88 protein-coding genes, 1 tRNA gene and 1 pseudogene are annotated in these 109,207 nt (G+C 40.3%); 56 read left to right on the top strand and 34 right to left on the bottom strand.

The window, feature by feature from the left end; translation table 11 throughout:
* Positions 1–865: 865 nt before the first annotated feature.
* The 3 genes from FQ608_RS23875 to FQ608_RS23865 form a co-directional block, all read right to left on the bottom strand.
* The gene (locus FQ608_RS23875; RefSeq protein WP_158861010.1) at positions 866–1,513 is read right to left on the bottom strand and encodes a hypothetical protein; all 648 of its coding nucleotides are present in this window, start codon (positions 1,511–1,513) and stop codon (positions 866–868) included.
* Between the two features lie 872 nt (positions 1,514–2,385).
* Positions 2,386–3,672, bottom strand: a complete 1,287-nt coding sequence (locus tag FQ608_RS23870) for a hypothetical protein (protein ID WP_158861009.1) — start codon at positions 3,670–3,672, stop codon at positions 2,386–2,388.
* A gap of 547 nt (positions 3,673–4,219) precedes the next feature.
* The gene (locus FQ608_RS23865) at positions 4,220–4,648 is read right to left on the bottom strand and encodes a LuxR C-terminal-related transcriptional regulator (protein ID WP_158861008.1); all 429 of its coding nucleotides are present in this window, start codon (positions 4,646–4,648) and stop codon (positions 4,220–4,222) included.
* A gap of 1,269 nt (positions 4,649–5,917) precedes the next feature.
* Here FQ608_RS23865 and FQ608_RS23860 point away from each other — a divergent pair.
* Positions 5,918–6,694: a helix-turn-helix transcriptional regulator gene (locus FQ608_RS23860; RefSeq protein ID WP_158861007.1), complete on the top strand. Its 777-nt coding sequence runs from the start codon at positions 5,918–5,920 to the stop codon at positions 6,692–6,694.
* Positions 6,695–6,730: 36 nt separating this feature from the next.
* On the opposite strand, the gene FQ608_RS27930 is transcribed toward FQ608_RS23860, so the two are convergent.
* From FQ608_RS27930 to FQ608_RS23825, 7 genes are all read right to left on the bottom strand, one after another.
* The gene (locus FQ608_RS27930) at positions 6,731–7,513 is read right to left on the bottom strand and encodes a response regulator transcription factor (RefSeq protein WP_317168954.1); all 783 of its coding nucleotides are present in this window, start codon (positions 7,511–7,513) and stop codon (positions 6,731–6,733) included.
* Between the two features lie 243 nt (positions 7,514–7,756).
* Positions 7,757–8,464 carry a DUF4288 domain-containing protein gene (locus FQ608_RS23850; RefSeq protein WP_158861006.1) on the bottom strand — a complete coding sequence of 236 codons (708 nt, stop codon included), beginning with the start codon at positions 8,462–8,464 and terminating at the stop codon, positions 7,757–7,759.
* 150 nt (positions 8,465–8,614) lie between these two features.
* The gene (locus FQ608_RS23845; protein ID WP_158861005.1) at positions 8,615–11,473 is read right to left on the bottom strand and encodes an IPT/TIG domain-containing protein; all 2,859 of its coding nucleotides are present in this window, start codon (positions 11,471–11,473) and stop codon (positions 8,615–8,617) included.
* Positions 11,474–11,952: 479 nt separating this feature from the next.
* Positions 11,953–12,174 (bottom strand): hypothetical protein, encoded by a 222-nt coding sequence (locus FQ608_RS23840; protein ID WP_158861004.1) that lies wholly within the window; start codon positions 12,172–12,174, stop codon positions 11,953–11,955.
* On the bottom strand, positions 12,171–16,286 hold the full coding sequence (locus FQ608_RS23835) for an RHS repeat-associated core domain-containing protein (protein WP_158861003.1): 4,116 nt from the start codon (positions 16,284–16,286) through the stop codon (positions 12,171–12,173). Before FQ608_RS23835 ends, FQ608_RS23840 begins: the two co-directional genes overlap by 4 nt.
* Positions 16,287–16,295: 9 nt before the next feature.
* Entirely contained in the window at positions 16,296–22,862 is a 6,567-nt protein-coding gene (locus tag FQ608_RS23830) for a CARDB domain-containing protein (RefSeq protein WP_158861002.1), read from the bottom strand.
* Between the two features lie 28 nt (positions 22,863–22,890).
* Positions 22,891–23,856 (bottom strand): right-handed parallel beta-helix repeat-containing protein, encoded by a 966-nt coding sequence (locus tag FQ608_RS23825; RefSeq protein ID WP_158861001.1) that lies wholly within the window; start codon positions 23,854–23,856, stop codon positions 22,891–22,893.
* 480 nt (positions 23,857–24,336) lie between these two features.
* Between FQ608_RS23825 and FQ608_RS23820 the strand changes: the two genes are divergently transcribed.
* The 7 genes and pseudogenes from FQ608_RS23820 (at position 24,337) to FQ608_RS23790 (ending at position 30,079) form a co-directional block, all read left to right on the top strand.
* A complete protein-coding gene (locus tag FQ608_RS23820; protein WP_158861000.1) occupies positions 24,337–24,504 on the top strand; it encodes a hypothetical protein in 168 nt (55 codons plus the stop codon).
* Between the two features lie 92 nt (positions 24,505–24,596).
* Positions 24,597–25,069: pseudogene (locus FQ608_RS23815) on the top strand (JAB domain-containing protein).
* Between the two features lie 529 nt (positions 25,070–25,598).
* Positions 25,599–27,134 carry a hypothetical protein gene (locus FQ608_RS27330; protein ID WP_199856460.1) on the top strand — a complete coding sequence of 512 codons (1,536 nt, stop codon included), beginning with the start codon at positions 25,599–25,601 and terminating at the stop codon, positions 27,132–27,134.
* Between the two features lie 314 nt (positions 27,135–27,448).
* Complete coding sequence (locus FQ608_RS23805; RefSeq protein ID WP_158860999.1) at positions 27,449–27,667, top strand: hypothetical protein; 219 nt, start codon at positions 27,449–27,451, stop codon at positions 27,665–27,667.
* Positions 27,668–27,850: 183 nt separating this feature from the next.
* Positions 27,851–28,075, top strand: a complete 225-nt coding sequence (locus tag FQ608_RS28170; protein WP_158861015.1) for a JAB domain-containing protein — start codon at positions 27,851–27,853, stop codon at positions 28,073–28,075.
* A 518-nt stretch (positions 28,076–28,593) separates the two neighbouring features.
* A complete protein-coding gene (locus FQ608_RS23795) occupies positions 28,594–29,376 on the top strand; it encodes a hypothetical protein (protein WP_158860998.1) in 783 nt (260 codons plus the stop codon).
* A 415-nt stretch (positions 29,377–29,791) separates the two neighbouring features.
* A complete protein-coding gene (locus tag FQ608_RS23790; RefSeq protein WP_158860997.1) occupies positions 29,792–30,079 on the top strand; it encodes a JAB domain-containing protein in 288 nt (95 codons plus the stop codon).
* Positions 30,080–31,079: 1,000 nt separating this feature from the next.
* Here the strand turns inward: FQ608_RS23790 and FQ608_RS23785 are convergent.
* The 6 genes from FQ608_RS23785 to FQ608_RS23760 all read right to left on the bottom strand — a co-directional run bounded on the left by FQ608_RS23785 (position 31,080) and on the right by FQ608_RS23760 (position 34,604).
* Positions 31,080–32,150 carry a hypothetical protein gene (locus tag FQ608_RS23785; protein ID WP_158860996.1) on the bottom strand — a complete coding sequence of 357 codons (1,071 nt, stop codon included), beginning with the start codon at positions 32,148–32,150 and terminating at the stop codon, positions 31,080–31,082.
* Positions 32,143–32,550 carry a hypothetical protein gene (locus FQ608_RS23780; protein WP_158860995.1) on the bottom strand — a complete coding sequence of 136 codons (408 nt, stop codon included), beginning with the start codon at positions 32,548–32,550 and terminating at the stop codon, positions 32,143–32,145. The genes FQ608_RS23785 and FQ608_RS23780 overlap by 8 nt, the downstream gene beginning before the upstream one ends.
* A gap of 448 nt (positions 32,551–32,998) precedes the next feature.
* Positions 32,999–33,538, bottom strand: coding sequence for a hypothetical protein (locus FQ608_RS23775; RefSeq protein ID WP_158860994.1), 540 nt, complete (start codon positions 33,536–33,538; stop codon positions 32,999–33,001).
* Entirely contained in the window at positions 33,535–34,053 is a 519-nt protein-coding gene (locus FQ608_RS23770) for a stage II sporulation protein M (RefSeq protein WP_158860993.1), read from the bottom strand. The genes FQ608_RS23775 and FQ608_RS23770 overlap by 4 nt, the downstream gene beginning before the upstream one ends.
* The gene (locus FQ608_RS23765; RefSeq protein WP_158860992.1) at positions 34,053–34,316 is read right to left on the bottom strand and encodes a hypothetical protein; all 264 of its coding nucleotides are present in this window, start codon (positions 34,314–34,316) and stop codon (positions 34,053–34,055) included. The genes FQ608_RS23770 and FQ608_RS23765 overlap by 1 nt, the downstream gene beginning before the upstream one ends.
* 24 nt (positions 34,317–34,340) lie before the next feature.
* Positions 34,341–34,604 carry a hypothetical protein gene (locus FQ608_RS23760; RefSeq protein ID WP_234364361.1) on the bottom strand — a complete coding sequence of 88 codons (264 nt, stop codon included), beginning with the start codon at positions 34,602–34,604 and terminating at the stop codon, positions 34,341–34,343.
* A gap of 244 nt (positions 34,605–34,848) precedes the next feature.
* On the opposite strand from FQ608_RS23760, the gene FQ608_RS23755 reads away from it, so the two are divergent.
* The 11 genes from FQ608_RS23755 to FQ608_RS23715 all read left to right on the top strand — a co-directional run bounded on the left by FQ608_RS23755 (position 34,849) and on the right by FQ608_RS23715 (position 46,973).
* Positions 34,849–35,082 (top strand): helix-turn-helix domain-containing protein, encoded by a 234-nt coding sequence (locus tag FQ608_RS23755; protein ID WP_158860990.1) that lies wholly within the window; start codon positions 34,849–34,851, stop codon positions 35,080–35,082.
* Between the two features lie 33 nt (positions 35,083–35,115).
* On the top strand, positions 35,116–35,241 hold the full coding sequence (locus FQ608_RS27845) for a hypothetical protein (protein WP_262885537.1): 126 nt from the start codon (positions 35,116–35,118) through the stop codon (positions 35,239–35,241).
* A 55-nt stretch (positions 35,242–35,296) separates the two neighbouring features.
* Positions 35,297–35,650, top strand: coding sequence for a helix-turn-helix transcriptional regulator (locus FQ608_RS23750; protein WP_158860989.1), 354 nt, complete (start codon positions 35,297–35,299; stop codon positions 35,648–35,650).
* A 299-nt stretch (positions 35,651–35,949) separates the two neighbouring features.
* Positions 35,950–36,564 carry a hypothetical protein gene (locus FQ608_RS23745; RefSeq protein ID WP_158860988.1) on the top strand — a complete coding sequence of 205 codons (615 nt, stop codon included), beginning with the start codon at positions 35,950–35,952 and terminating at the stop codon, positions 36,562–36,564.
* A gap of 387 nt (positions 36,565–36,951) precedes the next feature.
* The gene (locus tag FQ608_RS27325; RefSeq protein ID WP_199856459.1) at positions 36,952–37,095 is read left to right on the top strand and encodes a hypothetical protein; all 144 of its coding nucleotides are present in this window, start codon (positions 36,952–36,954) and stop codon (positions 37,093–37,095) included.
* Between the two features lie 423 nt (positions 37,096–37,518).
* Positions 37,519–40,752, top strand: coding sequence for a type I restriction-modification system endonuclease (gene hsdR, locus FQ608_RS23740; protein ID WP_158860987.1), 3,234 nt, complete (start codon positions 37,519–37,521; stop codon positions 40,750–40,752).
* A 9-nt stretch (positions 40,753–40,761) separates the two neighbouring features.
* A complete protein-coding gene (locus tag FQ608_RS23735) occupies positions 40,762–42,225 on the top strand; it encodes a class I SAM-dependent DNA methyltransferase (RefSeq protein ID WP_158860986.1) in 1,464 nt (487 codons plus the stop codon).
* Positions 42,222–43,553 carry a restriction endonuclease subunit S gene (locus tag FQ608_RS23730; RefSeq protein WP_158860985.1) on the top strand — a complete coding sequence of 444 codons (1,332 nt, stop codon included), beginning with the start codon at positions 42,222–42,224 and terminating at the stop codon, positions 43,551–43,553. Before FQ608_RS23735 ends, FQ608_RS23730 begins: the two co-directional genes overlap by 4 nt.
* Before the next feature lie 21 nt (positions 43,554–43,574).
* Complete coding sequence (locus FQ608_RS23725) at positions 43,575–44,669, top strand: putative phage abortive infection protein (RefSeq protein WP_158860984.1); 1,095 nt, start codon at positions 43,575–43,577, stop codon at positions 44,667–44,669.
* 29 nt (positions 44,670–44,698) lie between these two features.
* Positions 44,699–45,718, top strand: a complete 1,020-nt coding sequence (locus FQ608_RS23720; protein WP_158860983.1) for a nucleoid-associated protein — start codon at positions 44,699–44,701, stop codon at positions 45,716–45,718.
* A complete protein-coding gene (locus tag FQ608_RS23715) occupies positions 45,711–46,973 on the top strand; it encodes a hypothetical protein (protein WP_158860982.1) in 1,263 nt (420 codons plus the stop codon). The genes FQ608_RS23720 and FQ608_RS23715 overlap by 8 nt, the downstream gene beginning before the upstream one ends.
* A gap of 159 nt (positions 46,974–47,132) precedes the next feature.
* Here FQ608_RS23715 and FQ608_RS23710 read toward each other — a convergent pair whose 3' ends face one another.
* From FQ608_RS23710 to FQ608_RS23700, 3 genes are read right to left on the bottom strand one after another with little or no spacing between them, the layout of a single operon-like run.
* Positions 47,133–47,669 (bottom strand): hypothetical protein, encoded by a 537-nt coding sequence (locus tag FQ608_RS23710; protein ID WP_158860981.1) that lies wholly within the window; start codon positions 47,667–47,669, stop codon positions 47,133–47,135.
* Positions 47,647–48,384, bottom strand: coding sequence for an ImmA/IrrE family metallo-endopeptidase (locus FQ608_RS23705; RefSeq protein WP_158860980.1), 738 nt, complete (start codon positions 48,382–48,384; stop codon positions 47,647–47,649). Before FQ608_RS23705 ends, FQ608_RS23710 begins: the two co-directional genes overlap by 23 nt.
* Positions 48,365–48,721, bottom strand: coding sequence for a helix-turn-helix domain-containing protein (locus FQ608_RS23700; RefSeq protein ID WP_158860979.1), 357 nt, complete (start codon positions 48,719–48,721; stop codon positions 48,365–48,367). The genes FQ608_RS23705 and FQ608_RS23700 overlap by 20 nt, the downstream gene beginning before the upstream one ends.
* 402 nt (positions 48,722–49,123) lie before the next feature.
* Between FQ608_RS23700 and FQ608_RS23695 the strand changes: the two genes are divergently transcribed.
* The 7 genes from FQ608_RS23695 to FQ608_RS23665 all read left to right on the top strand — a co-directional run bounded on the left by FQ608_RS23695 (position 49,124) and on the right by FQ608_RS23665 (position 55,706).
* Positions 49,124–50,029, top strand: coding sequence for a hypothetical protein (locus FQ608_RS23695; RefSeq protein ID WP_158860978.1), 906 nt, complete (start codon positions 49,124–49,126; stop codon positions 50,027–50,029).
* 2 nt (positions 50,030–50,031) lie between these two features.
* Positions 50,032–50,202 (top strand): hypothetical protein, encoded by a 171-nt coding sequence (locus tag FQ608_RS23690; protein WP_158860977.1) that lies wholly within the window; start codon positions 50,032–50,034, stop codon positions 50,200–50,202.
* Complete coding sequence (locus FQ608_RS23685; protein ID WP_158860976.1) at positions 50,189–50,920, top strand: hypothetical protein; 732 nt, start codon at positions 50,189–50,191, stop codon at positions 50,918–50,920. The genes FQ608_RS23690 and FQ608_RS23685 overlap by 14 nt, the downstream gene beginning before the upstream one ends.
* Entirely contained in the window at positions 50,917–51,624 is a 708-nt protein-coding gene (locus FQ608_RS23680; RefSeq protein ID WP_158860975.1) for a CBS domain-containing protein, read from the top strand. The genes FQ608_RS23685 and FQ608_RS23680 overlap by 4 nt, the downstream gene beginning before the upstream one ends.
* Positions 51,625–51,832: 208 nt before the next feature.
* Positions 51,833–53,725, top strand: coding sequence for an AAA family ATPase (locus FQ608_RS23675; RefSeq protein ID WP_158860974.1), 1,893 nt, complete (start codon positions 51,833–51,835; stop codon positions 53,723–53,725).
* A 59-nt stretch (positions 53,726–53,784) separates the two neighbouring features.
* Positions 53,785–55,047 carry a 5-methylcytosine restriction system specificity protein McrC gene (locus FQ608_RS23670; RefSeq protein ID WP_158860973.1) on the top strand — a complete coding sequence of 421 codons (1,263 nt, stop codon included), beginning with the start codon at positions 53,785–53,787 and terminating at the stop codon, positions 55,045–55,047.
* Positions 55,048–55,070: 23 nt separating this feature from the next.
* Complete coding sequence (locus FQ608_RS23665; RefSeq protein WP_158860972.1) at positions 55,071–55,706, top strand: DNA-3-methyladenine glycosylase; 636 nt, start codon at positions 55,071–55,073, stop codon at positions 55,704–55,706.
* A 165-nt stretch (positions 55,707–55,871) separates the two neighbouring features.
* Here the strand turns inward: FQ608_RS23665 and FQ608_RS23660 are convergent, their stop codons facing one another.
* On the bottom strand, positions 55,872–56,363 hold the full coding sequence (locus FQ608_RS23660) for a hypothetical protein (protein ID WP_158860971.1): 492 nt from the start codon (positions 56,361–56,363) through the stop codon (positions 55,872–55,874).
* Between the two features lie 918 nt (positions 56,364–57,281).
* On the opposite strand from FQ608_RS23660, the gene FQ608_RS23655 reads away from it, so the two are divergent.
* Complete coding sequence (locus FQ608_RS23655) at positions 57,282–58,337, top strand: helix-turn-helix domain-containing protein (RefSeq protein ID WP_158860970.1); 1,056 nt, start codon at positions 57,282–57,284, stop codon at positions 58,335–58,337.
* 40 nt (positions 58,338–58,377) lie between these two features.
* On the opposite strand, the gene FQ608_RS23650 is transcribed toward FQ608_RS23655, so the two are convergent.
* From FQ608_RS23650 to FQ608_RS23640, 3 genes are all read right to left on the bottom strand, one after another.
* Complete coding sequence (locus FQ608_RS23650) at positions 58,378–58,965, bottom strand: DUF4411 family protein (protein WP_158860969.1); 588 nt, start codon at positions 58,963–58,965, stop codon at positions 58,378–58,380.
* Entirely contained in the window at positions 58,962–60,122 is a 1,161-nt protein-coding gene (locus FQ608_RS23645) for an ImmA/IrrE family metallo-endopeptidase (RefSeq protein WP_158860968.1), read from the bottom strand. The genes FQ608_RS23650 and FQ608_RS23645 overlap by 4 nt, the downstream gene beginning before the upstream one ends.
* Before the next feature lie 439 nt (positions 60,123–60,561).
* Entirely contained in the window at positions 60,562–60,993 is a 432-nt protein-coding gene (locus tag FQ608_RS23640; RefSeq protein WP_158860967.1) for a DUF3859 domain-containing protein, read from the bottom strand.
* A 230-nt stretch (positions 60,994–61,223) separates the two neighbouring features.
* On the opposite strand from FQ608_RS23640, the gene FQ608_RS23635 reads away from it, so the two are divergent.
* The 6 genes from FQ608_RS23635 (at position 61,224) to FQ608_RS27635 (ending at position 69,181) form a co-directional block, all read left to right on the top strand.
* The gene (locus tag FQ608_RS23635) at positions 61,224–61,898 is read left to right on the top strand and encodes an SOS response-associated peptidase (RefSeq protein WP_158860966.1); all 675 of its coding nucleotides are present in this window, start codon (positions 61,224–61,226) and stop codon (positions 61,896–61,898) included.
* 661 nt (positions 61,899–62,559) lie between these two features.
* Positions 62,560–63,303, top strand: a complete 744-nt coding sequence (locus tag FQ608_RS23630; protein WP_158860965.1) for a hypothetical protein — start codon at positions 62,560–62,562, stop codon at positions 63,301–63,303.
* Between the two features lie 546 nt (positions 63,304–63,849).
* Positions 63,850–64,107, top strand: a complete 258-nt coding sequence (locus tag FQ608_RS23625) for a hypothetical protein (RefSeq protein WP_158860964.1) — start codon at positions 63,850–63,852, stop codon at positions 64,105–64,107.
* Between the two features lie 617 nt (positions 64,108–64,724).
* Positions 64,725–67,541 carry an outer membrane beta-barrel family protein gene (locus FQ608_RS23620; protein ID WP_158860963.1) on the top strand — a complete coding sequence of 939 codons (2,817 nt, stop codon included), beginning with the start codon at positions 64,725–64,727 and terminating at the stop codon, positions 67,539–67,541.
* A 26-nt stretch (positions 67,542–67,567) separates the two neighbouring features.
* Positions 67,568–68,311 carry a GLPGLI family protein gene (locus FQ608_RS23615; protein ID WP_158860962.1) on the top strand — a complete coding sequence of 248 codons (744 nt, stop codon included), beginning with the start codon at positions 67,568–67,570 and terminating at the stop codon, positions 68,309–68,311.
* A 723-nt stretch (positions 68,312–69,034) separates the two neighbouring features.
* A complete protein-coding gene (locus FQ608_RS27635) occupies positions 69,035–69,181 on the top strand; it encodes a hypothetical protein (RefSeq protein ID WP_234364360.1) in 147 nt (48 codons plus the stop codon).
* Positions 69,182–69,686: 505 nt separating this feature from the next.
* Here the strand turns inward: FQ608_RS27635 and FQ608_RS23605 are convergent.
* Together FQ608_RS23605 and FQ608_RS23600 are read right to left on the bottom strand one after the other, a co-directional pair.
* Complete coding sequence (locus tag FQ608_RS23605; protein WP_158860961.1) at positions 69,687–69,917, bottom strand: hypothetical protein; 231 nt, start codon at positions 69,915–69,917, stop codon at positions 69,687–69,689.
* Positions 69,918–70,337: 420 nt separating this feature from the next.
* Positions 70,338–70,411 (bottom strand) — tRNA-Asp (locus FQ608_RS23600).
* A gap of 283 nt (positions 70,412–70,694) precedes the next feature.
* On the opposite strand from FQ608_RS23600, the gene FQ608_RS23595 reads away from it, so the two are divergent.
* From FQ608_RS23595 to FQ608_RS23580, 4 genes are all read left to right on the top strand, one after another.
* The gene (locus tag FQ608_RS23595; RefSeq protein ID WP_158860960.1) at positions 70,695–71,642 is read left to right on the top strand and encodes an acetyl-CoA carboxylase carboxyltransferase subunit alpha; all 948 of its coding nucleotides are present in this window, start codon (positions 70,695–70,697) and stop codon (positions 71,640–71,642) included.
* A 137-nt stretch (positions 71,643–71,779) separates the two neighbouring features.
* Positions 71,780–72,571 carry a patatin-like phospholipase family protein gene (locus FQ608_RS23590; RefSeq protein WP_158861014.1) on the top strand — a complete coding sequence of 264 codons (792 nt, stop codon included), beginning with the start codon at positions 71,780–71,782 and terminating at the stop codon, positions 72,569–72,571.
* A gap of 8 nt (positions 72,572–72,579) precedes the next feature.
* Positions 72,580–73,137: a 1-acyl-sn-glycerol-3-phosphate acyltransferase gene (locus FQ608_RS23585; RefSeq protein WP_158860959.1), complete on the top strand. Its 558-nt coding sequence runs from the start codon at positions 72,580–72,582 to the stop codon at positions 73,135–73,137.
* 65 nt (positions 73,138–73,202) lie between these two features.
* Entirely contained in the window at positions 73,203–74,174 is a 972-nt protein-coding gene (locus FQ608_RS23580; protein WP_158860958.1) for a YihY/virulence factor BrkB family protein, read from the top strand.
* Between the two features lie 56 nt (positions 74,175–74,230).
* Here FQ608_RS23580 and FQ608_RS23575 read toward each other — a convergent pair whose 3' ends face one another.
* The 3 genes from FQ608_RS23575 to tyrS all read right to left on the bottom strand — a co-directional run bounded on the left by FQ608_RS23575 (position 74,231) and on the right by tyrS (position 76,624).
* Positions 74,231–74,419, bottom strand: coding sequence for a hypothetical protein (locus tag FQ608_RS23575; protein ID WP_158860957.1), 189 nt, complete (start codon positions 74,417–74,419; stop codon positions 74,231–74,233).
* A gap of 144 nt (positions 74,420–74,563) precedes the next feature.
* Entirely contained in the window at positions 74,564–75,280 is a 717-nt protein-coding gene (locus FQ608_RS23570) for a TetR/AcrR family transcriptional regulator (RefSeq protein ID WP_234364359.1), read from the bottom strand.
* Between the two features lie 51 nt (positions 75,281–75,331).
* Positions 75,332–76,624 carry a tyrosine--tRNA ligase gene (tyrS, locus tag FQ608_RS23565; protein WP_158860956.1) on the bottom strand — a complete coding sequence of 431 codons (1,293 nt, stop codon included), beginning with the start codon at positions 76,622–76,624 and terminating at the stop codon, positions 75,332–75,334.
* A 170-nt stretch (positions 76,625–76,794) separates the two neighbouring features.
* Here tyrS and FQ608_RS23560 point away from each other — a divergent pair, with 170 nt between their 5' ends.
* The 4 genes from FQ608_RS23560 to FQ608_RS23545 all read left to right on the top strand — a co-directional run bounded on the left by FQ608_RS23560 (position 76,795) and on the right by FQ608_RS23545 (position 82,691).
* Positions 76,795–78,045 carry an alpha/beta hydrolase family protein gene (locus FQ608_RS23560; protein WP_158860955.1) on the top strand — a complete coding sequence of 417 codons (1,251 nt, stop codon included), beginning with the start codon at positions 76,795–76,797 and terminating at the stop codon, positions 78,043–78,045.
* A gap of 99 nt (positions 78,046–78,144) precedes the next feature.
* Complete coding sequence (locus tag FQ608_RS23555) at positions 78,145–79,122, top strand: endonuclease/exonuclease/phosphatase family protein (protein WP_158860954.1); 978 nt, start codon at positions 78,145–78,147, stop codon at positions 79,120–79,122.
* A gap of 51 nt (positions 79,123–79,173) precedes the next feature.
* The gene (locus FQ608_RS23550; protein ID WP_158860953.1) at positions 79,174–80,637 is read left to right on the top strand and encodes a Ca2+-dependent phosphoinositide-specific phospholipase C; all 1,464 of its coding nucleotides are present in this window, start codon (positions 79,174–79,176) and stop codon (positions 80,635–80,637) included.
* A gap of 41 nt (positions 80,638–80,678) precedes the next feature.
* Entirely contained in the window at positions 80,679–82,691 is a 2,013-nt protein-coding gene (locus FQ608_RS23545) for an alpha-amylase family glycosyl hydrolase (protein WP_158860952.1), read from the top strand.
* Positions 82,692–83,054: 363 nt separating this feature from the next.
* Here FQ608_RS23545 and FQ608_RS23540 read toward each other — a convergent pair whose 3' ends face one another.
* The 3 genes from FQ608_RS23540 to FQ608_RS23530 all read right to left on the bottom strand — a co-directional run bounded on the left by FQ608_RS23540 (position 83,055) and on the right by FQ608_RS23530 (position 85,478).
* On the bottom strand, positions 83,055–83,792 hold the full coding sequence (locus tag FQ608_RS23540) for a hypothetical protein (protein WP_158860951.1): 738 nt from the start codon (positions 83,790–83,792) through the stop codon (positions 83,055–83,057).
* 17 nt (positions 83,793–83,809) lie between these two features.
* On the bottom strand, positions 83,810–84,184 hold the full coding sequence (locus FQ608_RS23535) for a hypothetical protein (protein WP_158860950.1): 375 nt from the start codon (positions 84,182–84,184) through the stop codon (positions 83,810–83,812).
* A gap of 292 nt (positions 84,185–84,476) precedes the next feature.
* A complete protein-coding gene (locus FQ608_RS23530; protein ID WP_158860949.1) occupies positions 84,477–85,478 on the bottom strand; it encodes a Gfo/Idh/MocA family protein in 1,002 nt (333 codons plus the stop codon).
* Between the two features lie 436 nt (positions 85,479–85,914).
* Here FQ608_RS23530 and FQ608_RS23525 point away from each other — a divergent pair, with 436 nt between their 5' ends.
* Positions 85,915–87,312, top strand: coding sequence for a Gfo/Idh/MocA family protein (locus FQ608_RS23525; RefSeq protein ID WP_394351686.1), 1,398 nt, complete (start codon positions 85,915–85,917; stop codon positions 87,310–87,312).
* 82 nt (positions 87,313–87,394) lie between these two features.
* Positions 87,395–87,787 (top strand): VOC family protein, encoded by a 393-nt coding sequence (locus FQ608_RS23520; RefSeq protein ID WP_158860948.1) that lies wholly within the window; start codon positions 87,395–87,397, stop codon positions 87,785–87,787.
* A gap of 52 nt (positions 87,788–87,839) precedes the next feature.
* On the opposite strand, the gene FQ608_RS23515 is transcribed toward FQ608_RS23520, so the two are convergent.
* On the bottom strand, positions 87,840–88,808 hold the full coding sequence (locus tag FQ608_RS23515; RefSeq protein WP_158860947.1) for a nucleoside hydrolase: 969 nt from the start codon (positions 88,806–88,808) through the stop codon (positions 87,840–87,842).
* Between the two features lie 359 nt (positions 88,809–89,167).
* Entirely contained in the window at positions 89,168–89,962 is a 795-nt protein-coding gene (locus tag FQ608_RS23510; RefSeq protein WP_158860946.1) for a TolB-like translocation protein, read from the bottom strand.
* Between the two features lie 226 nt (positions 89,963–90,188).
* Here FQ608_RS23510 and FQ608_RS23505 point away from each other — a divergent pair, with 226 nt between their 5' ends.
* The 5 genes from FQ608_RS23505 to FQ608_RS23485 all read left to right on the top strand — a co-directional run bounded on the left by FQ608_RS23505 (position 90,189) and on the right by FQ608_RS23485 (position 94,337).
* Complete coding sequence (locus tag FQ608_RS23505; RefSeq protein ID WP_158860945.1) at positions 90,189–91,280, top strand: oxygenase MpaB family protein; 1,092 nt, start codon at positions 90,189–90,191, stop codon at positions 91,278–91,280.
* Between the two features lie 129 nt (positions 91,281–91,409).
* Complete coding sequence (locus FQ608_RS23500) at positions 91,410–91,691, top strand: DUF2752 domain-containing protein (protein WP_158860944.1); 282 nt, start codon at positions 91,410–91,412, stop codon at positions 91,689–91,691.
* The gene (locus FQ608_RS23495) at positions 91,684–92,076 is read left to right on the top strand and encodes a TM2 domain-containing protein (protein WP_158860943.1); all 393 of its coding nucleotides are present in this window, start codon (positions 91,684–91,686) and stop codon (positions 92,074–92,076) included. The genes FQ608_RS23500 and FQ608_RS23495 overlap by 8 nt, the downstream gene beginning before the upstream one ends.
* Complete coding sequence (locus FQ608_RS23490) at positions 92,069–93,004, top strand: DUF4097 family beta strand repeat-containing protein (protein WP_158860942.1); 936 nt, start codon at positions 92,069–92,071, stop codon at positions 93,002–93,004. Before FQ608_RS23495 ends, FQ608_RS23490 begins: the two co-directional genes overlap by 8 nt.
* Positions 93,005–93,077: 73 nt before the next feature.
* Positions 93,078–94,337: a fasciclin domain-containing protein gene (locus FQ608_RS23485; protein ID WP_158860941.1), complete on the top strand. Its 1,260-nt coding sequence runs from the start codon at positions 93,078–93,080 to the stop codon at positions 94,335–94,337.
* Positions 94,338–94,665: 328 nt separating this feature from the next.
* Here the strand turns inward: FQ608_RS23485 and FQ608_RS23480 are convergent, their stop codons facing one another.
* Positions 94,666–94,839 (bottom strand): hypothetical protein, encoded by a 174-nt coding sequence (locus tag FQ608_RS23480; RefSeq protein WP_158860940.1) that lies wholly within the window; start codon positions 94,837–94,839, stop codon positions 94,666–94,668.
* A 117-nt stretch (positions 94,840–94,956) separates the two neighbouring features.
* Between FQ608_RS23480 and FQ608_RS23475 the strand changes: the two genes are divergently transcribed.
* The 8 genes from FQ608_RS23475 to FQ608_RS23440 all read left to right on the top strand — a co-directional run bounded on the left by FQ608_RS23475 (position 94,957) and on the right by FQ608_RS23440 (position 108,945).
* Positions 94,957–96,369 carry a Gfo/Idh/MocA family protein gene (locus FQ608_RS23475; RefSeq protein WP_158860939.1) on the top strand — a complete coding sequence of 471 codons (1,413 nt, stop codon included), beginning with the start codon at positions 94,957–94,959 and terminating at the stop codon, positions 96,367–96,369.
* 108 nt (positions 96,370–96,477) lie between these two features.
* Positions 96,478–98,055, top strand: a complete 1,578-nt coding sequence (locus FQ608_RS23470; RefSeq protein WP_158860938.1) for a sulfatase family protein — start codon at positions 96,478–96,480, stop codon at positions 98,053–98,055.
* A gap of 280 nt (positions 98,056–98,335) precedes the next feature.
* The gene (locus tag FQ608_RS23465) at positions 98,336–98,929 is read left to right on the top strand and encodes an RNA polymerase sigma factor (protein ID WP_158860937.1); all 594 of its coding nucleotides are present in this window, start codon (positions 98,336–98,338) and stop codon (positions 98,927–98,929) included.
* Between the two features lie 139 nt (positions 98,930–99,068).
* Positions 99,069–100,106, top strand: a complete 1,038-nt coding sequence (locus FQ608_RS23460; RefSeq protein ID WP_158860936.1) for a FecR family protein — start codon at positions 99,069–99,071, stop codon at positions 100,104–100,106.
* 118 nt (positions 100,107–100,224) lie between these two features.
* Positions 100,225–103,548, top strand: a complete 3,324-nt coding sequence (locus FQ608_RS23455) for a SusC/RagA family TonB-linked outer membrane protein (protein ID WP_158860935.1) — start codon at positions 100,225–100,227, stop codon at positions 103,546–103,548.
* 31 nt (positions 103,549–103,579) lie between these two features.
* On the top strand, positions 103,580–105,382 hold the full coding sequence (locus tag FQ608_RS23450) for a RagB/SusD family nutrient uptake outer membrane protein (RefSeq protein WP_158860934.1): 1,803 nt from the start codon (positions 103,580–103,582) through the stop codon (positions 105,380–105,382).
* Between the two features lie 247 nt (positions 105,383–105,629).
* Positions 105,630–107,516: a sulfatase-like hydrolase/transferase gene (locus FQ608_RS23445; protein ID WP_158860933.1), complete on the top strand. Its 1,887-nt coding sequence runs from the start codon at positions 105,630–105,632 to the stop codon at positions 107,514–107,516.
* A 28-nt stretch (positions 107,517–107,544) separates the two neighbouring features.
* Positions 107,545–108,945, top strand: coding sequence for an FAD-binding oxidoreductase (locus FQ608_RS23440; protein ID WP_234364358.1), 1,401 nt, complete (start codon positions 107,545–107,547; stop codon positions 108,943–108,945).
* The last annotated feature ends 262 nt before the right edge of the window (positions 108,946–109,207 follow it).

Below are 109,207 nucleotides of genomic sequence, written 5' to 3'. Positions count from 1 at the left end.
ATCTAAACTAACAATGATTTTATGAATTTTCTATTAATTTCAAAGATATGAGTAGGTCGAAATGAGCCATTTGACTCAGGTTGAGCCTCTCACACCAACCCGGATACCGGTCTCTTACCGGGCGGTTTAGTGAATTGTAGGTAGTTATTTGACGCAATAGGAAAGCATAGATAAGGAATTGGTGTTTCTCAAAATCGGACTTTGGGTTACTGCCCATCCTCCTTTTCTGTTCTTACTTGTTCATTTGCATGGACTTGGTCAAGACTAGATTGGATCAGGTTTTTACGTTTCCGCTCAGGCTTCAGGGAGTTTCTTTCAGATGAAATCCCTTTTCAACTTTGGTCCGGTGAAAAAAAGGAAAAGGAAGAAATATCCTCCTATGATACCACCTCAATCCAAAAAGGATTCCTCCACAATGTCCAATTTCCAAGAACAGCAAAAAGGGACCCTTCAATTAATTACAAAGGACCCGGCATTTTCCGTAAAGAGAATTTCTGAAACTATGGATATAATTTCTGTAATAAAAGGAAGTAAGAAGTTGGTTCAATAATTGGTTGAGTAATTCTTATTCCATTTGCTCCTTGATTTCTCGTCCATTGCGCTTCTACTACAAAAGGTACCATCATGTCAGAATCTAATACTGAAGTTGGAATAAATTCAAAGATATAATCTCAAATTCCATTTTCAGGTTCGTTTGTGTAAATAGGGTCATTCAATTTAACTTCCAAATTGGTTCTTAAATGTTGATCTGTAACAACCACCCTTACATCAGTAGTAATCTCATTTCGCAGAATTTATGCTCCCATTTAAATTTTTCTCTAATTATTGTAATTTCTATAATTAAATTTTACTCTCGATTGATTATTCATTTGACCAACTTCAAATCTCCAACAATTGGCATATTATTTGTGCACGAACCTAATGCTCGTATTAAAATGGTTCTACCCTTTCCATATATTGTACTTCCCTCCAAAAAATTCAACGTAATATTATTCTTATCTTTTACTGGAATACCATCAATAAATACAGTAAAACTAGTATTTGAACAATTAGTAGTTCCGTAGTTTAGGCTCATCAAAAACTCTTGTTCTACTTTTAATGCTGCAACTAACAAATCATTGGATAAACTAGGATAATAATTCCATGGAATTGATACTGCGAGTCTTTCAGGTTCCTGAATAATTGCCCAAGAACCCTTAACCATTGTTCCTTGTGATAATTGTTCAATAGCAATCTCCTTACCTTCAACTACAACATTACTACCTTCTTGAAATGTTGCTTGAATCGGTTTGCCGTCAACAATTATCCTAAATTGTAAAATCGAGGCATCTACGAGAGATATACATTCTATTCGATAAATTTTCGACTCAAGGCTATTACTTACTGATAATCTAGTAAAAGGATTGTCATTTGTGGTCCGCCACCCTCCTTGCGACAATGTAGCTGTTTGTCCGTAAGCAACAAAATTTATTACTAAAAGAACAAAAACAATAAAACAATTTCTGTTTGACATAGCTGAAATGTTCAATTTTCTAATACCGATAATATATTTAAATACCCAACTGTTGTTATTTTATTGCTACAATATACTCGTTTCAACCGGGGTTAGTATTTTAATGATACTAAGTTAAAAATATTACCAACTCGCTCAAGACGGGAAAGCATATCTATTTTGAATCCGGAAGATATCGATCAAATTCTCAAATTTTTTAATCCATATATAAATATCTGATATGATTTAATATGGTTAACTAGAATTATATAAGTTGCACTTGGTTCATCTTTCAATAATATTAGGAAAATATTACTTTTTGTCAATAGCTAGATTGTGGAACCAAACTAATAACATACTAAATAAATTTATAATTATAAAATTTTATATTTCAATTAGAAAATTTTGCTAATACTGTACATGCTAATATATTATTCCAGATAGTTTGATTTTATTATCTATACGAAATGAAAATAAATATATTTATCTAATTTATTTAGCAATAAACTAAATATTACTTTGGAGTTCAAAATAGTTGAAATAGCATAATTGGACTAAGACTCTTTAATCTTACATGAGGTTTATGCTAGCTTTGAAGCGAAATTATATTTTTATGGATATAAGACCATAGTTCTTAATAAGATCACTAAATAATTGCAATTATACATTAATTATTTCAGTTTTTAGTTAAGAATAAACTAATGGTTTTCGTACGCATTTAAGTCTAATATCTTAGCCACTATAATATTTTTTTTGCTGATTAGTAATTTTCGCAGAACTATGCGGCTATTTTCAACAAAGTTCCGATAAGAAAGCTGCTCTTCAACCATTAACTAAACGAAGTCGGATTTTATTTAAATTACAAATATAAAACCATTGGAAAATTAGTGATTTTACTTTCTGGTTGTTGCTATATTGTAACTGAATCCTATAAACCAAGAGTTAACTATTTTTTCAAAAGTTGGAACTGAAGCAGTACCTTTTGGGAAATATTGTCCTTGATCATCAACTCTTACGGATGAAGAAATTTGCTTTTGTTTCGCCCATGCTTTCCCAATTGTTAGACTCATCATTTTTTCTCTTCCAGCTAAAATAGACCAGCCAAGTAGATACCTGCTTTTTCCATCAAAAGGTGATATCGCTAACCCTAAAGCAGGTCCAGTTTTTATGAAAGATGAAAGGTTAGTATAAATGTGTCCTAAAGCGCCGATAGATACATCTGCGGAAACTGCACGTTCACTTAAAACCGATAAATTTTCATCTTGTCTAGCAACCAAATAATAAGAATTGTCAGAAAGACCCTCAGTATAAAAAAAACCTGAAGAAAAGCTTAGACCATAACCCCAAATTTTATTCGTAAATAAAGTTCTAGTTAGCGTAGAAATAGTGTCATTTTTGTAGATATCTACAAAAGTAAATTTTAATTCAACCAAATCTTTCTCAGCATAGAAGGGCTTAGACGTCACAAAGTTTTTAGCTATAGTAGATCTCTTAATGAAATTAATATAACGAATATAATTTCCTTGTATAATAAGTTCATTGGTTGCACTTATATCTGAAATTATTAATGGATATCTCGTCCTAGATAGTGAAACCTCTTGCTTTAGTAGTTCATCTCCAATTACTTTAACTGTTGAAGCATAAATTATATCACGATTAACATAGGCCCCAATATTTTCTTCATTTACATTATTATCAACATTTTTGTATAAATCAATTATTTTGTTCAATGCAATTCTTGCTTTTGCTGTATCAGTTTTAAAGATAGTTGTGTTATACAGTTCGTCTGATGTCTCTTTTAATTCGTTTAGACGCTCTAAGCCTTTGTTAATATTATCCCTTAATTCTTCTAAAGAATCGTCTAAATTTTCCAATAAGCCTAGTGGACCGCCAGTAAGACTTGTTGATATACCGGGGAGGACCGTTTTCAATATTTCTGGCGCAGTTGAGGAAATGTCAAAAGCTTTTGCTACCACTTTCATACTCGTCACTGCGGAATTCAGTCCAGAGATTTTAACTTTGTAATTTTCACCTTCCTTTAAGGTTGTTTTTACTTTTTTGTCAAGGAGTATTGATTTCTCTTTAATATCTGTTTTCGCATTAAGGTTTAGCTCTGTTTGACCATAAAGAATATTTAAGGTCAATTGCGATAGAATTATTACAAAACTTAGTCTCTTCATGATTTTTTTAATAAAATTTATTTTCAGTATTTATTTTAATTCTGACACTATGCATAAAGTTATTGTTTAGTAAATACTTCTAAAATTGTGAATTGATATTAATTTTGATAAACAACACTATATTTTTAAATATATCGTTAATATAGATTGGAGAATAAGACATTTCTCTTTAATTTGTTAGAAAATACAAATCAATGGCCAAATACTTTTAAAATTCATCAAACTTTGCCTATTATCTTCTGTTTTTAGGAGATCATCCTTTAATTAATACTTTTATTAGTATCAGTAATATAAGACCATATGTCAATGAATTAAATTTATAAAATTCATTAGATTATTTTATAATTTATTTTAAAGTGTTATACATTTTTATTTTTGGGGTACGAATTTTATAAATTAATAAAATCGACTAAAGTTAATTAATATATAAATTTTTCAAGAGACTAATTCCTTTTTATTTGAGCTTTTAATATATTTATTTTTACTATAATAACTAATTAATGAAATTTACATATTAACATTTTAGATTTGCTAATTGAAATAAAAATCAGCTATTCAATCCCTTCACAATCGCCTCCCTCCCCGAATGCACCTGCAACTTCTCATATATATGTTCCAAATGTTTCCTTACTGTTTTATCCGAAATAAACAACTGCTCACCAATCTGTCGAACACTAAGCCCTTTCTTTAACCACTGAAGCACCTCTTTCTCCCTCTTACTCAACTTTTCGGTTCCTAGAGCGGGGAGACTCCCAGAATTTGGCTCGTGTTTCAAATATTTTAAGACTTTGCTTGCCAATGAAGGAGAAAGCGGAAGGCCACCTTCAAGCACCTCGTAAATAGCATTAATCAATAAATGTGGCTTTACTTCCTTCAGAAGATAGCCCGATGCTCCGGCCCTGAGCGTTCCAAATAGCTTCTTTTCATCATCCATCGCCGTCAGCATCAGAATCTTCAAATTAGGATAATTTTGCATAGCTAGGTAATTCCATCTTTCTGAGTATTATGTAAGAAATTATTGAGATCAAAGCCTTGTACTTTTTAGGATCTTACACTGATGCAGCACCTAAAAAGGATTTAAAATCAATTTTCAATATTTTGCAATCTAATTTTTAGGTTCTGATTTCCTGTCTTTGGCGTTTTGTTGTTTAATTGGCCCCCATTTTTAGCTAAACTATATACAATAGGGAGATATCAAAACTAGGCAGAGCACAGGTTTGAAACAATCCCCCTAAAGGAGTATTTTATATTTCTAAGGTAAGTGAAAGTGTTAAAGGAAAAGATTAATTTAGACTAAAATATCAATTTTTAAACTCATACTTCTATACAGAAATTTCATCGTTTAATTATGTTTTATTTATTAAAATGGCGATATTTTTATAAATAATTTTAGCTTTTATTCGAATTAGACGCATAATAATAGCTAAAATCCCCCTTAAATTCAGAGGAACTAGACAGACATTGTACTGAATGCAGGCATCTAGTATCCCCTACCTCTTGGTCGCTCTTACACCATTGCAAGTTTCCTTTATTAAGAGGCATATCTTATGGCTTACTTTGTTTCCACCAACAAAAAAGACATCAGCTCGACGGAATTATGCCGAAAACTAGAACTCAATCAGAAGATCCGCTAGTTTTTCAAGCATTAGGTGATGAAATCAAAAGAAAGTAGCGGTAATCTTACATTGTTAGACGAAGTTAAGGTAGATGAAAGCCTTATATAGAAGGTCAGGATGACAAGGCTCTGAAACGAGTGTAAAAAGAAAATCATAGTAAAAGATATAGAAGAAAAAAAAGCAGTGAGTCCGGCGGTATGGAAGAGTTATTGAAAATGCTTTTAAAGTTAATCTGGTAGGGTTTATGTTGGATGACGGGGAAAAAGATGCCTATGTAAAATCAGAATTTTCGAATGGCTACATTTTTGGGGTTAAAAGGCATTTTCTAAATCTTTTTATGCAGAAATCATACAAAAGGGAGTTAATTTCTAACTTATGCAACAGGTGATCATAATATTAAATTTATGGTTAAAAGGCATTCACCACTTAGTTAGGTATCGACAGCTACACATAAACGAGTACACTTTCAGATTTAACCGTCACCAAAAGAAGGAGAGAATTTTCGTAAATCTGATACAAAGGATGGTGGGAAGGCCTTCGCACCCCTATAAAGAATTATATTCTAAGTGCCTAATTCAAAATTTTATATTACTTTTAGAAGTAATTTGTCGACCTTAATGGTGCCAATTATGAAGAACTCTTCAGATTTAATCTATGCAGTGTGGGATGCCCAAAAAAATTTGATATCTGGAAAATCGAACCCTTTAAAAGAATTTAATTTTGATGACTTTGTCCCGTCCTTTTTCTGTCCGGCAGCTTATTATTATTATGTTGTAGACTTCCCCAATAGGAAATTGGATTTGGTCAGTCCCCATGTAAATACATTGTATGGTATTGAACCATCCAATTTTTCAATAGAGACTTTGATTGGTAAAATTCATCCAGATGATATAGCATTTATGGTAAAATCCGAGGAAAGAGCAGTAGATTTCCTTGTAAATCGTATAAGCCCGGAGCAGGTTGTTAAATATAAGATGTGTTATTGTTTTAGACTTAAGACAATTTACGGTTATAGGCTCTTTTTCCATCAAGCATTAGCCATAAGTACAAATGCAAATGGTGAATTGGATAAAGTTCTGGGAATCCATAGTGATATTAGCCATTTAAGCGAAATCAATAATTATAAAATATCCTTTGTAGGACTCCAAGGAGAACCCTCATTTTTTGAGTTGGATGTATTTTCAGATACCATGTTCCAGACTCCGTCGTCCGTTAATCCTTTTACAGAACGGGAGCTGGAAATTCTAAGCTTTTTCGCAAAAGGATATACAGCCAAGGAAATAGCCACACTTCTTTTAATTTCAGATGAAACGGTTAAGACTCACCGAAAGAATATGCTAATGAAAGCAGGGGTGGAAAAAATAACCGAGCTAGTATCATTCTGTATCAGAAAAGGTTACATCTGACACAATCAGTACTATTTTCCGTTTTTTTTTTGCTTATTAAATCCAACCTTCACCAATTCCTTTGGCCACAAGCTCTACCAAATTATGGCATCCAGACTTACTCAAAATATTTTGCCTGTGAGATTTTACCGTTAAAGTTGAAATAAATAGTTTTTCCGCAATTTCTTTGCTGTCCCTGCCTTCTGAAATTAATTTAATTATTTCCAATTCCCGTTTAGAAAAACATATTACAGGAAATGCTTGTTGTGGATTGTCAATCTCAAATTCGGAAATATTCATGTTTATGTAAGAAGGATCTCCGATTAAACTAATTATTGAAAATTTTCTATTATTAAAACTTGTTATGTGATTAATATTCGAGTGTATAATAAGACCTTTATCGTGATTGCCGTTATCATCGGTAGATAGGACTAAGGATTGGAGACTAAAAAGCTGATATTTACCTGAAGCTGTCTTTAACCTGGCATTATATGAAAACTTGAATTCTTTAATTTTATCTATCCCCACAGTGTTTTTCATTTGGAAAAATGCCATTTCCTCCACTTTAACTACGGTATTTAAATCTTCTGGATGGACAAAACAAAGTATATCTTTTACCGTTTTGATTTGATAAGGTTCAATCCCATGTGCTTCTTTGAATCCACTACTAACATAGGTAATAGTTGAATCTAAATAATCGAGCAAATAATAATAAAACTGGCCCACCGCAAAAATTTCACTTATAATATCTCCAAAACCAAATGACGGTAGGCTTTGGTCTCTATTCTCCTTTAGGCAATTTTCCCGAATTTTCTCAATTAACAAAATTTCATTTTCCATAATGAATGAGCCTTACAATCGGCAAATTTTAAAGTATGTACCTAAAAAACAGTCAGTTGGCTTTAATAAAATTTAGGTTAAAATTAAAGCCTAGTTTCATTTACAAATTAAGTGTTTTATTCGACATTATTTTGACTGTAAAAGAACTTAGGAAAAAAAAATTTGTGTCTAAACAGGGAAGGTTGTACCATACTCAACTTTATTGATAACTTCGGGGAATTTAATGTACTTTATACGGGAAAGTTAATCATGCTCTTTAGTGTATTCCCAAACCCACGTATTTTCGGGTGGCAGTTTTCGTTTTTTCCATTCATAATAAACTTCTGTGCCCTCCAAATCAGGCTCAATGCGGGGGATGTCCATGTAACCCGTAACGTTCAAAACCTCTTCAAATCTGAACCAAACGAATCGCTTTTCACTGCCAAGGTATGGTTTTTCACTTTCGGGAAGTAGCACATTTGCCCTTTCTTCCGCTTCATTTTCATTAGCTGCTTTAATTAAGATAATCGATTCTTCATACGTCTGAAGTCCATTGGTCTGACCTTCGATTAATATTCCAAACCTAGCTTTTACGGAGAAATATCTGTCTGTTGGTGCTGCCTGGGAGACTTCTTTAGCTTCCACCCCTTCAATTGAATTAATCACCAAATGTTTAACATAAGTTTTATCTTTTAATGAAAAAACGGATTTGAGGATAATTTTGTCATTAATTACACGCGGTTCAACCCGTGTCCCTAAAATAATTTTAGAGTTTTTCAGCTTAAAGTCCTTCTTAAGTGAGGCATAGCTCTTTTGCAATGTGGTTTTAATTATGACTTTCCTTGTTTCAGGCGATATATCCATAAAACCATCCCTGTTGGCATCGAACAGAATAATATTAACGTCGGCTAATTTTTCACTTTGCATGGCGTCATTTAGCTCAATGTCAAACCCTTGTATTATTTCTTCCATTATTTGAAGTAGTAATTAGCTTTTTTAAAAAGGTGTTTTTGTTTGATTTCAGAATTTATAGCCCTTTTAAGATAGTGACTTATTAAACCTGCGTTAAAATTCCTAAAAAGCAAACTCTTTTATATCCATCATCTATTCGGTTATTTTCACTTATTTCTTCACCAACCTTTGTACCCATTTTTCCCTGCCATTTTCCAAATAGACAAAATACACTCCCGCGGCGACATAGCTGATATCAACAGTCAATTCGCTGCTGTGCACCTTGCCTAAATCGATGGTTTTAATGGTTTTGCTTTGGGTGTCTACTATGGTTATCATTCCATTTGGAAGTGAACCCGTTGTTGTTGTCATGGAAAATAACCCCGTTGTCGGATTGGGAAAGAGACTGATTATTTTTTCCATGGGCTTTACAATGATCCCCGTGATTTCGTCATAAACAAAATCAGTGGCACTTGTGACCGTTCCATCCAAGTTCGTGATAAGAATAGGGCCAGTTCCCAGATCTTTTGGAATTGTAACTTTAATTGTCTCATCATCCACTACTTCAAACTCCACTGGCTTGCCATTAATGGTCACACTGGTAACTCCGGTATAATATTTTCCAATCAGTGTGACTATCGCACCTTCTCCACCCTTATCAGGGGTAAATGATGATAAAATAGGTGGTGTCTTTTCAGGTTCTGGTATTTCGAAGACAAAATCCGTGGCACTGATAACTGTTCCGTCCACATTGGTGATCCTAATCGGACCTGTTCCGGCGTCATCCGGTACCGTTACGGTAATCGTTTTGTCATTGACAATCGTATAGACTGCTGGTTTTCCATTGATTGTCACTTCAGTTACTCCTGTGAAATACTTCCCGTTTAGCGTCACAAATGTGCCCGCAATGCCTTGGTTCGGAGCAAAACTGTTTAGGACAGGTGGTGTTTTTTCGGGAATTGGATCTATAAAAACAAAGTCCGTTGTACTGGATACTGTGCCGTCCGGATTGGTGATGCGTATTGGTCCGGTACCGGCTTCAGCAGGAACAGTTGCTCTGATGATATTATTATCAACGATGGTAAATGTTGCAGGCTTTCCGTTAAAGGAGACAGTAGTAACTCCGGCGAAATGATTACCACTAAGGGTTACCTCCGCACCGGGACCGCCCTGACCTGGAGTAAATCCAATCAATACGGGTGGTGCTTTTTCCGGAACTGGTACCTCCACCTTAAAATCAGTCGTACTACTAACTTCTCCATCTCCATTCACAATCTTAATTGGGCCATCTTCCGCATCTTCTGGAACGATGACTGTAATTGTCTCATCATCGACAATGGTAAATGTCGCAGCTGTGCCCCCAAAAGTAACACTAGTTACTCCGGTGAAATACCTTCCTGTTAGCGTAACCTCTGTGCCCGGTATACCTTTATTTGGAGCAAATTCAGTGAGCGCTGGGGGATTTTTCTCAGGTGATGGGATTTCAAAAACAAATTCCACCTCTGAACTTCCGGTGCCGTCCGCATTGGTCACCTCGATAAGGCCGGAACCTGCATCAACTGGAATTATCAGCGTAATGGTTTCGTCATTGACTATAACAAATTCAGCTGGCTTGCCATTGACCGATACTGCTGTGGACCCTGTAAAATGCTTTCCGGTAACGGTCACTTCGGTTCCTGCTTTACCGTTTTCGGGAATAAAACTTGCCAGAACTGGTAGATTCAGAACAGGAACTGAAACCTCATAGACAAAATCCACCCCGCTTATCGCTGTTCCGTTTTCTTTGACAACTTTTATCGGGCCATCCCCGGCTTCTGCTGGTACGGTAGCATGTATGGTTTCCGCATTGACTAAGGTAAACTCCGCCTCTTTATCGTTAAATAGTACCGAAGTGGTTCCGGTAAAGTATTTTCCAGAAAGTGTCACCTCAGTACCCGTAGGTCCTTTTGGTGGGGAGAAAGAGATAATTTCAGGCAAAGGCGAATCAGAGAGGTTGATACAATGTTCCCCCAAAGGTTTAAATGATTCCAGATTACCCGCAAAATCCCTGGCCAAGGTCACAAAGCAATAGGTACTGTCTTTGATTCCCGTATCAAAGACATACAGGGACTGATCCCGAAGGTCTGTGGCTAACGGTAGCAAAGGACCGCCGTTTACACTGTAATAAAGGTCATAGGTTTCCAGACCTGATCCCTCATCTTCGGATTCGGTATGGATATGGTAGATTTGATTCCCCGTATCTTCTAGGGAAGTAATTTTAGATACCGGAGGTAGGGGATCCAGGTGGTTTATCCAAATATTCGTGGCGAGTGGGGCATTGATATCGAAGATGATAAAGGCCTGAGCGGAAATGCTATCCAGTCGGTCCAATCCCTTGTTGGCCTGAACGGTAAAATTAACAAACCCCTCTCCTTTACCGATTTTCCCGGATGCAATATCCACGGCTGTGGTGTCATTGACAGGTAAAAACCCTACCAAAGCATCCTCCGGAGGAAGCCCCGTTGCCGAATCCAGGGATTCAAAAATCCAAAAAGCTTCCCGTCGGTTTACATCTATGCCTGCCGTGACATTCACCAGCACACCCAGGGAGTCTGTCACATCCAGCGTACCCTGGTAAAAGGAGGAATTCGATGGAACCTTAAAAGTAAAGTCCCCAAAACCAAAATCAGCAAGGCGCAGGGAATTTATATTAATATTGCTGTCAAGGGGATGGTTGATTTTCACCACTTGGGCTGGTGCCGTAGCAAAGTCAGGGTCGTTTTCAAAGCGAATGGTATAGTCCAAAAGCTGACCTGGCGAGATCCATTGGAGTTCACCATAGCCTTTGGGGCCAATGATATCGTTGGGATCGATGGCGACAAGAATGGGGATTCTATATTCCGGGCCCTTTGGCGGTTCTGGCGGGGCTTCGTCTCCACCGCCACCATGTTCTTCCCCCTGAGGTCCGGCACCATCAGGACAGTCTTGGGCCCGAGATAGGGAATTCAAAGATGCTAAAAAACAAATCAATATAAATAGTTTAACCTTCATAGTCAGGCTCTTAATTTTTCATTTCAAAAGGGTATATTTAACTAATTGAATTAGGCTCGAAATAATTACAAACCTAATTTAACCAGCTAGCAAACTGCTTTTACCGTTTCAAATAAGATAGCAAATTCAGATCTTAACCCTCGATATTAGTCAGCTAATGGCTATCAATTCTATTTTTTAAGTTCATTTTTTTTCCACTTTCAACCTCCGATGCTTCTTCTAGCAGTAAGTATCAAAAACTATAGTAGAGCAGCACAGTCATAATGCAGCTAAGTTTTCGAAAGCATTGGAATTTAACCGCCAATAACTCAAGTTTCCAAACAAAATGAATTTTCAATTTCCTAAGTAGATTTATCTCTTCAATATCAATAAGGTTTGAGAACCAGATACACTTGGATATGATTAATAGTAAATAAATAAAGCGTTCAATGTTATAATGTTTATATGCTTTTTTTGAAGTTAACATAAACTAAAACTATTTAGAGCTTGTCCAAGAGACTTTCAGGATTAAATTCACGAACTTTTAATGAAAGCATTTTACTTATATCAAATGCCTCAGCCTGGTTTAATAACTTTGAAATAATTTCATAGTACCCGTATAGCCTTCCCTTATCAAATTCATTATCACCATTTTCTCTTAATTCAAGAGCTTGATCAATCAATTGATTTAAACTGTCTTCTATATAGTTCAATGCTGTCATTGTCCCAAAATTCCTTTAAGTATTTGAATTTGTTCGTTCGCATTCGTAATCTCCTTTTGCCACCCTCGTATTAAGCTTTGCTGATGAGAAGCACGAAGATTATTCCAATTCGGAACATATTTAGAAGGGTTTGCGATCTTATCAAGGTGAACATTTATGCCTCTTTTTCCATTTTGTAAAGTGTTTATTGCTTTCTTTATTTCGGAGGCACTCCTATTAACATAGTTATTGTAAAAGCCTGCGTGTTTTCCCCCTGCTTTGGCAATATTAACAGCTCTTTTCGCTTCTCTAGCCGCCTTTAACCGCCTCAAGAGAAACTTGCCACCGTCACCTATAAAAGGGAATACTCCCAAGCAAGCCAATCCGAAATTTCCCCAATCTTCCTGTGAATAATAGATCCCTGCTAGAGCCATATCCGCAGCAAGACCGGGTAAGTGAGGAATGTATGATATTGCCTCTAAATTGTCTAAATCCTCTTGATTATATTGATTTCCCGAATATTCTGATTTTCGTCCAAACGGATCCAAATACTTCAACGGATTCCCCATTACATACTCATACAACCCCATCCCGTCCACATAGCCCAATGGATCCCGCTGCAAAAAGCGGCCATTTACAGGATCGTAGTGTCTGTTTCTGTAATAATAAAGACCAATCTCCTTATCCCACCTTCTTCCGGTAAACAAGTAGGGATTATCCACCGTTGATTCCGCAATTTCCCCAAAGGCTGCGTCCAAGAAAGTTACCTCCCCAAAGGGATCGTATTCGTAGTATTCGACTACTTGCCCAACCCGGTTGGAAAGTGCCGTGACGGAACCCAGGGCATTTTTGTGGTAGTAATACACCTCCCCAGACTTATCCATCCGAACCACATCATCTATCCAGGTGCCATAAACATAACTGCTGATATTGCCAGCTTTATGCTCCTCGATAACCCTTTGGCCATCGTAATAATATTCGGTGACTTCCTGTCCTACCTGCTTTCTAATTCTCCGACCTAGGGGATCATATTGATAACTTGCCAGATCTCCGCCGTTGACGGATTCAAGTTTGTTTCGATCATCATACGCAAAGGAAAAAGTACCATTATTCGTTAGGTTACCGTCGCCATCGTATTGCCAAGGGGTACTTCCGGCTAGGGTATAGGCATTTACGTTATTGGTTTGGTAACTTGTAGAAGTGCCGTTTAGCTCCCAGGTTCTTCGGTTACCCACCGCATCCAGGTCAAAGCTTTCGCTCCGGGTAGGGCTGGCAATGCTTTGGTTGGCCAATTGTCCTGTCTTGGATTGAACCAAACGATAAATGGCATCGTAGTTATAGACTTGGGACAACAACGGGTTTTGCCGCTTCTCCTCGGTCACCCGGTTGCCTACTTTGTCATAGGTGTACCTGTAGTCCAAGAATCCGTTGGGTTGCTGGGTGATGGCGGTTACCTGATTGTTGTTATCGTATTGAAAGGCCGCCAAGGTGCCGTTGCCATAACGCTGTGCGGTTTTTCGGTTGCCCAGATCATACTCCATCTGGGCGATGGAGCTGTTGCCCTCACTGATGCCTTGAATACGCTCCCGCATATCCCGCTGCTCAGTAATTTGCCTGCCGGAAGGATAAATAATTTGCCGAATGCGGTTTTGGGTATCGTATCGGTAAGCAGTCGTTTTTCCGTTCAGCTCCTCACTAATTAGTCGGTTGGCAGGGTCGTAGGAAAATGCCAGTTGGGCATGCGCATTGCTGGCCTTGACCATCCGGCCACCGGGATCGTAGGCAAATTCATCATCGGCAGAGTTGGGGTAATCTCGTTTGGTCAGGCGGTTGAGTTTATCATAGGCGTATGTAGTGACCTGCCCCCTTCCATCTTTTTTGGAAATCCTATTTCCGACAGCATCATACTCCATTTCAACCGTGCTGTTGTCGGCAAATTTCTCGCTGATCAGTCTTCCAAGAGCGTCATATCGGTACTCCGTTGTATTGTTCTTGGCATCTGTAAGTTTGGTCAGGTTCCCATTTTTGTCGTATTCGGAAGCCGTGACATTGCCCAGCGCATCCGTAGTTTTGGTCAGTCGATCCAGCCTGTCGTATTCAAAAGCGGTGGTATTGTCCATCGCATCCCTGATACTGACTTGGTTATCGTTTTCGTCATACTCATAGGCAGTTACATTGCCCATGGGATCGGTTACCGATTTTAGGCGGTAGATAGCGTCGTAGGTGTATTTGGTTGTATTTCCGTTGGCATCTGTTTCACTGAGTATATTGCCCACCCTGTCATATTCGAAAAAAGCGATACTGCCTAGGCCATCGTCAGTGGACAGCAATCGATTAATTGCGTCATAGGTATGTAGAAGAACATTTCCGCCCGGCAACCCCGTGCTTAAAAGGTTCCCGTTACCGTCATACTCAAAAGTGGTTACCTCTCCCGCAGCATTGGTTACAGAACTTACCCGGTTTAGGTTATCGTAAAGCATCGAGGTGGAGTTGCCATTGGGATCGGTCTCCGCTACCCGGTTATTCTGTCCGTCATAGCCGTAGGTGATTTTCCCTCCCTGGGCATCTGTAATACTGACCAACCGGTTGATCACATCATAGGAAAAAGCAGTCCGGTTGCCGTTTCCATCTACCGTCCATTCCAAATTGCCATTGCCATCATATCCAAACTGCTGCTCATGGCCTTTGGGGTCTTTGCGGGAAAGAATCCTTCCCATCTTGTCATAGGTAAACGTAGTGGTATGCCCCTCCGGGTCGGTGGACGAAACCAATTGGCTTCTGGCATTGTAGATCCACGTAGTGACGCCCGCTTCCTGATCGGTGGTTTCCGTCAAATTGCCGTGGGCATCGTAGGCAAAGCGGGCCAAATTGCTTCTTCCGTCCGTATACGAACTTGGGTAACCAAATTCCGTGTACGTAAAAGACTCTGCGACCTGCACGGCATTGGTGATGCTGGTTACATTTCCTTTATCATCGTACTCGTAACTAGTCCAGTTCCCGTTTTTATCGGTAATGGATGTGACTTGATTATAGATTTCCTCATACGTAACCCGGCTCGTATTCCCAAGGGGATCGGTTTCGCTCAGTTGGTTTCCCCGGTTGTCATAGGTATAGGTATATTCGTTGCCATTGGCATCGGTCATCCGGGCGATATTGTTGTCTTCATCGTAGCTGTATGTCAGGTTATAACCGCAGCAATTCCCAGTCTTTTTCACCACCCTGCCCTTGTCGTCAAACTGATACGCCGTGGTTTGCTTTCCGGAAATACCCTCCTCCACCAGGTAGGTCGTTAACCTGTCCGTGTTATAGACTAAAGTTTGGGTGGCAACCGGGGAGCAAACTTTTTCCACCGCCCTGTTTTTGTTATAGATGACGTTATAAATATTACCCTTTGGATCTATGACATCTATTAAATTGCCCGGGGCATCATACCTGTACCGGGTGGCATTTCCCTCAAAATCCGTAACCTGCACGAGGTTTCGTTCATTGTCGTAGGAATAGGATACGCTTCGGGAAGGCGATTCATTGGCATCGGTCAATTCCGTCAGATGCCCGTTGGTCCATTTTAAGGAGATGGTTCTTCCAGAGGCATCTGTAATGCTGCTGGGAAAAGAATCGGTGTAGCTAATCTGTATGGCATTGCCGTAACGGTCTTTGATTGCGGTCAGCTTTTTATGGGATGGCTCCGCAAACTCGTAGGTAGTACCATCTTTGGTAATCAGTCGGAGTTTGTCGGACTCGTATTTCTCCAACCGATCAAAGTATCCGGTCGGCGGGGTATAGGTTTGACCGTCGGCGGAGAGGTATTTATCCTTACGCCCATCAGCCCGTACAACTACGGTAAAAATGCTGTCCTGATAATAATGCAAGTTATAGGGCATGGTAAAACCCAAACCAAATCCAAAATCCGATCTTCGATAATTGTTGCTGTAAGAAAAAGTAAAATCCAGCGATAACCCCCGACCCGGCATAAACAGATCGGTCCGTGTGTAGAAAAGGCTTCCGCTATAGCTGTTTACCTCCAGCCCCATGGGCCCAATGATATTGGGTTTGGTGATATTCTGCCCCATGGATGGAAGACCCAAGATTATCAGGCAAAGAAAAAATATCAATATATGTTTCAGTTTCGGCATAGCATGCTTTTATTCAATCATTTTGAACCTTAGGGGTAATACAGCCCGGCTGTATACCGTAATTTCGCTTCTGGCCCCTGGCCTTAGGATATGCTCTGGTCCATCAGTTTCCCTGAATTCAAGGAACAGCTCCTGCTTGTTTTCCTCCAATTCCGCAACGATGTACGCTAAGGGGGCACCATCCATACTTACCAAGTACCTTTGAAGTACCGGGATATCTACATTGCTGTTATTTTCAATATAAAAGGTCATGGATACCACACGGTTGGGACGGGTATTGGCCGGCAAATAATCGCCAATAGCCGTCACTCCATCAAAATCCAGCTCCCGGTCGCAGCAGACAAAGGCTTTGGTGACTGATTGACCTCCGGAACCATTATCCAGTCCGGCCCTTACAGTCAAACCTTTGATGATGCCCGGTACCACTTCGAAACCGTTTTCCCTTATGGCCGTGTTTCCGTCCGCCTTGGTAAGCTTGACATCATAAATCCCTACCGGCACCCCATTCAAGTCAAAGGTCGCATAGGCAATGATTGAATTTTTCCATTCCAAACGGGCTGCTTTGACAGATTTTCCACCGCTTCTTTCGAGGCTAACAACCATATCCCTGGTAAATTTCGCTCCCTCCAGCTTTACAGTGACCATACCCGAATTACCTCCGATTGATGAATCCACTGCTCTCAGCTCAAAGGGAACAATACTTGCCTTGATACCTATCGTTTGGCTTGGTGCCACTTTATTTTGTCCGGTTATCAGTATAAAATAGTCACCGGGTACCATTTCTTCCACTATAATTTCCTGATCTCCAGATAAGGGGTTTCCAAACTTCAGATCATAGTCTACTGGGCTGGGCACCTCCCCAAACTTCAAATACATGTTATTAATTGCTTCATCTGATCCCATTAATTCCACTAAAAGGGTTTCCTTTTCCAATGAATCAGGTACGTGTACCCTGTAATACTTTCTCAGTCCATTGACAAGGGAATCGATCCTTTCTTCTCCCAAAACTAATTGGGGAACAACTACTTCTACCATACCTAGCCGTTGGCCTACGTTGTTTTCTTTGTCCGTTTCGTTTATATTGTTTCTAATATCCGCCTGTACCAACAAATAATAGGATCCTGGGGTGAGGTTGTTGGCAAATCCGGTGAGGCTTCTAGTCGCCTCGGCCATAGGTCCAAGCTGGATATTACCCTCAACTATCCCAAGCCGGATATCGGTAACATCCAAAAGGCTGTCGATTGAAAAATAAACCGCCTCGCTGGTAAAGCCAGCCGCTATATTTTCTCCAATATTCTGAATTTGATAGGAAACGGATACGGGGTCTCCAGCCACAAGGGTATCCGGACAAGTTATGGCACTAATAATCAAATCGGATGGGTCAGCCTTACTGACTAAGATCTGACGGAATAACACATTGTTGCTTTTACCATTATGCTCATACATGGTATTGCTATCATCCGTTCTTAAAAGTATGACGTAGTTACCTTCCGCATCCGATGGTATTGCTAACTGAAGACTATCCTGATAAATCTCTCCTATGCCCAAAACTCTTTGCTGTACTTTAGAACCAATAACCCGGTCACCTCCGTCAATAATAAAGTTGGTGGAAAGGTAAAACCGATCGGACCAGGAATTAGCGGTCGTAACAGTGTCCCCCTCGTTGGACACCTCCCAATGGACCGTGATAGGTTGCCCCGAAACAGCCAATATCGGTGTTTCGAACTTCTCGACCACCAAGTCCGGAGAGGCGGATAGATCAATGGAAATTGGAAGCTGCCTGACCGGCTCGCCCTGTTGGTTCAGTACCGGTAGATAGCGGAAATTGTCAGCAAGGTTTGCGTCATTGTTAAGGTTACGGAAATCCGCAACGACCAATAAATAAAATTCCCCAAATACCCCATTTGGCAATCGGAAACTAAGGCTACTTTCGTAGCTGCCTCCATCCGAGATTGGCCCGTTTATCATTTGCTGGGCAACATAAATATCCTGTGAATCCCATATGGAATCTGTGGAAAGAAAAATACCATCATACCAAGGACCAGAATTCCATATATTGGTAGCATTGCCCGTATTGCTTACCGACCAACTTACCCTTAAGGATTCCCCGGATTTCAGACTGCGTTTGTTTGAGCTTACCTGGTCCATCCTTAGATTCACTGGTGGAGGGTTGGTAAGGTAAATGGCGTTACTTTTGCCTACGTTATTATCTTTATCTGTAAATTCATATACCGCATTCTGGGCATCCGTAAACACATAGACATATCCGTTTGCATCGTGAATATTGGACCCAAATCTGGAAAGAAGGGGAAGTGTTACTTGAGTTTGGACGCTGTACTCTCCATCCACTGCCAAGCCTTGAGACCTGTTTATTTCTCCGAGAAAATGAGCGGTACTCTGATTCCAAACCGAATCCAGGGAAATGTAAATACGGTCGGTCCACACTGTTCCCTCAGCATCTTTGCTGCCCTGGTTTTGGACTGTGTAATTTAATGAAATGGGCAACCCAGCAAGTGAAAATCCAGGAACTTCCACTACTGTCACAGCCAAATCAACCCATGGGGAAAGTTCAATCTCAACTGGCTGAATGCTAGCCACCGTATTGTTGCTCTCCCTGCCATCCTCAAAAATCTGGTTAGATAGATCAGTAACAACAATTACATAATACATTCCTTCTATTCCATCCGGCAATCTGGATTCTAAGTTTCGGATTACGGTAGATCCTGGAAGCATGGAATTTTGAACATCCAAGGTTCCCAGCGGTATCGCACCAAAGGTCAATTCCCGGGTGGTAGAAAGATAGACCGCCTCCCTCCATCTTCTATTGACTACGGATCCTTCACCGATATTTGCGACAGTCCAGTTTACGGACAACAACTGCCCAGACATGGCTTTCTCCGGTGGATTGATTTCCGTAATTGTAAGGTCTGGCACTAACACTTGAATAGGGGTTGTACTTAATCGGGTATTATTGTCTTCATAGGTATACTCGTAAATAGTATTATATATGTCTGTATAAACCATCAGGTAAAAGGGTCCTTTGATCGAAGCCGGAATAACTACACTTGCCTGCTGCTGGTAGTTGGCACCCGGTTCCAAAGTTCCCCTATACGTGAAATCCCCCAATGAAATCAATGCGGAAGTTCCATCTGGAGAGGCTGACAAATACAACCTATCTGCCCATGTACTTTTTCCTATGGCCCCAGGGCCTTGGTTTTCCACTTCCCAAAACACGGAAATTGATTCATTGTTGGATGCGGTTTCACGAACTTCTATTTTACTTACAATCAAATCAGGTGGGGGTAGTAACCTCACATCCAGACTATCGCTTCTGGAAATATTGTTGAACTGAGGTTCAAAAACATTTTCACGGCTGTTTGTGTGAACATATAGGAAATACCTGCCGTCAATTCCCCTGGGCAGGGTTATGGAATCGGCTTTGGTGTAGCTTTGACCCGGTTCCAATGTTTCCCGGACAGTAACCCTTTTCAGCATTTGTGCCTGGTTCGGAGTGAATTCTTCTTCTTTTGATAAATAGATTTCATCAAACCAAGATATTGATTCAGTTTTTGCCGTACCTATATTTTCCACTCGCCATTGCAGGGCAATTTTCTGCTCAGAGAAGGTAGTACGAGGGGATACTACGAGTGGGCCAATTGCCAAATCCGGGGTTGGCCGCATGGTTGCCTGAAGAGGCGACACGTTAAAACCCCTGTTATTGTTCACGTTCACTTCCAATAAGCGGTTTCCCCTGTCAGCGGCGATAAACACATAGAATTCGCCGGCAATTCCCCTAGGCAGTTGAATGGTGGTAGATTGACTATAAGCCTCACCGGAATCCAGCGCCTTTACCCGTACCACTCCCTTTACAAAGTCTGCCGTCAATATATCAAAAACAGGTTCTTGAGATAGGTAAACGCCATCAAACCAGGTAGTATTCCCGGTATTTCCTTCGCCGATGTTCTCAATTTCCCATTTGACTTCAATGAAATCCTCTGAAAGGGCGGTGGTTGGCAACGTGACGCTTTTAACACGCAGATCGGGTAATTTTCTGAAAGTGATTTGTTGAATTTCACTTGGGAGACTTGTACAAGCATCTTTGCTGATTACCTGCCAGGAATAAGCTTTGCCATAATGTATATTTCGGTTGTTGAAAATATATACCATTTCCCTCAAATTGGCAGCCGTTGGGTTGGCAGGTTTTGAGGCATCGCTTGGCCATAGGTAAAAATCATAACTGACTGCCTCAGGAGAACCCATCCAAGTAAACCGGATGGGAATATCTAAGTCTACCATCCCGTTTACTGGGGTCAAATTAGTTGCAGGAGCTGCTAACAGGGGCTCATCCAGCTTAATGATGCTGCTAACTGGCGTGGTACTACTGACCTGATAATCATCTTTTGCCTCAATATAATATTCCGTTCCCGCTTCTGTGATGAAAAGGGCAGGAATCACAGCTCTATAGGTATTCCCAGTTGTTCGTTGGAAGTTAGTCTGCGTCCAATCTCCAGAACCTATCTCACGATAAAAAAGGATAGCCTGTTGCACCCTATTAGTCTGGTCAAAAATTTCCGCTGTGACTACCACATCCACTCCCAAACAGGAAATAACCACTGGCGATGCGGTGATTTGAGGCGGCCTGTTGGATGCAGGGGCAGCCACTGTATAGCTTACCGATTGCTCGGCAGCAATATTGGATACGGTTACATTTAGCTCCAAAAGGCCCCCAATTCCATCAGGAACCTTAAATTGCAGGCTTTGTCCACTTGTTCCCACAATTTCCGCCTGTTTACCGCCAAGCGTGACCCTTATCGCCGCAGGGTCGAGTCCAAAATGGTCCCCATTGATGGTGACAATATCTCCGGCCACCGCCGTTGCCGGTTCTATGGAGGTAATAATGGGTTTCTGACGAACAATCTGAAATTTTTCAGATGCGGTTACCGAGATATCATTTACCGTTACGGAAATATCCACCGTACCAAAGAAGCCTGTCGGGACTTCTACTTCCAATTTGGTCGTCGTTGCGGAGGAAACTTGAACAGGTACGTTGTTGAATTTGACGAGATTTTCCTCCGGAAGCGGACTGAAATTAAATCCGTTAATAGTGACTGTGTCGCCGGGAACGCCAGAAGTCGGATTAAATCCCGAGATTTCTGGGAGACTTCCGATGTCAAAGGTAGATAGATAAACAACGCTCCAGGCACCACTGAAATCCTTGGCCCGGATATAAATTGTATGTGAACCGGAATCCAAGGCACTAAGATCCGCGGTGAAATCAATATCCAAACTGGTTCCCGGAGTAAAAGGAACAGGGATACCATTCCCGTAACCCGGATCCTGATTTAAAAAGTATTCAAGGAAAATGATGTCTGGAGCGAGACCTTGTAGGGCACTTAAGTAAAAGGATTTGTGAAACGTAGTACTCCATCTACCTTCTGTGTCTTTTGACCGAACAAATAACTGATGGAAGCCTTCGTTCAATTCGCTTAAGTCAGCGGTAAAGTTTAGTTCTATTTCACTTGATGAAGTAATTGGCACACTAACCCCATTTCCAAAACCCGGATCGTCATTGAAAAAATACTCAAGGCGATCAACATCGGCCACGGCCAAAGGAATTTCTTCCACTAAAAATCTACGAGTGAACGTAGTACTCCAATTTCCTCCCCCATCAAGGCTGCGGATATACAAGTTCTTGAATCCGGGATTTTGATCATTCAATGGAATCGTGAAAGATAATCCATCCTCCAAATTGTCGTTTAACGGAATGGAAGTTGCCATTCCATAGCCGGGATCATCGTTGATAAAGTACTCCACTCTCACCAATTTTTTGACTTGGTCAACGCCAATCCGGTCTATAAGGAAGCTTTTGGAATAGGTCGTGCTCCAGCTACCATTGCTGTTTATTGCGCGAATATATAGGGTATGAAAACCAGCGGATAAACTCTCCGTGGTGACAACAAAACTATTTTCTGTAGATCCTTCGGTAAGATTTAACGGGTTGCCATTTCCAAAACCCGGGTCATCATCAATAAAATACTCAATTCTTTGGATTTCAATTTGCGAATCCACTTCCATTCTGTCTATCAAAAAGCTCTTGACATAGGTGGTGCTCCATATGCCATTACTATTTTGGCTGCGAATGAATAGGTTATGAAATCCGGGGGAAAGATCCGATAGACCAGCCACAAAGGAAATTTGGGGGGCGGTACCTGTTACGTTGGGTATGGCAAAACCGAGGCCATATCCCGGATCTTCATCAAAAAAATACTCTGCTTTTTGAATGGGGACGGTATCGCTGAAACTAAACTCCTCAACCAACACTTTACGGTGTATCGTGTTACTCCACCTTCCGGAGTCCCCAAGGGCACGAAGGTATAAGGTATGAAAGCCAACTTCTAGATTTTCAACGTTGGCAGTAAATTCAAGATTCCCATTTTCCAAATTACTTACGGGGATTGACACCGCATTTCCGTAACCTGGGTCAGTATCAAAAAAATACTCGGCCCTTTGCAACGCTTGTGCAAGGGAAAGAAAAGGTAAAAAATACCAACATAAAAAGACCCAAGTAAACCGCATAAGTTAAAAGTTCTGTCCGGTTCTCCCCCTATAAATGGGAATGGATCTTGATATTTACAGGAAGACCTTCTGTCTTAGACGCGGTAGCAGGCGCACTTACCTCATAAATACTTGGGCCCGGAGGGATTCCGGAAAGTACATAAGGTAATGGACCACCAAAAGGACCGCAATCTATCCCGTTTAGGCCGGCACCTTTTGCGGGAGAATTTTCAGCCAATTTGTATGTTCCATCAGTAGTTCCCCCTTCCACAAAAATGGCAGTAAATGCTAAATTGAATTTATTGCCATTGGCTTCCGTACCGTTCTGTCGAAAAATGTTATTGGTAATAGTATTGTTCCTAGATGTGAGGAAAAGGGCATTGTCTGTGTAACTGTTGATAATGTTATTCCTAATTTCAGAATTATAAATATCGAGGGAAGAAATCGAGTTGTTAAGTAAATAAAATACATTATTAAAGACCGAAACAAAACTATTCGCATCAAATCTGGCATACCGGATAATATTATTTGAAATTAAACCTTTACAATTACGGCCATCAATATCGTAAATGGTATTTTGTGCAACGATAAAATTTTCTGAATTTAAAATTAAACCATTAGTCACGTTATTCCTTCTCACGGTGATATCTAAAACATTCAAATCCACCCGATATATTACAAGTCCCATCATAATACTGCCTTCAGCCCCGGCTATGAAATTAATCCGGTTGAAATTTGCCGTCATTTTGTTGGCTTGTGTAAATGGATTTTCGCCAAGAAAATACCCCGGACCGATAATTACTAGCTGCTTACTTATATTTACCGCATTATTGTTATCATAAACCGTTAAGGATCCCTCTACATAAATGGTATCTCCTTCCCCTGCTGCGTCGTGTGCTTCTTGAAGTCCGAGAAAATCGGCATCGATACCAGGAGAGTTATTTACCCTCCACTTGGCTGCCTCTGAAAAACTAAAAATAAAGAGAAACAAAATCGGTAGTAGAATTTTTTTCATAATAATGACTAAATTAAAGGTTACCAGTTAAACAATATTCGTTTGTAAAGTAATTATTTATAATAAAATATGCAATACAGATAGAAAAAAATGGTTTTAATTTTAAAAATCCTTTCAGAAACAAATTCTTATTATAATTATACATTTACCAATAGGCAAAAAAAATCCTCAAACCTTCTAAAATTAAGTCAAATAACGGAATGTGCTTCCTCATAAATCACAATGTATATTCTATTTTTTTTAAAAAGGTAAACAACGGACAATCAGTCCCATACGGTTTGGTAAATTTGATTTTAGAGGGAGGCAAACCACCACTCAGCAAAGAATGTCCACATGGATTCGATTTGATCGCCTGATGTTTTTCAAGGAAACCAATGGGATGTGACCAACTGACGTAATTTATTCGGTGCTTAGTGAAAAACTCCCCATGGGGTAGCCTTATCATTCATTTAGCCCTCCAGCGCCCTCGGTAAGCACATTATGAAAGGTTTTAATCAATTATCCGAACCCAAAGAGATGCTCTACAACCAGGGAAAGTCCGCCATGACGGATTATCAGATTATCGCAGCCATCGCAAAAATACCCGTTGACAAAGCCAGGGAAATACTGGCACTCGCAGACTATCGGCTCTCAGAGCTGGCTAGATGAAATCGAGCATGACGTACCCGTCACACAGTGGGATGATTATCATTGCGAGATTCCATCTGACCATTCAGAAACAAAAAATAAACAGATGAAATATGGAAAGATGGCTCAAGATAGCAGGGATAGGATATGCAAAGGCCACGGCACTAGTCACCTCATTCGAACTGGGTAGAAGACGGATGTTTGAGCAACCCGACCGGAAAATCAAAATCCACTGTTCCCAGGATGCATACAACCGCATGAAACCTTTCCTGTATGATGAACTGGTAGAACACTTCTACATTCTGCTGCTGGATAGAAACAACCAAGTTCTGAAATTCCAGAGGATCAGTTCAGGGGGAACCCACGCAACCCTCGCAGATCCAAAGCTAATCTTCAAAAAAGCACTGGATCACCTAGCCTGCGGAATTATCCAAGTACACAACCACCCCTCGGGAAAATCGAAGAGGATAGAACACTGACAAGAATATTGGCAGAAGCCGGAAAGTACCTTGAAGTTTCGGTTTTGGACCACGTAATATTTGCGAACGTGGGATATTTTAGCTTTGCGGATGAGGGCCTTTTATAGGCCTTCATTTTTTGCCAAATCAATTAGGAATTCATTAAAAAATTGAAGGCCAAGTAATTTTTAAACCGCTGCGGCTAACCTAAAAGTACTTGTGCCAATATTATTTTGTATTAAAGCTATAATCGCTATAGAAAAATACCCCAATCAGGGTATTTTTTGCTTTGGAGGAAAACCATACCTTTAAAAGCGAGAGATTCTACTTTGTGATTCAAGTATTGTAAGGAAATAAATGGGGCTTGCGGTGGCTATGGCGTAGGGAAATTAAGATACCAATTGGTATATTGAATCAGTTTTCCAACATTTGCACCAGACTAAAAGGCAAAATCTGTTTAAAGAACAACAACAAACAGTCTTAATTTTCAGCCTAGTCGCTCCTATGTCCTATAAAAAATAAACACATCTCTAGCTAAAATAAACAAATTTGTTAATTTGGCATAGAGATTTACCAAAGCTCTTTGTACAAAGATGATATAAAAGCATTAAAGTAAAGGGATTTGGGTATATGCATGTGTTATACACCATACTTTAAATGAAGCAATATTCAGAACCATCAAAAATCGCAGTTCGCAATGAGGCTTTAAAATATGCGGTCAAAACCCTAACATTAGATCGCTTTGAAAGTACCATTTCTAAAAAAGCTTCAGTTCGTTCTATAAAGAAACACTTGATGAAAAACGGATCTGAATACGACAAAAAGATCACATCTCTATTAAAAGATAGTGAAATAGAAAAATGGGAACACTTTTATAATTCTATAATTCGCGAGAAAATACCAAGCGACCTTAGGGTAGCATATCTTAGTGGTCCAAACCCAGAAAATGACATTGAAGTTTTAGTTGAAAATGGTATTCTACCGGAAAATATTTGGGCATTTGAATCAGACAATAAGACATATGACAATGCAATTATCTCAGCTTTAGATTCGAAATTTCCTTTTGTAAAAATCTATAAAGGGCGAATCGAGAAGTATTTAAAAATACTACCTTTTAAGTTTGATATAATCTATCTTGATTTTTGCTCAACGATTTCGAGTAGTCAAACTTTATCTGTTGTTAGGGATATTTTTCATTTTCAAAAACTGGACAGTCTCGGCATTTTGATTACTAACTTCTCACTACCTAGTAAAAAAATACTAGAAAATAAAGATTATAGAAATAGATTAATTCAACTATCCGCCAACTACATTTACCCAAAACCTTTCACAGAAAAGCCGAATGCTCTAGGTGGTGGTTGGATGGAATCAGCTGAATGTCACAAAATCGAACCAGAGGATTTTTTCGAAATAGCTAAGCGAAATGAAACTAATTTTTACAGTCAGTTTATAACTAGATTGCTTTATGATTTGCCTAGTGTCTTGATCCCATTCCAGCGGTTGGCTAATAACGATTCATTATCGAGCCTTTTCTTCAAAAACTTTAAAAAGACCTCTTTTAATAAAGACTATTTAGAAGACCTCTTTTGCTTTCCAAATGAATACTCCATTATCTGGGGACTTAATAATTTTCATGGTCTTGATGACGAATTTTATAAGTTATTAAAAAAATTAAAAACTCAAATATCAATTGATTCAAATGCCGGGAGCCTTGTTGATAAGGTAGAATTAGTAAGGTATTTTTTAACAGAACCTAGTGAAAAAAGAATTTATAGTAAAAAATTAGATTCAATTCGAAAAAACTGGAGACCTACAGAAAAGCATATCTTCTGTGATATGTTTCTTTTTCATCAACTAAAGGAAATATTAATTGGGCAATTAACAAGTCCATATTATTACAACGTTGAAAGAACTAAAAGATGGGTTTACCAGGCCAAAGAAACAGAGATGTTCATGGACTTAATCACCTATGACGAATGTAGGTATGTATTTGACTGGATGCCAACACTAGACATGTTTGAAGAAGGTGTTGGCGATTGGGACAGACAATTATCTCTTCGTTTTGCTATGGATGGAATTGCAAAAAACAGCATGTGGTATAACAATGAATTCTTTTATGGTACCGCTGTTATAGGTCGGAATAAAAAAGGATTTGAAGCAAAAGAATTGAAAAAAAGAAAAAGAATAAAATAGCACTGTACAATGACATAGAACAACTGAAGCTTACTGGCTCAAGTTGCACTCCTCCCTAAGAGAAGACGAGCTCATTTTTATCGCATTTATCGAGTCCACCCGAGTACGACAAGAAGTCGCTTTGATAACTATTTGACGTTCCATGAACGATTAAACCTTATGTTTCATCACAAGTAACTTATGGATACTCGCACGTCTGGTAACCGGATTGAGCGAAGCTATCCGGACAATATAGTGCGTAAACGAGGATCCTATGTCTGGAATGGGCTTGTTCATTTATTAGACTCTCCACCAGCACCTTCGGTAAGCACATCATGAAAAAAGTAGAACTCACAGAAATCCTTTTCAACCAGGGAAAGTCAGGAATAACCGATTCCCATATCATCGCCGCAATAGCAAATATTCCGGTTAATAAAACCCTGGAATTCCTTATCCAGACAGACCACAAACTTTCCGAACTGGCCCGGTGGGTCATGAAAAGATGGCGGAAAATAGAGAGAATAGGAAATACCTGCACTGGTTACTTCCTTTGAACTGGGAAGACGAAGGATGTTTGAGCAGCCCGAAAAGAAAATCAAAATCAACTGCTCCCAGGATGTGTACAGATGCATGATCTCTATGATGAACCCGTTGAGCACTTTTAAATCCTACAGCTGGACAGAAAACACTAAGTACTGATGATCCACAAAATCAGTTCCTGAGGAACCAACGCCACCCTGGCAGACCGAAAGCTAATCTTCAAAAAGGCACTTGACCACCTCGCCTCCAGAATCATTCTGGTACACAGCCACCCCTCGGGGAACCTCAACCCCTCCGAACAGGATCGGGGACTGACAAGAAAACTGGCTGAGGCAGGAAAGCACCTGGAGGATCCGGTTTTGGACCACGTGATATTTGCTAAGGTAGGCTATTTCAGCTTTGCGGATGAGGGCCTTTTATAGGCCTATTTTTTCTTCAAAACCTCGAAGGAACCAAAATCCTAATAATTTTTAATCTGTTCTCGAAACCATATAAATGCTTATACCAATATAATTTTGAATAAAAGCAATAATTTATGGTATAAAAATACCCCGATTAGGGTATTTTTTACATTAGGAGAAAACCATATCTTTAAAATCGAGACATTCTACTGCATGATCCAAGTTTCAAGAAAACTAAATGGGACTTGCGGTGGCGATGGCGTAGGGGAAAGAGGAGCCAATAAGTATATTTATTTGGATCTACTAGACTAGCAGAACTATACCGTATACAAATGACAAAAGACAGTTAAATAATTACAGCCTCATTGCTATCATTACCCACAAAAACTCAAGATTCCTCTAGTTTTGGAAAACTATGTCGCTAAATCGCTATTCGAAACCACTGGGACTTCTTTGGAGAATGAAAATATAGACGCAATAGAGGAGTGGTAGTTGCGTCTAATGAAGCGTTGGCCTTAATCACTTATCATCGCATAGTTATGAACTTTGAAACTTGCCCAATTACCGGAATTAAGATTAAAAGTCAAGATTTTCAGACTAACATCCCAATCGAAAACTCTTACACTTATCGTGTACCTACAATTGGCGAGGTTACATTAAGTCATCAGGCTTGGCTAATTCTGGAGCAAAACTCCTTTCAGCAAAAACCTATACTTGCTGGCTACTGTCGAAATATATTTGATAGAAAGGGTAAAGGGCCTAAAATACAAACTGAATTTATAAATGAAGGTTATAAATCAGTAGAAGTCCCATTTTCTTTTGAGGAGAAATGCCGGCACTTACTTGAATACCTTTATGAAGCAGGAGGCAAAGAGTCAAAAACTTTTAATCTAAATTCTTTAGTAGATTACACAATAACATATTCGCCAAATCCAGATGAGTTTAACCGCATTATTGAGCATCTAAAACTTCTAAAATACATAACATATAAATCCAAGGATGATGCGTATCTACCAAAAGTGATTTTTTTCCAAATAGCACTTACAATTGACGGATTTGAACAGGCGAAGAAATCATTACCAACAGACCCGATGATTAGATTGATAAGAGAAGATTTTGGCTTTGGTGACGAGGATACCAACGAAAAGGTAAATCATGCAATCAAGCTATTTCATACAGATTCAAGCATGGATAATAAACGATCTGCTTGTGAAACTCTAAGTTTCATATTGGAACCATTGAGGAATGAACTGAAGGTAACGTTTAGCGGTGATACAGAAGATTTTTTACATTGTAAACAATTTCAATATTCGCCACAATAAAGATCGAACGAAACGAATAGAACATGCTGCTCAATTAGAATGGATATTTTATGGCATTCTCAATACCATCCGAACTTATTATCTTCTCAAAAAATAGACGGAATTTGATCGTGGATGGCCGCATGCCGACCATAAGCCTGCTGAGAGCCTCTCATGCCAACTTCGTTCGTCAAGAAGTCGCTTGAACAATTGTTAACCGTACCATGAACGTTGGGTGGTCCATCAGTTGGATGCGTGCATTTCTGGCAACGGAAGTGTGCGAAGCTATCCTTACAATAAAAAGGGATTCTGTGAAGTATCTCTATTCCCTACTAACGCCAGGTGCAGGGGAGTAATGTGTATATTCAACATATGTAAACTGCCAATAAGTATATGTTTCGCGCTCTTAACCTCCTTCGAGCTGGTAAAACGAAGGATGTTCGAGCATCCCGAAAAGAAAGTCAAAATCAGCTGTTCCCAGGATGTACATAGCTGCATGGCACCCTACCTGTATGACGAACTTGTAGAGCACTTTTATATCCTTCTGCTGGACCGAAACCACCAAGTCCTGAAAATCCACAAAATCAGTTCAGGAGGAACCAACGCCACCCTGGCAGATCCAAATCTAATCCTCAAAAAAGCACTTGACCACCTTGCCTCAGGAATAGTATTGGTTCACAACCATAAATTGCTTTTAAACTCGTGCATGTCGCAACGAGTTTAGGTAACTATCGAAAAATGTTTATTCCCCAATCCTTTTTGTCCCATAATTTTCAAGACATACCTGCGAATAAAGATTCTTTTTTTTAAGAATAACAGGAGATATGTTCTTCCCTACAATTTGATAAAGACATATCAATCACCACTAAAATCTACCCCGATTAGGTTATTCTTTAAAATAGAAGAAAATCCTAACTTACAAAAGCGTATCATTCACCTCCCGTCCCCTACGGAACCTGCGGTGGCGAGGCCTTGGGGAATATACATAACGGAAACACTTAAAATTGACACTTCGATTAAAGGAATAGAATATCGATTAAGTTTCGTCTAGCCGAGAAGGTTGGGTACAAATGTTTATGAATGCTCAAAGGAAACAGTCTATACGCCGCCAATATCCACCACCAAATAGCGAAGCCCATTAGATTCAAAAGTCGAAATCCCTTACTTGGAACCGGAACCCCAAAGGAGGCCTTTGGACAATGTTGGTATAGATGCAATTGGATTGAGCCTGGTTATATAAAGTTGTTACCTCCATATAAAATGTCCAACGAAAAAATTTGCAATTAGGCCAACAAAGTAATAGGTCTAGAGGGAATAACTGGAAATGGACGTCTTTGGAAAAGTGGTTAATGGATGAATTTGATAGAGCAAAGAAATTAGGACATTTTCACACCGAGAACTCTTCTGGAAGCTTTGAAATTTGACGAATTATCAATTAATTGAATGGTAAGTAATTTCATGGAGACCCTTAAAACATCCGAATTCTTCGGACTTCTCAGCCATATCAGAAAATGATTACAGTAAAACTAGGGCAAAAACATGCAAGGCTTTAGGGTTGACTAACAGGTTGTATCAACTTGCATTTCTGGGATGCAGAAATACTTCGGCACAACTTATCCAAGTATCGGAAGGTATTGCACCGGGCCGAATAATATTTATACCAGATACCAATGCCGGATTCACACAGGCGGTATAAAAATTGAGGGGTCAGCAGCGTATTGCTACTACCCAAAATATTTCGCAGGATTTAGACCTTTTAAGTTATTGTCTCGAATAGCATAAATCTCCTCAGGCACAGGCGTCCCCCCATTTACTAGGTAATAAACTGCCATTGCATAAATCGCCAGATGCCATTGAATATGGTGGTCTTGATACGTTTCTTGTTGGCGATTTCGCTTATGCTGTTCGGCAGAGTACCTATCAAGCTGATATTTCGGCCAATTTCGTTTTTCGGTAGAAGCTAAACGCTGAATATTCGACAAACGAGAAAATGCCGCAGGGTATCCGCTTGAAATTTGCCCATACCAAGATTGATATGATGCCAAGCACTGCATAAATTTCTCCGCAAAATAAATACACTTATCGCCAAACATTGAAGATATGATTTTATTATCAATGACTTTCATGACAGCGAAGGAGTCTGCCTCGATTTCCATGTCTGCCTGATCTTTGGCAGGATTAAGGCATTGATAATCTGATTCATGCCTTATTGCTACGTGCCCCAATTCGTGGTGGCCTATTTCATGGAGCAGCACATAGGTTTCTAAAGACTTAGCATACAAAATCCTTTTAGAGGTCAAGGCAGAATCCTCAATTGGGACCCAATACATTGTAAACGGTTCTCGCATTCCAGCATTAAACGCAAACATTGTATGGTAATTAAGTTCTCCTACGACAGAAGTTCTATCACCTTCGCTTAAATCGAATGAAGTTATTGCCTCATGAGCTATTTGTTCTTGAGCTAATAAGTCAAAAATCCACGAGAGAGCAGATGAGATAATGATCACACGATAAACGCCAATATACATACTAGAGCATTTTATTTTGTCACTTAGTATACGAAAAAGTAGAACTTTTTCAGTAGTTCCGGAAAAAAAAGATTCGCTATAGTCACTTAAAACCTTGTGCTGAGTAGAAAGATAGTTAAATACTCCTTCTTGAAAATTACCCGTCTTTGAGTGCTGAAACAGAGTTCGTACGAACGTGGGACGACAATTATCGCCACAAGTTTCGAGAGCATTGATTTGCTCCTTTATAATTGCCCTAACCAGATCTGAAGTATCATTTTTACTCATTATTAAGTATCTTAGTAATCATCGCTGCGAAATGCTCATCGTTTTTGATATTAGTCCTATTAATCTTAATCTTCTGCCCTCGGTAAGAAATCTCTAGGTACTCTGAGTCTTTATTTTGCCTAATCAGCCGGATCAACCACGCATGCAGTTCATTTGCTAAAACTGAATTAGCAATACCTAATATAAAAGTAACTAAATAATTTGTCTCAATAAACCCCCGTTCAATTCTTTTATTAACGTTTACTATTTCACATCCTTCTATTGCTGTAACAGTCTTACCGTTAATATCTATTAAACTGTCGGTCAATTCAAAATAATCGCCCTGAACATCCGGAATCAGGAATTCATCATTAGTTTTGGAAATGGTTATTTCTATTTCAAAAATATTACTGTTCATCATTTATCTTGGTTGTATTGTTGGCTTACTAAGCTATATTAAAGACCGTGGATCTTTTCATCCTACTTGCTAATTTTAACTCAATCGTGCAGTCTCGCATCAAATTAAATTTATGATTAATTTATAAGAAATTAGAATAAATTGGTAGCAAAAATATTTCTACTGCAAGATAAGATTTTTTGTAATTCCAAACAAATGTAAAAAATTAAACCAATATCGGTAAAACAAAAAATGTAACCAAGCCAAAATTGTCGGATTGGGTTTGGGAAAGAAGAAAAAGGGCATAAATGTGTAGCCTGACCGACTAGCTCACGATCAAACGACTAAGATCATACAATAATAAGAACTCGCTTAATAACTGTTTAACGTTCCGTGTACGATTGGTGTTCGATCAATTGGATATACATAATGAGATGATTCTTGGTTATCCCTTTGTTCTTATTTTCAAATATTATTGAAGAGAGATCAGCAACCTCGCCGACACAACAAGTAAAGTAGGAACCCAAGCCACTGCCACCGCCTTTCCATACCCCATCCCAAACTCATGCTGGGTTATCAGTACAAAAAGCAAGTAAAATCCAAACCAGAAAATATAACTCACCTCCTCCATATCCGATAAACCCAGTCCGATAAAGGATTGCTGATTAAGCATTTGAGCGGAAGACTGGCCCGGATGGATATCATATAAAACAATCAGATAAACCAGGCAATTGAACAGGACGGGGATAAAGGATAGGGCTATCGTCCAAATCATTTTTTTGGAATCAAATTTTTCGTCCAGCAGGGTAAACATCAGTTCGGACGTCAACATATAAAAAACAAAAAGCACCACCGGAACAAAAAAGGCAATCAAGTTACTGATGCCTCGGAATAGTTTGAACAATTGCATAGTTTCCAGGTCGCTGCCTTGAAGGGCATAGGAACGATTGGAAATCCAGTAAAACAGGATACAGGAAATCAAAAGAACGATAAAAGGAAGTTTTTTCTTCATCCGGACAAACTCACATATGCTTCCAAATAAGCCGCCACCAACAAAATGATTAGGGTGATTCCAGCCTGTATCATAAATCCTTTAAAGTTAAATCCAGCCTTTATATCCAGAAAAGCAGCTCTGATCAGATAAATACCCAGGTATAACCCCAGCGAACAGGAAAGAATTATCCCAACAATTTCAATAGCATGGGGAAGCAGATGCCGGAGGATTACAGTAACCGGAAGATCATTGCCAGCCACGGAAAATGCATAACCTAAAACCGAACCGTTATAAAAGGTATTCAAAAGGGACACAATCCCCAGCGAAAATCCACCCGCAAGATTAATCAGTGCCACCGATAGATTGTTTCCGGCAATGGACCAAAACAGCAAAGGTTTGGGTTGGTCAAATGTTTGAATTAGTGCGGTGTTGTCCAGGCTGTTCATTTCGAAAACAGGATCAATATAAAACCCTACCAGCATCCCCGTCAAATAGACCGCGGTAGCTGATAGGGTAAGGGAATTAAGCGACATCACATGCCGGATGCGGCACCCGCAATCATACCCCCGGCAGGCCCGGCAACCATGCCTACCCCAAATCCCCATGCGGCGGCATCAATAACTCCGATGGCACCGATAGCCAGGCTTGCCTCAGCGGAAGCCCCTCTTCGTGCAGCGATATAACTTATTCCTGCCCAAACCTCCCCGTCCTTGGGAGCTGCTTGTTCTACGCCACCTACAGCAAAACTGCCACAGATTAGCATCAACATGACCAAACTTTTCATTTTTCGTTTCATAGTTGTTTTTGTTTTGGTGAATAATTAGATAAAGAAAGTGCGTGCTTTGATAAATTCTGTATTCAAATAGAGGTACAGGGAAACCAGCCCAAAGGCGACAACGAAATGCAGAAAGCCGATTAGAAATGCCAGCACAATATCCTCGTGCAGGTAGAATACAATCTGCTGGGGGATGACAAAGGACAAAAAGCCGAGCACATATCCCCAGGCGAAAGATTTGGTTTTTTTGGGCACCACTCCTCCCTCACAGTAAGGACATTCAAACACATGATCCTTTTTTACTTTCATAATAAGTCTGAACGGCATTTTTCTCTCACAGTGGGGACAGCAAAAGGGTTCGTTGGTTTCCATGGCTTTAATAAGATCCCGTCTCTCAAATCTACTGAAAAGAAGGAATTTCTATTTTCATAACAATAGTTTAGATTATCTAAACAAAGGTATAGAATAAAAACCTATTTTCAAAACAGTAGTCCATATTTTAGCAACAAAAGTATTGGCTGTCTAAATTGGTATACCAAAAAACGATACATACATGACAGCATTGGGCTTGTATTTAGCCAAAAGGACGGTAAACAAGGCAGAGGTTTCCAGACGCACGGGCATCAGCAAATCCCGCCTCACCCAGCTCACCGCCAACGATTCCGCCAAACTACGGGCCGACGAACTTTACCTCATTGCCCTGGCCATCAATGTGGATCCGGGGGAGATGTTTAAGGGGTTATTTGGGGGGTTGGGGTTGAGGGGGAAAAAGGACGGGAACGTCTAGTTCCAAACTTAAATAAACCTATAAGTTGATTTCATGAAAATAGTTGATATCTTTGTAGTTGTAAATGACGCACTTGCTTCGGTCCAATATGATTCTTATGAAATCCATGAATTTGATCGAGTGTTTGATTTTCTCAATGATACTGAGCGGTTTTCTTGAAGAAGCCGAAATAGAAATAGATGATTTCTTTACCAACAAATGACACTCAAATTCAATGAAAACTAAAGAAAAAGTTCAGAACCTTTTCAGCAAGGCAAAAAAAGATGAGAGCTGGCTGAACAAAGCCCATTGGAGAAAAGAAAACAGATATTGGCTGGATAGGTCCTTTGATATAGCTGTAGAGGTATTGATAGCTATCAAAGCCCAAAAGATGACACAAGTAGAATTGGCGGAAAAGCTGGGTGTAAGTTCCCAATATGTCAACAAACTGCTTAAAGGACAGGAAAACCTAACCTTGGATACCATCGGTAAACTTGAGAAAGTTCTTGGGATAAGTTTAATCGAAGTACAGACCTCCTCCAAAGAGGTGGAATCAGTTTCTCATTCGGAACTGGAAGAGAAGACTTAGCCAAACAGACGGTAAACAGATCAGGGGTTTCCCGGAGTAGGGGCATCAGCAAATTGCCCAGCTCACATCCAACGACTCCGCCAAACTCCGGGCGGACGAATTCTACAGAGCCATCAATGCAGTTCCGGGGGAGATGTTCAAGGAGTTGTTTGTGGGGGTGGGGTTGAGGGAAAAGAAAGGATAAGGGGTAATAATTCACTGTTATTTTCGAAAGTGTTGAATGGGGCTTGCGACGCAGATAGCATGAGATTTGGATTGGTTATACCTCAAGTACTACGTGTTTACCATTTATACTAACTATGATTAGAAGATTCAACATATATACCTTTCCCCTCTTAGCAAGTATTATTGATCACATTGAGGCCACATTAGAATGTCCAAAGTTTGCAGATTATAGCGACAAGATAGAAATTGACATATGGCAAAATGTTAAGCACAAAATGCCCCACAATAAAGAGGTTGCAGAGAAGGGATTTGGCTTTTGCATAACTAACTATTTTGAATCTGAAGAGTTCAAAAGAATAATTATTATCAATTTGGACAACTGCAATCTGGCCAAATTTACCGACCGTGAAATAGGTGCGGTTATTTTTCACGAACTTGGCCATTTATTAAATAATCCTGAACTAGCCAAATTTCCTACTATAATGGATCACGTTTTATATGGTATTGATTATAGTCCCGATATTGCTGATAAATTTCGCCAGCAAAACGATATTAAAATGGAAACATTTGCTGACTCGTATGCTAATCAGAATGGATTTGGATGTGAATTAATCTCGACTTTTCATAAGCAAAATAGTCAATTTGAGCAGAAATTAGGTTATTTAGAAGAAAGGATAAAATCTATCGAAAAAAACGAAGTATTTATAGGATCTGTTTTCCCTATTGAAATTTACTCGGGTAGGAATTAGGTTTCAAACTCCAGGCCGAAGAACTCTACATGATTGCCCTGACCATAATGCTGATCGGGGAGAACTGTTTAAAGAGTTGCTTTGGGATCGGGTTGAAGGGGAAAAATGAATGGGAGGTAATAATCGGCTTAATAATACTTTCGGTCCTTGGCAAATTAATTGACGGTTCAAATCGATATTTATACTACTATATGAGAATGACTAACCTTAAGTTTTTCGAGATTAAAGGTGGTAAAATAGACTTATTTTTTATTAGGAAAATAAATATTATTATCTGTTTTCCAAACTGTTAAATTCGTGTTTAATATACTTCCTATGCACATTTTGATTCAAATACTTTTAACTTTGATCTAGCAAAAAAGTAAGTCTGACATAACCCAAAAATTTATGGAAACAATTAAAGCAATCAAACCAGGGCCAAAAAGAACGGCAGATTCAACAGGCAAGCCAGACAGGCGTCAGCGGGATAATAAAGATACTCCAGGAAATACACCATCACTTAAACCTTCTAAGAAAAAAACTGGAAAGTGAGTCCATGAGTTTTAGCTGAAAATACCAAGTTGGCTATTTTCAGCTAAAACTTACTTTTTACCCATGCACTTTAAAACTTTAAAAATATTATCTCCGGTTGGCAGTTGCCTGTTCTTCAGAAAGAAGACACAGCCCACGCAATAGGATTTATTCCCTCTGATTTTCCGGAAATTTATATGTCACCTTACGGCGATGGAAATGATGATGGCTGGCCAGGCTTTTTTGATTTAAAGGATTAAGGTAGATAGACTCATCCTGTATCTCCAGAAAGGAAAGAGGAATGAAAAATTATCCATTCAGCCATCCTCACTTTTAATTCAAAATTTCATGGAATATAGGTCAGATTCACCGAAAAGATTATATTTTTACCTGAAACCAATTTATAAGGTGTCTATTCTATATTTTAAGCTGTAAGTTTACTCAATGGCCAAATCCAATTTTTCATATTTAGAGGATGAGTTTCCCATACTTTTTAATATTGGGCAAGCAGCCGAGTTTAATCTGTACCTAGATCCGGTTACCTGCCTGTTTAAGTTGCGGCAGTTTGGGGAGAAGTTGTCTGAAGTGTTGTTTGAGGAACATCACCTGGAGTTTCCCTATGACAACTCATTTCACAACAGGCTCAAAACCTTGGAGTTTGAGGGGATAATTCCTCCGCAGGTAAAAGACCTGCTTCATGGCATCAAGCACAAGGGAAATTTGGCGGTGCACCAAAATAAGGGATCAGTAGAAGAAGCCAAGGAATTGCTTTTTTCTTCTTTCAAAATCGCCAAATGGTTTTACCAAGCTTACTCCGAAGAAAACGATGACCTGACCCAGGTTAGGTTTATGGTTCCGGAAAAACTGGATACCCGGCATGCACTCCATGTTTTGGAATTTGAATATGCCGAGCTGCAAAGAAAATTTGAGGCACTCTTGGCACAACGGGATACAACCGAATTACCGGAGGAAAAACAAAAGGAAATTCAAGAAAGGTCTCAACAGGCGGCGAAAAAAATTGAAATGTCAGAGGCAGAAACACGCCTTTTGATTGACGAACAATTACGCCGAGCCGGATGGGAAGTGGATACCCATACACTGAATTTTAAAAGCCACAAAACCAAACCTCAACGGGGAAAGAATTTGGCGATAGCCGAATGGCCCTGTGGCACCAAATGGGCGGATTATGCGCTCTTCGTAGGAAATGATCTCTATGGTCTCGTCGAGGCAAAAAAATATGCGGCAGATATTTCTACCGACTTGCAACAATCCAAAGCATATGCCGAATCGGTGGTACTCGGATATGAGGCAGTTCTATTAGGCAAATGGGGTGATTACAAAGTTCCCTTTCTTTTCTCTACCAACGGAAGACCGTATCTGGAGCAGATAAAGACGAAAAGCGGGGTCTGGTTTTTGGATATTCGAAATCCCCATGAACGATCCAGGGCTCTTCAGGGATGGTATAGCCCTGAAGGATTGGTGAAGCTATTTGAAAAAAACCTTACCGAATCCGAAGAAAAATTAAAAGATGAGGCGCTGGATTTTCTGGAAAGCGCAACTGGACTGGGATTGCGAAAATATCAGCTAGAAGCCATAAAAGCCGTTGAGCAGAAATTGATTGACACTCCCAATGACAGAAAAAGCCTCATAACTATGGCCACCGGCACCGGAAAAACCCGGACCATAATTGGCCTGTGCTATCGGTTAATACAGTCAAACCGATTTAGAAGGATTCTATTTCTGGTGGACAGAACTCTTTTGGCAACGCAGGCGATTAATGCCTTCAAGGATAATAAGATCGTAGGGTTGAATACTTTTTCCGAGATCTATGATGTCAAAGAAATAACCGACAAAATCCCCGATTTGGATACCCGTTTGCATTTTGCCACGGTTCAGGGAATGGTCAAACGCCTATTTTTCAATGAGGGAAATGACATCCCTTCTGTAGACCAATATGACTGCATCATCATTGACGAAGCCCACCGGGGATACTTAATGGACCGGGAGATCTATGAAGATGATTTGGATTTTAAGGATCAACGGGACTATGTGAGCAAATACCGTATGGTGCTGGATTATTTTGATGCCTATGCTATAGGCCTAACGGCGACTCCGGCGTTACATACCACCGAAATATTTGGTTCGGCTGTCTATACCTACTCCTACAGGGAGGCGGTGATAGATGGCTACCTGATAGACCATGACCCTCCCATAAAGATTAAAACAAAGCTGGGTGAGGAGGGCATTGTATGGGAAAAAGGAGAAAAACCTAAGGCCTTTGATAAAGAGTCCAATTCCATAATTGAGCTTGAAAAGCTTGACGACGAATTAAAAATCGACATTTCCGGATTTAACAAGATGGTGATTACGGAAAACTTCAACCGGATCGTAATCCAACAGTTGGTGAAAGACCTTGACCCGGATGGGGAAGAAAAAACCCTGATTTTTGCCGCAACGGACGAGCATGCCGATCGGGTTGTCCAATATTTGAAGGAGGAATTCGAGCTGTTGGGAATAGATGTGGGCGATGATGCCATTCAGAAGATTACCGGAAAATCCTATGATCCTCAGGAGCAACTTACCCGGTACAAAAATGAGAAATACCCAAACATTGCCGTTACGGTAGATTTGCTGACCACGGGCGTCGATGTTCCCGCAATTTGCAATTTAGTGTTTCTTAGACGGATAAAATCCAGGATTCTTTACGAGCAAATGTTGGGAAGAGCTACACGAAGGTGCGATGAAATCGGCAAGGAAGCCTTCCGGATCTACGATGCTGTCAAAATCTATGAAACCCTGGAAGGCTTCACGCAGATGAAACCTGTTGTCGCCAATCCCTCCGCCAGTTTTAGAGAACTGGTCGGCGAGCTTCCCCTGATTGACAAGGAAGACCGGGTCAAAAAACAAATTGAACAGGTAATTGCCAAAATCCAGCGAAAGAAGAAATTCCTTACGAACGAAAACCAAGAACGATTCAACTACTTTACCGCAGGGGAAGACCCGGACGCATTGATTGACAGTTTGAAAAAAGGCGAGGTGCCTTATTCTGCTAATAAGATTCTAAAGCTTACCGGACTTTGGAAGTTTTTGGATGAATTGAAAGCAGCACCCAGTAGGATGCTCGTCTCCGAACATGCAGATATATTTCTGGGAATTGAAAGAGGGTATGGAAATGCCAAAAAGCCTGAGGATTACCTGGACAACTTTGCGCAGTTTATACGGGAAAATGAAAATAAAATTGAGGGCCTCAATATCGTCTGCAGCCGGCCTACTGAGCTAGACCGCAAATCCTTACGGGATCTGATGCTGATATTGGATCAAGAGGGCTATAATGCGAAAACCCTGAACACCGCATGGAGAGCCGCCAAAAATGAGGATATTGCAGCAGATATCATTTCCTATATCCGTACGCTGACGCTGGGAAGCTCGCTGATTAGCCATGAAGATCGTGTCAAAAAAGCCGTGGATAGCATCCGTCAAATGAAGGCATGGAACAAAACCCAACTCAAGTGGATAGAGCGTTTTGAAAAACAGTTGCTCAAAGAGACTATACTAAGACGGGAAGATTTGGACCGGGATCCGTTCGATACGGCAGGTGGTTTTGACCGGCTCAATAAGATTTTTGAGGCCCAGTTGGACGAGGTGATTGCCGAAATAAACAAGAATTTATACGCCTAATAAAAAAGCATGAGTGCAGAACAAATTGCAAAGAAACTGTGGGACCTGTGTAATGTCCTCCGTGATGATGGAGTGACCTATCACCAGTATTTGAATGAACTGACGTATATTCTTTTTTTGAGATTGTCCGAGGTAAAGAAGTTTGACCAGGATATACCTGAGAAATACCGCTGGAGCAACCTGAAAGGCATCAAGGACAACAAAGAGCTTTTTGACACCTACCGGGACCTTCTGGCCAATCTAGGCACAATGTCTTCCAATCAAACCATTACCGAGATCTATACCAATGCCTCCTCGACGCTAAGGAAACCCGTAAACCTGCGCACTCTTATTACAAATATCGATCTGATCGATTGGTTTGAGGATGAGGAGCAGGACAAGATTGCCAGCATCTATGAAGAACTGCTGGAAAAGAATGCGGGGGAAAAGAAAAGCGGAGCCGGACAATACTTTACACCCCGACCCCTGATTAATGTGATGGTGGAACTGCTGTCCCCAAAGATCGGGGAGCGCTGGAATGACCCGGCAGCGGGAACCTTTGGGTTTATGATTGCTGCGGATGAATACCTGAAGCGAAAATACGACGATTACTATGCCCTAAGTCAACAGGAACGAAACTTCCAAATTCATGAAGCTTTTTCCGGCTGCGAACTGGTACAGGATGCCCACAGACTGGCCCTGATGAATGCTAAGCTGCATGGACTGGAAAGTCCCATAGTTATGGGAGATACGTTGACAGAGCTGGGAAAAACGTTTAAAAACTATGACGGCGTTCTAGCCAATCCACCTTTCGGCACCAAACAGGGTGGCGAACGTCCTACTAGGGATGACTTTACGATAAAGACCTCCAACAAGCAGTTAAATTTCCTGATGCATATCTACCGATCTCTGAGGCGGGATACGGGGACGGCAAGGGCGGCAGTAGTGCTACCCGATAATGTGCTTTTTGAAGACAATGACGGACAAAAAATCCGCCGTGACCTAATGGACAAATGTGACCTGCATACCGTATTGCGTCTGCCAACAGGGATTTTCTATGCGGCGGGAGTCAAGACCAATGTGCTGTTCTTTACCCGGGGCAAAAAAGAAACAGGCAATACGCAGCGGGTATGGTTTTACGACATGCGGACCAATGCCCCAAGTTACGGGAAGCGTACCCCATTTACCCGGGAGGCCTTTGCGGATTTTGTTACTGCCTATACCGGTGGTATAGGCATGGATTCGGTCAAAGACAACTATGTAGGGGCAATCGACGATGAAAAGCGAAAAGCAGTCCAAGATCCAAGATGGCAGGTATTTACCAGAGAGCAGATCGCTGCCAAAAACGATTCCTTGGATATAGGGCTAATCGTAGATGAAAGCATCAGCCGAAATGCCGATTTGGGTGACCCCTTGGATATTGCCAGGCAGGCAGCAAGTGAGTTGGATGCCATTAAAAAAGAGTTGGATCAGATAATTGGTTTGTTGGGATGATGGAGGAAAAATTACCAAAGGGTTGGGAAATTGTAATTATTTCTGATGTGGCAGAAATAATATCTGGTATAGGATTTCCGAAAGATTTACAAGGAAAAACTAAAGGCAAATTCCCCTTCTATAAAGTTGGAGATATATCTAGGTCAGTCAAAAGCGGAAGAAAATTTTTAGAAAATGCTGAAAGCTATATTGATGAAGATGAAAAGAAATTTTTGAAAGCTAAGGAGTTTCCTAAAAACACAATAGTCTTTGCGAAAATTGGAGAGGCTTTAAAATTGAACAGAAGGGGAATACTTTCTTCACCCTCATTTATTGACAACAATGTTATGGGATTAATTCCCAATAGAAATATTGAAAACCTATTTCTATACTACTTTTTATTAACAGAGGATTTAGGAAAATACAGTTCAGGAAACACTATCCCCTCCATCCGAAAAAGTTCAGTTGCAGAAATTCAAATCCCTCTTCCTCCCATTCCCGAGCAGAAGCGGATTGTAGCCAAATTGGATGCTTTGTTTGGGCATTTGGATAGGTTACGGGAGAAGTTGGAAAGGATTCCGGCCTTACTGAAAAACTTCCGTCAGCAGGTCCTGACCCAGGCCGTGACGGGGGAGTTGATTCGAGAAAATATGAAAATTGTTTCTTTGGGAGAATACCTTCAGGATATTAAATACGGAACTTCTCAAAAATCCGAATATAACATTGAGGGAATTCCAATCTTACGAATACCAAATATAGAGGTGGAAAGAGGCGTAATTTCATCATCTGACCTGAAATACTCAATTCTTGAAGATAAAGAATATGATAAGCTAAAACTCAAAAAAGGAGATTTGCTGATTATTCGGTCGAACGGCAGCGTCACTCTTGTAGGTCAATCCGCAATAATAGGAGAAGAGGAAGTCGATTTTGGATATGCTGGTTATTTAGTACGTTTGAGGACTGCAAATACCCTAGACCCAATTTACCTTAACTTTATTCTGAAAAGTAATTATTTACGTGGACAGATAATTGAGATGGCTAGATCAACCAGTGGGGTAAATAATATCAACACCACAGAAATTAAATCATTAAAAATCCCAATAACAAGTATCCAAAACCAAAAACGGATTATTGATCGAATCAGGATAATTTTTGCTGTGGCCGACAAAATCGAATCACAGTATGTTTCCTTAAAAGCCAAAATTGACCAATTACCTCAGGCGATATTGGCGAAGGCTTTTAGGGGGGAGTTGGTGGATCAGGAGGTGAAGGAGTATGTGGTGGAGGAAAGAGAGGGGTTGTTGGTAGCGGAGGATAAGGAAAGGTATGAAAAGTTGAATAAAGTATGAGGAAGTTAAAATACATTTGAAATGAACTCCAGTCATAAAAGTCTTGAATTCCGAATTCTAATTTGGTCAATAACAACTTTTGCAGTATTGCTTTGTGGGGTGGTCATAGCCTTGATTTTCGGTTTTATAAAATCAGATTCTGTTGGACATTTAGGAAGTCTGGGGGATGCGCTAGGTGGTACTACAGCACCAATATTAGGTTCATTGGCAATTGTCGTTACGTTTTTAGCATTTTGGATTCAATATGAGGCTAATCAGGAAATAAGGAGGGACATAAGGTTAGACAGATTTGAGAATAAGTTTTACGAACTACTAAGGCTTCATCAGTACAATGTAGATTCACTTGAAGTGTCCGGAAAATTTAAGGGTAGGAAAGCCTTTGAAAAAATGCACGAAGAGTTAAGGTATCTATTTTATTTTGTTGAAAGAGAGTTAAATTCTTGGAACGAAATTAATGAACGAAAATTAAATTATGATAAATCAAATCTTATGGATTTGGCTTACACGATCTTTTTTTTCGGGCTTCAAGAGACAAGAAATAATAAATTCTATATAAAAAATAATCTGCATACTCCATTTGCTGCGAAAGTAATCATGGAGCTTAACAAGCTGAAAAACCGTTCGAAAAACGAAAAAAAAGACGGATTTACAAAATTCAAATTAGAAGAAATCAATGATGTCACTTGGAAACCTTCTTATATCCCATTTCAGGGACATGTGTCGAAACTAGGGCATTATTACAGACATTTATACCAACTTTTTAAATTTATCTGTAGTAACCCTACTTTGGAAAACAACAAAGAATTGACATATAGTTATGTGAAAATTGTAAGGGCTCAATTATCTAATCATGAGCAAGCTCTTATATATTTTAATTCATTTTTCAATGCAGGTAAAATTTGGTGGCAAGAAAGCGATCCTAATTTAAAGAATGAAAAAGGAGAACGATTAAGCTATTTTCTAGATTATGGAATTATTAAAAACCTTCCATTTCATCTTACAAAGTTTGGCCCTGAACCTGAAATGGAATTTAGATTAGCATTATCCAAAAGAGGCCGAAAAGAAGAAGAAATAGATCATGCTATGGAAAAGCTGTTTGAGTGGATCGGTGGCTAATATTTACTTATTGAGAAAAATATAAAAATATGAATATACATAGAATTATAGTTCACGAAGTTCAAAAGGAGCCGAATAGGAAGGACACTAAATTAGTTCTTTCGGACCAATTAATCCTCTTGTCAGCTGAATCAAAAAGACTAGTGACAGAACTTTCTAAAAGCTATACCTCAGATAAAATCACATATGGGATTTTTAATCTTGAACCAAGTAGTTACTTTCCTGATAGATTTAATCAATACAATTCTATACTATCTTATGAGGATGAGACTTTTATTGATTTAACTAGAGATCAGATTTCTGGGATTAAAACTTTTATTAGTCAAAAGAATTTTGCTAAAGGAGGGTATTTTTTATTTACTGAATACGAAAGCAATGGTACTGAATTTTACGCTATATTTTTATTAAGAGACACCGCTGGAAATACATTAAGGAGAGTGGGTAGTACTTTCGAAGTTAACTCTGTAGAGTATTTAGATACTAACCACTTGGCAATGGCTTTCAGGTTAAATGTTCCAAATTTTAATAAAAAGGAAGGGAATTACATATCATTTACAAATCGTAAACAACCTGATGTTTCAGAATACTTTACAGATTGGGTTTGTGCAACTAAATTAGAAAGTAGCACAGATTTTACAAAAAAACTCTATGATATAATTAATGAAATTCCTTTGCCAAAGAATCCTAAGACTGGTAAAGAGTACTCTATTGATGAAGTTAGAAATATGGTCTATGACCATGCAAAGTCAAATGGGCAAAAGAACATCAACCTTAAAAGCCTTAGTGAGCATATTTATGGTGACGAAGGTATAATTCAAGATTTTGCGACAAATAATGATATTGAGATTGATACTGAATTTAGGTTTGATAGGAATGTTCTAAAAAAATTTATACAGTTGTCAATCAGTGTTGATGGAATTAGATTAAATTTTTCAAGAAATGATTTGGGAACTAAGGTTCGTAGATCAGAAGATAATCCTAATGCCATCATTATTGAATCAGAACTCTTTGTAAATAAGTTCAAAGTGGAATCAGAAAGTAATGTTTAATATTGAAGAACATAAAAAATTTGTAAATCTAATTTCTCCTATTTCCGAAGCTAACATTGGAAATGGGTATATTGATATTCATTATTCAGAATCAAAGAAGGATTTAGCAGATTCTTTGGGTTTAAAAAATGAGAAGTATAGTGATATCCTTAGAATTGAACCAATTAAGGATCAAATATTTTTTTTCAAAGACTTAGGTGAACTCTGCCTCTTTATGGAATATGATAAATTCAAGAGTCTTCTTGTCTTTGATGGAACTGAATATTATTCTTTTGTTGATGGAGCGACTTATAAAAATTTTAGGCCAGAAAACGATTTTTTCCTATTTACAAATTCCAAATGTTATTGTGAATTTATTAGTTATTTAAGATCTTTGGTTTCTAAAGAAAATAAAGAATTTCACTTTATTGATTCTTATAGTATTGATTCGAGAAGAATTACAATGATTAGTTTTTCTGAAAAGGGTAGATTAACTATGAACTATTCTATAGCATCTCCTAATTTCGCTACCTCTATAGATTATCGAAAAGGGCTCACTTCATTTATACAATGTTTCAAAACTGAAAATAAATCTCTTCCAAAGTTTCTTAAGTCGGAAATAATAAAATTTGGACAAAATTTTGAAGAAGAAATTAGATTTAAAAGGATTTTCGAATCCCTTGAGAATATTACTGAAAAGGCGAACATCAACTTTGAAGTTTACCTCAATGAGGTTTCAGTTGAAAAGCTAAAAAAAGACTATGATGAGCTGAAAACGAAATACTTCAAAGAGTTGTCAGAAACTCTAGGGAAAATAACTCAAAAACTAATTGGTTTACCAATAGGTGTATCAGCAAGTTTAATAGCAATCGATAGAGTAAGCGGAAGTCCCCAGTTTCTTTATCTACTGCTAGTAGTAATAATTTCGACTTCTGTTATCTTGAGTGTACTAATAAATTCAAACTTAAAGGATCTAAATTATCTGAAAAAAATATTCTCACTTGATTATGAATTTTTATCTGAAAATAAATTTTTCAAAAAACATTCTACTGAGCTAGAATTGTTTTCGGAAATAAAAGATTCATTTATGGATAAGCAATCATTTTATTTTGTCATTTCCCAGATACTATTTTTTGTTATGAATATTGCTAATATATTTGTTATTTTATTCATTTTTCGAGCTTTACAAGCTGATGAAACGGCTATATATGTGATTTTAGGAGGTTTTGTTATATTAATGTTTTGGTATTGGTTTGAAAAAATGAAGAAACGTTAAAAATCACTTCATATTAATATATAATAGCTTCATCCCCCACCTTTACCTCATTCAAAATTGGAATTATCAAATGTCCTGATTCTATTTCTATGCCGATGATTAGACTGTACCGGACAGATTGATCGGGATGATGGCATAACCAAACCTTCCCTCCTTCTGTCAAATATCAATTTCTCTACACTTGAACGCTTTCCACTTTTTCACAGGCAATATACTCCCTGCCAGAAGTACTTTTTTAATAAATTCATCGCAGTCCAGCTCGGAGAGGAGTTTATTTTCTACCGCTCTACAAAGAAAATCCATGGTACTGAGATATGTGATCTGATGCATTTTGCAGTAGTTGGCAATATCCTTTAGATTACTGCTGGCAAGAATATTTCTAGAAAACCGAACCACCGCCATGCAGGCAGCCTCACCGTCTCCCTTGAACATCACCTTCTTGATATGAAGATATTCCTTTTTGATCATTAAATCATCCTCAGGAAAGGGAATTTGCTTTATCAGTTTGAAACGAAGTAGGTTATCGACCTCGGTCTTCCTTCCTGGCATCCGGGATACTTCCGCATAGACCTTGTCCAGGATTCTGATGGGGTACGGAAAAATTGATGGAAGTAAGGTAATCTGCCCACCGCTTATGAAGTGGGAAATGACATCAGCATCGATAAGGATTATTTTACCCTCCTTCTTCATCTCCATTTTTTAAAAGCACCGAAAAATCAACTCCCAAATCTTCCAACAGGGAATAATAGTGGGACTCTGAAATGGCTCCCTTTTCAAAAAGTTTCCTGGCAATATCCCCATAGTTTCCAATTACCTCCTCTTGGTTATCCTTTTCATATAATTTCAAGGAATAACCGTGATCCATCGCACTCCTTCTTACGCTATGTTTGAATGCTTCAAGTTGCTGACTTTTAATCAAACCGAGATCTTGCATCCTGTAAAGCAATGCTGACCTAGAACAGGAAAAGTATTGCTCTATCTTCAAAATAGTTGCCAAGCTAATCGTTGATTCTTCTATTTCCCGGTCAGAAATCAAAGCCATAATCCCCTCTTTGGGCATCAGGAACCTAGAGGCGAATAGATCCGCATTATATTCTTCTTTATCCTTTTTGTCGAAGATCCCAACTTGACAAAAGTGGTAAACAAAATCCGCTTGGATAAAAAGATGATACAATTCGTGGCAAATTGTAAAATGTTGATGGCCTAGGGTCCTTGCGGTATTTATAAGCATAAATCGGTTGTCAGGCCCCATTTTCATAGCCATTCCCGAAATCTCCATCTCCAAGGGACGAAAAACAGCTAGCACCCCTAGTTTATGAAGCAAACTTTTAAGGTGTATACTTTCCTTGTTACTGTAGCCATTTTGCGCCCTAAAGAGGGAGGCATGTTTATCAAGTACCAGCGGGTTCATTTTCCAATAGATTTTTCATATTGAGATAGTTCCTGACAATTTTCTTAAACTTGGCAATCTGTACCAGGTCCTTAGAATTAATACTATCAGCCCTAAAAGCCAGTGCAACGTTTACATTTGCGATGTCCATATCCTCTTCAAAAAAATCATATTCATCCACACCATACAAATTAGCCAACTGGCTTAATACGTTAGAAGGAGCCGACCGTTTTCCATTTTCGTAATAGCTAACCTCCTCACGATTGATCTGTAAATAATCAGCCACCTGATCCTGGGTAAATCCCAATTTCTTACGAAGGGAGCTAAGGTTCTTTCCGATAATTTGATCCTGATTCATATTGAATTTGGTTAAAAAAATGTGTTACAAATATAGAATTTAATTTTACATATCTAGAATTATGTAACACAATTTAAATTCAAATTGTTTCGAAGTGATTCCCCTTCAACTGAAGGATTACATTGCTTTTGGGTCCAAATATTTGGGAAGAATTTGAGGAAAGGTTGTTTAAGTTGATTATAGACTGATCCTGAGGTCAAATCTATGGTTTCAATTCAAGTATTGGTAGTCATTGCTTTTTCTCGACCACCCGCTATAAAGAAGGGGATCAATGAAATGTAATGTGTTCAGCTATTGTAAATTAAGAAATTAATTGGTTTCTTGTAAATTGATAAATATACTATGGGAAATTCAATTTTTTAAGCGCAATGGTGCCCGTTAACTGGTTTAAAGCCTCCTGATTTGAAAGTTGTTGACCAAGGGGTGGACTACGATTTTGGGACTGATGGGTATCAATGGTTTTATCCTTACAAGGATAACTTCCTAATAATTGTAAATGACGATCTTTATACAAAACAGACTTTTTGGGATAATAACCGTACAGCCATCTTTTATTTAATCGAAAATGATATCTGGCCCAACGGTAAATTGGTGGATAAACCTCTTTTGGAAGTATTAATTTCTTCTTCTGGTATTCCTGTTTCACCAATAGAAAAAGTTGATGAAATACTTTATTACCTAAAAAAGAGTTCAGATTTTTTGGGTCACTTTATTTCCATAAGGGAGGATTGGGACTATAATCGTGGATTTTTGAGACGCATCGGATTGAAATATGATGATGAATTAATTAGCCTAATTAATGAATCTAAAGTCAAAGGTTGGATTAATGAGAAAGAAACCCAGCCAGCATATATTGCTATTTCCCTAACTTTAGATGGTTGGGAAAGGGCATCAAAAATTTCGAAGAGCTCAGATTCGAAAATAGCATTTGTAGCAATGTCATTTGATCCTGAAATGGTTCAGATTTATAGCGAATGGATTGAACCAGCGATTTCAGAATCAGGATTCAAACCTCATATCGTACTTGATCAGCATCCAGCTAGTGATGTCACCATCAATGATGCCATTATTTCTGGAATAAAAAAGGCAAATTTTACAATAGCAGATTTCACCCACCATAAAGCAGGTGTATATTTCGAAGCAGGATATGCACTAGGCAAAGGTCAAAAGGTGATTTACACCTGTAGGGAGGATCAAATTGGAACGGCCCACTTTGATACTCGGAATTATCAGCATTTGGTATGGAAGGATGGGGAAGATCTGAAAAAGAAGTTGGTGGATAAGATTGAGGTTTTTATAAAATCGTAGTTATGGGAGATCAATACTTAATAAAATTCGGACAGCATGATATTTTGATTCATGACATTAATAACACCGAATTATTGGACGAATTATTTAAAAAAGAAATAATCGGACAAAGTGGTGTTTCTCGCCTCACAGATTTGGTAAAGGAATTGGAATTGAACAATGATGAGAGATAAAAAAACATGTATAAGGCAAATTATTTTTGGTTTGGCTATATTGACAGTTATAGTTCCGGTTTCTTTTTACTTAGTAAGGTTCGGTAGTGTATCTCTTTCGCCTGAATTTCAGGATTGGGTTGATTTCTCTGTTTTTCTGTCCCCTTTCATGACCGCATCTTTGACAATAATACTTGCCTATATCTCTTGGCAGAGCTTGGAAATAATGAAAGTCAAGGAAAAGCCTATTATAGTCGTTGAAAAGAGACCTAAGAAGGAGGGAGGGGAGGAATTCCTTACAATTAGAAATATTGGAAGTGGTCCTGCACTTGACGTTAAGTTATTTATAAAAGTTATCCATAATGAACAAATCCATTTTAATAGCTTTTTGATTGACCATGGCATCACCTCTGATCTGGGGACAATAGAAGAACGGTGTGATTATCATTATATGGTTTCAACTTTCAGTCTGGCACAGTCCGAAAGAATATTTATAGATTGGCAAAATGGTATAGATAAGATTGGTATGGTTTACACGGATACCTACGGTAGGAATAAATCAATGATTTGGAATGAAGCCGTTACTCTAAATTCTGATAGGGATGAATTTGGCGTTGATTCAAATGGATTTAAAGGAAAAGAAATGATTTACAAAAGGGATAAATCTGTAGCTCGAACTTATGACCAGGTTTTTTCCCTCGCTGAAGTTGGAAAGAAAGATCCGTGGGTTCTAACATGACCAACGCCCAAAAATTTCTAGACTGTTATAACGAACTAGACAAGGCCTTTGCCAAGACTTTGGGCCAATCTGAGTATGCTTCTTTCTCGCAAAGAATAAAAGAGCTTATAGGAAAGAATTCAGTTGTCAGAAGATATAAGGACGACCTATATCAGTTGGGTAATCTAAGAAATGCCATAGCCCATCAGTCAAAAGGAGGAATTCCTATTGCAGAGCCATATCAGGAAACCGTCGAATTGATTGAATCAATATTAAAGGAGTTTAAGAATCCTAAGCGAGTCATTCCTGATTTTCAGTTTGATGTGTTTTGTGTTAATTCTGATACACCTTTAATAAACCTCCTCCAAGAAATGAACGCAAAGGATTTTTCTCAGGCTCCAATCTTAGATGCTGGTGGAAAAGTTATTGAAGTGATTTCAACAAATACTATTTCCCGTTGGCTTTTTTCTGAATACAAGAATCAGCTGATCGACCTGACTGCTGCGAAGGTTTCGGACTTGATGCCGCATATTGAGAACACCGGAAACTATACATTAATCCCCCGAAATACCACCGTTTATGAAGCCGCCGAGATCTATTTAAAGAAATCCAAGGAGAAAAAAAGCCAGCTGGATTGCATGATAATTACCCAGAATGGAAAACCCTCAGAGAAATTGATGGGAATTGTAAGTATTGAGGATATAGCAGAGTATTTAATGGAATGATATGGTACATAAAGCGAGAAGTTCGATTGTTGAGAAGCTTTATCAGCTTTTGTTCAGGAAGGATTCGATTTGAGAATGACCCTGCCTAGAGGTTTGGTGGGAATGGCATTGAACCTTTTATTGAACTTTTTGATAAAGTTTTGGCGACTTTAAAGGTAAAGGTAGAAATTAAAAACTGGGAGGGATTTAAATCTAAAAAATAGTCGATATGAATATTTATGCAGTTGGATCATCTTTTGGAGGGACAAAAGATGTTTCTAAAGAATTTTTTGAGGAAGGAATATGGTATGATGGGCATGCCGAAAGAGGTGATATGAAATATATTAATGTCCTTAAAGTTATTAATGTTGGGGATTTACTTGTAATGAAATCAAGTGCCACCAAGGGTAAAAATCATAAAATCTCTTTTACTAAAGTAAAAGCTATTGGTCAAATAAAATCAAAGATAGACACGCATAAATTTAGTATAAACTGGTGGAATTTAGAGGGTCTACCCATTGAATTTGATGGTATTTGGTATAGCCAGACCGTTGAAAAGGTAAGAGATGATGACCTTAGAAAATTCGTACTTAAACAAGTTGAAAAAATGAAAGTCCACGAAGTAATTTCACTTTTGAAGTTTAAATCACAGATCATCCTTCAAGGTCCTCCGGGAACTGGAAAGACATGGCTTGCAAAAAAACTCGCTAACAGTTTATGCCAATCTCAGGAATTAACTGCGGACTACATCAAAAATATTTTTCAACCAGGAATGAAGATAGAGAGTTCTTCAAGTAAGAAAGAGTACATTATAGTTGCTGTTAAAGAAAATGCAATCAACCTTAAATTAGAAACCGGGACAAATTACGATATCCCTTACCATGGAATTATCCAAGCTTTCGAAAGTATGCTATGGAAGGGTGGATTAAAAAATAATCAAGATTCCTATAGAGCTGCTTTGGCGAAATATATTTTTGAGCATATGGAGTCCGGAGAGTACAAATTACTACAATTTCACCCAGCGTATTCGTATGATGATTTCGTTCGGGGAATAATGGCAGACACCTCTAACGGAATACTTAACTACAAATCAATAGATAAGGTATTTGCTGAATTTGCCCATAAAGCATGGGAAAATTATCACGATTCCAGAAAATCACCGGAGCAAATTTCTAGGGAGCAGGAGGTTGAAAAGTATCTCGAATTGTTTCGTGATTATTTGGAAGACGAAATAGAAAGTAAAAATGGGAAACTAGTTTTGGAAGGAACTATAATCTATCTATTTCAAGTAGAAGAAGATGCGGTAAGATATACAGGAGATAATTGGAAATTGGTCTCTGGACAAAGGTTGTTATTTTCAGATATAAAAACTTTATTTCTTGAAGAAGCTACCTCCAGACAGGACATCAAAGCCAACTCTAATGTATCAGGACTTGCAAAACAGCATGCCAGCTATTTTCTAAGGGTTTTGAATCTTTTCAAGGATTTTGTAAAAAAGAAGGAAATTTCATTTATAGGTACCAAACCTGTCACGGAAAAAAACTATGTTTTGATTATAGATGAAATTAACCGTGCCAATTTACCTTCAGTTTTGGGAGAATTGATTTACGGTTTGGAATACCGCGGTGAACCGGTGGAATCGATGTATGCTGCAGATGGATCTAGGTCAATAGTCGTTCCACCAAACCTATTCGTAATAGGAACCATGAACACGGCAGACCGAAGCGTTGGTCATATAGATTATGCCATTCGCAGAAGGTTTGCTTTTGTGGAAGTACTTCCGTCCGTCGAACCGATTAAGAATGAAGAGGCTAAAGTATATTTCGAGAAAGTTTCGAAATTATTCGTTTCCAATTATTACGAAGTAATTTTATCGAATGCTGCCCCGAAGAATGCTGAATGTCTAATGTCGGATTTTAAACCAGAGGAAGTTTGGATAGGACATAGTTATTTCCTTACCGAGAATGAGGGAGAGATTGGTGATTTGGAAATTAGAACTAAAATGAAATTTGAAGTACTTCCCCTTCTTAAGGAGTATGTAAAGGATGGAATTCTGAAAACCCAGGAGGAGAGAGCAGATGATCCGGTTCAACTAGTTATCAACGAATTGAGTGGTTTGTGATGCCGTTTTTGATAAGAGAAAGTCATTCTGAAATTTTTTCTTTTAGTGAAACGCCATTTATGGTGGATATAAGGTTTAAGAAAGGGCGGGGGGATGGATTCTGCGCTATTTTCAAATCCGATGAAGAAAAGCTATCAATAAGTAGTACCTATTACATTGGAGCAGATTGGATTCCTGGATTTGAGGGGAACCACTGGGTATATGTAGAATCAAAGCTAAATACGAAGTATGTTGATAATACCGGCGAGGAAGCCTCAACTGACCCAAAAGACTTGGTTCAGATTAATGTACTTTCCATGCTTTTTCAAGCTCTGAAGGAACCTGAGGTAAGGGACCATACCCAGGAACTTTTTGAGATCAAGTTTGCCAGCCCTTGGATTCCCTTGGAAAAATCCAAGGATTTGATTTCTCCTTTAATTATGATTCAGTTCCTCAATTTGGTAAAAAGAATCGTTCGAAAAGGACTTAAAAAAAGTTACTACAAGGTTCAAGAAAACATGTACTCCAGAGTCAAGGGAAAAGTACTCGTCAGTCAGACAATCAAGCAGAATCTGGATAAAAACAAGAACCTGCATACCGTCTGTCAGTTTGAGATGTTTGGTGTGGATGGCATAGAAAACCGGATTTTAAAAAAAACATTGGTCTTTATAAAGCGGTACATGGCTACATATAAAGGACTGGGTACAGATTCTTTTTTCCAAGAAACCTTCAATTACATTCAGCCTGCATTTCAAGAAGTTTCCGAAGAAGTCAATTTGAATGATATCAAGCATATCAAATTCAATTCTTTTTACAAGGATTACGAAAAGGCCCTAGAGTTAGCCAAAATGATCCTCCAAAGGTATGGCTACAACCTCAACAACGTACAAAACCAAGATACGATTCTCACACCTCCTTTTTGGATTGATATGAGTAAGTTGTTTGAGCTATTTGTGCTAGGCAAACTAAAGGAGGAATATGGAAACAAAATAGCATACCATGAGCGGACATATGGAAACGAAGTGGATTTTTTGTATGTGGATAGTACTGATGTCAAAATCATAGATGCCAAATATAAACCTCAGTATATAGGCAAAACACACACTGGTTTGCATAATGATATTAGGCAAGTGAGTGGATATGCAAGAAGTAAGTCTATTCGGAAAAAGGCAGGTGTAACAGATTCCGCTAGATTACTAGATTGCGTGATCGTTTTTCCTGACCTGAATTCAGAAAACAAGGATGTAAAAAACCTTAGTCAATTGGAAGTGGAGCAGTATGAGAAAGTATGGAAAGTTGGGATTTGTTTGCCTCAAATAGATCAAAATAGTAATAGCGTGTAACATCAATTTAAACAGAAAACTAATTGAACTCAATCAATCTCTCTATTGACCCTAAAAGCCTTGAATCATCCTTTCGCAGGATAGCTGATGAATTATTAAATAAGTCTGTGTTAGTTAGTGGATTTAAGATTTTCAGAATCTGTGAAATCGAGTTTTATTATAAGGACACACTTCATAATGACAGCTATACACATGGCCATAAGCAACAAAAAACTTCCGGCCTTTGGTATCAACATGGATCAGGATTGGACATTACTTGCGGAAATGAAAATGCGTTTGGAGGAATATTAATCAGAGCGATTCAAGAAATTGAAAACCAAGGTAAAGTTATTGATGATGCATATATTTATGGCCCATTAAACTGCCTTCAGGCTTTATTCTCTTCATTTAGTAATATAGAAAAACATCAGGTTACTTTTGGATTTGAAAAGGCAATCCCCAACATGCTGTCTCAGGAAGAGATTTTGAGCGTACCAAGGACTGGGCTGAATAAAAATCTTAATCTTGAAATGCATAGTAAAATGTACAGATTCTTTATTTTCCCAAAAAAGCAGCATGATCCCAAAGGCGAGATCATTGCCAGTCTTAGGGGAATCATCGATGACGAAAGATTGAAGGAAATGTTTGGATGGAAAACACTGCCAGAAAGTGGGAAGTAAATTCCCCTATTTATAGATCCTCTTTCAAAGGTTTGCAAAAAGTAAATTCTCTTTGGGATAAAGATAAAAGTTATAGAAATCTGATAGTCAAAATTCTAAAGATTTTAACAAAAACATTGAATACAAATCCGAAAATCAAATCCCAGAATATCGTCTTTTTTAATGTTATTCTCCAATAATTTCCTTAACCTTATTTAGCTTCTCTTTGTATGCTTTATCTTCATCTTCCCAATCTTTTATTTGCCTTACCAGCGCATCATACTTTAAAGACTTCAGCCAGTTTTCAACCATGTCATTTTCCAAAAAATCTCTTTTTCCTGATGCTATAGTTAAATTACGAATTTTTTTACCATCTGACTCCAGTCTATCAAGGTTAACTTCGTCCCAAGTTTGGCCGTTTCTAAGATAAGTAGTATCTGTTAATCCTTCAATAAAATATTTTGATATCTTTTCATTTGTAGAATTCAATCCCAAAATTTTTTCTATAAACCTAATATAAAGTTCTACATGAACTTTTGAATAATCTGAAGAAAAGTTATGCATATCTCTTGCTTTTTTTAGCTTAATAATTGCAAGAGCCAGTTTGTCATCACCACCACCCAATACCAAATTGAGTGCCTCCTCAATTAGTTCTTTACCGCTTCTATTTTCTGACATAAAAATTCAATCTAAATTTTAAATTTATCTTATTATCATATCCTTTCTTAAACCGAATCTCTTTATACATCACATTTTTTTGACTTCAGTGAGTTTTCTTAATAAATGGAACTTGTTATCTATAAATTTTTGAAATATGTTTAGCCGACCTTTATTGAATTTATTTATAAGATGACCCTCAGTATTTTTTTTAAATAGCTTATCAATCTCTCATTCACCTAGATATCCTTCTGCAGTTTTTCGAACTTTACCTTTTCTTCACCTTTCAAACTAAATCAAAGGCATCATTTAAAACATTAATGTTTTGGCAAACCAGCTGAGTTCAACGATATCAGGATTGGCTACCAATGCCGTTGAGTTAAAAAAAAAACAGCTCTTCTGTTTTAAATAAGCCTGTTTTCCATATAAAACAAGCTTACTTTAAGCTTTTAAAACATATAACTATAAAGGTACAAAATACCACCCAAAACACAACAAATATATCTTGCGAATGTCCGGAAGAAAATCATTATCAAAATACGATCGATTATAATGTAGTTCGTTTTTTGTTAGGACACTTGCGATTTTCCAGAACCTCTCCTCGTCAAAAGGCCAGATTTTGGTTTTTAAACTAATAATCAGTTCTTTACCTTGACCCTTCTTAATTATGCGCTAGTTGGTTGTATTATTTCCTTCTTTACCAATCCAGTTTCATTTAACAAATATCAAATAAATTTTCAGCTTGTCAATTTAAATTCAATTTCTAGAAATTTCTCTTAATTTATTGAAAATGAGTTATAATAGTTGTATTCTAGTTTCTAAATGTCTATTATTTTTTACCATAAAAGGTTGACATTTATATAATTAATTTATATAAATGTCAACTAATAGCGTACATTTGAGTTAAATCTATCACATGAACTTAACATTTCAAGCACGATGAAATACATAGCCGAACGTCTCAAATCTGCCCGTTTGATGAATGGCTTATCCTTACAAGGTTTGGCAGACCGCATTAATAATTTTGTTACCAAACAGGCTTTAAGCAAATATGAGCAGGGACAAGTAGTGCCGGATGCTGAAATGATTGGCATATTGGCAGATGCCCTGCATGTCAGGCCGGATTATTTCCATACCGATACTGTGATTGAGTTTGGTGAAATAGAATTTAGAAAATTGGATTCATACCCTGCCAAAGAGAAAAATAGGATTGTAGAAATAGCTAAAAATAAATTAAGCCGCTATATCGAGTTGGAGGAAATATTGGGGATAGAAACCAAATTGCATAATCCGCTTGACGGCATGGCAATAAATTCTTTAAGGGATATTGAAAAAGCTGCCGAAGCATTAAGAGAGGCATGGGGACTGGGCAGCGATGCCGTTTCCAATGTAATCGAACTTTTGGAAGATCACCATGTAAAGGTGATTGAGATTGATTCGGAGGAGTCTTTTGATGGTTTTGCTACCTGGGTGAATGGGAAAGACATTCCTTTAATTGTACTTAACAAAGCCATATTTGAGCACAAGATTGATCGAAAGCGATTCACTGCTTTACATGAATTAGGGCACCTTCTCCTTGATGTCAATGGATATGAAGACAAGCAAAAGGAAAAATTCTGCCATGCTTTTGCATCTGCTATTTTAATCCCCGAGAAAACTTTAAGAAAAGAATTAGGCGGTAAAAGAAACAAACTGTCGATGAATGAATTAGGTGCCATCAAACAACAGTATGGTATTTCCATGCAAGCCTTGGTGTATCGGGCCAAAAATCTGGGGTTGATTTCCGAAAATTACCTCAAACAATTTTATATTGTTTTCAATCAATTGGGATTCCGGGTCAATGAGCCTGTAGCTTATGAAGGCGTTGAGCACTCGAATCGGTTTTCCCAACTCTTATTTAGGGCACTGGCAGAAGAATTTATTAGTATCAGCAAAGCAGCAGCGTTGAAGAATCAGAAGTTAGCAGAGTTTAGGAAGGAAAACCTGGTTATTTAAGGAAGATAACCTTCTAGTACAAGCATGTATAAACTACGAATTAATTTTTGCTGTTAAATCCCAAATCAACCTCTGGATATTTTTCCAGAAGATTTGGAAGAGTAATCACCGGAATCCCGAGGATATCACATATGGCAGGGATCTTTTTAAAGAGTTTTAAATCATTGGCCGCAGTCGTCTCTTCTGTAACCAAGTAAATTTCTTCTTCTACATTGTGGCCCATTAAGTGTTGACAGTACATAATCAGCTTTGCGTCGGCAGATTCCATAAAGCGGTTTTTCTGAACTTCAAATTCCGCTTCACTTAATTTCCGAAACTGTGATGGAACAGCAACGAATTGGTTTTTGACCATATTTAAAAATTTCACCGGAGAAACAGGGATCAATTCGTCTGTCTTTACAATGACCTTATATTCTTTCAAGAATTCTTTGTCAAATAAAAAGTGTAGATGTTTTGAGATGATTTTCTGAGAAACGAATTTACTTTCCTCATAAACTGCATCTATAATAATAAGGTCTCTATGCTGAATTTTTCGTTTGATCACTTCAAGTAGAATACCCTTCTTATCAAACGGCAGATAGTACCGTACCAAACTCAATAAAGAACTGGTATCGATTACTGCTTTCATCTCAGGTATTTTTCGAGTTGTTCAGGCTTTAGATGAAGCGCTTTGCAGAGTTCATATTCATTGATAACACCATCATAAAAAGCAGTTTGGATAGCTGACACGAATAATGGGGATTGAATCGGTTTGGCTTGGACTCCCATCGTTTTTTTACCCATTTCCTTTTCCAATTCTCTTTTTTTCCTTTCCAGATCTTTCTTTGCCTGAATGCTTTCTTCCTGCTCCTTTCTCATGAATCCATAAACCGCTCCAGTCATCTTTTTCGTTTTCACCATGTACGTAAGAATAGCCGTAAAACTTAGATGAGTTCTGTCTGATATAGATTTTATCTCCTCAAAGGAATAATCAGTTGAGGTGCTGATCTCCGGAAAATTGTCAAGATCATTCATTAGATCACCTGCCAAAAAAGCAAAAGCGAACTTATTGCACCAAGACTCTATTTTAGTGCTTGTACCAGTCGCAAGTTTGTCGTAATCCATGGATTCCACTTCCTCCTTATTGAGCAGGAAATGCCCCAGTTCATGGGCCAGTGTAAAGATTTCCCTTTTGAAGTAATCTTGGTTTCTTCTTAAGACAATTACATTCGGCTGGAGGAAGAATCCATCGATATTACTTTTTTCCTTTAAAGAAGGGTGTTCTACAAATTCAAATACCAGAATATTCGAGTCTGCCAACTTACCGATCAATGCTTCTAAAAATTTCTTGGGATCTTTTCTAAAGGTTGGATAAAGCATTCCACGAACTTCCTTGGCGATTGCATTTGCGTCCTGACTGACCAAGTAAATAGGCAATGCCCTTTCCATTTTAACGTCAGAAAGTTTGGCCAAACCTGATAGGGAAAGTTTCAATTCTTCAAATTGACTGACTATTTTTTTGGAGGCAAGGTTGAGATCTGTCCCAAACTTTTCTTTCCTATAAAAAATGCTTGATTCTTTCGACTGAATAGGTGGATTTGGATCCAGGTAATAAGAAAGACCTTTGCTAAAAATTCTATCGATCCGCTTCAAATGACTGAGTTGGATTTCCTCTTTAAAGACATCCTCCCAAGTAAGCTTGTTTTTTAACCCCTCACTCATTAAATCCAAAAACTCCTCCTTATCCAATCGAAACTGACGGATAAGTTGTTCTATTCGGGCCTTATTGTATGGAGTAGTGTTCAATGCTTGAAAGTAAATATACCGTGAAACGCAAAAATAGAAAAATAAATCCGTTTCGGGTTTATTTATTAAAAACCTATCTTGGGTGGATATTCCTGAAATTCTGACCACTGAAGAATAAAAAACATGGTTGGATCTCGATCAAAATCCCAAAGATCTGCTTAAATTGTTAAACGCATATCAGGCTGACGCATTGAAAGCATACGAAATCTCTACCGAGGTTAACAAACCCGCAAACAACTAGCCGGAAATCTTGGATCCGGTTTCGGGGTAGATTGTTTCGATTGCATAAATATTAAAGTTATGCTTGTTATTAAAAAGAACGAAATTGGGGCTTCCCCTGTGGGTCGGGCTACCACTTCGTTTCCATTCCAATCTTTTTCCTCCCGCTACCCTCCTGAAAAAAGGATTTACATTTCTATCCCTAAGCCAGTAATAGGACTTAAACGACCTCAAAAGATTTTTTAAACAATAGATTTGAGCCCTCCATAAGTTCAAAAACCCATTGTCCCTGAACGATTTCCCAGTCATACTCAAATGCGTAGTAATCGTTGCTGACTAGATTGGTATAATTGAGTTTGGTTTCTTCAATATGGCTCTGTTGTTTGTTCGTTTTGGGTTTCGTCATCGGAGGGTGCGTTATTTTGCAGGTAAATTCCACACTTTCTTCCTGATCACTTTTTCCTATGATAAAATACTCGATTCCAAACCTGACCCCTTTATTTCCAACAATTCTGTTTGTGGTTTCAAGAAAGTTGATTTTCCCCGGACGTAAAAAGTAACCAGTAGGACTGGCTGTTGATGATTCTTCTTCTTCATCGACGACCTTTAATAGACCAAAATTTCTCAGTTCAATAGATCGAATTTTTCCCATGGCTAAATATATGTAATATTTGAAATTGATTTTTATCTAATTAATGGCATAATAACCCTGTAGTATTTAAATATTCTCCATCGATTTTTTCTAGCACAATTCTGACATGCTTGTATTCGTACCTAATTATCTTATCAATTAAAGGAATTAGCTGATTTAAATGGAGGTGATCCGGGAAAAAACCAAGGCCCATTTAAAGAATTCTAACCTGTACCAAAACTAGAGAAACCATGTGCGGCAGATATTCCCAAAAACTGGATCTCAAGAAAGTTGAAGACCAACTGAAGTTGACATTGTCAGACCGAGCTATAAATTGGAAGCCATCCTTTAATATTGCTCCTTCCCAATTGGCTCCTGTTGTTACCTCGGATAAGCCCGATCTGATAGATGTCTTTCATTTTGGTTTGGTGCCACATTGGGCAAAAGATAAAAAAGTCGGGTACAAAATGATCAATGCACGTTCCGAGACCATAATCGAAAAACCCTCATTTAAACCTTTGTTGATAAACAACAAAAGATGCCTGGTACTTGCTGACAGTTTTTTTGAGTGGAAGAAGGATGGTAAGGAAAAGCAGCCGTTTAGGATTTACCTTCCTGAAAGGGAAGTCTTCTTTTTCGCTGGGCTTTGGTCAAGCTGGAAAGATCCCGAGGGAGAAATTTACAATTCCTTTGCCATTATCACTACCGCCCCAAATGCGCTTATGGAGAAAATCCATGATAGGATGCCGGTAATTCTGACCTCCGAAGAGGAAAAACTATGGTTAGATCCCGATCAAAATCCCAAAGATCTGCTTAAATTGTTAAACGCATATCCGGCTGATGCAATGAAAGCATACGAAATCTCTTCCGAGGTAAACAAGCCAGCAAACAACTACCCGGAAATCTTGGATCCGGTTGCGGAGTAGGTTGTTCCGGTTGCATAAATAATAAAACTAAGCTCGTTATAAAAAGAACCAAAGTGGGGCTTCCCCTATGGATCGGGCTACCACTTCGTTTCCATTCCAATCTTTTTCCTCCCGCTTCCTTCCCGAAAAAAGGATTTCCATTTCTATCCCTAAGCTCAAAAATAGAATATGGCTGATTCTATCCAATAGGGTCAGGAAGAATATTCCTCAGGAACAGGCTGCGTCGTTCCAATTGCACGATAATGAAGGGGTTGTGGCTGCCCCCAGCGCCAGTCATTAATCTCCATGTCTCCCCCCTATTTATGAAAGGGGGGAGAACAAAATTTACTTCCAATTGATAAGAGCCAGAATCATAGAATATTTACGTTAAAGCCGTCGTTTGGGAATCCCCCAATTATAAGAAATATAGAATAGGTGGCAACCAGATATCTAAATCGGCAACAGTTGCATACCAATAAATTTTACAAGATAAGTACATTCCTTTAGCAGAGAAACGGAGTACTAATAAGCCTATAAAATCATCTTTTGAATGCAGCAATAGGTTTGCTATTTTTAATTTGCTATCATTGTAAACAAAAAAATAGTTCAAGCTTTTTCCAATAAGGCATTTTAACGTTTAAAATAGAATAGATTTTTTTTCAATTTCTCATACCACTAAAATATGGAAAAATATTCCAAAGAATTCGAGGATCTTGTACAATTGGCGGCTGAAAAATCCGAGGAATTTTACAAATCCAACAGTAAAGAAACTTCGCCCAACCCTTACTACATTGGGAAGGGAAATCCCAATGCCAAAATTCTGGTGATCGGAAAGGAACTGGCCATAGATCCATTTGACACAGAAACAAAACACATATTTAAGCAGGAATCTGTAGAAAACCCATTACAGTGGAAAAATATTATTGAATCCGGGCAATTATTGGATTTTAATCCGCTTTTCCCCTATGATAACAAGTATAAAAAATCGGGTGGATCAACTTGGAATCAATACCAACGGCTCTGCAATTTAATTTCTGCAGAAATGCATGTTAATGAGAATAATCATTTTTTTCATAATTTCTTTATTACGGAACTAAATACTATTCCTTCCAAAAATTCTCCTGGCATAAGTAACATAGAAATTGGCCCTAGACTTGACTTCTTAAAAAACAATAAGTTTTATCAAAATTTTGATGTAATAATTGTTGCCGCCGGAGGATACCTACATGTTCATCAAATCGAGGATATTTTTGATGTTCAGGAGGTAGACAGAAGCCAATCTATGCGAGGCAATAAGTTTATCACTTTTAAAGGTTCAAATACAAATAAGTTGGTCATTAGTACAAGACAGTTGAGTACATCGGTATCTGCAGAATTGATGAATAAGATAGCCAATCAAATTAACTCATGGGTTCAACCTGAATAATGGCTATAAAAACTAGACATCAATCAAATAACATTTCCGAAAAATTGAAATTAGGGTAAAAACAGCTACTAAAATTAGGGAAAAAGTTGTAAAGGTGATGCTTTCACTTTTTCTCTTGGTTACGAGCTACCACAATTTCTTTCACCATAGTTTTTGCACACGCATGCGTTAGACTGGGCATAGGCTTCCATTTTTATCTTCACTCGTACTTCTGCCAAATCGGATTTACCACGGAGTCCGTTGGGTTACTTTCTCCTTTATGTCAATATGTTGGATACTTTCCGGTATTGTCAATCTAACCTAGTTCTTTTCCGATTCCAGCTTTCCAGTTTCATGGACTTATCCTATTCCCGGTTGTGAATTATGATACATGCAAAGATGGGGTCTTCGGTACACCCGCAAAGGGTAGGCTTCGCCCGTTCAAAAAAATTGGGCTTTCCAGAGGAAGCCTTCCGCAATTTTTTAGCCCGGCCCTTGGCTTGGGTGTCCCTGGCAGCCCCCTAATTCTTGGGCATAATCAAATTTAAAACCTTAAACAGTAAAGTCATGTCACAATTTGAAAAAACTTACATCGGCAAAGGAACCCAGGTTAAAGATCTCGATATCATCCGGGTGTCCATCTCCAAGGAAACACTGGAAGAAATCCTCAAAGACCATATGGTCGACTACGACGGCAACGAATACCTGGTATTTGAAGTCGCCTCGCTAAAAGAACCGGACCAATACGGCAAAACCCATACGGCGTATATCAGCAAAAAGGTCGACGCTCCGAAAGGTGGGAAGGCGAAGAAAGCCAAAGGTTAGGAAAGAGCCCTTAGGGGCTTTTTTATTTATGCTCTCTGGGTAATCACCGTATTTTTACCGAATGAAAATCCTTGAAACAAGAATAAGCGGTATTTCTTTTTTCCACTTGAATGAAATCAATCTTTAGAAAATTCACATATTAATAGGGGGTGTTTGTCACTTTTCAAATCGGAATATCCATAGCTCTTCACTCGTATAACATTATTTAACAATTTAGTATTATGCTTTTAGTTTAATTATTACTATACTTGTAATGGTATATAAGTCACTAAAATAATATTTCAGTATCTGCCGATTTTTTATTGAATGGCACTACTTGAAAGAAGGAATTTTTGATTTGTTTAAAAAGATAATTATACGAAGAAGAGACGTGAAGGGGCATATATTATTAGAATTTGAAGCTCAAGAGTAATATTTAAAAAAGTCGATTAAGAGTTGCAAAAAGTAAAATTCGCTCTACTTCAACTTTTTTAGCTGGATCAATAAACAGTGTATTCAATCCTGAGCAAGTATTCTGAAGCTACCAAATCAACTTGTAAAGGTGAACTGATAGTGATAAATGGAGTGATAGTTTTTAGTCAAAGCAATTATTGTTAATAACATAAAACTGAAAAAAAATGAAATTACTCATTTCATACCTTCTTCTGGCCTTCATCACTTTTGCCTCCCATGGCCAATCCCAACTTACTATTCGGGGAACGGTAAAAGACACCACGAATCTCCCGCTCAACTACACGTCTGTACTTCTTCTTAGTCCAAAAGACTCCGCTTTGGTGGCATACACCCTGACTAATAAAGAGGGAGAATACCAATTCAAAAATGTAGATAGACAACCGCTGCTCATCAAAGCCACTTACATGGGTTACCTTCCAATTCAAAAGGAATTGGAATTGCCTGAAACAGATGAATTGGAAGTGGAAGTGATTCGCTTAATGCCCATCATGCAGGAACTTTACGAGGTGGTGGTGAAAGCGGCCAAAGCACCTTTAATGATGCGCGGAGACACACTAGAGTATGATGCCAGCAAATTCAAAGTACCACCTGGAGCTACCTTGGAAGAGTTGCTTCGCAAGCTACCCGGGATACAGATCGACAAGGATGGAAATATTGTAGCCCAAGGGCAACAAGTTCAGAAAGTAACGGTGGATGGAAGGCGATTTTTTGGTGGGAATACAAAAATGGCTACCCAGAATCTGAATGCAGAGTCAGTAAGCAAGCTTCAGCTATTCGATGACAAATCAGAACAGTCCAAACTTACCGGAGTAGATGATGGAGTGAAGGAGAAGACCTTGAACGTGGAGCTGAAGGAAGAGGCCAAAAAAGGAGGTTTTGGAAAGATTTCTGCGGCGGGAGAAACAGACAGCAGATGGTCCTCTAATGCCTCTTACAATAAGTTTGACAAAGTAAACCAATTTTCAATCATCGGCTATGGCAATAATGTCAACCAAACCGGTTTGAGCTGGGATGACCTGCAGGAGTTTAGAGGGAGTGGTGCATTCCAATTTGGAGATACGGGAGATTTTGGCTTCAATGGCAGTGGAGGAGTAAATTACATTTCATTTTCAGGAGGGGACCGTGAAGAATCTTTCGAAATCCCTTTCAACAACCTCAGTTCAGGCTTCTCCAATAACGAAGCTATAGGAGTTAATTTTAATCACCTGAAGGACAAAAAGGATTTCAGCAGCAACTATTTCTACAGCCGCAGTGACCAAATCATAGAGAGCTTCAATAGCAGAACCAACTTCCTTCAGAACAATTCCTCCTTCACTTCCACCGACCAAAGTTTACAAAACAATGGGGCAGGTCACCATCGGGCTAATCTTCGTTTTCAAAACGAACTAGACAGCACTAACACCATCACTATCGAGGCAAAGGGAAGGCTCAGCACACTCAATACATCTTTGGGCAGCCTTCAGGAACTGATACGAAATAGCACGGAGCAAAGCCAAATGGAACGCGACAACCGATCGAATAAATGGTCTGGCGCCTTTCAGGGTACTGCAATCTATAGGCATAAATTCGAAAAAAGCGGAAGGATCTTTGCTGCTAGCATCAGTAATACTTATAGCAAGGCAGACCAAGATGGCATCCAAAAATCTGTCGTAGACCTCGTTAACTCCACAGACCCAAATACCTACTTTAGAAATTTGGACCAAGTAAACGAGGCATTGAATAGTAATAACACAATCAAGTCGAGCTTGCTTTATGTCGAGCCTATCAAAAAAATCTTTTTTTGGGAAACGTTCTACAATTTCAGCCAATCCAAGAGCGAGACAGACCGAAAAGTATTCGATATGGAGGCAAGCGATACCCCCGAGCTGAATCCTGATCTAAGTCGTTTTTTTGACAATACCATTACCTACAACAGGGTGGGTTCCAGTATCCGATATGCCAACAAAGGCTCAAACATAAGTGTAGGTTTAGCAGCTTCCAACTACCGTTTGAACGGACAGTTTTCAGTGGAAAAGGCGAGTGAGATTCTCGGAAGAGTGGATAAAAACTACCTCAATCTCACCCCTAATTTGTCCTATTGGAAAACAATGAAGGGCAACAAGCGTATCAACGCAGGGTATTCCATGGGCGTCACTCCACCGAATATTGCCGATCTGCAGCCATTCAAAGACATTTCCAATCCACTGTATATCCGGGAAGGAAATCCCGATCTACAGCCCGAAGTAACCCATTCTTTCAATACCGGATACAATATGTATGATCCTGCTACATTTATAAATTTCCAGTTTTCATTGAATTCCACATTCTATCAAAGCCAGGTGGTTCAAAACCAATCCATAGATCCTGAAACCTTTGTCACTACTTTTACGGCGGGAAATGTTTCCGGTGGACAGCGATATTTTTCATATATAGGTTTTGGGTTTCCCATCGTGAAAACCAAGTTTAATGCATACTTAACTGCAAATCCATCCTTTACTAAAAGCCTCGCCCTAATCAACTCCATCCAGACAGAAACAAATACCTTGAGCCATAACCTTGGGGTAAATTTAGACTTGACCCCTGTAGAATGGCTGAGTCTTTATGCCGGTACATCGTACCGTCTGAGCAAAACCACATACGAACAGAATCCCTCTCAAAACCAAGACATTATTAATTTGAGTGCTTACACGAATATGAATGTAAAACTTCCCAAAGATTTTTACTTTGACATGAAATTCAACTACAACAGATTTGAAAACGAAAGTTTTGGATTTAACCAGGAAGTGCCCATTCTAAATGCATTTATCTATAAACTTATCGGCGAGGCTAAAAAATGGGAAGTCAGGCTCTCTGCCTATGATGTCTTCAAGCAAAATCAAACCATCAGTCAGTTTGCGGGGCAAAACTTCGTTACCACTGGTCGAATTGAAACTTTGTCAAGATACTTCCTTCTCGGAGTGACCTATAATATGCGGGGAGTAGAAGTGAAAAATAGAAGATAGATTAAACCATTAGCCAATTAACAACCATGAAATTAAAATATCTAATAACCATTGCGATGATTCTGATTACCACAGGACTTAGAGCCCAAAATGTAGTGGGCGAGGTAGAATACAGATACCGAATTTTCTATGATAAAATCTATTCCAGCTTGCCCCACCTTACCCAACAGGAAAGGGACAGAATTCTACTCACTTGGAATAATCCTGAAGGCTATAGTACCCGGATGAAACTGCAGTTTTGGCCAGAAAAAAGTCTCTACACGTACGGTGAACCTTATGAAGTACGCAGCTACTCTTGGCAAGTAGAGGACTATTTCATTGAGAACAACCTAAAAGATCAGACCTACCTGAAGTACATGGATCAAATGGGAAAAACTTACATAGTCCGCGACAGCCTAAATGCTCCAAAATGGAGGGTAATGAATGAAATACGTGATATTCTCGGGCACATGTGTATGAAAGCCGTGAGTGAAGACAGCCTCAAAGGCCAAAAGATCACAGCGTGGTTCGCCTCAGACATTCCCGTTCCAATCGGCCCTGAGGAACAATTCGGACTCCCAGGCCTGATTTTAGCCTATGACATCAACGACGGCATGCTCATTGTGGAAGCTGAGAAAATCACTTTTGGGGAACCGGAAGAAATCATCACCCTGCCAAAAAAAATGAAAGGGAGAGAAGTATCGGGTACTAATTATCAGGACATAGTCCGAGAGTTTATCCAATCTTCCATCGAAAGCAGGCGAGCTTGGATGTGGGAAATAAGATATTGAGAAGGCTATTGAAAGTACAAAGGCGGAAAGTAAGAAGGTTTCTCCAACCTAGGACAGGATCAACAAGCTGAAAAATTCATTATTGGCAATGAAAAACAATTGACTTCGTTTAAGAACTTTCTTGAACGATGCAGACGACCCGTAGAACCCAGCGAGGAAATAAAAGAACGTTTAAAAAAAATTCAGTTACTTGCGACGAAAATAGGTTTAAAGTAATGGGATTAGGATCAGTACGAGGGATTGAATTTTAACCCCTTAAATCGTTCATTCAGATAATTTGACCATAAAATTTCTGTATCCAATTCCACCAGTCCTTCCAATCCCCTGATCGATGCTGTTCCCGGTTGTGAATTATGATAAATGCAAAGATGGGGTCTGCGGTACACCCGCAAAGGGTACGCTTCGCCCGTTCGGAAAAATTGGGTTTTCCAAAGGAAGCCTTCCGCAATTTTTTAGCCCGGCCCTTGGCTTGGGTGTCCCTGCCAGCCCCCTATATCTCAATCAAATTTAAAACCTTAAACAGTAAAAGTCATGTCACAATTTGAAATCGAGCATGGCGAGCATGTCACACAGTGGGATGATTATAGTAGCGAGATTCCATGTGACCTTTAAAAAACAATTAAATACACATGAAATAACCTACATCGGCAAAGGTTCCCCGATCTAGACATCATCCGGGTATCCATCTCCAAGGAAACACTGGAGAAAATCCTTAAAGATCACATGGTCGACTACGACGGCAACGATTACCTGGTATTTGAAGTCGCCTCGCTAAAAGAGCCGGACCAATACGGCAAAACCCACACGGCCTATATCAGCAAAAAGGTCGCTGCTCCGAAAGGTGGTAAGGCGAAGAAAGCCAAAGGTTAGGAAAGAGCCCTTCGGGGCTTTTTTTGTCTATTTATCTAAGTATATGCATATCAATATTTGTATGTAAAGCATATATCGATATAGATTTTCGAGCCAAAGTGGAAACGTTGCTGTTGAAGAAAAAATACGGGAATTTTAATTCATACTGTTTGAATGCTAATGGAATTGTTTTAATCATTAACTAAATAAAAGGTAATTAATTGACAATGGCAGATATATCGTTAAAAGTGACGCAACTAAAGGATCAACAAACCCAGCTAGACCGAAAAATAAATCAGCAATTAGTTTTAAACGTGGACTCCTTAACATTGACCGGTTAAAAGCACAAGCCATCGCAGCCAACAATTTAAAACAAACTGGGTGCATATAAAAGAACTTGAAATAGAGGGGCTGAAACTGGAGCTTTGATTATGTACCTAAGGTATGCATTCACTCACTTTCTGGCTCAACAATCCTCATTGAGCTGAAAGCCGGAAAGTCTTAAAAATTAATTTCGCCATTTTGGTCACCGTCCTCTCTGATCCAGTCTCCGGATAAGTTCTTCGATCTTGCGTTCCTGCTCCCTGATCGTTCTATTAGCCGAGGTTTCCTTCGGCGTGGAAATGGAATAGATAAACCAAACCCAAACGACAAAAGCAACAATAAGCCCCGGCCATTGGTTTTCACTGGCAAATGCACCAAACATGGCGATGACGCAAATAAAGGAAACGAGGAAAAGTTTGATAAGGAATCGCATAGCAGTAAAGTTTAAATGATACCTTAAGTTACTCATTTCTAGGGTGAAATGAAAGGAATTTAGTGAAAAATAATAAGGTAATTATCTCATTATTAAATATTTATATCAAAAATTCTGAGGTTTTTATTTCTGCTTTGATAAGAAATCGTAGGAGAAGGTAAAGGAAATCCTGGCTGCTTTATTAGTTGAGGTAGGGGCGCAATAGGTTTTTAATAGAAACAAAAAGCGTGCACGCTATGAATTCTCGCCGGAATTTATTGGTTTGCCAAAACAGGGAATTTAACTTGTAGATTGAAAGGAATATTCAAATTAGGGATATGTCAGTATCAAAAAGTCAACCAAATAGCCCCACAAATGGCCCCACATAAAAAAAGAAGAACCCTAACCGCTTAAAGATTAAGCAATTAGGGTTTCTTCCTGCGGAATGGACGGGACTCGAACCCGCGACCTCCTGCGTGACAGGCAGGCATTCTAACCAGCTGAACTACCACTCCGTTAAATAAATCGATGCGTTTATCGATTATTGTGATGCAAATGTAGGGGCTTTATTTTATCTGACAAAATATGGCCTCAAAAAATATTAACTAAATTTTTACTCCGCTCTTTTTCAGGATGTTTATTTTTAAATCAACACGATAGCTTTTGCCCTTTGAACCAAAAGCAAACTTGGACGTACCCCTCTAAACCTGTTTTTTTATCGCCCCGCCCAACCAATGCGGATTGTTGACCGAATATCGCAAATAATTTTTATCTTTGTTCCGTTTAAAAACTGGAAACATGGTATTAGAATTTGAAAAGCCTATAGCGGATCTTGAGCTTAAGCTCAGCGAAATGAAAGATCTTGCCAAAGGCAAAAACATTGATTTGTCCACAGATATCAAATCGCTGGAGGAAAAAATTCAAACCTTGAAAAAAGAGACATTTCAAAACCTTACACGTTGGCAACGGGTACAGCTATCCCGCCATGCCGACAGGCCTTATGCGCTAGACTACATCTATGAGATGACAAATGATTTTATCGAACTTCACGGCGATCGAAGTGTAAAGGACGACAAGGCGATGATCGGGGGACTGGGAAATATTGATGGACGTTCGGTGATGTTTATTGGCCAGCAAAAAGGTAGAAATACGAAGCAGCGCCAGGAAAGGAATTTCGGAATGGCGAATCCGGAAGGATATAGGAAAGCATTGCGGCTCATGAAAATGGCTGAGAAGTTCAACAAACCCATTGTAACGCTGATCGATACCCCTGGAGCTTTTCCCGGCATTGAAGCCGAAGAGCGGGGTCAGGGGGAAGCGATCGCCAAAAACCTAAGGGAGATGTTCAAACTGAAAGTTCCCGTCATATGTATTATCATTGGAGAAGGAGCCTCGGGTGGAGCACTGGGTATTGCCATAGGTGATAGAGTTTTTATGTTGGAAAACACCTGGTATTCGGTGATTTCTCCTGAATCCTGTTCATCCATCCTTTGGAGAAGTTGGGATTATAAGGAGCAGGCAGCAGAAGCGCTTAAACTAACAGCTCCTGACATGTTGCAAAATAAGCTAATCGACGGCATTATCGCTGAGCCACTCGGCGGGGCCCACCGAAATATGAAAGTGATGGCAGCAACAATTAAAAGCACCATCAAGGAATCTCTCGCCGAATTGGATAAAATCGAATCCAACGAACGCATGAATAATAGAATTGATAAATTCTGTGCCATGGGGGTAGTGGTGGAATAATTCGGAGATGGCCAACTATTTGGCTAGGGACCTTCAATTTTTTGGGGGTTTCATTCTTTAGAATGGAGGAGGAGAGACTTTCTTTCATGGTGTTCCAGCAGATAGGAACAGCATTCAATAATACAAGTAGTTTACCATTGGAAAATCAGACACGTATAGGAATAGCTCTTTCTGGAGGTGGCGTGCGCGGCATTTCACATCTTGGAGTGCTTAAGGCAATGGATGAAGTTGGCTTGATCCCCTCGGCTATATCCGGCACAAGTGCCGGTGCGATCGCCGGGGTCATGTATGCCAAGGGTTTCGCTCCGGATGAGATCTTGGAGATTATTATCCAAACAAATTATTTTAAGTTTATTTGGCCCTCTGTCAGCTGGAAAGGGATACTCAAGATGGATCAGGTTATCCCTCTTTACGAAAAATACCTTGGTGTTGATGATTTTTCGTCACTTCGAATTCCCATGACTATGGCCGCGACTGATTTGCATTTGGGCCAGACAGTGTACTTCTCTTCAGGAGAGCTTATCAGACCTTTAATGGCCTCCTCCTGTATTCCGGGAATGTTTGAGCCAATACTTCTAGATGGGCGGTATTTTATCGACGGCGGGGTGTTGAACAATATGCCTGTAGAGCCACTGCAGGACAGCTGCGATGTGATCATCGGTGTCAACTGCAACCACCTTCCCATAGAACAAAATATCCGCCATATCAAAAGCTTGATAGAGCGGACAGTAATCATGTCCATGAATTACAATGTATATAGCCGAAGGGGAATGTGCGACCATTTTGTTGAACCCCCAGGTTTGGCCCGGTTTGGCGTTTTGGAAATTAAAAAAGCAAAAGAAATATTTGAAATTGGCTATCAGACCATGATGGAGTATATAAGTCTTCATCTACAACAGGACGGGATTGCCACGAAATCAATAATATAAGCTCAGGGATGAAACTATTAGCACGGATTATTTTTTGGATTACAGGCTGGAAAGCTCAAGGGGGAATGCCTGATGGTGTGAAAAAGGCCGTTTTAATAGCCATTCCCCATACCAGTAACTGGGATTTGCTGTATGCCCGGGCCGCTTTTTACCTAATGGATATTCCTGTAAAATTTACAATCAAGAAGGAGGTTATGGTGGGTCCTCTAGGGTGGTTGATAAAAGCGTTAGGAGGAATTTCAATTGACCGCAAGCGTTTACCGGGAAAGCGTAAGTTGACTTATACCGAATCGATGATTCAGATGTTGAAAGAGTCGGATGAACTGGTGATTATGGTTACTCCTGAGGGTACCCGCAAACATGCACCGAAATGGAAAAGCGGGTTTTACCATATCGCATTGGGCGCGGAAGTCCCGATTTTGGTAGGATATTTGGACTACAAAAATAAAATAGCCGGTATTGGTCCCTGCCTTTATCCCAATGGGGAAATGAATGCCCAAATTGAAGAATTGATGGCTTTTGGACGCACTGTCGAGGGGAAGTACCCTGATCAGGGGATACGCTGATCCCGCGGGGTTGAAATTGTCTAAATAATTCCCCATATTAATTAGAAAAATTTAACCACAACTCCATGATTAAGAAACAGATAAAACGCTTAAAGTCACTCACGTTTTTTCAAATCATTATCGATAGCGTCAAAGATTTTGCCAGCAGTGATTCCATGACCTTTGCCGCCTCCACTGCATTTTACACAATTTTTAGTTTACCGGCGCTTTTAATTATCGTTCTAAACATTGGGGCTACTTTTTATTCCAAAAACGATGTGAGGGAAGAGCTATTGAGTCAAATAGGAGAACTCATAGGACAGGGAAGTGTGGAGACGCTTGACGAAATTATGCGAAATGTAACTTTGGAGGACCAGGTATTTTGGTCGCAAATGATGGGTATCGCTATTTTGGTATTCAGTGCGACCACGGTTTTTGTAAGCCTTCAAAACAGTATAAATCACATTTGGCATATCAAGCCAAAGCCTGAGAAAGGTGTTTTGAAATTTGCCGTTAACAGATTTCTGAGTTTTTCCATGGTGGCGTCCATCGGGTTCCTATTGATAGTCTCGTTAGTAGCTGATGCTGTCTTGGTAATTGTTTTAAACTATTTCAGCAATTTGTTTGACGAACGTGTTTTAGTTTTTGCCGGTGTGGCTAACGTGATTCTGGCACAATCACTAATGGTTTTGATTTTTGGTTTGATGTACAAAATTCTCCCTGATGCCCGTGTTAGATGGAAAGATGTGTGGTTGGGGGCATTTGTTACAATGCTTCTTTTTGCACTGGGTAAATACTTAATTGGCCTATATTTGGGAAATGCCGATGTTGGCAATTATTACGGAACCGCGGGCTCTTTGGTGGTTGTTCTCATTTGGGTTTATTATTCGGTTGTTATATTTCTATTTGGTGCCCAGATCACATACTATATTGCTGAGAATGTAGGGGGTAATGTCATACCTTCCTCGCAGGCAGTGAAAGTAGAATTAATAGAATTGGATGAAAATGGAGATTTTACCAATTATGTTAAGAAAAATCAAAAGAATTCCAAAAAATAGAGGTTGCAAATTTGTAATTGTTTTCCACTGAATAGGCATTCAATTAGGAAAGAGGATTAATCCTCTTTCCGTTTATCCCCGGTTTCGGGATCAAATTCGGAAACTTCTTTTTTCAGAACTTCCTTGGATGAAATTTCCTGTTCTTTAGATACATCAGAGGATTTTTTGTTGAATACTGATCGAAATATAAGGATCAACGCAATCACAATTGCTAAAATAATTGCAGCACCTATGTATAATGGCATACTCGATTGGGGTTTAGAAGAATAGTTATTTTAAATATGATAAAATGTATACAATTTGAGAGCAATAACGGTGCCCCTTTGTATATTTGCATATTAAAAAATTTTATTTGAAACAGGAATTATTTGAGGAATAAATTATTGAAATTAAAAAAGACGTCCTTGTACTGGCTGAAATTTGTGGGCAAATTGGGTGCCTTTCAACATTTCGAACAGAAACTTTAAAAAACTGTTTTTCCATACTTCGGCATGGATTTTAAGGTCCTTGGGTTCAAAGTCAACAGAACCCTTTACGCGATCGTACCCAATCAACATGCTCCATATCGTATAAAATGTGGTTTCGGGTTGAAGTTCCGGACGAATACTACCATCCCGAATGCCTTTCGATATTATTTTAACACCTATTGCGGGAATGTCGTGTTGGATTTGCAAAAGTTTCTGAAAATAGGGACTTTCCAATATCAAAGTAGGAATCATCTCTTGTTTTGCGGGATCATTATGCAGATTGACTAACCCTAAAAAATTAAGAATGCACTCATAAAAAAGCCGTTTTTCAGAGGTAAATACCAGAAAATTTTCCACCAAATCGGAAATGTTTTCAAAGCCTGTATTGTCCTTTCCCTTTGACAAGGCCTTGTTAAAGACATCTTTGAGCTCATCATACCCCTTTTTTGTGATGGCCATGTATAGATCCTCTTTACTTTTAAAATAAAAATAAGTTAACCCCTTGCTGATTTTGGCTTGCTGTGCCACCTCATGCATGGTAGTATAGTGCAAGCCTTTAATCGAGAACAACCGAATGGCCGCTTCCAAAATTTTTTTTTCCCGTTGTTGTCTTTCGTAGAGCCCCATATAGATTGGCATCGCTTACCGCTACAGGTAAACAATAAATTTTGTGATTTTGGTATAAATCAATTATTGGTTTACCTGTACAATATAATAATTCTTTTTCCCCTTTTGTACCAAGAGGTATTTGTTTTGGAGCAACTGAAACTCTTCTATAGAAATGTTGGGATCGCTGATTTTGATTTTGTTTATGCTTACCCCTCCGCCTTGGATCATTTTGCGGGCTTCTCCTTTTGAGGAAAATACCAAATTCTCAAAGCTCAATAGATCCATTAGATTTTGAAATGCAGCCAACTGTTTCTGGTTTACCTCCAATAATGGTACTCCCTCAAAGACCTGAAGAAAGGTGCGTTCATCCAAGGTCGAAAGGTCTTCCAGGGAGGACTTACCAAACAGGATATCGGATGCTTTTATAGCCATTTCAAGTTCTCCCTCCCCATGGACCAGTAGCGTAATCTCTTTGGCGAGATCTTTTTGCAGGATTCTTAGGTGTGGAGCCTCCAAATGTTTGGTTTCTAACTCTTCGATGCTGGATTGGTCCAAGGTAGTGAAAATGCGGATATATTTGGAGGCATCTTCATCCGAGACATTCAGCCAAAACTGGTAGAAGGCATAGGGAGATGTCTTTTCGGGATCAAGCCACACATTTCCGCCTTCTGTTTTGCCAAATTTGGTACCGTCAGCTTTGGTGATCAGAGGCACGGTAAGGGCAAAAGCTTCACCACCTTCCATTTTGCGGATCAGTTCGGTTCCAGTGACAATATTTCCCCACTGGTCAGAACCACCCAGTTGAATGCTACAACCACGATTTTTCCATAGATAATAGAAGTCGTACCCCTGGATTAGTTGATATGAAAACTCCGTAAAGGAAAGTCCGTTTCCATCTTCTAACCTTCTTTTTACGCTGTCTTTGGCCATCATATAATTGACGGTGATATATTTTCCGACATCCCTTATGAAATCCAAAAAGGAAAACCCGGACATCCAGTCGTAATTGTTAACCAATTCAGCTTTGTTGGGAGTTTCATCCTCAAAGCGTAGGAATTTGGCTAGCTGCTTTTGTATGCAATCTATATTATGATCCAGGGTATTTTTATCCAATAGATTTCGTTCGGCGGACTTAAAAGATGGGTCGCCAATCATTCCTGTAGCTCCCCCTAGGAGGGCAAACGGTTTGTGTCCGGCCCGCTGAAAATGTACCAGCGTCATCACACCCACCATATGGCCGATATGAAGCGAATCAGCAGTAGGGTCAAAACCTAAATAGGCAGCACCCATCCCATTATTCAGGTGATCAACTAATCCCGGAGTCATGTCCTGCAACATGCCCCGCCATTTCAATTCCGCTATAAAATCAGTCATTTTTCGGCAGTAAGTTTCTTATGAAGGGGCAAATATAAGGTTTGGAGGATAAGGATTGAAAAAAATGCGGGATATTGCTGTGGGACTTCAAGTTTTATACACATAGAATTTCCGAAAACACATGAAATTTGATCCATTTTTCCTATCTTGTTCTGAAAATTGACGGCCCAATGAAAATCTTGTATCTTTTTTTAATTATTTGTTTCTCGAGTAATATTCCCGCTTATAGCCAAGCGTTTGTTCCCAATTATGATGAAGCTAAGATCCCATTCTACACCCTCCCCAATGTTATTGCGTTTGAAGACGGTAGTATTATCACTAATGTAGCAGATTGGGAAAAGCGCAGGGCAGAAATTCTTGGTGTTTTTTCCAAAGAGGTATATGGAACAAGCCCGGAGTGGGACGGAGAGATTACCGCCACCGAGGTTTCATCGGTGGCAACGGACAAATTTATTCGGAAGGAAATAAAACTTTCCCTTCATCGCAAAAGCAAGAAGGTGGATCTCTATGTGTTACTTTTCCTGCCAAGGCAACAAACTCCCGCACCAATATTTTTGGGATTAAATTTCTACGGAAATCAAACTTTATCTGATGGTGCAAATGTGTTGGTGACCCAATCCTGGATTAGGGATAATAATGATTTGGGATCTGAAAACAACCGTGCTTCAGAAAAGAGCAGGGGTATGCGAACCGCAAATTGGCCTGCAGAAGACATAGTTGAAAAAGGATATGGTTTGGCGAGTTTGTATTATGGCGATGTAGACCCAGATTTTGATGACGGGTTTCAAAATGGAGTTCATGCCCTTTACGATCAGGAGCGCGACGAATCTTCTTGGGGAAGCGTTGCAGCATGGGCTTGGGGGCTTTCCCGGGTGATGGATTACCTCGTTACCCTTCCAGAAGTAGATGCAGATAAAGTGGCAGTGCTGGGACATTCTCGCTTGGGAAAGGCGGCTATTTGGGCAGGAGCAACAGATCAACGTTTTTCGATGATTATATCAAACAACAGCGGTTGTGGCGGAGCTGCCCTTTCCCGAAGACGTTTTGGGGAAACCGTAGGACGGATCAACACTTCTTTTCCCCATTGGTTTAGCGAAAGTTTTAGACAATATAATAGGCGTGAGGACGAACTCCCCGTTGACCAGCATCAATTGCTAGCTACCTTGGCACCAAGACCATTGTATATCGCCAGTGGTGAGGACGATAAGTGGGCCGATCCAAGGGGTGAGTTTCTGGGAGGCGTAGAAGCTTCTCCGGTGTATGAGCTTTATCAAAAAACAGGTATTCCAACAACTGAATTTCCTCCTGTTAATCAGCCTGTAATGGGACATATAGGATATCATATCCGTAATGGTGGGCACGGTTTGCTTGGCTACGATTGGCAGCAATTCTTGAAGTTTGCGGATATGCACTGGAGGTAACTTATTTGGAAATTTAGGGAATATCAGACTTTTCCCAATGAATCGTATGACAGTTTGATATAATTGCAGAATGTTTTTTTATACATTATTCCGACGATTATGGGCAATAACCAATCTAAAATTACGGAAACTCCTCCTCAGGAAGTACTGGATGAAATGGAAGAGCTGAATCAGGTGCTGGATGTCGCACTTCCTTTCAAAAAATTAGACCATAATATACTTATTGGCACCTGGAATATTCGTGCGTTTGGTGGGCTGACCGAAAAATGGGCGGCCGAGAACAGTGACTCGCCTAAACGTGACCTGCAATCGTTAGTAGTGATTGGGGCAATTATTTCCCGGTTTGACATTGTGGCGATTCAGGAGATCAAAGGAAATTTAAAAGCCTTTCGGCATATGCTGAAACTCCTTGGAAACCACTGGAGTTTTATTTTGACGGATGTCTGTGGAGGGGCAGAGGGAAACGATGAACGGCTGGCCTTCCTATTTGACACCAGAAAGGTAAAGCTCTCTGGCCTAGCCTGCGAATTGGTGGTGCCAAATGAAAAAATAGAAAGTATTGAAGAGGGAGCCTTCTCCCGACAATTTGCGAGGACGCCCTATGCAGTAGGGTTTAAGGTGGAGGATAAAACTTTTGTATTGGTGACCCTGCATGTCCTTTATGGCAAGCGGGCAAGCGACAGAACAGGCGAATTGGAAGGGATAGCCCAATGGCTTAAAAATTGGGCCACCGACATGAATTCCTTTGACCAAAGTCTAATTGTATTGGGAGATTTTAATATCGATAGGATGGGGGACCCCAGATATCAGGCCTTTACTTCAACAGGTCTCCAAGTCCCAGTGGACTTGGAAGCTTTGAAACGAACTGTTTTTGATAAAAATTCCACGTATTATACCCAAATAGCCTGGTTTGAAAATCAGCAGCACATACCTGAGCTTTCAATCAAATACCTACAAGGAGGAGTATTTAATTTTGGTCCCCACGTGATGAAGAACAGGTCATTGACACCTATGCAGCTTTCTTGGAGGGTCTCTGATCACCTTCCATTATGGGCAGAGTTTTCCACGAGATGCTGATTTTGCCCAAAGTTTAAATATATTAGGGAATAATTTTGAAAAGATTACGGTATGGTAAAACAGCTTTTGGTAGTGGCATTCGTCCTTTTATTTGGAACAGCTTGTGAAAAAGGGTCTAAAGAAGATGTGGAGCCAAGCATAAAAATTAGTCACCTACAACTCATTGGCAGTCATAATAGCTATAAGTTGGCGATAGAACCCGCACTATTAAAACTCCTGATGGATACCGATTCAGCAACGATGCAGGGATTGGATTACAGCCATATTTCACCCTGGGACCAGCTTGAATTAGGCTTACGGGTCTTGGAATTGGATGTGTTTCATGATCCGGAGGGAGGGCGTTTTTCGACGCCAAAAGGACATGCCTTTCTCCAGCAGCGGGGGTTAACCCCTGAACCCTATGCTGACCTCCAGAAATTCGACCAGCCGGGTTTTAAAGTCATGCATGTACAGGATATTGATTTTAGATCCCATTTTCCCCTTTTTAGGGATTACTTGGAGGAATTGAAAACATGGTCGGATCTTAATCCAAACCATTTGCCCATTTTTATTACTGTTAATACCAAGGATCAGAATTTCCCCGAGCGTGGCTTTACCGAAGCATTGCCGTTTACTTCAGAGGCATTTGATTTGTTGGGGAAGGAGATTCAGAGCGCTCTTTCGCCAGAAAAATACTTCACCCCTGCCCAGTTGAAAAAGGACTTTGAATCTCTGTCAGAGGCTGTTTTGACCATCGGCTGGCCCGACCTTAAAGAAATTCAGGGGAAATTTGTATTTGTTTTGGATGAAGGCGGCGAGAAAATGGATTCCTATCTTCAAAATGACCCATCCTTGGAAAGGAGTGTGTTTTTCGTAAACGTATCGGAAGACAATCCTTTGGCAGCAATCATGATTCTGAATGATCCTGGGAGAGACCAGGCGAAAATTCAAGGTTTGGTCAAAAAAGGATTTATGGTACGGACGAGGGCGGATTCAGATACCCGGGAAGCGAGAACCAACGATAGGAATAAAATGGATCATGCATTTAGCAGTGGCGCCCAGCTGATCAGTACGGACTATTATCTCCCTGACACCAGGATTAATTCTGAATATCAAGTCATCTTTCCCAATCAATCCTACGTGAGATCAAATCCACTGATTGAACCTGTGAAATCTAAGGATATTTCTGAAATTGAATTTCAATCGGAGGTAGTGCCATTATCTACTGGAGATTTTAAAGTTGCAATGGAGCACAAGTATGGAACGGTTTTGGACGTGAGGACAGACGGGGAAGTGAGTGGAGGGTGTTTGGAAAATGCCATCCAGGCAGATTTTCTCTCGGACCAGTTCGATGAGCGTACTAAAACACTTGAAAAATCAGAACCGATCCTGGTATACTGTAAAGTAGGAGCTAGAAGTGCCAAGGCAGCGGAAAAGTTGATTGCCCAAGGCTTTAAAAAGGTATATCACCTGGAAGGGGGCATAGACACATGGGTTTCATCCGGGGAAAAAGTAGTGGAATACGTTCCCCGTTAAACGATTAATAGAATTGATTTTTAACCTTTGACTTCGATTTTGTGGAAAAAGATATTCATTTGGCCATTATTAAAGAGGACCCGTGGCTGGTTCCTTACAAAGAAGAAATACTGCAACGGTTTGTTCGCTTTCAACGTGCCCTGTTGGAAATAGAACTGGCAGAAGACAGTCTGATGGACTTTGCCAAGGGCCACCACTTTTTTGGTATCAACAAGGATCTGGAACGCAATGGCTGGGTGTACAGGGAATGGGCACCGGAAGCACAGGCACTATATTTAATAGGAGATTTCAATCAATGGGACCGAAGCTCCCATCCGTTGGAGCGCAAAGAGTGGGGAGTGTGGGAAATCTTTTTACCCGCCTCTGAATACAGCCAATCGTTTGTGCACCAAAGCCTGATCAAAGTCCATGTTGTTACTGCGGAGTCAGCATTGGACCGTATCCCGGCATATATCACCCGGGTGGTACAAGATGAAGAAAGCAAGGATTTTTCCGGTCAACTTTGGTTTCCCGAAGCGGAATTTGAGTGGACAGATAAAAATTTTTCCCCAAAGAAAGCCTTAACGGCCCCGCTGGTCTATGAATGCCATGTGGGTATGGGGCAGGAGAAAATGGGATTGGGAACCTATCGGGAGTTTGCTGACCTTATCGTGCCAAAAATTAAAAAAAACGGCTATACGGCTATTCAGCTGATGGCCGTTATGGAGCATCCCTATTATGGATCCTTCGGATATCATGTTTCCAACTTTTATAGTCCTTCTTCACGCTTTGGAACTCCCGAGGATCTAAAATACCTGGTGGATACCGCGCATGGAATGGGCTTGGCAGTTATTATGGATATCGTTCATTCCCACGCCGTACAAAATGTGTCTGAGGGACTAAATGAATTTGACGGTTCAGACCATCAATATTTTCATGCCGGTCCAAAAGGGTATCACGAAGTATGGGATTCCAAATTGTTTGACTATGGTAAGTGGGAGGTAAAGCGTTTCCTACTTTCCAATATCCGCTACTGGATGGAGGAGTTTCACTTTGACGGGTTCAGATTTGACGGAGTAACATCCATGCTGTATGTGCATCATGGGCTTGTTACCTTTGACCATTTTGACAAGTATTTTAACGATGATGTAGATCAGGAAGCAATCATATTTATGCAATTGGCCAACAGGTTGATCCATACGATCAAGCCAGATGCAATTTCTATTGGGGAGGAGGTCAGCGGAATGCCGGGCCTTTGTCGGGAACCGATGGAAGGGGGTATTGGGTTTGATTTCAGAATGGCAATGGGCATTCCCGATTTTTTCATTAAAATACTCAAAGATCAACGGGATGAGGATTGGGATATCTTCGAATTCTGGAAAGTGGTCAGCGAAAGAAGATACAAAGAAAAAACCATCGCCTATGCCGAATCGCATGACCAGGCATTGGTAGGGGATAAGTCCATTGCCTTTTGGCTGATGGATAAGGAAATGTATTTCAATATGCATGTCAACGATAGCCACCTGGTAGTGGATAGGGGAATTGCTTACCATAAGCTTTTCCGCCTGTTTACCATCAGTTTGGGCGGTGAGGGATATCTCAATTTTATGGGCAATGAATTTGGGCATCCGGAATGGATAGACTTTCCAAGAGAAGGAAACGACTGGAGCTATCAGCATGCGAGACGACAGTGGAGCCTCGCCGAGAATAAGGAGTTAAAATATAAATTTTTGCTTTACTGGGACAATGCCATGATTCGGTTGGTGAAAAAATACAATGTCCTCCAGGCATCTTTTGCCGAACAACTTCACATGGATACGACAAATAAAGTCATTATATTCCGCCGTGGAGGATTGATATTTATTTTTAACTTCAATACCAGTCAGTCCATTTTCGATTATCGGTTCAGGGCACCCGAAATGGGTAAATATAATTTGGTGCTCAATTCGGACAGCACCAAATTTGGTGGCTTTGGACGGATAGATGAAAGCCTTTCCTACTACACCAATCAAAATCAAATGCTCAGCACTTATCTAACCAACCGCACGGTATTGGTGCTGGAGAAAGTGGGGTAAGCTTTATTTCCATCTTACGCTTAGTGTAATCCTATCACTAGGTAGACCTAAATATTGATAGTTAAACCCAAATAAATTTGGACAGTTCCGTAGGAACGACCGATATAGTAACCATGGGTTTCAACCCATAGACAGGGATCAAGCCCCCTACCAAAAGTGCCGTAGGCACGGACGATAATTTGCATCGTTTAGTAGGAGAGGGTATTATCGGAAAACAATAAATGCAGTTAGCTGGCCTATTGCATATTGAAATTGGCAACTTGCAATGTTTTGATTCCATGGCTTGATGTCGTTCGTCCCGATGGGACTTTTAAACATCATTCTCGTCTGATCCCCCGGTTTCAACCGGGGGCTTAAGTTTGGCTAATTGCGTGCGTAAAACAGATTAGATAGCACATGAATTGGGTTATTTTTAGTACTTCGTTGTTTATTCTCCATTGTAACGAAGTCGGAGAAATTGATTTTGACTGAATCCGTCCAGTTTATTGCCCTAAATTGATTGATCAGGTTCCTCCATCTTACAGTGTCCACTGTTTTGACAGGGAAGGTATGCACTTTTCCGGCAGCCCAGGCTTTCACTTCTTTCCATTCGTAATCCTGTGACTGACGAATCTGTTCCGGGGTAGGGAGTTCCCTTCCATAGACTCGCTTTCCTCCTTTTTCGTTGGTTTCGCTACAATCTGGCAGTTCGTATAGCCGGCAGTCTTTGCGGATCCTTCCGATAAGGGTGACATTTTTATCCAGTTTTTTGAGGACAGACTCATTGGTATAGCTCCCGTCAACGCTGACCACCAATCTTTTTTCACTGTGTCCGTCCAGGTCAAGTCCTTTTCTCAGAGCCGATATTCTTTGGGCTCCGACTATGCTCAGCTTGGTCTTTTTCTGAGTCTCCCTATAAAGTTTATAATCCTGCTCCGCACAGTCCTTTTTGGGCTTTTTTAAAGAAGGACAGTGGTGAAGGTCAACCGGCACAGTAGTGGCCTGTATATTTTCCATTCTCGAACATAAGGAAAGGGAGGTCTGGATAAACCGCTGTCCCCAAACCAGGTTGGTTTGAAAAGGAGGTCCCAGCGGATCTCTCATCCACTTAGCCCCGTCCACTTTCTTTCCCGTTTTCCTCAGAAGCGTATCATCATGTGTGCATAAATCTCCCTTTCGTCAGCTGAGATGGCGTCCGCAAGGTTCTTTCTGACCACAGAAAACAAGGCGTCGGTATTCATTCTTTCCCCATGAAACAAACGGTAGGCGGCCGACCAGTCCTTAAACTGTTGGCCTGTGGCGGCAATCATGCCTGTAACGGTACTCCTGCCCACGCAACCAAGAAGACCCTCTGCAAGCACAAAGGCCCTTTTCCAGGTACGCGGTTGGGTGAAAGCGCCCTTACATTTGGGGAAAACAGAACCGAACACCTCTTTTAGGTTTTGGGAGGCATTTTTTTTTAAGGCTTTCAACTGCCTTGTCACTGCGCTGGAGAACGAGCCTCTGGTGATCATCGATGATCCACTCAACCACTTCTCCCTGTTGAAACTCAATTGCCTGGGCAACGGCAGCCGGAAAATTGACGTACCATTGTTCGCTTTTGGCCCTTTTGATGATCTGAATTTTAGTAGGATACCCCATATCTAGTAAATAGCCAAAATCGAGAGAGTAGTTCTCCGATGAAACATCGGTGAACTACTCTTATAAATACCCCTAATTTTAATAGGGCCGATCTGTACGTTTAGATCCAATTTCTCCAATCTGGATTTGCTGTACTATCCTTACTGAACAAATATTTTTAAAGCTTTAGGTGAGGGCTACCCATCGGTTTTCCTTAGCAGCCTGAAAGATAGCTTCCAAAATTCTGGTATTCTGATAGGCAGATTCAAGTGAAACCGGAACCTCCTTATCCTCCAAGATGGCCCTGCTAAAATCATCAGCCTGCTTGGTATATTGATCACTTATTGGCATTTGAATTACCTCTACCTGGTGTCCCGTAATGTCTCCATGGTGGATATGAATTTCATTGGGCTGGTCGATAGGTGCGTTGAAGGGAATCCTGACTTCAAGCGCCTTTTTTTCACCAAAGAAAAACATCCTTTGATAAGGCATTAGCTGCGTGCTAATAGAAAACGTCATTTGCGCGGAGGGATATTGCAGGATCACCGATCCCAATTGATCCGTTCCAAAATCCGGGTCGAAATCCAATAAAGCCGTTAATTTCTGAGGCTCTTCCCCTAAGGCAAACCGAGAGGTAAATACAGGATAGCAACCGATATCCCACACGCCACCACCGCCATTTTCCGGTTTGTTTCTAATATTATCTTCCTGTCTGTTAAAGTAGCTGAAAAAGCCCTGGACAGCTTTTATTTTGCCCAAATCCCCACTACCAATGATTTCTTTCACCCTGATCCATTGGGGATTGGATGCGACCATAAAGGCTTCACCCACCTTTACACCATATTCATCTCTTGCTGATATAACTGATTTGAGGTCGGACGCTTTTAAGGCAAAGGGTTTTTCACACAACACGTGTTTTCCTGCCTGAATGCACTTCAGGGTATATGAGACGTGTAGATCATTTGGCAGGGGGTTGTAGATTGCATCCACGTCGGGATCGTTGATAACTTCCTCATATGATCCGTAGGACTTGGGAATATCTAATTGGGAGGCAGCGGTCTTGGCCTTTTCCAAGCTGCGGGACCCAATGGCTGTTACTTCATAAAGGTCGCTGCCCCTCATTGCCGGTATTACTTTTTCTCGGGCGATTTTGGCTGCCCCAAGTACTCCCCATCTTACTTTTTTCATGGTTTTGGTTTATTAAATGCGTTAAAATATATAAAATAGAACCATCTCCTTGCGTGGAGAATGCTCAGGATCTTACCAACAAGGTACGGCTTATCTTTTTTAAATTTTATCCGAGCGGATGAATATCTACATATTAATTCATATTGATTATAAATAGGACTGATCAGATAAAATTTATCTTTTTTGTCCTTTTGGATGATTATGCTGTAAATCAAATAAAAAAGATGTAATACAATAGTCATTATGGGTTTCTGCAAACTTTTTCAATAGAAAAAATGGATATTTAATTTAATTCGAATGTGCGAATAAATTTACTGGGTTTGATTACTGTTGACAAAAAGGGAAATTCTCCCTATAATGCAATCGATTGCGCAAATATTCAGCACAAAATATGCGTAGATATAAAAACCATAAAAATTAATTAACAAAACCTAACATGGAAAATAAATTCTCTAGAAGATCATTTCTTTATTCCGTCAGTATGCTGGCTGCGGGGACGGCTTTGGCCACTCCGCTTACCGGATTTGGAATGAACAGAAAAATGAAGGTGGTGCTGGTTGGAACCGGTGTCCGTGGCATCTCCTTTTGGGGCAAGCGGCTGGTCGAGCAGTACGGGGATACTTTGGAATTTGTCGGACTCAGTGATATCAATCCTGGCCGGTTGGAGTATGCGAAGCAATTTATGGGTGTGAATTGCCCCACATTCGTAGACTTTGATGAGATGGTGACCAAGACCAGACCTGATCTAATCATTGTCACAACAATGGATTCTACCCACCACGAATTTATCATAAAAGGATTGAATGCAGGCATTGACGTGCTTACAGAGAAGCCGCTGACTACGGACGAGAACAAATGCCAGCAAATCGTAGATGCGGAAAGAAAGTCCAGCAAAAACCTTATTGTAGGTTTTAACTATAGGTGGAGCCCATACATAACGAAAATAAAAGAATTACTTCAAAACGACGAGATTGGAGAAATCACATCTGTTGATTTTCACTGGTACTTGAACGTTCACCATGGAGCGTCTTATTTCAGAAGGTGGCATGGATTGACAGAAAATGGCGGTTCCCTTTGGGTACACAAGTCAACGCACCATTTTGATTTGTTAAATTGGTGGCTGGACTCCGACCCGGAAGAGGTATTTGCATATGGGGCACTGGAGCATTATGGAAGCAACGGTCCTTTTAGGGGGAAGAGTTGTAGATCTTGCGCCCATAAAACTGACTGCCAATACTATTGGGATGTCACAAAGAGTCAGCATGACATGAATCTCTACGTGAAAAATGAGGAACATGACGGGTATACGCGGGATGGATGTGTTTATCGACATGAAATAGATATTTTTGATAAAATGTCAGCTCAAATTAAATACGCGAATAAGGCAGTTGTAAATTATTCACTGACCACCTATAGCCCTTACGAGGGGTGGAAAGTATCCTTCAACGGACAAAAGGGAAGGATTGATGCATGGCTGGATATACCGTTTATGGGTAAAGACAGCTTGGATCAGGAAGCACTGCATTCGGCGGAAATGAACCAAAATATGGATGATATGAATCAGGAGCCACTGGTAGTCCATAAGAATTTCGAAAAACCTCAGTTTGTCAATGTGGTCAGTGAAAGGGGAGGCCACGGTGGTGGCGACAGAAGGTTGCACGATAAGATCTTCAAAAATCCAGGAGCGGATGATCCCTACAAGCATTCCGCGGGGATCCGTGATGGTGTTATGTCTGTTTTGGTGGGCGTAGCAGCTCGGGAAAGTATTGCGAAAAATGCCCCGATTAAAATTGCGAGCCTGACCGATATCAAGCCAACAGCTGATAGGTCTTAATTAATTTCTTATCAAGACCCCTTCTTAACTTCTCCGGAGTTGAGAAGGGGTTTTTGCTTTTATTAAATTTTAAACGACTCCCATGAAAATAGAACATCTAGCACTCAACGTTTCAGAACCTCTTGCAATGGCCGATTGGTATGAAAAGCACCTTGGCCTTACGCCAGTAAAAAAAATGCAAGAGTCACCTTATATGACTTTTTTGGCCGATGACAGCGGCAAGATAATGATAGAATTATACCAAAACCCAAAGGCTACTGTATTGGCATTTGATTCCCTTGACCCGCTGATGTTGCACCTTGCATTTGTTTCAGCTGATCCGGCAGAAGATGCCCGTCGGCTTGTGGGTGCCGGGGCAAGTGAAGTAAGTGACGACACCCTTCCCGACGGGACCCGACTTATCATGCTGCGGGATCCTTGGGGTTTGGCGGTCCAACTGGTAAAACGCGCCAAAGCGCTGCTGCCTAATCCCTAGTTTATAGTACAGGTTAATTGTGTATAGGTTGTTAGGTTTTTGAGAAGAAAAATTAGAAGGATGGTCGGTATATACCCACCATTAAGGCATCGATAATCTTGGCAACCTCGGTGGGATTGGCCTTTTTCTTCAAATAGGCCTGTTTTCCGGGTTTACCGGGAATCCAGGTATTGCTTCCATCTGGATGAACCTGACAATGTCCTTCACGGACCAACTCCCAGTATCCCTTGTCAGGAGAGACGGCATATAAGATAGAAGCTTGGTCCCAGCTTTGACGACCGCTGAAATTGTTGTAAAGTTTGTAGGCCTGGAAGACGGGATTGGTTGGATCTAGGTATTGTTGAAGAAACAATCCGCCAGTTATAATTTCACCGCCAAGCTCCCATCCTCCAAAAACCACATCTCCAGGCCAGTTTTCGACGGAATAAACCGTGGAAGCTGGATCCGGCCGGTAAAAATTAGCTTCTTTCCCTTCGGGATACATGCCGCCCATGCAGGACCAAAGTTTTACTTTTTGCCTGACTAGGTCAATCCCATTAAGGGGGCTAATGTCATCGGGTTCTGATTTAAGCAGGTGGGCCAAGTTGGTAAGATGACCAATACTGATAAGGACCACGCTTTGGTCATCAGCATCGGAAAGAAGTTGCCTATAGAGGGTAGTAGCATCCAAAGCGTCCTCGTAGGTTTGTATGCGTTTTGGGAACCCCTCGGCAATTTCTTTGGTGTACTTGGAGATATGTTGAAGCGGAATTCCTTTTTCCACGCCGATAGGAATTTCTGGTCGGTTGAAAAAATGATTGATAGCATCCGTACAAGCGGGGGCATATTCGTCATCGCTTGTGACAATTACTCCCAAGATTTCCACTTTTCCATGGTCGGCAAGAGTATGGAGCATGGCCAATGCGCCCACGTCATCCACGTCGGAGTCAATATCGGTATCCAAAATTACGTTGATGGTTTGGGCGAAAATGCTGGTATATCCGATAAAAATCAGAAGGAAGGATAACGCGTAATGTTTCATCTGTTTATAATTTTTTTTTAATGGTCAGATGGAATCTCGCTACGATAATCATCCCACTGTGTGACGTTTTCGTCATGCTCGATTTCATGTGTTTATAATTGTTTTTCAAAGGTCACATGGAATCTCGCTACGATAATCATCCCTCCGTGCGTCGCTTGCGTGATGCTCGATTTCATGTGTTTATAATTGTTTTTTAATGGTCAGATGGAATCTCGCTACGATAATCATCCCACTGTGTGACGTTTTCGTCATGCTCGATTTCATGTTGGGTTAGTTTTTCGAAAGATAGGAAAATAAAAAAGGGTATGAGAAAAAGAATCTTATTGCTTTAGTGAGTTGACAATAAACCCAAATAGACCTTAATTCACTAAGCGTTCCATGACCAAAACTAATTTATCTTTTTTGGGACTTAATGCTAGGCGGGATATATCCCCATATCCGGGGAGGGAAACGGAGGCAAATTTTTCCCACCCCCTATCTTTGTTCAAATAGTTCATGTACAAGTCTTTCCCTTTCGCCATGATGACACGGTGTTTGTCCAGCCAGATAAAATCTTCGGATCCCTCCAACGTTTCCCCCAATGTTATCAGTTGCCTCTTTTTTGTATCGTAGGCTTTAAGGGTGTATGTGGTTCCTGAGGAGGTTTTGGTAGGTTTGCTTTGATCAATATAGGCAATGGTCTGTGTTTTTGGTCTTGCCTGAATAGACCGCCCCACTTCAAAGGCAATAGGTTGAAGGTCGGTTTTTCCATATGGAAAAATAAGTTTATTAGGTTCTCCCAAGACATACAAGGCGGCAATATTTCCAAACCATCCATAATACGCTACAGGCATGATGTCATCATAGAGTAATTCGGGTTCACCCATGTTGATGGGATACAGCCAGAGCCTTTGATTCCCATCCGCTTCTACTCTTACCGCCGAGATGTACTGACCGCAATCTGTGAGGGCCGGAGAGTATTCGCTGAAATCGGGCGTGCGGGTCATGTTGGTAAATTTTTTGTTGGAAAAATTGTACATGATGATGTCACTGCTCCCATTTTTGGCTTTTGACGTAAAGACCAACTGCTCATTGTTGATAAAATAAGGCTGGTTGTCGTACCCACTTCGGTTTGTGATGCTTTGGGCACTTTCCGGTACTACGTGTAGACCCATGGGTCCGATTTTGGTTTCCAACATTATAAGATCAAAGGATTCCTGCGCTCTAAGCTCCCATCCACAAGCAAGAAATATTAATAGAAAAAACGCCTTAACTATTTTCTGGTGAATTGAGATTCTCGTTAAGAAATTTAATGGATGGGCTGTTGTAAAGTATTTTGGGTGCATGGTTTTATTTTCCTTATTTAATCAAACTATAACGCAGGATTCCGGTTAGAAACGTGTGGGCAAATTTACATTATATAACGAACAAAACCTCAATAAGCTAAAGCATCTTGGAGATCCGTTGGCGGATGAGGCGGCAAAAGTGTTAATCAATTCTCCGGAAATCTGTCGTGAAATCAACGAATGGTCCACCATACCCGAAATTTTGCCCGACCATTTCCCGGTAGAGGTTTATCGTTATTTTGAATGGATGAAGACCTCCCCGGTTGCTGTAGACCGTAAAAAAGTACTTAGATCTCAGCGGTTTTTCGAAGAAAATGGGACGCTTTATCTGACATTATTGGGATTTTATTCTTTGCCTTACTCCTATGCCTTTGCAGACGGCGCTCAAGTATTGGTCCGATCCAAACGGATAATGGAGGATGTGGGAAAACGGCTTACCGAAACGGCTTTTTTTGTATTAGAATGCTTTCGTCCAGCCTTATTCATTGGAGATGACCAAAGTGTGCTCAGTTTGGCAAAAGTGAGGCTGATACATGCTTTTTCCCGGTTTTTTATTCAAAATCATGCTTCGGACTGGGATCCCGAATGGGGGATTCCCATCAATCAGGAAGATTTACTCCAAACCAATCTGGTTTTTGGTTTTCTTGTAATGCGCAGCATGCGCAAAATAGGACTAACCGTACCGCAGGAGGAGGTAGTGGCATCCCTTCACTATTGGAAGATAATAGGGCATTACATGGGGATTAATATCGAATATTGGCCAGATACAGCACGTGAGGCCTACTTTTTAGAAAAATGTATACGAAACAGGCACTTAAAAAGTAGCGAGGCAGGAAGAATGTTGATTAAGGTGCTGATAAATTATTACCGTGAATTTTTTCAAAACCCGGCAATCACCCGTTTAGCCGAAGATCTTGTGGCTTTTTTATTGGGTGAAAAAGCCGCCGATGCCCTTGGCCTCAAGAGAGCCAGCCCATTTGCCGCCCCGGTCTATCAGTTATTACTTCAGACTAATCTGTTTGGGACTTCATCCCAGCCCAAATCATATGCAGCCCAACGTAGGTCATTTGAGGTTAATAGTCAAAAGCAACTTGGCGCACAAGTCCGCTTGAATATCCCCGTTATACCCCAGCGTAATGATCGATAAGTAGTTCATTATCGGACATTTTTTGTTCGTTTTTGAATTTTTTAATCTTGATATAATCGGTTTGACCCTAAAATTGGGCTATTTTGTTTCTGGCATTCTTTTCGAATAGTAATAAAGAAAGCAACCTTGATGAAAATCCCTTTTGAACTCTATTTTTGGTGCCTGGCTCTAATTGCCATAGCCTTTATAGAAGTCGGCACAGAAGCTCATTTCAGTCTTTGTCCGCTTCATAACTTAGGTGCGAATTGGTGTCCCGGCTGCGGCCTGGGTAGATCCATGAAGTTGTTTATGACGGGAGAATTTAAAGCTTCATGGGAAATGCATCCCTTGGGAGGATTTGGGCTGCTTGTAATTGGATTCCGTATCATTGAAATTATTAAACACATAAAAACTACTAGAAACTATGGCTAACGTATTGAAACACCTCCCTGAGTTGGAGGGGATGGAACTGGGGTATATTCAGGGAATACTCAAGAATATGGATGATGAACAGGCAAACCTGTTCGCTCAGGTCTACCGTGCCCGCCGCAAAGACAGTCAGATGATATTGATTTTGACCTTACTTGGGTTTTTTGGCTTTGCCGGATTGCACCGTTTTATACTGGGTCAGATAGGGCTTGGCATCTTGTACCTCTTTACTATAGGTTTATGCTTCATCGGTACCATTGTGGACTTGGTCAATTATAAAAGCCTTGCGTATGAATACAACATGAAGGTTGCTCATGAGACCTTGTCTCTTATGTCCAACGGATTTGACGTTGTTTTTCCCAAAAAAAATACCGATACCAATGAGTAAGTATATAGTAGGGTTTTACTTGCTGATGATGTTGGTTGTCAGTGCCTGTGATTTTGGACCCATGCAGGTGATTACTGATGAATCAGAGACCTTTGAGGGCATCACTGAAATTCAAATCAGGGGAGGTGCACTGGAGACTAGCTACATTGGGAGTGACGATACTGAAACCGTCACGTTAGAGGCGTTCTTGGAATCCTCAAATCCGCAAATGGATGGGATCATCTATCGGCGTAGAGGCAGCAGGTTGGAAATCGAAATGGGTAGTACCGATGGTTTGAGTTTTTGGACTGGACGGACAAAAGGATTCATTTCTCTTACCGGCCCCCGAAAAATGGCCCTGGATGCCCGCAACTCCTCCGGCACTCTCGAAATCCGTAATGTAGAACATTCTGCGCTGGATTTTAGGATCAGCTCCGGAAAAATGGAAGTACACAATATTGTTTGTGATCACCTAGTATTAAAAGCAAGTTCGGGGAAATTGCATGGGGAAAACCTTCAGGGCGATGTTGACTTAGATCTGTCTTCAGGAATGGCCGCGCTGGAAGGCGTTTGGGGAAACGTAAATTTTAAAGGTTCAAGTGGAAGTATTTCTATCAGCGAAGTCGAAGGCAGGGTTGATGGAGGAATGAGTTCTGGAAAGGCGAGCTTGGAAAATATCTCCGAAGTTGGGAAGCTTAGTCTATCCTCCGGCATGCTTACCGCCGAGGAAGTCGGGATAAGTGAGGCAACCAACTTGCAGGCGTCTTCGGGCTATATGAAAATTCAGACCCATAGTTCTTTGGATGACTTCAACTATGATTTTTCCGTTGGTAGCGGACACCTGAGCATTGGTGGTCAAAAGGGTAGTAAAGACCTTAAGATCGATAATGGGGCAACACATACCATCGCAGGTACGCTTCGTTCCGGGAAAATGGAGCTGATGAATTAAACTTTAATTGGACCCTATTCAAACCATCCTTGATGAAATCAGTTGTATTTGTTGAACATCAAACTAATCCACAATGACTTTCAACAAAAACATACTATTATTCGCTGCGTTTTTTGGCTTTATGGCTTGTTCGGATGATGACCCCACTCCGGAACCGGAGGAAGATCCGAAAAACATCGTAGAATTGGCATCTGATACTCCCAATCTCTCTATACTGGTCCAGGCGGTTACCGCAGCCGGATTGGTAAATGACCTATCGGCACCTGGGCCCTTTACTGTCCTAGCGCCCACGAACCAAGCATTTCAGGCGCTCCTTGACTCCAATCCAGCATGGAACGAACTATCTGATATCGATACAGATGTCCTGCGACAGGTATTACTCTACCACGTCGTTTCAGGAAGTGTGCCCTCCAGCAGTCTTTCTGCAAACCAAGAAGTGACCATGCAAAATGGTGAACTCCTGACAGTTACCCAAGTTGGTTCAACGGTCACATTTAATGATACGGCTGATGTAATAACAGCTGATGTAGAGGCGAGTAATGGAATTGTACATATTATAGATGCGGTGTTGTTGCCACCATCTTTGACAGCGGTAAATGAAAATACCTTAATGATGATTGAAGATGAGACGTTTGGTAACGTGTTCACAGATGGTAGGGGCCATGTCCTCTATTATTTTGCAAGAGATGTGAAAGGAGCTAACAACTGTACGGGAGGATGTGCTAACAATTGGCCGATATTCTATGCAGAGGAAATTATGGTTGATGACCCGGATTTTGATGAAGACCTTGTAGGTCAAATCGACGTGGATGGGGAAATGCAATCCACTTACAACGGGTGGCCATTATATACATTTGTAAATGATGAAGAACCTGGGGATACAAACGGAGAAGGTGGAGGCGGAGGTAACTGGTATGTAGCAAAGCCGGATTACAGCCTGATGCTAGCCAATGACCAACTGGTAGGGAATGACGGAAATAATTACATTCTTTCTGAGGAAGGGGTATTGGAAATGGGGGACGGAAACACTCCGTATTTTACAGATTTTGATGGAAGGACGCTATATAGATTTAGAAATGACGTCGCCAATCAAAGCAATTATGGAGGAAATGTTGCCAACTGGCCTGATTTTACCACCCCGGTTACGATTGTACCGTCCGTATTGAGTTTGGAGGATTTTGGTGTGATCGCTGAGAATCAGGTGACGTTTAGGAGCAATCCAATTTACTATTATGGACAAGATGCCGAACGTGGGGAAACTAAAGGAGTAAGTGCCGGCGGGGGAAATTGGCCAATAATTAATAGATCTACTGCTGCGCTAACAGCTGAATAAAATAAGGTTGAATTTTTGGGATGGGATCAACTGACTTGTTTTAAAATAAGCCAGTTGATCCCTTTTTCAGTAATAACATCTACCAGAAATGTTTAATTACTTAGTGATCCCTTAGGCTGTTTGGTAGCATTCAACAAAATAAATCTGATTTCGCAAATTGAACTATTTGTCCATTTTTGAATTAAAAATCCCCAAAGGTACAATTTGAAAAAAAAATCAGTTAATGGGATAATCCGGCCTGGTTTTTTTATATCATTACTTTTTGAAAAGCCAGATATCGGAAATTTTTGAATGCAGTCTACAGTTGAGGTAGGATTCTTCGGGAAGGTCAAAAATTACTTCCATATGTCCTTTCCTTGATGTTTCCAGCGGCACGGATGCATTCTTTGAAACTATGGGCTTCCTTGGAATAGGAGACATGTGAAAGCCTTTTATCATCTATACGGATAAGCGCATCCCCGGAGCCAAAAACCCGGATTTTGTATCCAGCAGCCGGGTCCAAGTTGTAGTATTGTATCGATACTCAAAATACCAAAAAACAAAAATGCCTTCCAAGTAAAGGAATTATTTACTATAATGCCACTTCAATTTAATACCAAATACGCAGGTAAAACCGATTATGAATAAAAAGAGAAGACAATTTATCAAAACAGGAACACTGGGTGTGGCAGGTGTTTCTTTGATACCCTCCATGGTGCTGGGAAAACCGCTGGGTTATGTGGCTCCCAGTGACAAAGTTGACTTGGCCGTCTGTGGTATAGGCAATAGAGGTGCGGAGATTATCCGTTCCCTTCATGCTACCGGTCTGGCAAATATAGTGGCCTTATGTGATGTGGACATGGGAGCTCCTCAGACACAGAAGATAATCGAAATGTTCCCCGATGTGCCTCGATTCCAAGATTTCCGTGTGATGTTTGATAAAATGGGAAACCAAATAGAGGCCATCACAGTAGGGACTCCGGATTTTTCCCATTTTCCGATCACCATGCATGCGATGGCGATGGGCAAACATGTATATGTAGAAAAACCCATGGCTCGTACTTTCCAGGAAATTGAGCTAATGATGGCCGGTGCTAAAAAGTACAAGGTGGCAACCCAGATGGGAAATCAGGGACATTCGGAAGGAAACTATTTCCAGTTCAAGGCTTGGAAGGATGCCGGTATCATCAAGGACGTGACTGCCATGACGGCCCACATGAACAGCAGACGCCGATGGCACGGTTGGGATGTGAATATGAACAGTTATCCACCTGCGGAGCCAAAGCCGTCTACCATGGATTGGGATACCTGGTTGTCTGCTATTGAGCAACATGATTTCAACAAGGATTTTCATAACGGACAATGGAGGTGTTGGTATCAATTTGGTATGGGAGCCCTCGGTGACTGGGGTGCGCATATCATGGATACTGCCCATGAGTTTTTAGATTTGGGACTTCCTTATGAAGTCAATCCGGTTAAGCTGGATGGACACAACCCTTTCTTTTTCCCCATGTCTTCTACGCTGGAATTTAAATTTCCCGAACGAGGAACAATGCCGCCGCTTACCATAACCTGGTATGACGGGATGAACAATATACCCCCAGTCCCAGAAGGATATGGCGTCTCCGAACTCGACCCAAATATCCCGCCACCAAGCACAGGGCAATTGCAGCCCGCTAAGCTGAACCCCGGAAAGATCATTTATGGCAAAGACCTTACCTTTAAAGGAGGTTCTCACGGCAGTACTTTGAGTATTATTCCTGAGGAAGCGGCAAACGACATGCAGTCCCAGCTTCCAGAAGTACAGGAAAGTCCTTCCAATCATTTTGCTAATTTCCTGAAAGCCTGTAAAGGGGAAGAGAAATGCCGGTCTTCATTTGACATTGCAGGACCATTGAGCCAGGTATTTAGCCTTGGTGTTATGGCTCAGCAACTAAATGAGAAGATTGTGTTTGATCGGGAAAAAAAGCAAATTACTAACCACCCGTTGGCTAATGCGATGTTGATTGGTTCTCCACCTAGAAAGGGATGGGAAGATTATTATAAAGTCTAATTTGATTTCATTGCCTGCCAAGCCCAAGCCCATCAAAGTTTGGCTTGGCAGGCAATTTCTTTTTGATTTAAGCTGAATTTAAGCCATTTTTAGAGGAAATTTGATCGTATGAATTATTTCTTCCAAGGTAAGATTTGCTTTAATTCTATAATAAGTGGTTTGTTTTTCCTTTTATTCACCCAGGCGTGTACACAAAATCCTGTCCAATCACCGGAACGTCTAAAACCAAACATCGTTTTTATTTTTGCCGATGATATGGGCTATGGTGATATTAGTGGGTTGAATGCCCATTCAAAAATTCGTACTCCTGCTCTTGATTCCCTCATTCAGGACGGTATGATTTTCACCAATGCCCATGCCAGTGCCAGCGTTTGCACCCCTTCCCGTTATGGTTTGTTGACTGGTCGGTATGCTTTCAGATCTCCCATGGCTGCCTATGGAATTTGGGGGTTTTCTCCTGTCGTAATCGAACCCGGTAGGGAGACACTAGCTACACTATTGAAAAGAGAGGGGTACACTACAGGGATCGCCGGGAAATGGCACTTGGGGGTAGACTGGCAGACCAAGGATAGCAATCCTGCTGTGTTGGATCCGGCAACTGGGTATTCCAATGTGGATTACTCCCTACCCATTCAATCCGGTCCCACTGATTTTGGGTTTGATTTTTCATTTATACATCCTGCTTCGTTGGATATTCCCCCCTATTTGTTTATCCGGGGCCAGAACGTGGTGGATACCGCTATGGTATTGACCACTGATATTTATCCAACCCGGCAGGATTATACCGAATATTCTTGGGACAAAAAGCATACGGATGACTTGGCAGTATATTGGGAGAAAGGCGTTTGGTGGAGGCAGGGAGAGATGTCCCGCAGTTTCCGTATTGAGGAGTGTCACAAAACGTTGGTTTCTGAGGGGTTGGGATTCATAAATAGGCAGGTCGAAGAAAAACCGGATTCCCCGTTTTTTCTGTATATGCCTCTTACGGGTCCGCATACACCCTGGGTTCCATCAGAAAAGCACAAGGGGAAATCAGGCATTGGTTTGTACGGGGATTTCGTCTTGGATATTGATGAGGTAGTGGCAAGGGTAAGGCAAACCCTGTCGGATAATAATATTTTGGACAATACAATCGTGGTTTTTGCCACGGACAATGGTGCATACTGGCCGGAGGTGGAAATTGAATTACATGCCCATGACTCCAATGACGGCCGAAGGGGTCAGAAGGGAGATGTTTGGGACGGTGGTCACAGAGTTCCGCTGATTGTTTCTTGGCCGGGCCATATTCAATCTGGATCAAAAAATACTTCCTTGATCAGTTTGACGGACTTTTTCGCTACTTTTTCTGAAATGACAGACCAACCCATTCCCAACGGGCAGGCAGAGGATAGCCAAAGCTTTTGGCCCGTTTTAAATGGTACAGCCAACCAATCTGCCCGCCAAGAGATGGTTCATCATTCTTCCCGTAATTTCTATAGTATACGGCATGGAGGGTGGAAATATATAGAAGGGTTGGGTTCAGGCGGATTTACCGATCCCGCAGTCATACAGCCCCAGGAAGGAGGTCCAACCGGCCAGCTTTACAAGGAAGATACTGACCCGGAGGAGAAAATAAATCTTTTTTCTGAGCGGCCGGAGGTTGTGAGTGAATTGGCAGAAATGTTGGATGAAATTAGGGGTAAATGATCTACCAACCTCTGCCAATAAAGTTTTTTGGCAAAAACGAAATAAAAAAATTAAATTTTCAACTATTTTCTGAGAGGATAAATTGGAGGATTCCCATTATTGACTCCATAAAATAACACCACTCTCAACGATACGTAACAGATTAATTCTATTATTATTTGTAAAATAACAAATGAATCATTTCTCATTCGTGCTTGATTCAATAAAATAAATCATATCTCTTTGATTTGAAATATATAATTTGTTAATTTCCAGAAGATATTTAAGCCCAAAATTTTCCATGGATTTCACCAAACAGACAGATGCGGATATATGGAAGTTGATTTCCAAAGGTAATAACCCTGCATTCGTTTATGTTTATGAAACCTATTCGGATGTATTGTTTCGGTATGGGTCAAGGATTACAACAGACAAGTCCCTGATCGAAGACAGCATCCATGATGTCTTTTTAAGGATTTGGACAAAGCGGTCCTTTCTAACTATTTCCTGTTCGCTGAAATTTTACCTGATCAGAGCATTCCGGAGAGATTTAATCAAGAAAGTTCAAGAGATTAGGAAGAAAAAATATACCGAAATCTCTGAGATGGACAGACATTGGGAGGTGTCATTTCAGGAATTGATTCTGGAAAACCAGATCATACTGGAATCCAACGAAAATGTCAAGGCAGCTATCAACCACTTATCTGACCGACAGCGTGAGGCAGTTTTTTTGCGGTATATAGAAGGGATGGAGTACCAGCAAATAGCAGAATTGATGCAAATAAAAGTGATTTCACTTTACAATCTCATCCAAAAAGCACTGAAAAATTTATCCCAATCCCTTATAAATAAACAGACCTATATAAAAAGTCTAGTTGTATTTTTTTGTATTTAACAAAATAAACTCAAATAGGTTGCCATTTTCACAACGATAGGAATTTATTTTTTCATTTAATTTATAATTTACACTTTTTGCAATCCGGACCAGTGTAATTCATAAATAAACGCCCTCTTAGTAGTATAACTTCTTAAATATGACTGGGGGAAAAAAGCAACTATTGGATTTTTTGGAGGATCCTTCTTTTAGGGAAATGGTGTTGAACGGGAAGCATGTGCTTTTCTGGAAAGAATGGATCAAATTGAATCCCGATCAAAAAGCTACCTATGATTTAGCCGTGCGTGTTCTTTTAGAAATAAATAAGGATTCTGAGGCTTGGGACTCCTCAACAAAGGCAGCCTTGTTAACAAAGATAAACCAAAACCGATTTAACAAATCGCCTGGCTCCGCAATCAATAGAATACCAGCGCTTCGCTTAATCGCAATGGTAACGTTGTTAATTGGAGGTATTTTATGGTGGTATACTGAAAATTATCAATCTTCAGGGAAAACCCTTACCGAACAATCTGCAGTGGATTTGGAATGGATTGTTAAATCAAACCCTCCCGGACAAAAATCGAAATTGATCCTTCCGGACGGATCAAACGTGACCTTAAATGCTGCCTCGGAAATCTCTTATTCCACTGATTTTGCGAAAAGGAATCGGGAAATTCATTTAAAAGGTGAGGCCTATTTTGAAGTGGTCTCGGATAGTTTATTGGCTTTTGAGGTTTTTGCGGGAGACCTCATTACTCGCGCTTTGGGAACATCTTTCAATATCAAAAATTACCCCGAGATGAGTCAACGGGTACAACTCACGTCAGGAAGAGTAGTGGTTAGTCAATCCAATGATCTTCTGGAAGCTATTCACCTTAATCCAGGCCAGGAGGTAGTGATGACTGCTATTAACAACCTAAAGACTCAGGACTTTGACATTGCCAAAGCAACCCTTTGGAAGGATGGAATTCTTCACTTTAACAGAGCAACCTTTCCAGAAGTCGTTTCTACCCTTGAACGTTGGTATGGCGTGAATATTACCACAGAATATTTGCCACGGAAATCATTAAGTGTGACGGCCGAATTTCAAAGGGATTATCTGGAAAATGTGCTTCATTCCTTGAGTTTCACATTTGATTTCAATTATTCTATCGAAAATAAAAATGTCACAATACAATTTAACCCAAAAAGCTTATGAACAATTAGACATCAAAAGCGGGCAATAGCCCAAAATTGGAGAAGACAGATCAGTTTCTCAGGCTTCCTCTGCCTTCTCCTTGTCCTACTGAATCTTTATCAATAAAACATCTAAAATTATGAAAAAAACATTATACTTACTGGGTATGATAGGAAAATTCTATCTATATGGATTCTTAATACAGCTCTTCTTCACTTCTATTATCCTCGCGTCAGATACCAAGGCTCAAGGATCGCTGGATTTAAAAGAGGTGAAAGTAACTCTTAACCTGGAATCCGCTTCTTTGATGGAAGCGTTTGATCAGATCAAGAAGAAAACTGAGTTTTATTTCATTTATGATCGACAGGAAATGCGAAACGCCGGCCCTATTAGCCGGGTTTTTCAAGAAGAATCTTTGGAAAATGTTCTTTATTCTTTGGCATCATCCCACAGTCTTTCTTTTAGGCAAGTAAATGAACGGATAAGTGTAAAGCTCAATAAGGCCCAAGGTGATCCGTTATCTCCAAGCAGCGAGGATATTTTTGTATCCGGACAGGTCGTGGATGCCGAAGGTCAGCCACTTCCCGGAGTTACAATTATCGTAGAAGGCACCAGCATGGGTACAGTAACTGATATCAACGGCAATTACTCGCTGAATGCAGACACAGGGAACGTGCTGGTTTTCTCCTTTGTGGGATTTGAAAGCCAAAAAATAACCGTTGGTAATACGGATAAAATTAACGTTCGTTTGGTCGAGGATGGACAAGCACTTGATGAGTTTGTTGTCGTTGGGTACGGTGAGGTAAAGAAAAGTGATCTTACCGGGGCGGTAGGTTCGGTGAATTCAGAGGATATAATTCGTCAAAACCCAGTTCAGGCGGCAAGAGCACTCCAAGGTCAGGTAGCAGGGGTAAATGTAAACCGCGTCAACTCCAGACCGGGATCAGATTACACCATCGATATTAGGGGACTTCAGTCCATCGGGTTTAGCAATGAACCCCTAGTGGTCATTGACGGTGTCATGGGAGGTAGACTAAATACGTTAAACCCGAGTGATATCGCATCCATGGACGTGTTGAAAGATGCCTCTTCCTCTGCCATTTATGGAGCTAGGGGGGCAAACGGTGTTATCATCATAACCACCAAAAAGGGAGTACAGGGTAAATCAAGGGTTACTTATGAAGGATATGTAGGGGTCAAGGCACCTGCTAATCTTCCGGACCTAATGAATGCCCAGGAATTTTACACTGCCTACAATGATGTGGTCACAGCAGAAAATCCAAATGCACAGGTAATTTGGACCACTGCTGAACTTGAGAATGTAGAAGCAGGCAGGTCTGTCAATTGGGTGGATGAGGTAACTGCTCCATCCCTCCAGTCCAGCCATGTAGTTGCATTATCCGGTGGAAATGAAAATACTACTCATTATTTTTCTGCGGGATATCTAAACGAAAAAGGCAATGTGCTGTATACTGGTTTTGAGCGGTTTAATCTTAAGGGAAGCGTAGACAGCAAATTGAATAACATAGTCAAAGTGGGTTTCAATACTTACTATACACATAGTATCTTGAGTACAGGGTCTTTTGAAACATTGAGAAATGCGTATCGTGCGAGACCTACGGGTACCATTTTTTACGATGACCTCACCAATCCCACCGAGACCAACGACAAAAATGTTGATGGATATGCATTTTGGATGGGAATAAAAGATAATCAAGTCAACAATCCAATACTTGAAGTTGCTGCCGAAAATTTCCAAGATGAAACGCGAGTTTCCAGTTTCTTGGGCAATGGATATGTGGAATTGACTCCTCTAAAAGGGCTTTCGATACGATCCTCATTATCTGCGTCATCCTTTTCTAGCCGGCGAGGGGAATATCGGGGTGCCGATTCCAAAAGCAGGCTAAACCGACTACCTAGCGCCGGTAATGAATTCAATCTCAACGGGTCCTATACCTGGGACAATATCATTACTTATAAACTAACATCCGGAATGCACGACTTTACGGTAACGGGAGTGCAAAGTGCATTGCAAGAGCGGTTTGAGACATCGGCAATTCGGGTGGAAAATTTAGCTTATAATTCCAGCTTTTATGCACTAAATACAGGAGCTATCATAAACAGCGTCAATAGCAACCTGGTGGAACGTTCGATACTTTCATATATGGGTAGGTTTAACTATATATTTAATGAAAAATACCTCTTTACGGTGACGGGAAGATATGATGGTTCCTCCGTCTTGGCAGAGGGTAATCAATGGGCATTTTTTCCGTCAGCAGCTATTGCGTATCGACTCGGAGATGAAGCATTTATTCAAAACCTAAACCTCTTTTCTGATTTGAAATTAAGGTTGAGTTACGGTAAAGTTGGAAATGATGTGGTTGCGCCTTACAGTACTCAGGCCTATATGAGCCGTAGTGCCTATGATTTTGACTCCTCTCCCGCTTTTGGTTATGCGCCCCGGAATATTGGAAACTCTGAGTTGCGCTGGGAAAACAGTGAGGAATTTAATCTGGGATTCAACTTGGGTTTTCTGCAAAACAGAATAACCACAGATATAGAATTGTACACAAAAAAAACCAACGACTTGATCCAAAATGTGGCCATCCCTACTTCTAACGGCTTTGGGGCAGTTACAGCAAACGTGGGGAAATTGGTGAATCGGGGAGTCGAATTGACCCTCAACTCTGTGAACATACAGAAGGGAAGCTTCAGATGGAGTACCAGCCTCAACTTTTCATCCAACCACAATGAAATTTTGGAGCTTTATGGAGGTACAGTGACTGAGGATATTGCAAATAGACTGTTTGTCGGACAATCGCTACGATCCAACTACTATTATGAATTTGATGGCATTTGGCAATTGGACGAAATCGAAGAAGCTTTGGTCTACGGCCAAGTTCCGGGGTCCGTCAAAGTCGTGGATCAGAATAATGACGGAATTATATCCTCTGCAGCAGGCATTGATGACCGAATAGTGCTTGGTAATGCCCTTCCCAAGTGGATGGCCGGTATTAGCAATACGGTGAATTTTAAAAACTGGGATTTTTCGGTTTTTGTCTATACCCGTCAGGGTGTCCAATTTAGAAATAGTCTGCTATCCGGAACAATGGGTGAATTGGGAAATAGCCGATACAACCGCCTGAATCTCAATTATTGGACAGAAACTAATCCCACAAACGATTATTTTGGGGTTTGGCAAAACAATCCTTATCGCGAAGCTATCCAATATAAGGATGCCAGTTTCTGGAGAATTTCAAACGTTACGCTGGGGTATAATTTCCCAAGTAATGTGCTCAATACATTGAAATTCAATAATTTGAGACTGTACGGTCAGGCAAACAACCTGTTTATATTTACCAAAGAGAAAAATACGTGGATGGATCCTGAATTTAACTCAGGAACCTATCAAGATGACGTGCCTCATTCCATCTTCCAGTTTGGAGTAAGTGCATCTTTCTAATCCTCTTAATACACATTTAAATACGAACACCATGAAAATATATAGCTATAAAAAAATAGTAGGAATATTTTTCCTTTACATTTTGGCGACAGGGTGCCAAGATTTCTTGACAGAGGAGTCGATTTCAAATATTACCACTGATTCCTATGTAGGAACTGAGGCGGGCTATGAAGATTTAGTAAAATCATGTTATCCCTTGTTACGGGATTTTATACTTCAATATCCGCTTGCCCTACCAGGGACCGATATTTTCCAAAATGCCATCTGGAGTGTGAAAGCAGTTGGGCAAGGGCCGGCACTGGATACCTATGTCAATATCACCTCTGAGGCATTTATTGGTCCGTGGGATATATTTTATCGAGAAATCGGCAGAACCAACGCAGCCCTAAGCCGTGCGGAAAATGTTACATTTGCCAACCCGGCAACCAAAGCTGCCAGGGTAGGGGAGGTCAAGTTTCTCCGGGCTTTGTCGTATTTTTACCTTGTGCAGACTTGGGGAGATGTCCCCATGCCATTGGAAGAGACAGTGTCCGCAAATAAGGCAGTGGTCCGGGAGTCTTCAGCCAATGTGTATGCTCAAATTATCAAGGATCTGACTGAAGCTGAGGCCGACCTTCCGGTGGTTGCCTCCAATTACGGAAGAGTGACAAAGGGCGCAGCCCAGTTTCTTCTTGCCAAAGTATACCTCACAAGGGGTTGGAATTTTCAAAATTCCTTGGGAGGGAGTCCCGCTGACTTCAATAAGGCACTAGAATATGCAGATAAAGTAATTGCAGCATATCCATTGGTGCCGCAATACAACACGCTTTTTCCGAAGCGGTCAGAAAACCCGTTAACTCAATACACTGGAGCACAGGAAGCCAAGAATAGTGAAGTTGTATTTGCTATTCAATACAATAATGACGTCCTCACCAATGCGATGGAAGGTAGCAATAGAGAACCTGGCAATTACTATCACTCCATTTTCCCAGGAAATAGTGATTTGATAGGAGGCAAGGGCCGCACAAGCGACTACAACCGCCATCTCGGACAAAATGAACCCTCTCCCGCGCTGTACCGAATGTTTGATCCAGAAGTGGACAGTAGATATTCCCATAATTTCCTTCGGGTAATCTATGCATTGCAGGCTGTAAACAATTATGCCTACAGCTTCACAGATCCAAGTCTTACAGTAAGTTACGCCGTTGGAGATACTGTGGCATACTGGACCCCTTGGAACAAACCGGCCACCGGCCCTAACAAAGGGATAGATGAAGGAGGCACAAAGAAGTATGCCGTAATGAATCACGACCAGATTATCAGTGGCGAAATGATCTCCCGACTCACCGCTTTCAGGCCTTCCATGTGGAAGTTCTGGGAACCTAACATTCAGTATGGAGATGGCCACGGAACCTTTGACTTTGCATTATTCCGTTCGGCGGAAGCGTACTTGTTGGCAGCCGAGGCGATCGTAAAAGGAGCCACAGGAGGTGCCTTGGGTGGAGCGGATGTCTATTATAACAAGGTCCTTGACAGGGCAGTGGGAGTAGGAGTGGACCCGTTGCGGGCTAAGAATCCAGAGGATCTAACATCGATGGAAACTGAGTCGTATAGGGCAACTCCTGCAAATATTTCCATAGACTTGATTTTGGACGAAAGTGCCCGCGAGCTTATGGGTGAATTCAACAGATGGTTTGATCTGAAGCGCACCGGAAAACTAGTTGAGCGAGCAAATAAGTACAATTTTTGGACGAAAACTACCGGAAACCTTTCCGAGGTACACCTACTTCGTCCAATTCCCCAACACGAAATTGACCGTTCTCAGCCCCCAATATCTCAAAACCCCGGGTACTGATCCGAGTATTTATTTGAATGCCAGAAAAAGGGACGCTTTAATAATAGGGCGTCCCTTTTTTATCAAATGATAGTCAGGAGACCATTAAATATTAACGAGTTGAATTGAGACGTATCATAATCAGTCCGAACTACATTTGCTCAGGCATCCATAGAATCTTCACAGCAAATGCCAATTTAATACTGTTTAATTTCTTGATTCCATGGGGTTTTTGATATCTTAGTAGATAGAAAAAAACGCTGATTTGATGAAATACTCTTTTTTGTTGGGAGGAATTTTTCTTTGGTTCTCATGTGCTACACCATACGAAGAATTACCTCCGCCTAATATCCTATGGATTTCCCACGAAGATTTGAGCCCTATCTATGGCTGCTATGGGGATGATTACGCCCGAACCCCCAATATTGACCAATTGGCAACAAAAAGCACACGCTTTAATAAAGCCTATTCCAATGCCCCAATTTGTGCGCCCGCCCGTTCCACCTTGATCACGGGTATGTACGCTACCTCATTGGGTACGCAGCATCTGCGGTCGGAAATACCCGTTCCGGAGGAATTAAAAATACTGTCCGAAGTCTTAAGAGATGCGGGATATTATACAACCAATAACGTCAAAACTGACTACAACTTCAGTCATGAGGGTCGGTGGGATGAAAGCAGCAATACAGCCCATTGGCGAAATCGTCCCAACGGGAAGCCTTTTTTCAGTGTTTTTAATTTCATGATCACACACGAAGGACCTACCAACGCACTCCGATCCTCCGATACCGAGATGCTTGAGGTGTTCAATGATCCGTCAGAGGCAAGCCTACCACCTTACCTTCCGGATTCCCCTAGGATGAGGGAAATTTGGGCCCATATGTATGATTTGTTGGCGGTGTTTGACATAGGGGTAGGAAATTTATTGGCTGAGCTTGAAGAAGATGGGTTGCTTGAAAATACCATCGTTTTTGTTTTTTCTGACCATGGCCATGGCCTGCCTGGTCATAAACGGTGGCTGAACAACGCCGGCCTGCAAATCCCTTTTATCCTACATATTCCCGATAAATACAAACATCTAGCCCCAAACCTCCAAATAGGTGAAACAGACCAGCTTGTTGCCTTTGTAGATTTTGCACCTACCGTGATCAAGTTAGTAGGAGGAGAAGTGCCTCAGATGATGGAGGGGACCGATTTTCTGGGAAAAGAAACCGTACCCAAGGAATATATCTTTGGATATAGGGATAGGGCAGACGACTGCTATGAAGTCTCGCGCTCCGTATCTGATGGCAGGTATATCTATATCCGGCATTTTATGCCTCAACTTCCCTATTATCAGGAGGCCGTTATATTTAACAAAGGAGGGAGTTATGAGGAGATCAACCGGTTACATAAGCTCGGGCAACTCACCGATGCGGTATTGAGAATGAAGCAGGAAAAACCCGTTGAGGAGCTGTTTGACTTACAAGAAGATCCATTCGAACAGGAGAACCTAATCGATAAGCCGGAACACGCTCAATTGGTGGATCAATTCAGGGAGAAGGTAACTTTCTGGATGGTTAAGCACCGGGATACGGGAATAATCACGGAAGGTGAAATGATGTTGGGTTCCATGGCTGAGGGCATATCTGTGTATGATTATGCCCGGAGCTTTTCCGAGGAAAAATTTCATGAACTGGTAACTGTAGCTGATTTGGTAGGCAAAATCGAAAACCCTAAGGAACTGATACCTTTTTTTGGAGCTTCTGAAAATGCTGCCCGTTTTTGGGCGGTAGTGGCGGTCGACGCCTATCAGGGGGACGGTTCCCCATTCTGGCCCCATCTAAAGAAATTGCTTGATGATCCTTCTTTACCTGTCGCCATCAAGGCTGCGGAAGTATTGGTGAAAAAAACAAATGATCCGGTCGCCCTGCAAACCCTGGAAAAGATACTCCATGAACCCTATGAACCCTTGGTGTTGCAGGCAGCTATATCTGTCAGGCAGTTGGGGGATAAAGCCATGCCGCTTATTCCGGCTATACAACAGGAAATTTTCCCCAAATATTCCGGGGATATTTGGGATCGCTATAAAAGCTGGAGTTATCCAATGTTTATAGGAATGGCGCTGGATCAGACCCAAATAAACTGCGGGGTATCAATCCCAATCAAAAAATGATGGACTGGACCAACATATTTTCCTTTATGTGATTAATCTACCTAAAAACAAGGAGTTTTTGGATCGATTGGAATTGATCCTAGGAAAAGGAAACATCCTTACCGGAAAGACTGTGTCCGAACGCAGTCACCATATCTGGATTCTTGATCAGCCCCTGCAAGCTCGGGCAGTAGTATTCCCACAATCCACGCAAGAGGTATCCGAAATAATGATCCTCTGTAAGGAACACCATCAGCCTATTGTGGTTCATGGTGGAATGACCAATATGGTCGGAAGTACGGAAACCCAGGGCAATGAGCTGGTTATTAGCATGGAAAAGATGAACCGAATATTGGATATTGATACCGTCAGCAAAACGGTTCTGGTGGAGGCGGGGGTCATTCTGGAACATCTGCATCAATCAGTAGAGCTGGAAGGGCTGATGTTCCCGGTTACCTATGGTGCGAAAGGATCGGCACAGATAGGAGGGATGATCGCCACCAATGCTGGTGGATTGCGAGTATTTAGATATGGGATGACCCGGAATTGGGTGTTGGGACTGGAGGTTGTTTTGGCTGACGGAACAATTATTTCATCCCTAAAAAAATTGGTTAAAGATAATTCAGGGTTGGACCTCAAGCAGTTGTTTATAGGCTCCGAAGGCACCATGGGCATCATCACCCGTGCCGTGTTGAAACTGATGGTAGGTCCAAAGAGCAGGAATACAGCCGTTATAGCGGTTGCTACTTATTCGCAGGTAGTTAGTTTTCTGCATTTTATGGAAGGAACATTAGCGGGAACCCTAACGGGATTTGAGCTGATATGGAAGGATACTTATACTGCGATGATAGGCGTGTTAAAAGGCAAAGGGGTACCGTTGCCGGTTGGCTATCCCTTTTATGTGTTGGTGGAAAAGTCTGGAACGGAGCCGGAAAAGGATAGGGAGACGTTGGAGAATGTACTGGTGAAGGCGTTTGAAAAAGGATTAATTCTGGATGGCACTGTCGCCAGATCCGAGTTGGAGCAACAGCTTTTTTGGCGAATCCGGGAAGATGTGGACCATATCGTGGCCATGTGTACGCATGACCAGCATTTTGATGTCAGCCTTCCCATTTCCCAAATTGACGTCTATATATTGGAAATATCGGAGAAACTGAACTTGGTTCCGGAAGTCGACAGGTATTTTGTGTATGGGCATATGGCAGATGGCAACATTCACCTCATTGTAAGTAAGACGGAAGGTAGTGCGGAATTAAAAGAGCAGGTTAATCGAATTATCTATTCACCGTTGCCGGGATTTGGGGGATCCATTTCTGCAGAGCATGGCATAGGAGTTCACAAAAAAAAGTATTTGTCCTATTCGAGATCTTCGGAAGAAATAATCTTGATGAAATTATTAAAGAGCACATTAGATCCTACCAACTTATTGAATCCCGGTAAGATATTTTGACCTATTTATTCTGAATAGCTGCGTATTTCTCGAAATTCAAGTTATATTTCTGTTATTGTAGTTTAATTTTATCGAAGTCAAAAAACCAGTAAACCCGATATACCATGCATCCTATTACCCGATCCACTGCGAAAATTACCAGTTTTCTTGTTCTAGTTGTATTGATGAGTTTTTCAAGTCTGACAGAAAATGATCGGCTCAATGATCCCCCGACTGGGTGTAGTATCCACTCAATGGTATTAAGTTAAGGTAAATCCGGTGA

The sequence above is a fragment of the Lunatibacter salilacus genome (assembly GCF_009797935.1).
Classification (GTDB): Bacteria; Bacteroidota; Bacteroidia; order Cytophagales; family Cyclobacteriaceae; genus Lunatibacter; species Lunatibacter salilacus.
Note: the sequence above shows the minus strand (reverse complement) of the source record. Positions and strands in the feature narration are given on the sequence as shown.

What these genes read in the sequence shown, in the direction of transcription:
- FQ608_RS23660 (WP_158860971.1), bottom strand. Translation starts at nt 56,363, where the DNA reads ATGTCAGAAAATAGAAGCGGTAAAGAACTAATTGAGGAGGCACTCAAT.
- FQ608_RS27845 (WP_262885537.1), top strand. Translation starts at nt 35,116, where the DNA reads ATGAAAATAGTTGATATCTTTGTAGTTGTAAATGACGCACTTGCTTCG.
- FQ608_RS23865 (WP_158861008.1), bottom strand. Translation starts at nt 4,648, where the DNA reads ATGCAAAATTATCCTAATTTGAAGATTCTGATGCTGACGGCGATGGAT.
- FQ608_RS23705 (WP_158860980.1), bottom strand. Translation starts at nt 48,384, where the DNA reads ATGAACCCGCTGGTACTTGATAAACATGCCTCCCTCTTTAGGGCGCAA.
- FQ608_RS23870 (WP_158861009.1), bottom strand. Translation starts at nt 3,672, where the DNA reads ATGAAGAGACTAAGTTTTGTAATAATTCTATCGCAATTGACCTTAAAT.
- FQ608_RS23530 (WP_158860949.1), bottom strand. Translation starts at nt 85,478, where the DNA reads ATGAAAAAAGTAAGATGGGGAGTACTTGGGGCAGCCAAAATCGCCCGA.
- FQ608_RS23725 (WP_158860984.1), top strand. Translation starts at nt 43,575, where the DNA reads ATGAACTCCAGTCATAAAAGTCTTGAATTCCGAATTCTAATTTGGTCA.
- FQ608_RS23570 (WP_234364359.1), bottom strand. Translation starts at nt 75,280, where the DNA reads ATGCCAATCTATATGGGGCTCTACGAAAGACAACAACGGGAAAAAAAA.
- FQ608_RS23700 (WP_158860979.1), bottom strand. Translation starts at nt 48,721, where the DNA reads ATGAATCAGGATCAAATTATCGGAAAGAACCTTAGCTCCCTTCGTAAG.
- FQ608_RS23730 (WP_158860985.1), top strand. Translation starts at nt 42,222, where the DNA reads ATGATGGAGGAAAAATTACCAAAGGGTTGGGAAATTGTAATTATTTCT.
- FQ608_RS23635 (WP_158860966.1), top strand. Translation starts at nt 61,224, where the DNA reads ATGTGCGGCAGATATTCCCAAAAACTGGATCTCAAGAAAGTTGAAGAC.
- FQ608_RS23680 (WP_158860975.1), top strand. Translation starts at nt 50,917, where the DNA reads ATGACCAACGCCCAAAAATTTCTAGACTGTTATAACGAACTAGACAAG.
- FQ608_RS23500 (WP_158860944.1), top strand. Translation starts at nt 91,410, where the DNA reads ATGAAAATCCCTTTTGAACTCTATTTTTGGTGCCTGGCTCTAATTGCC.
- FQ608_RS27330 (WP_199856460.1), top strand. Translation starts at nt 25,599, where the DNA reads ATGAAGCAATATTCAGAACCATCAAAAATCGCAGTTCGCAATGAGGCT.
- FQ608_RS23735 (WP_158860986.1), top strand. Translation starts at nt 40,762, where the DNA reads ATGAGTGCAGAACAAATTGCAAAGAAACTGTGGGACCTGTGTAATGTC.
- FQ608_RS23710 (WP_158860981.1), bottom strand. Translation starts at nt 47,669, where the DNA reads ATGGAGATGAAGAAGGAGGGTAAAATAATCCTTATCGATGCTGATGTC.
- FQ608_RS23775 (WP_158860994.1), bottom strand. Translation starts at nt 33,538, where the DNA reads ATGAAGAAAAAACTTCCTTTTATCGTTCTTTTGATTTCCTGTATCCTG.
- FQ608_RS23750 (WP_158860989.1), top strand. Translation starts at nt 35,297, where the DNA reads ATGAAAACTAAAGAAAAAGTTCAGAACCTTTTCAGCAAGGCAAAAAAA.
- FQ608_RS23460 (WP_158860936.1), top strand. Translation starts at nt 99,069, where the DNA reads ATGACTGGGGGAAAAAAGCAACTATTGGATTTTTTGGAGGATCCTTCT.
- FQ608_RS23770 (WP_158860993.1), bottom strand. Translation starts at nt 34,053, where the DNA reads ATGTCGCTTAATTCCCTTACCCTATCAGCTACCGCGGTCTATTTGACG.
- FQ608_RS23490 (WP_158860942.1), top strand. Translation starts at nt 92,069, where the DNA reads ATGAGTAAGTATATAGTAGGGTTTTACTTGCTGATGATGTTGGTTGTC.
- FQ608_RS23640 (WP_158860967.1), bottom strand. Translation starts at nt 60,993, where the DNA reads ATGGGAAAAATTCGATCTATTGAACTGAGAAATTTTGGTCTATTAAAG.
- FQ608_RS23450 (WP_158860934.1), top strand. Translation starts at nt 103,580, where the DNA reads ATGAAAATATATAGCTATAAAAAAATAGTAGGAATATTTTTCCTTTAC.
- FQ608_RS27325 (WP_199856459.1), top strand. Translation starts at nt 36,952, where the DNA reads ATGGAAACAATTAAAGCAATCAAACCAGGGCCAAAAAGAACGGCAGAT.
- FQ608_RS23650 (WP_158860969.1), bottom strand. Translation starts at nt 58,965, where the DNA reads ATGAAAGCAGTAATCGATACCAGTTCTTTATTGAGTTTGGTACGGTAC.
- FQ608_RS27930 (WP_317168954.1), bottom strand. Translation starts at nt 7,513, where the DNA reads ATGGAAAATGAAATTTTGTTAATTGAGAAAATTCGGGAAAATTGCCTA.
- FQ608_RS23675 (WP_158860974.1), top strand. Translation starts at nt 51,833, where the DNA reads ATGAATATTTATGCAGTTGGATCATCTTTTGGAGGGACAAAAGATGTT.
- FQ608_RS23630 (WP_158860965.1), top strand. Translation starts at nt 62,560, where the DNA reads ATGGAAAAATATTCCAAAGAATTCGAGGATCTTGTACAATTGGCGGCT.
- FQ608_RS23670 (WP_158860973.1), top strand. Translation starts at nt 53,785, where the DNA reads ATGGTGGATATAAGGTTTAAGAAAGGGCGGGGGGATGGATTCTGCGCT.
- FQ608_RS23850 (WP_158861006.1), bottom strand. Translation starts at nt 8,464, where the DNA reads ATGGAAGAAATAATACAAGGGTTTGACATTGAGCTAAATGACGCCATG.
- FQ608_RS23535 (WP_158860950.1), bottom strand. Translation starts at nt 84,184, where the DNA reads ATGATCACCAGAGGCTCGTTCTCCAGCGCAGTGACAAGGCAGTTGAAA.
- FQ608_RS23555 (WP_158860954.1), top strand. Translation starts at nt 78,145, where the DNA reads ATGGGCAATAACCAATCTAAAATTACGGAAACTCCTCCTCAGGAAGTA.
- FQ608_RS23840 (WP_158861004.1), bottom strand. Translation starts at nt 12,174, where the DNA reads ATGACAGCATTGAACTATATAGAAGACAGTTTAAATCAATTGATTGAT.
- FQ608_RS23690 (WP_158860977.1), top strand. Translation starts at nt 50,032, where the DNA reads ATGGGAGATCAATACTTAATAAAATTCGGACAGCATGATATTTTGATT.
- FQ608_RS23830 (WP_158861002.1), bottom strand. Translation starts at nt 22,862, where the DNA reads ATGCGGTTTACTTGGGTCTTTTTATGTTGGTATTTTTTACCTTTTCTT.
- tyrS (WP_158860956.1), bottom strand. Translation starts at nt 76,624, where the DNA reads ATGACTGATTTTATAGCGGAATTGAAATGGCGGGGCATGTTGCAGGAC.
- FQ608_RS23620 (WP_158860963.1), top strand. Translation starts at nt 64,725, where the DNA reads ATGAAATTACTCATTTCATACCTTCTTCTGGCCTTCATCACTTTTGCC.
- FQ608_RS23780 (WP_158860995.1), bottom strand. Translation starts at nt 32,550, where the DNA reads ATGATGAACAGTAATATTTTTGAAATAGAAATAACCATTTCCAAAACT.
- FQ608_RS23845 (WP_158861005.1), bottom strand. Translation starts at nt 11,473, where the DNA reads ATGAAGGTTAAACTATTTATATTGATTTGTTTTTTAGCATCTTTGAAT.
- FQ608_RS23515 (WP_158860947.1), bottom strand. Translation starts at nt 88,808, where the DNA reads ATGAAACATTACGCGTTATCCTTCCTTCTGATTTTTATCGGATATACC.
- FQ608_RS23465 (WP_158860937.1), top strand. Translation starts at nt 98,336, where the DNA reads ATGGATTTCACCAAACAGACAGATGCGGATATATGGAAGTTGATTTCC.
- FQ608_RS23685 (WP_158860976.1), top strand. Translation starts at nt 50,189, where the DNA reads ATGATGAGAGATAAAAAAACATGTATAAGGCAAATTATTTTTGGTTTG.
- FQ608_RS23755 (WP_158860990.1), top strand. Translation starts at nt 34,849, where the DNA reads ATGACAGCATTGGGCTTGTATTTAGCCAAAAGGACGGTAAACAAGGCA.
- hsdR (WP_158860987.1), top strand. Translation starts at nt 37,519, where the DNA reads ATGGCCAAATCCAATTTTTCATATTTAGAGGATGAGTTTCCCATACTT.
- FQ608_RS23585 (WP_158860959.1), top strand. Translation starts at nt 72,580, where the DNA reads ATGAAACTATTAGCACGGATTATTTTTTGGATTACAGGCTGGAAAGCT.
- FQ608_RS23860 (WP_158861007.1), top strand. Translation starts at nt 5,918, where the DNA reads ATGAAGAACTCTTCAGATTTAATCTATGCAGTGTGGGATGCCCAAAAA.
- FQ608_RS23560 (WP_158860955.1), top strand. Translation starts at nt 76,795, where the DNA reads ATGAAAATCTTGTATCTTTTTTTAATTATTTGTTTCTCGAGTAATATT.
- FQ608_RS23550 (WP_158860953.1), top strand. Translation starts at nt 79,174, where the DNA reads ATGGTAAAACAGCTTTTGGTAGTGGCATTCGTCCTTTTATTTGGAACA.
- FQ608_RS23765 (WP_158860992.1), bottom strand. Translation starts at nt 34,316, where the DNA reads ATGAAACGAAAAATGAAAAGTTTGGTCATGTTGATGCTAATCTGTGGC.
- FQ608_RS23835 (WP_158861003.1), bottom strand. Translation starts at nt 16,286, where the DNA reads ATGCCGAAACTGAAACATATATTGATATTTTTTCTTTGCCTGATAATC.
- FQ608_RS23575 (WP_158860957.1), bottom strand. Translation starts at nt 74,419, where the DNA reads ATGCCATTATACATAGGTGCTGCAATTATTTTAGCAATTGTGATTGCG.
- FQ608_RS23595 (WP_158860960.1), top strand. Translation starts at nt 70,695, where the DNA reads ATGGTATTAGAATTTGAAAAGCCTATAGCGGATCTTGAGCTTAAGCTC.
- FQ608_RS23615 (WP_158860962.1), top strand. Translation starts at nt 67,568, where the DNA reads ATGAAATTAAAATATCTAATAACCATTGCGATGATTCTGATTACCACA.
- FQ608_RS23495 (WP_158860943.1), top strand. Translation starts at nt 91,684, where the DNA reads ATGGCTAACGTATTGAAACACCTCCCTGAGTTGGAGGGGATGGAACTG.
- FQ608_RS27635 (WP_234364360.1), top strand. Translation starts at nt 69,035, where the DNA reads ATGGTCGACTACGACGGCAACGATTACCTGGTATTTGAAGTCGCCTCG.
- FQ608_RS23790 (WP_158860997.1), top strand. Translation starts at nt 29,792, where the DNA reads ATGTTCGAGCATCCCGAAAAGAAAGTCAAAATCAGCTGTTCCCAGGAT.
- FQ608_RS23625 (WP_158860964.1), top strand. Translation starts at nt 63,850, where the DNA reads ATGTCACAATTTGAAAAAACTTACATCGGCAAAGGAACCCAGGTTAAA.
- FQ608_RS23875 (WP_158861010.1), bottom strand. Translation starts at nt 1,513, where the DNA reads ATGTCAAACAGAAATTGTTTTATTGTTTTTGTTCTTTTAGTAATAAAT.
- FQ608_RS23745 (WP_158860988.1), top strand. Translation starts at nt 35,950, where the DNA reads ATGATTAGAAGATTCAACATATATACCTTTCCCCTCTTAGCAAGTATT.
- FQ608_RS23520 (WP_158860948.1), top strand. Translation starts at nt 87,395, where the DNA reads ATGAAAATAGAACATCTAGCACTCAACGTTTCAGAACCTCTTGCAATG.
- FQ608_RS23510 (WP_158860946.1), bottom strand. Translation starts at nt 89,962, where the DNA reads ATGGGTCTACACGTAGTACCGGAAAGTGCCCAAAGCATCACAAACCGA.
- FQ608_RS23785 (WP_158860996.1), bottom strand. Translation starts at nt 32,150, where the DNA reads ATGAGTAAAAATGATACTTCAGATCTGGTTAGGGCAATTATAAAGGAG.
- FQ608_RS23720 (WP_158860983.1), top strand. Translation starts at nt 44,699, where the DNA reads ATGAATATACATAGAATTATAGTTCACGAAGTTCAAAAGGAGCCGAAT.
- FQ608_RS23820 (WP_158861000.1), top strand. Translation starts at nt 24,337, where the DNA reads ATGAAAGGTTTTAATCAATTATCCGAACCCAAAGAGATGCTCTACAAC.
- FQ608_RS23715 (WP_158860982.1), top strand. Translation starts at nt 45,711, where the DNA reads ATGTTTAATATTGAAGAACATAAAAAATTTGTAAATCTAATTTCTCCT.
- FQ608_RS23455 (WP_158860935.1), top strand. Translation starts at nt 100,225, where the DNA reads ATGAAAAAAACATTATACTTACTGGGTATGATAGGAAAATTCTATCTA.
- FQ608_RS23445 (WP_158860933.1), top strand. Translation starts at nt 105,630, where the DNA reads ATGAAATACTCTTTTTTGTTGGGAGGAATTTTTCTTTGGTTCTCATGT.
- FQ608_RS23470 (WP_158860938.1), top strand. Translation starts at nt 96,478, where the DNA reads ATGAATTATTTCTTCCAAGGTAAGATTTGCTTTAATTCTATAATAAGT.
- FQ608_RS23825 (WP_158861001.1), bottom strand. Translation starts at nt 23,856, where the DNA reads ATGAAAAAAATTCTACTACCGATTTTGTTTCTCTTTATTTTTAGTTTT.
- FQ608_RS23525 (WP_394351686.1), top strand. Translation starts at nt 85,915, where the DNA reads ATGGAAAATAAATTCTCTAGAAGATCATTTCTTTATTCCGTCAGTATG.
- FQ608_RS23475 (WP_158860939.1), top strand. Translation starts at nt 94,957, where the DNA reads ATGAATAAAAAGAGAAGACAATTTATCAAAACAGGAACACTGGGTGTG.
- FQ608_RS23485 (WP_158860941.1), top strand. Translation starts at nt 93,078, where the DNA reads ATGACTTTCAACAAAAACATACTATTATTCGCTGCGTTTTTTGGCTTT.
- FQ608_RS23795 (WP_158860998.1), top strand. Translation starts at nt 28,594, where the DNA reads ATGAACTTTGAAACTTGCCCAATTACCGGAATTAAGATTAAAAGTCAA.
- FQ608_RS23580 (WP_158860958.1), top strand. Translation starts at nt 73,203, where the DNA reads ATGATTAAGAAACAGATAAAACGCTTAAAGTCACTCACGTTTTTTCAA.
- FQ608_RS23760 (WP_234364361.1), bottom strand. Translation starts at nt 34,604, where the DNA reads ATGAAAGTAAAAAAGGATCATGTGTTTGAATGTCCTTACTGTGAGGGA.
- FQ608_RS23655 (WP_158860970.1), top strand. Translation starts at nt 57,282, where the DNA reads ATGAAATACATAGCCGAACGTCTCAAATCTGCCCGTTTGATGAATGGC.
- FQ608_RS23605 (WP_158860961.1), bottom strand. Translation starts at nt 69,917, where the DNA reads ATGCGATTCCTTATCAAACTTTTCCTCGTTTCCTTTATTTGCGTCATC.
- FQ608_RS23805 (WP_158860999.1), top strand. Translation starts at nt 27,449, where the DNA reads ATGAAAAAAGTAGAACTCACAGAAATCCTTTTCAACCAGGGAAAGTCA.